Annotated in this window: 87 protein-coding genes and 2 CRISPR repeat arrays (1 of these 89 only partly in view); of the genes, 27 read left to right on the top strand and 60 right to left on the bottom strand. The window is 36.2% G+C overall.

The window, feature by feature from the left end:
* Positions 1-70 precede the first annotated feature (70 nt).
* The gene (locus DYE60_RS02015; protein ID WP_115314971.1) at positions 71-937 is read left to right on the top strand and encodes a delta-class carbonic anhydrase; all 867 of its coding nucleotides are present in this window, start codon (positions 71-73) and stop codon (positions 935-937) included.
* Between the two features lie 103 nt (positions 938-1,040).
* On the opposite strand, the gene groL is transcribed toward DYE60_RS02015, so the two are convergent.
* The 11 genes from groL to DYE60_RS01960 form a co-directional block, all read right to left on the bottom strand.
* Positions 1,041-2,687 (bottom strand): chaperonin GroEL, encoded by a 1,647-nt coding sequence (groL, locus tag DYE60_RS02010; protein WP_115314970.1) that lies wholly within the window; start codon positions 2,685-2,687, stop codon positions 1,041-1,043.
* Between the two features lie 63 nt (positions 2,688-2,750).
* Positions 2,751-3,041 (bottom strand): co-chaperone GroES, encoded by a 291-nt coding sequence (locus DYE60_RS02005; protein ID WP_115314969.1) that lies wholly within the window; start codon positions 3,039-3,041, stop codon positions 2,751-2,753.
* Between the two features lie 361 nt (positions 3,042-3,402).
* Positions 3,403-6,660 (bottom strand): TonB-dependent receptor domain-containing protein, encoded by a 3,258-nt coding sequence (locus DYE60_RS10180; RefSeq protein WP_172460348.1) that lies wholly within the window; start codon positions 6,658-6,660, stop codon positions 3,403-3,405.
* Positions 6,661-6,902: 242 nt separating this feature from the next.
* A complete protein-coding gene (gene nagB, locus DYE60_RS01995) occupies positions 6,903-7,697 on the bottom strand; it encodes a glucosamine-6-phosphate deaminase (RefSeq protein WP_115314968.1) in 795 nt (264 codons plus the stop codon).
* Positions 7,694-8,590: a MurR/RpiR family transcriptional regulator gene (locus DYE60_RS01990; RefSeq protein WP_115314967.1), complete on the bottom strand. Its 897-nt coding sequence runs from the start codon at positions 8,588-8,590 to the stop codon at positions 7,694-7,696. Before DYE60_RS01990 ends, nagB begins: the two co-directional genes overlap by 4 nt.
* A 355-nt stretch (positions 8,591-8,945) precedes the next feature.
* Entirely contained in the window at positions 8,946-10,628 is a 1,683-nt protein-coding gene (gene recN, locus DYE60_RS01985) for a DNA repair protein RecN (protein ID WP_115314966.1), read from the bottom strand.
* 175 nt (positions 10,629-10,803) lie between these two features.
* Entirely contained in the window at positions 10,804-11,469 is a 666-nt protein-coding gene (locus DYE60_RS01980; RefSeq protein ID WP_115314965.1) for an NAD(P)H-dependent oxidoreductase, read from the bottom strand.
* Positions 11,470-11,605: 136 nt separating this feature from the next.
* A complete protein-coding gene (ushA, locus tag DYE60_RS01975; RefSeq protein ID WP_115314964.1) occupies positions 11,606-13,252 on the bottom strand; it encodes a bifunctional UDP-sugar hydrolase/5'-nucleotidase UshA in 1,647 nt (548 codons plus the stop codon).
* Between the two features lie 54 nt (positions 13,253-13,306).
* Positions 13,307-13,921, bottom strand: a complete 615-nt coding sequence (fic, locus tag DYE60_RS01970) for a protein adenylyltransferase Fic (protein ID WP_115314963.1) — start codon at positions 13,919-13,921, stop codon at positions 13,307-13,309.
* Positions 13,922-16,240, bottom strand: a complete 2,319-nt coding sequence (locus DYE60_RS01965; RefSeq protein ID WP_115314962.1) for a Tex family protein — start codon at positions 16,238-16,240, stop codon at positions 13,922-13,924.
* Positions 16,241-16,346: 106 nt separating this feature from the next.
* Positions 16,347-17,054, bottom strand: a complete 708-nt coding sequence (locus DYE60_RS01960) for an SDR family oxidoreductase (protein ID WP_115314961.1) — start codon at positions 17,052-17,054, stop codon at positions 16,347-16,349.
* Positions 17,055-17,314: 260 nt separating this feature from the next.
* On the opposite strand from DYE60_RS01960, the gene hemA reads away from it, so the two are divergent.
* The 6 genes from hemA to hemN are packed head-to-tail and all read left to right on the top strand — an operon-like array spanning position 17,315 to position 24,839.
* Entirely contained in the window at positions 17,315-18,532 is a 1,218-nt protein-coding gene (gene hemA / locus DYE60_RS01955; RefSeq protein WP_115314960.1) for a glutamyl-tRNA reductase, read from the top strand.
* A 2-nt stretch (positions 18,533-18,534) separates the two neighbouring features.
* Complete coding sequence (gene hemC / locus DYE60_RS01950; protein WP_115314959.1) at positions 18,535-20,118, top strand: hydroxymethylbilane synthase; 1,584 nt, start codon at positions 18,535-18,537, stop codon at positions 20,116-20,118.
* An 18-nt stretch (positions 20,119-20,136) separates the two neighbouring features.
* Positions 20,137-21,129 carry a porphobilinogen synthase gene (hemB, locus tag DYE60_RS01945; RefSeq protein ID WP_172460347.1) on the top strand — a complete coding sequence of 331 codons (993 nt, stop codon included), beginning with the start codon at positions 20,137-20,139 and terminating at the stop codon, positions 21,127-21,129.
* A gap of 8 nt (positions 21,130-21,137) precedes the next feature.
* Positions 21,138-22,436 (top strand): glutamate-1-semialdehyde 2,1-aminomutase, encoded by a 1,299-nt coding sequence (gene hemL, locus DYE60_RS01940; protein ID WP_115314958.1) that lies wholly within the window; start codon positions 21,138-21,140, stop codon positions 22,434-22,436.
* Between the two features lie 11 nt (positions 22,437-22,447).
* Entirely contained in the window at positions 22,448-23,473 is a 1,026-nt protein-coding gene (gene hemE / locus DYE60_RS01935) for a uroporphyrinogen decarboxylase (protein WP_115314957.1), read from the top strand.
* Between the two features lie 4 nt (positions 23,474-23,477).
* Positions 23,478-24,839 (top strand): oxygen-independent coproporphyrinogen III oxidase, encoded by a 1,362-nt coding sequence (hemN, locus tag DYE60_RS01930; RefSeq protein ID WP_115316407.1) that lies wholly within the window; start codon positions 23,478-23,480, stop codon positions 24,837-24,839.
* A gap of 51 nt (positions 24,840-24,890) precedes the next feature.
* On the opposite strand, the gene DYE60_RS01925 is transcribed toward hemN, so the two are convergent.
* Together DYE60_RS01925 and efp are read right to left on the bottom strand one after the other, a co-directional pair.
* The gene (locus DYE60_RS01925) at positions 24,891-25,709 is read right to left on the bottom strand and encodes a Cof-type HAD-IIB family hydrolase (RefSeq protein WP_115314956.1); all 819 of its coding nucleotides are present in this window, start codon (positions 25,707-25,709) and stop codon (positions 24,891-24,893) included.
* Positions 25,710-25,795: 86 nt separating this feature from the next.
* On the bottom strand, positions 25,796-26,362 hold the full coding sequence (gene efp / locus DYE60_RS01920) for an elongation factor P (protein WP_115314955.1): 567 nt from the start codon (positions 26,360-26,362) through the stop codon (positions 25,796-25,798).
* Between the two features lie 111 nt (positions 26,363-26,473).
* On the opposite strand from efp, the gene epmB reads away from it, so the two are divergent.
* Positions 26,474-27,481, top strand: a complete 1,008-nt coding sequence (epmB, locus tag DYE60_RS01915) for an EF-P beta-lysylation protein EpmB (RefSeq protein ID WP_115314954.1) — start codon at positions 26,474-26,476, stop codon at positions 27,479-27,481.
* A gap of 57 nt (positions 27,482-27,538) precedes the next feature.
* Here the strand turns inward: epmB and DYE60_RS01910 are convergent, their stop codons facing one another.
* A complete protein-coding gene (locus DYE60_RS01910; RefSeq protein WP_115314953.1) occupies positions 27,539-33,385 on the bottom strand; it encodes a S6 family peptidase in 5,847 nt (1,948 codons plus the stop codon).
* A 209-nt stretch (positions 33,386-33,594) separates the two neighbouring features.
* On the opposite strand from DYE60_RS01910, the gene cmoA reads away from it, so the two are divergent.
* Positions 33,595-34,320: a carboxy-S-adenosyl-L-methionine synthase CmoA gene (gene cmoA / locus DYE60_RS01905; RefSeq protein ID WP_115314952.1), complete on the top strand. Its 726-nt coding sequence runs from the start codon at positions 33,595-33,597 to the stop codon at positions 34,318-34,320.
* 123 nt (positions 34,321-34,443) lie between these two features.
* Here cmoA and tdeA read toward each other — a convergent pair whose 3' ends face one another.
* The 8 genes from tdeA to yfbV all read right to left on the bottom strand — a co-directional run bounded on the left by tdeA (position 34,444) and on the right by yfbV (position 45,017).
* A complete protein-coding gene (tdeA, locus tag DYE60_RS01900; protein ID WP_115314951.1) occupies positions 34,444-35,850 on the bottom strand; it encodes a toxin/drug exporter TdeA in 1,407 nt (468 codons plus the stop codon).
* A gap of 109 nt (positions 35,851-35,959) precedes the next feature.
* A complete protein-coding gene (locus DYE60_RS01895; RefSeq protein WP_115314950.1) occupies positions 35,960-36,853 on the bottom strand; it encodes a transcriptional regulator GcvA in 894 nt (297 codons plus the stop codon).
* A 286-nt stretch (positions 36,854-37,139) separates the two neighbouring features.
* Positions 37,140-38,975, bottom strand: coding sequence for a dihydroxy-acid dehydratase (ilvD, locus tag DYE60_RS01890; protein WP_115314949.1), 1,836 nt, complete (start codon positions 38,973-38,975; stop codon positions 37,140-37,142).
* 197 nt (positions 38,976-39,172) lie between these two features.
* Complete coding sequence (ilvM, locus tag DYE60_RS01885; RefSeq protein ID WP_115314948.1) at positions 39,173-39,397, bottom strand: acetolactate synthase 2 small subunit; 225 nt, start codon at positions 39,395-39,397, stop codon at positions 39,173-39,175.
* 23 nt (positions 39,398-39,420) lie between these two features.
* Positions 39,421-41,088, bottom strand: coding sequence for an acetolactate synthase 2 catalytic subunit (gene ilvG / locus DYE60_RS01880; protein ID WP_115314947.1), 1,668 nt, complete (start codon positions 41,086-41,088; stop codon positions 39,421-39,423).
* A 279-nt stretch (positions 41,089-41,367) separates the two neighbouring features.
* On the bottom strand, positions 41,368-42,894 hold the full coding sequence (ilvA, locus tag DYE60_RS01875; RefSeq protein WP_115314946.1) for a threonine ammonia-lyase, biosynthetic: 1,527 nt from the start codon (positions 42,892-42,894) through the stop codon (positions 41,368-41,370).
* A gap of 18 nt (positions 42,895-42,912) precedes the next feature.
* Positions 42,913-44,394 (bottom strand): ketol-acid reductoisomerase, encoded by a 1,482-nt coding sequence (ilvC, locus tag DYE60_RS01870; protein WP_115314945.1) that lies wholly within the window; start codon positions 44,392-44,394, stop codon positions 42,913-42,915.
* A gap of 188 nt (positions 44,395-44,582) precedes the next feature.
* On the bottom strand, positions 44,583-45,017 hold the full coding sequence (gene yfbV / locus DYE60_RS01865) for a terminus macrodomain insulation protein YfbV (protein WP_115314944.1): 435 nt from the start codon (positions 45,015-45,017) through the stop codon (positions 44,583-44,585).
* 129 nt (positions 45,018-45,146) lie between these two features.
* On the opposite strand from yfbV, the gene DYE60_RS01860 reads away from it, so the two are divergent.
* From DYE60_RS01860 to DYE60_RS01845, 4 genes are read left to right on the top strand one after another with little or no spacing between them, the layout of a single operon-like run.
* Positions 45,147-45,848, top strand: coding sequence for a hypothetical protein (locus DYE60_RS01860; RefSeq protein WP_115314943.1), 702 nt, complete (start codon positions 45,147-45,149; stop codon positions 45,846-45,848).
* A 9-nt stretch (positions 45,849-45,857) separates the two neighbouring features.
* Positions 45,858-46,409: a septation protein A gene (locus tag DYE60_RS01855; protein ID WP_115314942.1), complete on the top strand. Its 552-nt coding sequence runs from the start codon at positions 45,858-45,860 to the stop codon at positions 46,407-46,409.
* A complete protein-coding gene (gene yciA, locus DYE60_RS01850; RefSeq protein WP_115314941.1) occupies positions 46,396-46,839 on the top strand; it encodes an acyl-CoA thioester hydrolase YciA in 444 nt (147 codons plus the stop codon). Before DYE60_RS01855 ends, yciA begins: the two co-directional genes overlap by 14 nt.
* A gap of 10 nt (positions 46,840-46,849) precedes the next feature.
* A complete protein-coding gene (locus DYE60_RS01845; RefSeq protein WP_115314940.1) occupies positions 46,850-47,146 on the top strand; it encodes a YciI family protein in 297 nt (98 codons plus the stop codon).
* Between the two features lie 98 nt (positions 47,147-47,244).
* On the opposite strand, the gene DYE60_RS01840 is transcribed toward DYE60_RS01845, so the two are convergent.
* The 7 genes from DYE60_RS01840 to ftsE all read right to left on the bottom strand — a co-directional run bounded on the left by DYE60_RS01840 (position 47,245) and on the right by ftsE (position 58,561).
* On the bottom strand, positions 47,245-47,922 hold the full coding sequence (locus DYE60_RS01840; protein ID WP_245942669.1) for a phosphotransferase: 678 nt from the start codon (positions 47,920-47,922) through the stop codon (positions 47,245-47,247).
* Positions 47,923-49,605, bottom strand: a complete 1,683-nt coding sequence (locus DYE60_RS01835; protein WP_115314939.1) for a ribonucleoside-diphosphate reductase subunit alpha — start codon at positions 49,603-49,605, stop codon at positions 47,923-47,925.
* On the bottom strand, positions 49,592-50,569 hold the full coding sequence (locus DYE60_RS01830; RefSeq protein WP_115314938.1) for a ribonucleotide-diphosphate reductase subunit beta: 978 nt from the start codon (positions 50,567-50,569) through the stop codon (positions 49,592-49,594). The genes DYE60_RS01835 and DYE60_RS01830 overlap by 14 nt, the downstream gene beginning before the upstream one ends.
* Positions 50,570-50,723: 154 nt before the next feature.
* On the bottom strand, positions 50,724-54,767 hold the full coding sequence (locus DYE60_RS01825) for a YadA-like family protein (protein WP_115314937.1): 4,044 nt from the start codon (positions 54,765-54,767) through the stop codon (positions 50,724-50,726).
* A 630-nt stretch (positions 54,768-55,397) separates the two neighbouring features.
* Positions 55,398-56,852 carry an alanine/glycine:cation symporter family protein gene (locus DYE60_RS01820; protein WP_115314936.1) on the bottom strand — a complete coding sequence of 485 codons (1,455 nt, stop codon included), beginning with the start codon at positions 56,850-56,852 and terminating at the stop codon, positions 55,398-55,400.
* 113 nt (positions 56,853-56,965) lie between these two features.
* The gene (gene ftsX, locus DYE60_RS01815) at positions 56,966-57,895 is read right to left on the bottom strand and encodes a permease-like cell division protein FtsX (protein WP_115314935.1); all 930 of its coding nucleotides are present in this window, start codon (positions 57,893-57,895) and stop codon (positions 56,966-56,968) included.
* Between the two features lie 9 nt (positions 57,896-57,904).
* Complete coding sequence (gene ftsE, locus DYE60_RS01810; RefSeq protein WP_115314934.1) at positions 57,905-58,561, bottom strand: cell division ATP-binding protein FtsE; 657 nt, start codon at positions 58,559-58,561, stop codon at positions 57,905-57,907.
* Positions 58,562-58,843: 282 nt separating this feature from the next.
* Between ftsE and adhE the strand changes: the two genes are divergently transcribed.
* Together adhE and uvrC are read left to right on the top strand one after the other, a co-directional pair.
* Positions 58,844-61,462 carry a bifunctional acetaldehyde-CoA/alcohol dehydrogenase gene (adhE, locus tag DYE60_RS01805; protein ID WP_115314933.1) on the top strand — a complete coding sequence of 873 codons (2,619 nt, stop codon included), beginning with the start codon at positions 58,844-58,846 and terminating at the stop codon, positions 61,460-61,462.
* Between the two features lie 124 nt (positions 61,463-61,586).
* Positions 61,587-63,428, top strand: a complete 1,842-nt coding sequence (uvrC, locus tag DYE60_RS01800; protein ID WP_115314932.1) for an excinuclease ABC subunit UvrC — start codon at positions 61,587-61,589, stop codon at positions 63,426-63,428.
* 66 nt (positions 63,429-63,494) lie between these two features.
* On the opposite strand, the gene ispA is transcribed toward uvrC, so the two are convergent.
* From ispA to mdh, 15 genes are all read right to left on the bottom strand, one after another.
* Entirely contained in the window at positions 63,495-64,388 is an 894-nt protein-coding gene (gene ispA / locus DYE60_RS01795) for a (2E,6E)-farnesyl diphosphate synthase (RefSeq protein ID WP_115314931.1), read from the bottom strand.
* Positions 64,389-64,400: 12 nt separating this feature from the next.
* Positions 64,401-64,625, bottom strand: coding sequence for an exodeoxyribonuclease VII small subunit (gene xseB / locus DYE60_RS01790; protein ID WP_115314929.1), 225 nt, complete (start codon positions 64,623-64,625; stop codon positions 64,401-64,403).
* A 138-nt stretch (positions 64,626-64,763) separates the two neighbouring features.
* Positions 64,764-65,576: a CRISPR direct-repeat array (repeat unit 36 nt; unit sequence GTCTCAATCCCTTTAAAACAGGGCGTGTATTTCTAC).
* Between the two features lie 164 nt (positions 65,577-65,740).
* Entirely contained in the window at positions 65,741-66,031 is a 291-nt protein-coding gene (gene cas2 / locus DYE60_RS01785) for a CRISPR-associated endonuclease Cas2 (RefSeq protein WP_115314928.1), read from the bottom strand.
* Between the two features lie 14 nt (positions 66,032-66,045).
* Positions 66,046-67,101 carry a CRISPR-associated endonuclease Cas1 gene (cas1, locus tag DYE60_RS01780; protein ID WP_115314927.1) on the bottom strand — a complete coding sequence of 352 codons (1,056 nt, stop codon included), beginning with the start codon at positions 67,099-67,101 and terminating at the stop codon, positions 66,046-66,048.
* A 9-nt stretch (positions 67,102-67,110) separates the two neighbouring features.
* Positions 67,111-67,395, bottom strand: a complete 285-nt coding sequence (gene cas2, locus DYE60_RS01775) for a CRISPR-associated endonuclease Cas2 (RefSeq protein WP_115314926.1) — start codon at positions 67,393-67,395, stop codon at positions 67,111-67,113.
* 1,908 nt (positions 67,396-69,303) lie between these two features.
* Positions 69,304-70,119: direct repeats of the CRISPR family, unit length 36 nt; unit sequence GTCTTAATCCCTTTGAAACAGGGCGTGTATTTCTAC.
* A gap of 206 nt (positions 70,120-70,325) precedes the next feature.
* Positions 70,326-71,528: a CRISPR-associated ring nuclease Csm6 gene (csm6, locus tag DYE60_RS01770; RefSeq protein WP_115314925.1), complete on the bottom strand. Its 1,203-nt coding sequence runs from the start codon at positions 71,526-71,528 to the stop codon at positions 70,326-70,328.
* Between the two features lie 12 nt (positions 71,529-71,540).
* A complete protein-coding gene (gene csx2 / locus DYE60_RS01765) occupies positions 71,541-72,764 on the bottom strand; it encodes a TIGR02221 family CRISPR-associated protein (RefSeq protein WP_115314923.1) in 1,224 nt (407 codons plus the stop codon).
* Entirely contained in the window at positions 72,761-73,054 is a 294-nt protein-coding gene (csx16, locus tag DYE60_RS01760) for a CRISPR-associated protein Csx16 (RefSeq protein ID WP_115314921.1), read from the bottom strand. Before csx16 ends, csx2 begins: the two co-directional genes overlap by 4 nt.
* Before the next feature lie 68 nt (positions 73,055-73,122).
* Positions 73,123-74,037, bottom strand: coding sequence for a CRISPR system precrRNA processing endoribonuclease RAMP protein Cas6 (gene cas6, locus DYE60_RS01755; RefSeq protein ID WP_115314919.1), 915 nt, complete (start codon positions 74,035-74,037; stop codon positions 73,123-73,125).
* Entirely contained in the window at positions 74,037-75,611 is a 1,575-nt protein-coding gene (locus DYE60_RS01750; RefSeq protein ID WP_115314917.1) for an RAMP superfamily CRISPR-associated protein, read from the bottom strand. Before DYE60_RS01750 ends, cas6 begins: the two co-directional genes overlap by 1 nt.
* Positions 75,611-76,552: a type III-A CRISPR-associated RAMP protein Csm4 gene (csm4, locus tag DYE60_RS01745; protein ID WP_115314915.1), complete on the bottom strand. Its 942-nt coding sequence runs from the start codon at positions 76,550-76,552 to the stop codon at positions 75,611-75,613. The genes DYE60_RS01750 and csm4 overlap by 1 nt, the downstream gene beginning before the upstream one ends.
* A 9-nt stretch (positions 76,553-76,561) precedes the next feature.
* Complete coding sequence (gene csm3 / locus DYE60_RS01740) at positions 76,562-77,254, bottom strand: type III-A CRISPR-associated RAMP protein Csm3 (RefSeq protein WP_115314914.1); 693 nt, start codon at positions 77,252-77,254, stop codon at positions 76,562-76,564.
* Between the two features lie 10 nt (positions 77,255-77,264).
* Complete coding sequence (gene csm2 / locus DYE60_RS01735; protein ID WP_245942668.1) at positions 77,265-77,657, bottom strand: type III-A CRISPR-associated protein Csm2; 393 nt, start codon at positions 77,655-77,657, stop codon at positions 77,265-77,267.
* A 9-nt stretch (positions 77,658-77,666) separates the two neighbouring features.
* Entirely contained in the window at positions 77,667-80,261 is a 2,595-nt protein-coding gene (gene cas10, locus DYE60_RS01730) for a type III-A CRISPR-associated protein Cas10/Csm1 (RefSeq protein ID WP_245942667.1), read from the bottom strand.
* A 207-nt stretch (positions 80,262-80,468) separates the two neighbouring features.
* Positions 80,469-81,413 carry a malate dehydrogenase gene (gene mdh, locus DYE60_RS01725; protein ID WP_115314910.1) on the bottom strand — a complete coding sequence of 315 codons (945 nt, stop codon included), beginning with the start codon at positions 81,411-81,413 and terminating at the stop codon, positions 80,469-80,471.
* Positions 81,414-81,617: 204 nt separating this feature from the next.
* On the opposite strand from mdh, the gene argR reads away from it, so the two are divergent.
* From argR to DYE60_RS01705, 4 genes are all read left to right on the top strand, one after another.
* On the top strand, positions 81,618-82,082 hold the full coding sequence (gene argR / locus DYE60_RS01720; protein WP_115314908.1) for a transcriptional regulator ArgR: 465 nt from the start codon (positions 81,618-81,620) through the stop codon (positions 82,080-82,082).
* Entirely contained in the window at positions 82,082-82,972 is an 891-nt protein-coding gene (locus tag DYE60_RS01715; RefSeq protein ID WP_115314906.1) for a TIGR01777 family oxidoreductase, read from the top strand. The genes argR and DYE60_RS01715 overlap by 1 nt, the downstream gene beginning before the upstream one ends.
* 366 nt (positions 82,973-83,338) lie before the next feature.
* Positions 83,339-85,258 carry a DNA topoisomerase IV subunit B gene (parE, locus tag DYE60_RS01710; protein ID WP_115314905.1) on the top strand — a complete coding sequence of 640 codons (1,920 nt, stop codon included), beginning with the start codon at positions 83,339-83,341 and terminating at the stop codon, positions 85,256-85,258.
* An 11-nt stretch (positions 85,259-85,269) separates the two neighbouring features.
* Positions 85,270-85,506: a YceK/YidQ family lipoprotein gene (locus tag DYE60_RS01705; protein WP_115314904.1), complete on the top strand. Its 237-nt coding sequence runs from the start codon at positions 85,270-85,272 to the stop codon at positions 85,504-85,506.
* 17 nt (positions 85,507-85,523) lie between these two features.
* Here DYE60_RS01705 and DYE60_RS01700 read toward each other — a convergent pair whose 3' ends face one another.
* Positions 85,524-86,144, bottom strand: a complete 621-nt coding sequence (locus tag DYE60_RS01700) for a histidine phosphatase family protein (RefSeq protein ID WP_115314903.1) — start codon at positions 86,142-86,144, stop codon at positions 85,524-85,526.
* 58 nt (positions 86,145-86,202) lie between these two features.
* On the opposite strand from DYE60_RS01700, the gene DYE60_RS01695 reads away from it, so the two are divergent.
* Together DYE60_RS01695 and DYE60_RS01690 are read left to right on the top strand one after the other, a co-directional pair.
* A complete protein-coding gene (locus DYE60_RS01695; RefSeq protein WP_115314902.1) occupies positions 86,203-86,829 on the top strand; it encodes a TIGR01621 family pseudouridine synthase in 627 nt (208 codons plus the stop codon).
* A gap of 54 nt (positions 86,830-86,883) precedes the next feature.
* Entirely contained in the window at positions 86,884-87,468 is a 585-nt protein-coding gene (locus tag DYE60_RS01690) for a PIN domain-containing protein (protein WP_115314901.1), read from the top strand.
* Between the two features lie 57 nt (positions 87,469-87,525).
* Here DYE60_RS01690 and nrdA read toward each other — a convergent pair whose 3' ends face one another.
* From nrdA to yajC, 12 genes are all read right to left on the bottom strand, one after another.
* The gene (gene nrdA / locus DYE60_RS01685; RefSeq protein ID WP_115314900.1) at positions 87,526-89,796 is read right to left on the bottom strand and encodes a class 1a ribonucleoside-diphosphate reductase subunit alpha; all 2,271 of its coding nucleotides are present in this window, start codon (positions 89,794-89,796) and stop codon (positions 87,526-87,528) included.
* 339 nt (positions 89,797-90,135) lie between these two features.
* Positions 90,136-90,543, bottom strand: a complete 408-nt coding sequence (gene dhaM / locus DYE60_RS01680) for a dihydroxyacetone kinase phosphoryl donor subunit DhaM (protein ID WP_115314899.1) — start codon at positions 90,541-90,543, stop codon at positions 90,136-90,138.
* Entirely contained in the window at positions 90,544-91,176 is a 633-nt protein-coding gene (dhaL, locus tag DYE60_RS01675; protein ID WP_115314898.1) for a dihydroxyacetone kinase subunit DhaL, read from the bottom strand.
* A 3-nt stretch (positions 91,177-91,179) separates the two neighbouring features.
* Complete coding sequence (gene dhaK, locus DYE60_RS01670; RefSeq protein ID WP_115314897.1) at positions 91,180-92,250, bottom strand: dihydroxyacetone kinase subunit DhaK; 1,071 nt, start codon at positions 92,248-92,250, stop codon at positions 91,180-91,182.
* 197 nt (positions 92,251-92,447) lie between these two features.
* Entirely contained in the window at positions 92,448-92,978 is a 531-nt protein-coding gene (locus DYE60_RS01665) for an inorganic diphosphatase (protein WP_115314896.1), read from the bottom strand.
* A gap of 50 nt (positions 92,979-93,028) precedes the next feature.
* Positions 93,029-93,802 carry a Zn-ribbon-containing protein gene (locus DYE60_RS01660; RefSeq protein ID WP_115314895.1) on the bottom strand — a complete coding sequence of 258 codons (774 nt, stop codon included), beginning with the start codon at positions 93,800-93,802 and terminating at the stop codon, positions 93,029-93,031.
* Positions 93,787-94,767, bottom strand: coding sequence for a cation diffusion facilitator family transporter (locus DYE60_RS01655; protein WP_115314894.1), 981 nt, complete (start codon positions 94,765-94,767; stop codon positions 93,787-93,789). Before DYE60_RS01655 ends, DYE60_RS01660 begins: the two co-directional genes overlap by 16 nt.
* Before the next feature lie 58 nt (positions 94,768-94,825).
* Entirely contained in the window at positions 94,826-95,389 is a 564-nt protein-coding gene (locus DYE60_RS01650) for an ABC transporter ATPase (protein ID WP_115314893.1), read from the bottom strand.
* A 9-nt stretch (positions 95,390-95,398) separates the two neighbouring features.
* Positions 95,399-96,202 (bottom strand): peroxide stress protein YaaA, encoded by an 804-nt coding sequence (yaaA, locus tag DYE60_RS01645; RefSeq protein WP_115314892.1) that lies wholly within the window; start codon positions 96,200-96,202, stop codon positions 95,399-95,401.
* A 210-nt stretch (positions 96,203-96,412) separates the two neighbouring features.
* Complete coding sequence (gene secF, locus DYE60_RS01640) at positions 96,413-97,384, bottom strand: protein translocase subunit SecF (protein WP_115314891.1); 972 nt, start codon at positions 97,382-97,384, stop codon at positions 96,413-96,415.
* Between the two features lie 18 nt (positions 97,385-97,402).
* Positions 97,403-99,247, bottom strand: a complete 1,845-nt coding sequence (secD, locus tag DYE60_RS01635; protein ID WP_115314890.1) for a protein translocase subunit SecD — start codon at positions 99,245-99,247, stop codon at positions 97,403-97,405.
* A gap of 31 nt (positions 99,248-99,278) precedes the next feature.
* A complete protein-coding gene (gene yajC / locus DYE60_RS01630) occupies positions 99,279-99,569 on the bottom strand; it encodes a preprotein translocase subunit YajC (protein ID WP_115314889.1) in 291 nt (96 codons plus the stop codon).
* 165 nt (positions 99,570-99,734) lie between these two features.
* Between yajC and DYE60_RS01625 the strand changes: the two genes are divergently transcribed.
* Together DYE60_RS01625 and DYE60_RS01620 are read left to right on the top strand one after the other, a co-directional pair.
* A complete protein-coding gene (locus DYE60_RS01625; RefSeq protein WP_115314888.1) occupies positions 99,735-100,280 on the top strand; it encodes a YtfJ family protein in 546 nt (181 codons plus the stop codon).
* 331 nt (positions 100,281-100,611) lie between these two features.
* On the top strand, positions 100,612-109,071 hold the full coding sequence (locus DYE60_RS01620) for a YadA-like family protein (protein ID WP_115314887.1): 8,460 nt from the start codon (positions 100,612-100,614) through the stop codon (positions 109,069-109,071).
* Between the two features lie 99 nt (positions 109,072-109,170).
* On the opposite strand, the gene grxD is transcribed toward DYE60_RS01620, so the two are convergent.
* Entirely contained in the window at positions 109,171-109,497 is a 327-nt protein-coding gene (gene grxD, locus DYE60_RS01615) for a Grx4 family monothiol glutaredoxin (protein ID WP_115314886.1), read from the bottom strand.
* A gap of 121 nt (positions 109,498-109,618) precedes the next feature.
* Here grxD and DYE60_RS01610 point away from each other — a divergent pair, with 121 nt between their 5' ends.
* Together DYE60_RS01610 and DYE60_RS01605 are read left to right on the top strand one after the other, a co-directional pair.
* Entirely contained in the window at positions 109,619-110,386 is a 768-nt protein-coding gene (locus DYE60_RS01610; protein ID WP_115314885.1) for a M48 family metallopeptidase, read from the top strand.
* 85 nt (positions 110,387-110,471) lie between these two features.
* Positions 110,472-111,458 (top strand): oxidoreductase, encoded by a 987-nt coding sequence (locus tag DYE60_RS01605; protein WP_115314884.1) that lies wholly within the window; start codon positions 110,472-110,474, stop codon positions 111,456-111,458.
* Positions 111,459-111,492: 34 nt separating this feature from the next.
* Here the strand turns inward: DYE60_RS01605 and lnt are convergent, their stop codons facing one another.
* The gene (gene lnt / locus DYE60_RS01600) at positions 111,493-113,010 is read right to left on the bottom strand and encodes an apolipoprotein N-acyltransferase (protein WP_115314883.1); all 1,518 of its coding nucleotides are present in this window, start codon (positions 113,008-113,010) and stop codon (positions 111,493-111,495) included.
* A 9-nt stretch (positions 113,011-113,019) separates the two neighbouring features.
* A complete protein-coding gene (gene corC, locus DYE60_RS01595) occupies positions 113,020-113,889 on the bottom strand; it encodes a CNNM family magnesium/cobalt transport protein CorC (protein WP_115314882.1) in 870 nt (289 codons plus the stop codon).
* Between the two features lie 151 nt (positions 113,890-114,040).
* Between corC and DYE60_RS01590 the strand changes: the two genes are divergently transcribed.
* Positions 114,041-114,679, top strand: a complete 639-nt coding sequence (locus DYE60_RS01590; RefSeq protein WP_115314881.1) for a curli polymerization inhibitor CsgI-related protein — start codon at positions 114,041-114,043, stop codon at positions 114,677-114,679.
* A gap of 98 nt (positions 114,680-114,777) precedes the next feature.
* Positions 114,778-115,343, top strand: partial view of a bifunctional 2-polyprenyl-6-hydroxyphenol methylase/3-demethylubiquinol 3-O-methyltransferase UbiG gene (gene ubiG / locus DYE60_RS01585; RefSeq protein WP_115314880.1) — the 5' portion only. The gene runs 145 nt beyond the window's last position; only the first 566 of its 711 coding nucleotides appear in the window; the start codon lies at positions 114,778-114,780; its stop codon lies off the right edge, out of view.

Genomic DNA, 115,343 nt, shown 5'->3' with positions numbered 1-115,343 from the left:
AAGGTATGCTCTGAAAAGTAAGGTGAACACCTTCACTTTATGTTACATAAAAATATACAAGGTAAATGCTATGAATCAAACACTCCCTTTCGCCCTCTCTGCCGTTGTTCTATTATCAGCTTGTGTCCCCCACAATCAGGATGCCCATAACAAACATAAAACAGTGACAGATAATATTATTAGTGCTCAACGTCAAGCGTTGGCTAACAATACTAAAAATCAGGGTGTTGGCCCTCAGTCTCCAAGAGATATAGACAATAAAGAAGGGCAAAATACCATTATTTTTGGACAAGCACCTGCATCCACGCAAATGAATTTGTGTAATATACACTTTCATAAAAATGCAGAACATAAAGCAAAAGATTTCTCTTTATTTGCAGGAAATGGCGATGGAAAAGGCTACCAAAGTGGTTATAAATACAGTGGCACACTTTCACAAAAAGAATTAGCACCAGTCTCACAAAATATTTGCCCAAGTAAACATGGTGCATTATCTTCTGGCGATACAATTGAAGTGCATTATGTTTATTCTAGTACTGATGTAAAACCTGGAAAAACATTAGGTGCTTGTTTAAGCGATTCAATTAAGAATCCTCAATTGCGTGTTGAAACGCAAGTTTATGTACTCGTCAATGACGATAAAGCTCTCGACTTTACTAAATTATCTCAATATGGCATTAAAAATGGCTATCAACAAGCCTTAAATATTCCAACAAATACAGGTGAGCCAGTGCAATATAATGGTTCAACCACTGGGCCTGGATATAATGAAAAAGGCTCTCCATTCCAAGTTTCGTGGAGTGTGCGTCCAAAAGTGGCAAAAGTAAATATTCAAACAGTTGGACAATGGTGTAAAGGGAATGTATTTGGCGAAGATCACGCTCACGGAGTAAGAAATTTGGTTAAAAATCCTAAACTACTTTCAAAAATCCAATAAACGTTAACGACAACAAACAAAAGATTATTTATTTAACTACAAGAAAAAAACCCACTAAAATTAGTGGGTTTTTAAATGCTTCAAAAAGAATCAGCAGAAATGATTACATCATTCCGCCCATTCCTCCCATACCCCCCATTCCAGCGGCACCTAAATCAGCATTTTCAGATTTTGGAAGGTCTGTCACCATACATTCAGTGGTAATCATTAAACCTGCGATTGATGCAGCGAATTGTAATGCACTACGGGTTACTTTGGTTGGATCTAAGATACCCATTTCTAACATATCGCCGTAGCTTTCAGTGCTTGCGTTATAACCGAAGTTACCAGATCCGTCTTTTACATTACGAGCCACAACTGACGCTTCTTCGCCTGCATTTTCAACGATTTGACGAAGTGGTGCTTCCATTGCACGCAATGCAAGTTTGATACCCACATTTTGTTCTTCATTATCGCCTTTTAAGGTTTCTGCTACTTTTGATGCCGCACGCACTAACGCCACGCCACCACCTGCAACGATACCTTCTTCAACCGCAGCACGCGTTGCGTGAAGTGCATCATCAACACGGTCTTTTTTCTCTTTCATTTCAACTTCTGTCGCTGCACCTACTTTGATTACAGCCACGCCACCTGCTAATTTAGCCACACGCTCTTGTAATTTTTCTTTGTCATAATCAGAGGTTGATTCTTCAATTTGCTGACGAATTTGTGCTACACGACCTTTGATTTGCTCTTCATCGCCAATACCGTCAATGATAGTGGTATTGTCTTTGCTGATCACAACACGTTTCGCTTGCCCTAACTCTTCAAGACCTGCTTTTTCTAATTCCATACCGATTTCTTCTGAAATCACAGTACCCGCAGTTAGAATAGCGATATCTTGTAACATTGCTTTACGACGGTCACCAAAACCTGGTGCTTTAACAGCTGCCACTTTCACGATACCACGCATATTATTCACAACTAATGTTGCTAACGCTTCGCCTTCAAGATCTTCTGCAATGATTAACAATGGTTTATTTACTTTTGCTACTGCTTCTAATGTTGGTAATAATTCACGGATATTTGATACTTTTTTATCCACTAAAAGAATAAATGGATTTTCTAATTCAACCGTGCCAGCGTCTGGTTTATTGATGAAATATGGCGATAAGTAACCACGATCAAATTGCATACCTTCAACCACTGCAAGTTCATCTTCTAAACCTGAACCATCTTCAACGGTAATTACGCCTTCTTTACCTACTTTTTCCATTGCTTGTGCAATTAACTGACCCACTGTTGAATCAGAGTTTGCTGAAATTGTTCCAACTTGCTCAATTTCTTTTGAGGTTTCGCAAGGTTTAGACAGATTTTTTAACTCTTCAACTACGGCGATGACCGCTTTATCAATCCCACGTTTTAAATCCATTGGGTTCATACCCGCAGCCACAGATTTTAAGCCTTCGCTTACGATTGCTTGTGCTAAAACTGTTGCCGTTGTTGTACCGTCACCCGCTTCATCATTTGCCTTAGATGCTACTTCTTTAACCATTTGAGCACCCATATTTTCGAATTTATCTTCTAATTCGATTTCACGAGCCACTGAAACGCCATCTTTTGTGATTGTTGGTGCACCGAATGCTTTATCTAAAACCACATTACGTCCTTTTGGACCTAAGGTTACTTTCACTGCGTCTGCTAATACGTTCACACCTTTAAGCATTTTTACACGAGCATCATTACCAAATCTTACATCTTTTGCTGCCATTTCTTTATTCCTTCTATTCTGTTTAATTTTTTCGACGTTTTTCTTTCTACATCAACAAATTGATTATTCTACAATCGCTAAAATTTCATCTTCTGATAAAATTAACACTTCTTCGCCATCAATTTTTTCTGATTTTAAGCCATAACCATCATTAAAAATAACGGTATCACCCACTTTTACTTGCATAGGAAGAACTGAACCATTATCTAAAATACGACCTGTACCCACAGCGATCACTTTACCACGAGTTGATTTTTCTGCTGCACTACCCGTTAAAACAATCCCACCTGCTGATCTTGTTTCAACTTCTTCACGTTTTAAAATTACTTTATCGTGTAATGGACGAATATTCATTGCGTTTACTCCTAAAAAGAAAATTAAAAAAATTTACACCTTTATGTGTAACGGAAGATATATGGGGGGGCTTTCTATAAATTCAAGCAACAAGCGGTAAGATTTTATAAAAAATTTGCAAATTTCAATATAATTGACTGTTATTATTGAATTTTGAGCTTACCAAAATATGAAATTCTCTATCGGTAATTAAATTTATTTTTATTAAATAGAATTAACATAAATATAGCGGTTATTTTTTGTGAAGAATTTACACATTTTCTGAAAAGAAAAAAATATGCTGAATCTAATTATAAATTCAGCATACTTTGTTGATTTTTATTCTATTATTTTAACCACAATAGAATTATTTCATTAAAGATTAAAACTCATATTGCACGTTAAGTTTGAAGTTTCGTTCTGGAGAATGGAAACGTTCAATACCTTGATCCGCAGCATTACAACCAAGAGATTTTACATTACCACGCTGACAAATCATATTACTTGTACCAAAGGTACGAATAGAGCGAGCATTTTCCCAAGTCATATAATCCTTATTAAGTAAATTATACACACCCGCTTGTAAGGTCAAATGCTTAATTGGTTTATAGAAGCCAACCACATCAAACACATCAAATCCTTTACTAAGATATTTATTTGGTCTTTGTTTGGCAAGATCAAATGTATCAACAGTATCTTTTTCTTCTTTAGCTGAAACATGAGTCCAGTAAAGATCTAACCCAAATTTATCATTTGGATCAATATAACCGATAGAAACAATATGTTTGTTTGGTTGAATCGCATTCATTGGATACTCAACACTGACTTTTTGGTCTTCTCCAGCAATATGACGAATAGCCGTTCCTGTTACTTTACCTTTCTGATGTGTATATTTATACCCAACATTAAAGCCTTTTAATTTTGTTGAAAGCTCTTCTAAGAACAATTTAGTGTTAATTTCAAAGCCAACAACTTTCGCTTTATCTTGGTTTACATTTTGCCAAGTACGATAATTATGACAACCTTGTTGTCCATCAGCACAAGCTAAATCTTGGAACCCTGTTTTTAAATAACCACGATCACCTTTAAAATCTAAATCAATAAAATGACGATAATCGGTTCTAAACCCACTTAAAGTAATAAAGCTATTGTTTTTATAAAAAGTAAAGGCTAACTCTTTAGTTTTCGCTGTTTCAGGTTTTAGATCCGTATTTGGAAAAATCGTAAAATCAGGGTGCTTAAATGTAAAATAAAGCTCATCTGATGTAGGTGCTCTAAATCCAGTTGAATATTTTGTTTGAATACGTAACCAATCTTGTGGATCTAATGTTGCTCCTAATGAATAACTGCTATGACTAAATTTAGGTTTTTGAGATGCAAGATAGTTAATATTATCTTTTATATTTTGTTCTGCTAATAATTTAGGACCATCTTCATTAGCTTTCACAACTGCATCATATTCTGCTTTTTTACTGTTAAATTTTTCTTTCAAAAATTCACCTTGTCTGTAAGCTCCACCTGTCCAATATTCATCATCCCAAGACTTTGGTTCTTTTGGTAATGGCTTTGGAATAAATTGTTTAGTTTTAACCACCATATTTCTAAGCATATCATTTGGTAATTTAGGGGTCACTCCATCAATATATTCAGGTTTATAAGAAACGCGATCATAACGATAACTTGCATTTAAACCTAACCAATCATTAACCTGAGTATTATTGGTAAAATATAACGATCCTGATTTTGCTTCTACTGGAAGTAAGAAACTTTCATCTGGTTCAGATTTAGGACAGAAACTACCAAAACAAATCTTACCATCGTTATCATATAACCAGCCATACCATTTTTCCTTAATAGATGTTACACCGGTTCTATTAACCATACTTTTTTTACTGATATTATAAGCAACACCATAACCTAGATTTAAATCAAGATCTTTAACAGACAAAGATTTTGTTAAATCTAAACGAATGTCTTTAATATCTGTATTTAAATCACGATCCTTATAAGTATTTTGTGTAAATCCACTACCCTTAGGGAAGAGGGTATAATAATAATGATCGAATTCTGCTCCTGTATGGCTAATTTTTTTATAGTTTTTTCCATTATCTCTAATATCAGAAACTATAAATTTTGCGTAATTATTATCTTGTGGATCCTGATTTACTACTTCCTGAGTTCCATATTTTACCCATTGATTTGGGTGACTAAGATCAATTTTAAATTGTCCATTAACTCTTTTATCATCTCCCCTCTCTGTTATATCAAATAACGTAAAATTACCATTACAGTCCCAAATCGAACAATCTAAAATAATATCTTTATTCTTTTCTTGCCATACTTTCTCAAAAAGTGCGTTATATTTATTACCATTTTTATCCTTTAATCCTATATCAGAACTAGTGATCCAATTAGTTGGATCATTTGGATCAGCCCAATCAATCCATAATCTTTTCGTTGTAATTACTTCCGGAGATATTGCTTTACCATCTTTATCAACAATAGTATTTCCTTCTAAACGCAAACCTGCTGGATTTTGGAACTGCACACAATTATCACCACCATCACAATAATCATCTGTTCTTGCTTTTTGAGTAATTTTTTGACTAGAAACAGTCAATTTTAAGCTATCCCAAAGTGGTGTTTCATCATAATTTTCATAACTAAATGCGATATTACGACGTTTTGAACTATCATTAGTATGACGCAAATCTGTCTCAGGCGTATCTTTATTCCATCCTGTTGTATCTCCCTTACCCAATGCAAGCGTATAAGAAAAATCATTTCCTCTACTGTGATTTTTATAATCATCATACATTACAGTAAAGCGGTTATTTTCATTTAAGTTATAGCCTAATTTTATAAGTGTACTGGCTTTTTCTATCGTATATGGATCAGCTTTTTGGCGAGAACGTCCTTGAACATTATCATCAAATTTATCATAACCGAAGTTTTCTAAATTCGTTCCATCACGATCAGTTCTTACCAATAACGCATCAAAATCTTTATAACGCCCTGCAAGAGTGTGTGAGAACATATCCTCATTATTTGCAGAAGCATAGCCCGCTTTAAATTTATAGTAAAAATCTTTTCCAATTAAGAAATCACGTGCATCTTTAGTTTTAAAAATTACTGCACCACCCAATGCACCACTGCCCACTTTGGTTGAATCTGATCCTTTTGCTAGGTTTACTTGTTTAACCGTTTCAACTTCAATGCCATTACGTGTATTGTTAAAATTTCCATAACCTTCAAACAGCTCTTTAAAGCCTTGTGATGAAAGGGTTTGAGCTTGTTGTAAACCATCAATCGTAATATTTACACGGTTTTCATCAACCCCACGAACAGAATAACCACTTGCCCCCATACGTCCTTTTTCAACCACAGAAATACCCGTTTCATATTTTACTAAATCACGCGTGTCTGAAACTTGTTGTTTTTCTAAGGTTTTTGATGTTTTAACTGTTTCGCCAACTTTATGATTTTGAACACTTTCAGGAGAGTCAATAACATTGATTGTCCCTAATGTAGCCTCTTCAGCAAGAGCATTTGAAATGGAAAGAGAAAGAAGGGAATAACAAAAAAGCTTCGTTACTCCCCTTTTATTGTTTTGTAAACAATTATGTTTTCTTGTTGACATTTATTGACCTCCAAATTAGATAAGAAAAAACCATAATGCAAATGCGAACTTTTTTTATTACCATAAAATTATACTAAAATTTATTTTGATAGGCTAATTCAAAAAGGAGTTTTTAGGATAATTCCCACTGTTTTTTGATCTAACACTAGATAAATAAAGCTTTTTAACATTTAATCCATCAGAAATAATAAACCCTCAAAGTTATTTCTCACTTTGAGGGTATTATCTAATATGTAAAAAAACTAACGAGCAACGTTTTCTTCTAACTGTTTAAAATATTTAACCGTCTTAACTTTCAACTCTTGTGTCGCAGGTTCATCACAAACAATCACAGCATTTTTATGCATTTGTAAGCTACTTACTGTCCAAAGATGGTTTATTGCCCCTTCTACACAAGCCTGTAAGGCAAGTGCTTTATTATAACCCGTGACAAGTAATAGCACCTCTTCTGCATCAAGTAATGTTCCAACGCCAATTGTTAATGCAAATTTAGGTACTTGATTAACATCATCATTAAAGAAACGAGAGTTTGCCATCAGCGTATCTTCTGTTAATGTTTTAATGCGAGTACGAGATGAAAGCGATGAGGCTGGCTCATTAAAAGCGATGTGTCCATCATTTCCTACGCCCCCCATAAAAAGATGAATTTTGCCATAAGAACGAATTTTTTCTTCATAGCGTTTGCATTCTTCATTAACATCTTTCGCCATTCCATCTAAAATATTCACATTTTCGGGTTGAATATCAACGTGATTAAAAAAGTTTTCAAACATAAAATAATGATAACTTTGCGGATGATCTTTTGGTAATCCCACATACTCATCCATATTAAAAGTGACCACATGTTTAAAGCTCACCTTTCCTGCTTGATAGAATTCTATCAATTTTTGATAGGTTTTTAATGGTGTACCACCTGTTGGCAACCCTAGAACAAACGGTTTTTCTGCCGTTGGTTGGAATTGGTTAATTCTATCAACAATATATTGTGCAGACCATAAGCTCACATCTTCAGCTGTATTTAAGGGAATAAGTCTCATAAAAATTTTCCTTTTTTCTTCAAGTTTAAATTAGAACGTTGTTCTAAAATAGCATCAAGCGTTTTTTGTTTACTTATTGTTGCTTTTTCTTCGTCTTCTTTAACCATCAACATATAAATAAGATCTAGAACAAAAAGCTGTGCAATTTTAGTTCGTAGTGAATCGCCTTGAAATTTACCTTGTTTATTACCATTGATTAAAACAAAGTCAGCAATTCGCGTAATTGGAGAACGTAAATTATGTGTAAGAGCAATAGTTGTCGCCTTATTTTCTTTTGCAATCGCTAATGCTTGAATAATTTCTTGGGAGAATCCTGAATGACTAATACCAATCACAACATCTCTTTTATTCATCAGTGCCGCTTGCATATACATAAAATGGTTATTAGTAATCGCATCAACGGATAAACCAATTCGCATAAATTTAGTTTTGGCTTCTTCCGCACTCAATCCTGATGTACCTACACCAAATAAGAAAATGCGGTTTGCTTTTCTCAATACATTAACAACTTTTTCAAGCTCATCAAAATCAAGTAAGCTGATCGTTTCTTCGGCTACTCGATTGATACTTAATTGTAATTTTTTCGCAATATCAAAATAAGAGTCACCAACATTTACATTTTCTTCAAAAATAGGTTCATCTTTATTCTGCTTAGTGGCTAATTCAACCGCAAGTGCTAATTTAAAATCTGTAAACCCTTTAAAACCTAAAGTTCTACAAAAACGAATAAACGTTGCCTCACCAACCGAAATTTCGTTTGAAATCTCAGATAAAGAGCATTGATTTAATTGCTCTGGGGTATGTAATAGGATTTCTGCGATACGTTTTTCAGTCTTAGTTAAACTACTGTATAGAGAACTAACTGTTTCTAAGATATTACCTTGCTTTTTCATATTTCTTCCTTAATTTTATAATTGTTTTTTTACTAAATAAGGCATTTTTGAAGTGTTACTTATTTTAATTCAGTGTCAAAATGGAGTAAATCAATCATAGCAGAAAATATGACATAGATCACATTTTTATAGAGCGGAAGATAAAAGAATAAGCGGTTATATTTTTAATGACTTTTACAATTTGTAAATTTTCAATAAAAAATAACCGCTTGTTTTGAAACAGTAAGCCTGTAACTTTAGGTGTCATTATTTTACAGACAATTGTGACACCAAATTCTCATAAAAAATAAAATGAAGGATTGTGAGAACATTGATGAAATACTGCTTTTAAATCGTTTTCTAACAAACTCAATTCTTAACTCTCTTGTGCTAAATCCAACATTTCTTTTGCATTCGCCAATACAACATCAGAAATTTTATTTCCCCCTAGCAAACGAGCTAATGCTTGAACTCGTTCTTCAGGTTTTAAATAAGTCATTTTCGTTTTTGTTTCATTATCTGCGACTAATTTTTCAACATTAAAATGATGATGCCCATAACTTGCCACTTGTGGTAAATGGGTCACACACAATACTTGACATTTTTTTGATAATTCTCGCAATAAATGCCCCACCGCTGTTGCTGTAGCACCACTAATTCCAACATCAACTTCATCAAAAATAATAGTTGGTGTAGAAAGTTTATTTGCTGTTAGCACTTGTACCGCCAACGCTATTCGAGAAAGTTCCCCACCTGAAGCGATTTTGGCAAGAGGCTGTGGTTGTTGCCCTAAATTACTACGTAAATTAAAGACAACATTATCCGCACCATTTACGCCAATTTTTTCAATATTGTGCTGAATATCAATAAAAAATTCACCATTTTCCATTGCGAGTGTTTTAATTTGTTTTGTGACTAATTCAGCTAATTTTTGTGATGCAGTAAGACGTTGTTGATAAATTTCCTCAGACAATGCTAAACATTGTTGATACGCCTTTTTCTCATTTACGATTAGCTCTTCTTCACTCTCCTCAAAATCCATAAGTTCTTGAAGTTCTTGCTGTAATTGAAGATGATATTTCCACAATTCTTTCACCGCAACATTATGTTTTCGTGCAAGGCTCATCGCTTTACTCATTCGTGAATCTAATTCGTGAAGTAATTCTGGATCTTGCTCAATATTATTAGAAATAGATTGAATATCAGCACTCGCTTCTTGAACCTGAATCAACGCTTCATTTAACATTTCTTGAGCTGATTTATAACTTTCATCCACTTCACAAAGTTCATCTAAATAGCGAATTGCTTGATACAACATTGAATCAATATTGATCTCCATATTCTCACTCAATAAATCTAATGATTTTTGAGAAAGCTCAATTAACTGTTCCGCATTCGCAAGACGATTATAATTTTCTTCTAACTCTTCAAACTCACCTTCTCTTAATGCAAACTCATCCAGTTCATCAACCTGATATTGTAATAATTGCTTACGAGCTTCATTTTCTTGGCAAAGTTGTTTATAAGATTTCAAGGCATTACGCAATTTTCTCCATTCAGCATACTTCATTGCCATTTGATTGAGCTGTGAATGAATATTTGCGTAATTATCAATAATTTCTAACTGATACTCATTTTTTAATAATAATTGTGGGGCGTGCTGCCCATTTAAGTGAATTAAATATTGCCCTAATTCTCGTAATTGAGAAATAGGAATAGGGTGGTTATTAACAAAGGCTTTTGAACGCCCCTCACTGTTAATCATTCTGCGTAGAATACATTCATTTGGATTATCTTCATCCAATAACTCATGCTCTTGAAGCCATAAAAACGCAGGACTGTTTGATTGCATTGAAAAACTAGCAGAAATATCCGCTTTGTTACTTTTATCACGAATCATTGAAATATCAGAGCGATAGCCTAAGCAAAGCCCTAAAGCATCAATTCCAATAGACTTACCCGCCCCTGTTTCTCCAGTAATGACGGTCATTCCTTCACTCAAAGAAAGATCAAGTTGTTTAACGATAGCAAAATTGTTAATAGTTAAATGATTAAGCATAAAAAACCCACACAACAGACACTGTATGGATATATAGTAATACTGTTTATTTAAACAGTAAAGCATTTTTTTTTATTTTTATAAAATTTTGTTAAAAATGAATGAATTAGCAGACAAAATTAGTTCAATACTTACATTTTGTATGATTTAAATATTGAACTAATATCATAAAAATTTATTCTGCCCAAATCATCAAGTCTTCCATTTTCTTACGGCTTTTAGCTGGTAATGGTTTTTCACTACGATAACCAAAAGTAACAGCAACAGATACACCATACTCTGTCGGATCAAATAATCCGGCTTCCACAAGAATATCTGTGACACCTTTATAATTCATCCCCTCAATCGGACAAGAATCAATCCCAAGCATCGCTGCACCGTTCATCATATTGCCTAATGCAATATAGGTTTGTTTACTTGCCCAATCAAAAAGTGTGCGTTCGCTTTCTAAAATCTCAATATCATTTTGTTGAAAATTTCGATAATGCTCTAATTTGCTTTCTAATCGTTCCCCGCTTAAACCATAGCTTTGTAGTTTATTGCGGAAAAAGTCCGTATCCCAACGCATATTTTTATGAGCTAATAAAAAGACGAGATGGCTGGCATTATCAAGCTGAGATTTCATTCCCCAGCTTACTGGTTTTAATTTTTCACGAAGCTCTGGATTCTGTACCACCAAAAATTTCCACGGCTCTGACCCCACAGAACTTGGTGATAGACGTGCTAATTCAAGAATCACATTAAAATCTTCTTCGCTGATTTTTTTAGCGGGATCATAATCACGAATTGCACAGCGATATAATGCAGAATCTAATACTTGCTGCTTAGTTATATAAGTCATATTTTTTCCTTTTAATCATAATAAAGCGGTCATATTTTGCCAAAATTTTGCAATTTTTTTCAATAAACCGATTTAATATTAAATAAAAAGGCTATGCTTTAGATAAAACCTAGCCTTTATAATAAATTATCAATGATTATTGATTTTCAAAAATCACTTCATTTTTAGGTTCATAATCTGCCACTTTTAATGGAGAATGATTTTGAATGTAGCTTTTTAATACTTCAGCATCCACAAAACCTGTATCAATAAAGTTCGTTAATTTTGGATAACCGTCGCCCCCCACAGCATTAAAGCTAGGAATAGAGAATGTGTATGTTTTATCATTTTCTAATGCTTTGCCATTGATCACCACATTATGTACACCATCTTTTTTCACAGTCATAGAAATATTGGCAAATTGTGGATAAGCACCAGAATCGACTGATTTTGTTGCAACAACATCAAGGTATTTTTTAAGCTCAACACCGTTCATTGTTGCTTTTACAACTGTGTTTGCAAATGGTTGCACTTTTAACACATCTTTATAAGTGATGTCGCCACCTTCGATAGAATCGCGCACACCGCCTGAATTCATAATACCAAAATCAGCGTTTACTTTTTCTTTTTGAGCAGTTGCCATTAAGCGACCTAAATTCGTTTGTTTAAAACGAACTACATCACGATCACCCATTAACTTACCATCACTTGACCCCACTTTCACACTCAATGCTTTCTCACCCACTTGTTGATAAGGGGTCAAGAAATCTAACATTTCTTGATCTTCTTTGATTTCATCAGCGACTAATTGACGTACTTTTTTACCATCAATTTTTACTTTTTTCTTCAAATTAACAGGAATCAATTTATATTCGCCTAAGGTTAATTTGCCATCTTTGAAACTGAAATCAGCACGTCCAACATATTTACCCCACTCGTGAGCTTGCACGATCCAAGTACCATTTTGTCTATCAGGACGGCAATCTTTACCCGGTTTAAATTCAGGATCATAATTTTCTAAATTTGGTTCCATACACACAGGATTTTGTGAGTGTCCACCAATAATCATATCCAAATAACCCTCAGGTAATGAGCGAGCTAAAGTCACATCACCCGGTGCATTCACGCCATAATCTGCATTTTGGTAATGTCCCATATGGGTTACCGCAAAAATCAAATCTGGTTTTTCTGTTTTCTTGATTTCAGGCACTAATGCTTTCACCACTTCAACAGGATTACGGAATTCTAAACCAGAAATATATTCAGGATTACCAATTTTCATCGTATCTTCGGTGGTTAAGCCAATCACCGCAATTTTCACGCCACCTTTGGTAAAGATTTGATATGGTTTGAACAAACGCTCACCCGTTTTCTTATCATAGATATTTGCCGCTAGGAAAGGAAAGTTAGCCCATTCTTGTTGTTGTTTTAACACACTTAAAGGATTATCAAATTCGTGGTTACCTAATGCCATTGCATCATAACCCAACTTAGTCATTCCTTTAAAATCAGGTTCAGCATTTTGCATATCAGACTCAGGCACCCCTGTATTGATATCACCACCAGAAAGCAACAAGCTATAACCGCCTTTTTCTGCTACTTCTTTTCTGATGCTATCAATCAAGGTTTTACGTGCTGCCATACCATACTCACCGTGTTTATTCTTCCAGAAATGTCCGTGATGATCGTTAGTATGTAATACAGTTAAGTCAACTTCTATATTTTTATCAGCAGCATTAGCTACACCGATAAATCCAGCTGTTAAAGCACTAAATAATAATGAAACTGCGAGTTTGTTTCTCATTTTTGGTTCTCCTGATTTAATTACTGTAGTTTAAAAATATCGTTTAAAAAAATTCTAATTGTTACTTAGATCCTGCGTTTTAAAAACACTATAACCTTCATAGTGATAACTTGCATCAATCCCTTTCATATAGACTTCACGATCATCAATTCTATCTGTTAATGCATTTTGAAGTAGAAATTTTATTTCCAAATCTTTCACTGGACTACGCGCCATCGCCAGTAAATAATCTACTTTATTTACCTTACTCCAATCGATCACTTGCTTTAATTCTTTCTTTAAAATTGCGTCAAGCCAAATTCTTGTACTACGCCCATTCCTCTCTCTAAAAGGGTGTGCCACATTCATCTCAACATATTTTTCAATAATTTCATTGAAATTACTTTGTGGCATTTTATCAATACTTCTTAAAGCAGGTTCGAGATACATCACAGGTGCAAAACGAAAATTGCCCTTTGCAATATTTACCTCTCGCATTTTTCCTGCAAAATCATAAATATCACTAAATAAATGATAATGAATTTGAGATAAACCTTTAAAGGTGCCCACCTCAAAATTATCTAATATTTTTTGTTCAAAAAGTGTTAACGCTTTTAACTTAGTCTGCTTTTCCTCAGCTTTTGCTAATTCTAAAGCATCCGTGATACCAAATTTATTTTCTAATACCATCTATCTTCTCTTTAACTTCGCAAAAGCATCCGCCATTGCTGAATTTGTAGCGGTTGTTTTTTGTGAATTTTTTGCAAATTTTGCATTATTTCTGACCGCTTGTTCATTTCTATTTTGATCTTTTTTAGGGGCTGATTTTTCATCTAATCGCATTGTTAACGCAATACGTTTACGTACAATATCAACATCTAATACTTTGACTTTAACAATATCGCCTGTCTTCACCACTTTGTGTGGATCATCCACAAAAGAGTTAGCCAACATTGAAATATGCACTAAACCGTCTTGATGAACACCAATATCAACAAATGCACCGAAGTTTGTTACGTTAGTAACCGTACCTTCTAAAATCATTCCTTCAACAAGATCTTTGATCTCTTCCACGCCCTCCATAAAGGTCGCAGTTTTGAATTCGCCTCGTGGATCACGTCCCGGTTTTTCAAGCTCTTTAAAAATATCATTTACCGTTGGTAAACCGAATTTCTCGTCCACAAATTGTGAGGCATCAAGCTGATGAATACGTGTGCTGTTGCCCATTAAATCACTTAGACTTAATTCAGTTGCTTGTAAGATTTTTTCAACCACTGGATACGCCTCTGGGTGAACGCTTGAACGATCAAGCGGGTTCTTTCCATCTAAAATTCGCATAAATCCAGCACATTGCTCAAAGGATTTTGGCCCTAAACGCGCCACTTTTTTAAGCTGGCTACGCGCGGTAAAACGTCCATTTTCATCACGATATGCCACGATATTTTGCGCAAGGGTTTTATTCATTCCCGCCACACAGGTTAAAAGTGGTGCAGAGGCGGTATTAATATCTACCCCCACCGCATTCACACAATCTTCCACCACCGCATTTAATTTACGTGCTAGCTGAGTTTGGTTTACGTCGTGTTGATACTGCCCCACACCGATTGCTTTTGGTTCAATTTTCACTAATTCCGCCAATGGATCTTGTAAACGGCGAGCAATGGACACTGCTCCACGCAATGAAACATCTAATTCTGGAAATTCTTGTGCTGCAAATTCAGAGGCAGAATAAACCGATGCTCCTGCTTCGCTGACAACAACAGTTTGAGCCTTCCAATCGCTATATTTTTTATGGGTTTCTGCCACAAAGCGTTCTGTTTCACGCGATGCCGTACCATTACCAATCGCAATCAAATCTACATTATATTTTTTACCTAAGGTATAAATGCTATGAGCGGCTTTATCCGCCTGACCGGTATGCGGATAAATGGTATCCGTTGCCAATAATTTACCTGTGTTATCCACTACGGCAACTTTTACCCCTGTTCGTAAACCTGGATCAAGCCCCATCGTATTTCTCGCCCCCGCAGGTGCTGCCATCAATAAAGCGGTAAGATTTCGAGCAAACACATCAATCGCTTCTTCTTCAGCTTTTTCGCGTAAAGTCGTCATCAATTCTGTTTCTAAATGCAACGAAGTCTTAATTTTCCACGTCCACGCAATCACTTGTTTACGCCAAGTATCCGACGCTAAACCATTAAACTGCACGCCTAAATGCTCACGAATAATTTCTTCACAATGACTAGTACGGATTGCTTCATCTTGTTCAGGATCGGCATTTAAAGAGATATTTAAAATCCCTTCATTTCGTCCACGCAAAATAGCTAACGCACGATGAGAAGGGATTTTTTTAAACTGTTCAGAATAATTAAAATAATCTCTAAACTTCGCCCCTTCTTCCTCTTTTCCTTCAATCACTTTTGCTTCAAGAGTCGCATTTTGGGTAAGATAATGACGTAATTTAGCAAGAAGTTGAGCATCTTCAGCAAAGCGTTCCATTAAGATATATCTCGCACCATCTAATGCTGATTTAACATCTTTGACTTCTTCATTCAAATAGCTTTCTGCGAGGGTTTCAGGTGTTTGATTTGGTTCTTCCCAAAGTGTTGTAGCTAATGGCTCTAGTCCATTTTCAATTGCGATTTGCCCACGAGTACGGCGTTTTGGTTTATAAGGTAAGTAAAGATCTTCTAATTCTGTTTTGCTCTGAGTTTTGCAAATTTTCTCTTTTAAATCACCGCTTAGCTTTCCTTGTTCCTCAATAGATTTCAAAATGGTTTGACGGCGATCGTTCAATTCTCGTAAATAAATCAAACGTGTTTCAAAGTGGCGAAGTTGTGTATCATCAAGTCCGCCAGTGACTTCTTTACGATAACGAGCAATAAAAGGAATGGTATTTCCCTCATCTAATAAATTCATTGCAGATAAGATCTGCTTTGGTTGCACCGTTAATTCTGATGCGATGATTTGGCTAATTTGGGTATTTAACTGTGAATTTGATTCCGTCATTTTTGTCCTTACTTTTTTATTCTTTTATAAACTATAATTTTTCTAATTTCTTGTTTAGAATATCATTTTTGGGTATTTTAAACTAGCCCAGTTCATTTATTATGTTTTATCTATCAATCCGCACATCGTGTAACCAAATTTTCTCTGGCTGTTTTAATATATAAGCCACTACATCAGCTAAATCTTCCGGTTCTGTAAAATTATTTGTATCAAAAGGCTCATTTGCTTTTGCAAAAAATGCGGTATTTGTGCCACTTTGATAAAGACCTGTTACTTTAACATTTGTTCCTTTTAGATCTGCTTTTAAAACCTCAGTAAACCCTCTCGCGCCGTATTTACTCGCGGTATAAACGGATTGTCCTGCTTGAGCTAATACACCTGATTTAGAAACAATATTGATAATCGCAGATTTTTCTCTTTGACGTAAATAAGGTAGTGTTAAACGTGTGGTATGGATCAATGCGGATAAATTTACATTCAATACATCATCTATCATTTCTGCAGACATTTCATCAAGTTGCATTAACTTTTGCCATACGCCCGCATTATTGATTAACACGTCAATTCCACCAAAATCAGTCACAATTTTATCAATGGTTTCAGATAAGAGCGGGGTATTTGCAATATCGCAACAATAAGAACGAACCTCTTTTGCTCCCAATATTTTTGCTTTTTCAACCACCTTTTCTAATCGTTCAACATTTCTCGCAATCAATGCAAGAGAGCAATTTTCTTTTGCTAAACGTAATGCGATTTTTTCGCCAACACCAGTGCTTGCACCTGTTATAAGGATTGTTTTATTTGCTAATTCCATTGTTGTATCCTCTTCCTTTCTATTTCAGAGATGTGCTCTTATAGATTAAAAATCCTTGCTTTTTTATCTCTCTTGCGAAGCATTCTGAAAACTAGATGTTGTAAATTTTATAACAAGCTTAAATATACTTCTTCTTGTTATTCAAGAATTCTTGAATTATATCAAAGATATCTCTTTTCTTATAAAAATTATTTGATTTACCTATCCTTTGTTGGTAGCTTATCACTTTCGTATATTTTCAACTAAAATCATTTAATCATATGAAGTTATTACAACTTTACAATGTGGGCATAAATTATAAAAAAGCGGATACCTATACAAGGGGGCTTTTTAGCATTTCAAAAGAAAATCAGATTGCCTTATTAAAAGAAGCCAAAAAGAGAGGCATTGAAGCCCTTTTTGTTCTTTCAACCTGTAATCGTACCGAGATTATGGGATTTGCACATAACCCTTATGAATTGATTTCATTATTAGTGAAGTATTGTAAAGGCGATGTTGAAACTTTCTCAAAAGTCGCGAGTATTTATAAAGGTGAAGAAGCACATTTACATTTATTTCAAACTGCCGTTGGGCTTAATAGCCAAATTTTGGGCGATCACGAGATTATTGGGCAATTAAAAACTGCGTTCAATCAAGCCAAAGACTACGATCTTATCAATACGTATTTAGATCGTTTATTCAGCACGGTTCTCCAAGCAAGCAAAGAAATTAAATCTTCTACTTACTTTAGTACGGGAACAACCTCTGTTGCTTTTGCCGCCATTCAATACTTACAAAAAAATATTCCTGATTGTTCGCATAAAAAAATGGTCATTTATGGCTTAGGAGAAATGGGAAAAAAAACCTGTCAATATTTACTCCAAGAGCAATACGATGTTTGTTTAATTAACCGCTCGTTACATAAAGCAGAAGAGTTTCAAAAACAATTTCCTGCCCTTGCAATTAGTGATGAAAAGACATTGATTTCAACCATTCAGAATAGTGATATTTTGATTGTCGCAACAGGTTCAGATTTGCCGACTATTCGAGCTGAACACATTGATTTTGATAAGAAATTAGTGATTTTAGATTTATCTATTCCAGAAAATGTCGCCCCAGAATTAAAACATTATCCTAATATTGAGCTGATCAATGTGGATATGCTTTCAAAAGTGACGGATGAGAATTTAGAGAATCGTAAACAAAGTATTCCATTTGTGGAAGAAACGATTCAGAAATATCAAAATGAATTTTCCAGATGGCTTTATGAACGTCAACTATCACCAACAATCAATAATTTTAAGCAATCGTTATTAGAGATTAAAGAAAAGGAGATCCATTTCCTTTCACAAAAATACGATGATTTTAATCGTGAATATGCGGATATTTTAAGTGATAGAATGATTCAGAAGATGATGGCACAACTTGTGCAATATTTAAAAAACGAGCAAGCGGTCAAAAATGATCCATTTTTTGCAAATAATAAAAATGAAACATAACGATGAAAAAAATTAGAATTGGAACAAGAGACAGTGAATTAGCATTATGGCAAGCTCGCCAAGTCCAAAATCAGTTAGAACAACTTGGCTATCAAACAGTGATCGTACCTTTAAAAGCCAAAGGGGATGTCATCTTAGATAAACCACTTTATGAATTTGGAATTACTGGCATTTTTACACGTCATTTAGATGTAGCAATGCTAAATGGTGACATTGACATCGCGGTACATTCAATGAAAGATGTGCCAACGGTTTTACCTAAAACTATTGTGCAAGCTGCGGTTTTGAAACGTGCTAGCCATCAAGATATTTTAGTGTTTAAAGAAAACGAGGATTTCTTAACACAGCAATCCGCCATTTTAGCCACAAGTAGTTTACGCCGTAAAGCACAATGGCTAAATCGTTATCCGCAGCATCAAATTGTCGATTTACGCGGTAATGTACAAACTCGCCTTAAAAAATTGGCAGAGAATGATTGGAATGGGGCAATTTTTGCGGCGGCAGGTTTAGAGCGTGTAGGGCTTCGTCCTACTCATTCTCTTGATTTAGATTGGATGATCCCCGCACCGGCACAAGGTATCATTATGATCACCGCCAACGAAAAGGATGATTTTTCTTTACAGGCTTGTGCAAAAATAAACCACCCTCAAACGGCTTTATGTGCCAAAATAGAGCGGGATTTTTTACATATTTTAGAAGGCGGTTGTACCGCACCCATCGGTGCATTTGCTACATTTGATGAACAACATCAAAAAATACATTTTAAAGGTATATTGTTGTCAGAAGATGGACAACAAAAAATTGAAGTCTCCGAAACCTGTGAAGCTAATGATTATCAGCACTTAGCTCAAGCCTGTGCGAGTTATATCATTGCTCAAGGGGGTAAAAAATTACTTCGCTCAAAACAGCCAATGGAGAAAATAAATGTCTTATCCACAAAAAAATTAACGACATCACAACGTGAATTATTTGCTGATCATATTGAGCTGGATGATAAAAACTTCATTAAAACAACACCTTGTAAAATTGCGTCGGTTATTTTTGAAAAACCATTAAAAAATATTATTATCACCAGTAAAAATGCCGTTGATGCTCTGCTTTCTAATCTTAACAATATAACGTTACGCTGTGAAAAAATTTATTGTGTCGGACAAAATACGGCATTATATACTGAACAAAAATTAGGAAAAGTTGCATTTTGGGCTGAGAATTCCGATAAACTTGCTGATTATTTAATTGAGCATAATGTGGATGATCTCACTTATTTTTGTAGCAATTTACACTTAGATATTCTAAGAAAAAGATTAACAGCTGAAAATCTTAACATTAACGAAATTGAGATTTATCATACTTCTTTTGAAAAGCATACTATTGATAAAGCATTTAATGCGGTATTATTTTTTAGCCCCTCTGCGGTTGAAAGTTTTATCCAAACACAAAATAAATCTCAAGCACTTGCATTTTGTATTGGAAAAAGCACCGCTTGTGTTGCACAAAAATATTTTAAAGACGTGATTATTTCAGATAATGCCACCATTGATAGTGTTATCCATCAATTAAATAACCATTTTACAAAACAAATTTAAGAAAATAAGAGTAATTTTATGAATATTAACCGAACTCGAAGACTGCGTAAAAACGAGAATATTCGCCGTTTAGTGCGTGAAACAAAATTATCTGTTGATGATTTTGTCTATCCTATTTTTATTGAAGAAGGGGAAAAGATTGAAAAAGACATTCCTTCAATGCCTGGCATTAAACGCTGGTCGTTAGATCGTTTAAGTAAAGAATTAGATGAAGTCACCGCTCTCAAGATCCCGGCGGTGATGCTTTTTGGTATTCCACAGCATAAAGACAGCGAAGGTTCTTCATCGTGGCAAGATGATGGCATTATGCAACAAGCCATTCGTTTTATTAAAACCCACTACCCTAAGCTTTATGTCATTACCGATGTCTGTTTTTGTGAATATACGGATCACGGTCATTGCGGTCCATTATGTGAACATAATGGAGTTGTTGATGTAGATAATGATGCAACATTAGAAAATATTGCCAAACAAGTCGTTTCTCACGCACAAGCTGGGGCGGATATGGTTGCCCCATCGGGAATGATGGATGGAATGATTGCGACCATTCGCTCAGCCCTTGATAATGCCGGATTTACGGATCTACCGATTATGTCTTACGCAGTAAAATATGCCTCTGCTTATTACGGACCATTCCGTGATGCAGCGGATTCTGCCCCTTCTTTTGGTGATCGCCGTTCATATCAAATGGATCCAGCAAATCGCGTGGAAGCACTTCGTGAAGCAACCTTTGATTATGCAGAACAAGCCGATATTTTAATGGTGAAACCCGCTTTAAGCTATTTAGATATCATTCGCGATGTTAAAAATAATTTTGAACTTCCTCTTGCTTGCTATAACGTCAGTGGCGAATATGCAATGATAAAGGCAGCAGCACTACAAGGTTGGATAGACGGTGATCGCGTAATGATGGAAAGCCTACTTTCAATGAAACGTGCCGGTGCTGATATTATCATCACTTATTTTGCCAAAGAAGCGGCTCAACTTTTACAAATAGACAAGAATTTTTAAGGAATTATATGAAAACTCAGCAATCAAAAACACTTTTTGATAAAGCACAACAATATTTAGTCGGTGGTGTCAATTCACCCGTACGTGCATTCAAATCTGTAGGCGGTACGCCAATTTTTATTGAAAAAGGCAATGGCAGTAAAATTTTTGATGTCGATGGCAACGCTTATGTCGATTTTGTTCAAGCCTATGGACCTATGATTTTAGGACATAACAATGAAACTGTTACAAAACAAGTGACATCTGCCCTACAGGATGGCTATGCTTTCGGTGCAACAAATGAAAAAGAAGTGCAACTTGCTCAAATCGTATGCGAGACCTTTGAAACAATTGATAAAGTCCGTTTTGTGAATTCGGGAACGGAAGCCGTATTTAGTGCCATTCGCTTAGCTCGTGCTTACACAGGAAAAGATAAAATTATTAAATTTTCAGGATGCTATCACGGACACGCCGATACCTTATTAGTCGCGGCAGGTTCTGGACTAGCAACGTTCAATATGCCAAGCAGTGATGGTGTTCCTCAAGATGCAGTCAAACACACGCTTATCGCTGAATATAATAATATTGAAAGCGTTAAAACGGTGATTGAAAATAATAAAGGTCAAATTGCAGCACTGATTATTGAGCCTATCGCGGGCAATATGGGCTGCGTTTTACCATCACCACAATTTATTCAAGCATTACAGCAAGTTGCCAAAGGCAATCAGATTTTAATTATTGTCGATGAAGTAATGACAGGCTTTCGTTCCAAATTTGGTGGGGCTCAAGATTTAATCGGATTAAAAGCCGATATCACCACTTTTGGGAAAATCATTGGGGGCGGTTTCCCTGTTGGTGCCTATGGTGCAAGAGATGAAATTATGCAAAAAGTTGCTCCATTAGGCAATATGTATCAAGCTGGTACCTTATCTGGAAACCCTATTTCTATGGCGTGTGGCATTGCAACATTGCAGACATTACAGCAATCTAATCCTTATCCTCAATTTGAAAAACACGGGGCATTTTTAGAAAAAGCCTTCTATGAATCCGCAGAAAAATATGGCGTTTCAGTACAAGTAAACCGTTTTGGTTCAATGCTGACACCATTTTTCACAGCAGAAAAAGTCGTTGATTTTACATCGGCAAGCAAAGCAAATACGGAACAATTTAGCACCTTCTTCTGGGCAATGATGGAAAAAGGCATTTTCTTACCGCCATCACAATTTGAATCGTGGTTCTTAAGTGCCGTCATGACGGATGAAGATTTAGAACAAACTAAATTAGCAATTGATTATGCAATGGAACAAGTTGCAAAAGCACATTTTTAATAGGATATTTTATGATAAAAAACAGACTTTTTTTGGATGCTTTAGAAGGTAAAGAAGTAACAAGACCACCAGTATGGATGATGCGACAAGCTGGGCGTTATTTACCAGAATTCCAAGAAATTAAACAAAAATATGATTTCTTTACACGTTGTCGTACCCCTGAAATTGTGGCAGAACTCACCGTACAACCGATTCGTCGTTTTGGAATGGATGCGGCTATTTTATTTTCAGATATTTTGGTGATTCCACAAGCAATGAATATGCCTTTTGAAATGAGAGCAGGTATTGGTCCTTGGCTGGATAAACCCATTCAAAATAAACAGGATCTTGAGCGTGTTGAAATTCCTGATGTAGAAGAATCACTTAAATATGTCTTCGATGCGGTAAAAGCAACCAAAGAATTACTCAATGATGAAATTCCACTGATTGGTTTTGCAGGCTCGCCTTGGACAATCTTATGCTATTGCGTGCAAGGACAAGGCTCAAAAACGTTTGATAAAGCAAAAGAGTTTTGTTTTACTCAACCTGAATTAGCCCATCAGCTTTTACAAAAAATTACTGACACCACCATTGCTTACTTAAAAGCAAAAGTACGAGCAGGTGTTGATGTCGTACAAATCTTTGACTCGTGGGGCGGAATGCTCTCCCCTGTGGATTACCAAATTTTTTCTTGGCAATATATCGATCAAATTATCAAGGCGTTAAAAGATGATGTGCCAGTGATCGCCTTTGCAAAAGGCTGCTATTTTGCGTTAGAAACAATGGCACAGTCTGATGCAAAAGCACTTGGCGTTGACTGGACAATTCCTGCAAAAATGGCACGAGAAATGACCGCTTATAAAAAAACTTTACAAGGCAATTTTGATCCTGCCCGTTTACTTTCTCCACCACAAGACATTCAAAAAATGGTGCATCAAATGATCAACGAGTTTGGTAAAGATAACTATATCGTCAATCTAGGACACGGTATTTTACCTAATATTCCACTTGAAAATGTGAAAGCATTTGTTGATTCCGTTAAAAATTATCGATCTTAATAATATGAATAAAAATCTCATTCAAAAATATAATATTCCCGGTCCACGCTACACCAGTTATCCTACGGTGCCTTTTTGGAATAAAGAAGGCATTGAGTTAACCGACTGGGAAAAAAGTGTACAACACGCCTTTGAGCAATCAAATCAGCAAGAAGGTATTAGTATTTACATTCACTTACCTTTTTGTGAAAGCCTTTGCACCTTTTGTGCTTGCCATAAACGCATTAGCAAAAGCCACGATGTCGAGTTGCCCTACATTGAAACTTTATTGAAAGAATGGGATTTATATTGCAATTTATTTTCTCAGAAACCACGTATTAAAGAAATTCATCTAGGGGGTGGAACACCGACCTTTTTTGCTAGTGAAAATATCTCCTTGTTAATTAACGGTATTTTTAAACGTGCTGAAAAATGTAATGATTTTGAATTGAGCTATGAAGCACACCCAAATCACACTAGCGGTGAGCAAATTGCCACGCTTTACCAACTTGGGGCAAGACGAAATAGCTTTGGTATCCAAGATTACGATCCTAAGGTGCAAGAAGCGATTAAACGAATTCAAACCTTCGAACAAGTTGAAAAAGTGCATCAAATTTCAAGAGAGGTGGGCTATCAATCAATTAGTCACGATCTTATTTTTGGTTTACCTTTTCAAACAGAATCAAGCATTCGCGATACCATTGAAAAAACGTTACGCTTAAAACCTGATCGTATCGCCTATTACAGCTATGCTCACGTCCCTTGGGTTAAAGGGGTAATGCAACGTGGCTTTAATGAAGATGATTTGCCAAAAGACGTGGAAAAACGCCATTTTTATGAATTAGGAAAAGCACTCCTTTTTGAAAATGGTTATGTTGAAATTGGTATGGATCACTTTGCACTACCCACAGACTCCCTCTATAAAGCGATGGAAAATAAAAAATTACACCGTAATTTTATGGGCTATACTGCAGGAAAAACAGATTTAATGATCGGGCTGGGTATGTCTTCCATTAGTGATGCTTGGTATGCCTTTGCACAAAATGAAAAAACGCTCAAAGCCTACCAATACAGAGTGGAAGAAGGAAAACTACCGATAATGCGAGGTCATCTCCTCACCGAAGAAGATGTAATGATCCGCCAACATATTTTAAATCTAATGTGTCATTTTCATACTGATTTAAGTGTCGGATTATCCTCAAAAGAGCAACAGGATATAAAAGATCGTTTAAAAGAAATGGTAAAAGATGGCTTAATTCATTTTGAGGGAAGCAATCTTATCGTTAATGAGAAAGGCAGAATGTTTGTTCGCAATATCTGTATGGCATTCGATTTCCGCTTAATACGCCAAGCTTCAGAAGCCCGAATTTTTTCTATGACTATTTAATGAGTAACAACATAATGAAAAAGGCGTTTTTACAATAACGCCTTCTATTTATTAAAGCTCAAACAATGCTTTTAAATAGTGTGCCACAGCTTCATCCTTATTAAAACCGATCACTTCATTTGCGAATAATTGTGCTTTTAATTTGGGATCTGCATTCCCCATCACACAACCTTTCCCCACACTTTCAAGCATTTCAACATCATTAAATCCATCACCAAATGCGATACAATCAGCCATTGTATAGTCTTTCAATTTCACTAATTTCTCAAGAGCTGCTGCTTTACACACGCCTTGATTATTAACTTCTAAACAGTAAGGTAATGAACGTGCTACCTGTACTAATGTGCCATATTTTTGAAAAATAGCCTGTTCAAGTACATTTAAATCATCAGCTTCTTTGGCAACATAACATACTTTTTCTGTTTGTCTTCCATGATGACAAGAGAAATCGATAACTTGATAACCATAGCCAGATTCAACATAAAAATCTTTAAACGCTGGAATATCTTTATTGATAAACCAATCATCACCTTGATAGCTGTTTAAACAGATTCTGTCTTCGTCAAAATCAACATTCATCAACTCAAACGCAATATTTTCAGGTAAATAATGATTAGATAACATTTCCCCTGATAATTTATTGGTTCTCGCTCCGTTTGAGGTAATCAACATTGCATCAGCAAGATTTATTCGGCTTACAATATGTTTAACATCAGGATAATTCCGCCCTGTCGCAAGAAAAATATCAACGCCTTGCTGGGCTAATTTTTGAAGAATTTCAATCGTAAAATCGCCCACTTTGTGATGAGCATTAAGAAGTGTACCGTCTAGGTCTGAAACAATGGCACGGAAAGGAAGAGACTTCTGCATACAAAATCCTTTTATTAAGGAAAAATATTCATTTTATTTTTAAGCATAAAAAGAAGGTTGAGCATTTTCATACTCAACCTAAAAAATTATTTCACACGAGATACGTATTCGCCTGAACGGGTATCTACTTTAATCACTTCCCCAATTTGGATAAACAGTGGAACGCGAACCACAGCACCAGTGCTTAATGTTGCTGGTTTACCACCTGTTCCTGCTGTATCCCCTTTTAAGCCTGGATCTGTTTCTACCACTTCTAATTCTACGAAGTTTGGTGGTGTTACCACGATTGGAGAACCATTCCATAATGTGATCACACAATCCGCTTGATCCACTAACCATTTTTCATTATCTGCAACGGCTTTTTCATCTGCCGCAATCATATCAAATGTTTCTGGGTGCATAAAATACCAGAAATCTTCATCTTTATATGAATAAGTGTAGTTAGTATCCATTACATCTGCAGCTTCAACAGTTGAACCAGATTTAAAGTTAATTTCTAATACTTTACCAGAAATCAGTTTACGGATTTTAGTACGAGTAAATGCCTGACCTTTTCCTGGTTTAACGAATTCATTTTCAACGATGGTACAAGGTTCGCCGTCTTGGATAAATTTAAGACCTGGTTTAAAATCAGTTGTGCTATAAGTTGCCATTTTGTCCTCAAAATTATGTGTATAAAAAATTTATTACAAAAATACTATCTTAGTTTGATAGGCTAGTATAAACTTTACGCTTTTAGAATTAAAGCTAAAAATAAGAGCTATATGATACCTCAAAATATAAAAATTTGCGAAGAAAAACCACTGTGGTTACAAGATTTATCACAAGTATTTAATGATCCTGTTGAATTATTAAATTATCTAGAACTCGATCCCAAAGAATTTGAACAAGATCTCCTCGCTCGTAAGTTATTTTCATTACGAGTGCCACGTCCTTTTGTGCAAAAAATGCAGAAAGGCAATAAAAATGATCCGCTTTTTTTACAAGCGGTCACTTCTTTTGAAGAATTTACAAAAATGGTAGGATTTTCCACAGATCCTCTTGAAGAACAACATTCACCTGCACCAAATATTTTGCATAAATATCATAATCGATTGCTCTTTATGATCAAAAATAGCTGTGCCATTAACTGCCGCTACTGCTTCCGCCGTCATTTTCCTTATAATGAAGTAAAAAGTGGTAAAGTTGTATGGCAACAAAGTTTAGCTTATATTCAACAGCACCCAGAACTTGAAGAAATTATTTTATCGGGTGGCGATCCGCTAATGGCAAAAGACAGTGAAATGGATTGGATTATCACACAGCTAGAAAAAATGCCTCATATTAAAACACTACGTATTCATAGCCGTGTGCCCGTCGTCATTCCAAATCGAATTACAGAAACCTTATGTCAACGCCTTGCACAATCCTCATTAAATATTGTGCTGGTGACACACATTAACCACGCGAATGAAATTGATGATATATTTACGCAAAAAATGCAATTACTACGCAATGCAAATGTCACTTTGCTTAATCAATCAGTGTTACTCAAAGGGATAAATGACAATGCGAAAACACTGAAAACATTAAGCGATAAATTATTCTCCGCTCAAATTCTGCCTTATTATTTACATCTATTAGATAAAGTGGAAGGGGCAAGCCATTTTTATATTGATGATAAAAAAGCTCTTGAAATCTATCAAGAACTTCAGCGAATTACATCGGGTTATCTTGTACCAAAACTGGCACGAGAAATTGCGGGTGAACCAAATAAAACCCTAATCAAATAGTAATAAAAAAACGAGCCAATATTTTCATATCAAGCTCGTTTTTCTCTACTCTTAATTTTACCAATTATAGTTTAATGTCACGCTACCAAAAGGCTTATGTTTAATTTGATCACCAAACATCTGCCCCATTTCCGCTTTTACTGACCAATGTTGATTAGAAATTGCCATTCCTAAACCCACTCGGGTTGCTTGACCAAAATTCTGCTTTAATTGATGACTATTTACATATACCAGCATATCCTTACGACTCGCATTAACATAATGCAAGCTCATCGTTGGTTCAAATGTATAACCATTTTTTGCAAATTTCTGACCAAATTCGACCGCTAGTTGATAGGTAAATAGGTTCACAGATTCTGTATGAATTGTTGCACCATTTAACTGATAACTTGTATCTGGTAGATAATGATAACGTGTACCAACACCTGTTTTTAACACTGCATTTGCTATATTCCACTGCTTCGCCAACATTACCCCAACAGAGCCAATATGACGTTTCACTTGTGTTTGACCCTCAGCCGTAATTTGATGCTTGTTATAGCTATAATTCACATCTGTATTGATTGATGCACCATTATCAAGCCATTTTCTAACAAAAAGCGATACCACTGATGATTTTAATTTTCCACTAAATCCATCATCATACTGACTATTTGCCGTACCCTGTGATATCACAGCCCCAAGACTCACACTGTTAACTAACTTCTCAACGCCAATTTGAGTCAAATTCAAATCTTGTTGATATTGTCTATAATAATCCGATGAATTATCCGTTTTTTGGTAATCATGTTTAACCCAAACATTCACATCTTTAGTTTGTGAATTTAAGTACATCATATCCAAGCTACTATCAACTTGAAGTAATTGATTTACTTGTGCTGAGATCTCAGAAATTCCCGTGTTGGAATAACGGCTAATAATATCAGCTTGCTTAACATTCTCAGATTCAACTCTTGATTTTTTTGCTTCTGCTTCACGTTTTTCTTGAGCGATTTTCTCAGCTTCAACTCTTGCTTTTTCTGCTTCCGCTTCACGTTTTGCTTGAGCAACTTTCTCAGCTTCAACTCTTGCTTTTTCTACTTCCGCTTCACGTTTCGCTTGAGCTACTTTCTCAGCTTCAACTCTCGCTTTTTCAGCCTCTGCTTCACGTTTTGCTTGAGCGACTTTCTCAGCTTCAAGTCTTGCTTTTTCAGCATCTACTTCACGTTTCGCTTGAGCTACTTTCTCAGCTTCAACTCTCGCTTGTTCAGCCTCTGCTTCACGTTTTGCTTGAGCAATTTTCTCAGCCTCAACTCTTGCTTTTTCAGCTTCCGCTTCACGTTTTGCTTGGGCTACTTTCTCAGCCTCAACTCTCGCTTGTTCAGCTTCCGCTTCACGTTTAGCTTGAGCAACTTTCTCAGCCTCAACTCTCGCTTTTTCAGCTTCCGCTTCGCGTTTAGCTTGAGCAATTTTCTCAGCCTCAACTCTCGCTTTTTCAGCTTCCGCCTCACGTTTCGCTTGAGCAACTTTCTCAGCTTCAACTCTCGCTTGTTCAGCTTCCGCTTTACGTTTTGCTTCGGCTACTTTCTCAGCTTCAAGTCTTGCTTTTTCAACCTCTGCTTCACGTTTTGCTTGAGCTACTTTCTCAGCTTTAACTCTCGCTTTTTCAGCCTCTGCTTCACGTTTTGCTTGAGCTACTTTCTCAGCTTTAACTCTCGCTTTTTCAGCCTCTGCTTCACGTTTTGCTTGAGCTACTTTCTCAGCTTTAACTCTCGCTTTTTCAGCCTCTGCTTCACGTTTAGCTTGAGCGACTTTCTCAGCTTCAAGTCTTGCTTTTTCAGCATCTACTTCACGTTTCGCTTGAGCTACTTTCTCAGCTTCAACTCTCGCTTGTTCAGCCTCTGCTTCACGTTTTGCTTGAGCAATTTTCTCAGCCTCAACTCTCGCTTTTTCAGCCTCTGCTTCACGTTTAGCTTGAGCAACTTTCTCAGCCTCAACTCTCGCTTTTTCAGCTTCCGCTTCGCGTTTAGCTTGAGCAATTTTCTCAGCCTCAACTCTCGCTTTTTCAGCTTCCACCTCACGTTTCGCTTGAGCAACTTTCTCAGCTTCAACTCTCGCTTGTTCAGCTTCCGCTTTACGTTTTGCTTCGGCTACTTTCTCAGCTTCAAGTCTTGCTTTTTCAACCTCTGCTTCACGTTTTTCTTGAGCGATTTTCTCAGCTTCAATTCTTGCTTTTTCAGCCTCTGCTTCACGTTTTGCTTGAGCGACTTTCTCAGCTTTAACTCTCGCTTTTTCAGCCTCTGCTTCACGTTTAGCTTGAGCAACTTTCTCAGCTTCAACTCTCGCTTTTTCAGCCTCTGCTTCACGTTTAGCTTGAGCAACTTTCTCAGCTTCAACTCTCGCTTTTTCAGCCTCTGCTTTACGTTTTTCTTCCACATCAAGTCGTTCTAAAGAGAATATTTTTCCATTTTTAGCTTTATTCTCCAAAGTATAGCGATACGCACCTAGATCAACAAAATCATTATGAAGTGTCGCATTTAATGAGTTTTCACCTTTCACATCCATTAAAGTTAAAGTTGTTGCTGTTGGCTCTTTTCCTGAATTATCAACCACAAATGTTGCCGTACCAGTCGCATTTTTAGCAACGTTAACACGATCTGTTGTACTATCAGCTGTATTAGTGCGGTAATGTATACGTCCACCTTTACCAATAAAGTTCTGTACATCAAAAATTTGTTTATCACCTGCAAATTGAAGATCGCCAGCAAGTTCAAAATCACCTGTATTTGATGCTTCGTTAATGGTTAAATTCGCTCCGTTTTGTACCGTTAATTTACTTGCTTTGTCAGTAACGGTTCGCTTATCAATAAATAAGTGTGAAATGGTTGCATCACTTTCCCATTTTCCTGTACTTTTATCTAAATTCAGTACTTCATTATGTGCTGTGAATTTTCCTGTGAAATTTGAATCGCTTGCAAGTAAAACTTGTGAACCACGATTCAGCTCAACACGACCAGTTCCATTCATTACACCTTCATAATCTGCTTTGCTACCAAAAGTTACATCAGCATTATCCATTTGTAATCTGCCACGAATTTGGGTTTGTGGCATAGCTGCAAAACCTTTTTCAGTGAAAGTTTCACTGTTTTCACGCCAACCGCCTCTTGCACGGCTTGCGATATAAGTTTTATCGCCACGAGAGTAGCCTAGCGTTGCTTTTGCACCTTCTTCAAGATGGATATCTCCTTTCACTGCAGTTAAGTTACGACTTAGTGTAAGATTTGCACCATTTTTGACCACTATATTTTCAAAATCAAAGGTTGGGTTACGGTAATCATTATCGTACACCACTTCTAATTTAGTTAAATAGTCGTTTGCGTGAGTAACCGGTGCGCCTTGTACAATCACAGAACCTTTTTCAACGGTTAAACTTTTCGCATTTGCACCGCCCGTCAATAATAGACGATCATCAAGTTCCGGCGCATATTTAACTGCTAATGGTGAACGTCCACCTTTACGATTTCCCAAGAATCCAGCGTAGTAGGTTAAGCTATCACGCACATCGGTAAACTTTTTCATTTTTGTGAAAATCTTTTGTTGAGCTTCGCTTAAACTTCCCCAATAATAACTAGCACTACCGTTACCTGGTTTTAATTTAGGAAGTAAGTCTGCTGTACCTAGCACTTGCCAAGAATAAGCATCATCATCAGGCCAGTATCCTATTTTATCTTTAAAATAAGGCGTTGATGGATCGTAATACCAATAGCGGAATTGTCGTCCTGTTTGTGTGTCCCATACCCCTTGCGAATTATAATGTTGCTCTTGTTGAATGGTGTAATCATAAAAATAACCATCTTTACCTAATTCATTCCAACGGCTTTTTTCTTTATGGTGCAACAGTTTTAATACGCCATCGCCTTCAAGCTCTTTGCGTTTTAAGCCTTTAAAAGTTAGGGTTGCATCTTTATCTTTACTTGTGATTGTTGCACCTGAATCAATATGGCGAACTCGTTCAAAAGTTGTATCATTACCGTTTAGATCAAGTGTTCCACCACGATGTCCGAAAATAATTTTTTGTGGGTTAAGTGCTGAACCGTGAATAACTTTAACGGTTGGACGACCACTTACAATTTCTACTTGTAAATTAGCTGGCTTGTTTCTAGATGCGATAAAATCATTGAAATCTTTATTTTCGTGTTGAAATTTAGGTAAATCAAGTTCTACAATCCCTTCGCCGACACTGATAGAACCTAAATCTACTGGTTTTATTTTGTATGGAATCTCAGGAGTTAAAACAAGTGTACCTTTACCTAATTTTGAAAGACGATCGCCTGCTTTACTTGCTGCAAGTTTCCAAATTACTCTTTTACCTTCATCAACAACAACACCTGCACCAGACCAACGGAATTTTTCCTTGCGTTCTGTTAGTTCGTGATATTCCCTAAATATTGGTAAATCAGGATAACGAGTCATTTTTGGCGTTTTGCCTGTACGCTGTGCATCAACCGTAAAATCAGTATGAAAATAAAGTCCACCTGCACCTTGATCAATATTATCCGTTAGCATTAATGTGCCATTTTGACCACTGATATCTAAAGCACGCCCAGTATCGTATTCTTTATACGCCCAATGCACGCCATCTTTTTTCTTTTTCAGACTTGGATCAAGCAAAGCAACGGTTTCACTGACCGAGCCACCTTTAATAGTTGCAACAGGTTTATTTGCACTATCAGTACTTGGCGAGAAATTAAGGGTTTGCCCAGCCGTTGGATTGTTCACTTCGGTATGAGCATAAGAGTTTTTGTTCTCTTTAAATTGATTAGGGCGAACTTGGGTGTTAATAATTGTAAATGTTGGCTCTAATGCACCCGGATTGACGACCGCATCACCTAAACCAACAATAAACCATTTTTTTCTTGTTGCGTCATAAATCTGCACACCAGATCCACTATCGCCCCCTTGAATATAAGAAACTAATGGCCCACCTTGCCCTTTACTATTTTCATACACAGATTTAGGACCACCACCACTTACAAAAGCGGCTTTACCATCTCTCAGAGTTTGATTATCTCGTAAATCTTGTAATGCCCCACCTGTTAAAAATTGATAAGGTCCGCTTACAGGAATTTTGTATTGATCTTCTATTTCTTTATAGTTTTCTTTTAATGCTTTAAATTCTGTTTCAAATGCTTTTTGCTGTGCTTGTAATACTTTTTTTTGTTCTTCATTTGTTACAGCTTCAATTTCTTTTGATTTTGCTTTAAGCTCTTTCTCTTTTTCATCAGCAAGTCCCTTTCTTCTACCAAACTCTGCTAACACCTCTTTTGGCATATAAATATATTTGCCTTCTGCTGTTTTGGTAATATTAAAACGACTTTGTAAACCTGAACCCGCACGCAAAATCAATGGAAAACGTTCTTTATCATTTAAAGAAGCGCCAATAGTATCAAGCATCGGAACAGGTGCTGATTCTGTTACTAAACGATGTAATTTAGGATTATGATAATCAATTTCGCCAGCTCCGTGTTTTTCCAAATATTCAGGATCATCAAAACGATTACTCATTAAATATTCAAATTTAGGATTATCTAAATGATAATTATTCGAACCAAATTCAACCTCTGCATAACCAATATTATGTGCCACACTGGTAATAAATTGTGGATCAACCAATGTCGCCACACCATAATGCGTGTAAATAGTTGAAAAATCTGCCATTGGGGCTTTATCAAACATTACTCCAACTAAATTTTGCTTATTATCATAAACCTTCACATTTCTTGCGCCGACGGTAAACGCCCCTTTATTTTCGGCAAGATCTCGATAATATTGATAAGGAATATCGGCACGAACCCCACTCGCAATAGCGTTACTAGAAATTGCATTTATAATAAATAATGCTATAAAAGATTTTTTAAAAGACATTGTTTTCCTTAGCTCTTAAATTTGTGAATTCTGTATTTCTTATAAAATTTTTAAAAAAATGAACTTGAAATTATAGCATAATTCAATAGTGCAACAAATAACCCGAATAAAAAACAACCAAAAACACTCAAAAATAACATAAATTTTAATTTATAAATTCTTTTTTTCACTCTATAATCTAAAGTTTTCTCCTCTTTAAATACTATTTTATGCAAAAAGATACCTTATTTTCTGCTCCTATCAATAAATTAGGGGACTTTAGCTTTGATGAAGCTGTTGCCGAAGTTTTTCCTGATATGATCCAACGCTCAGTTCCAGGATATTCCAACATTATTACAGCAATTGGAATGTTGGCTCAACGTTTTGCAACCGAACATTCAAACATCTATGACTTAGGCTGTTCTCGTGGTGCTGCAATTTTGTCTATGCGTCGCAGTTTAACGCATAATAAAATTAACATTATCGGTGTGGATAATTCTCAACCAATGGTTGAACGCTGTCGTTCACACCTCAATGCATTTCATTCGGATATCAATGTAGAAATTTTATGTGATGATATTCGCAACATTGAAATAAAAAATGCGTCAATGGTTGTATTAAATTTTACATTGCAATTTTTGCCACCGGATGACCGTTTAGCACTTTTAACAAAAATCTATCAAGGATTAAATCCTAATGGTGTGTTAGTGTTATCTGAAAAATTTAATTTTGAAAAACCTAAAATCAATGAATTGTTAATAGACTTGCACCATAATTTCAAACGAGCCAATGGTTATAGTGAATTAGAAATTAGTCAAAAGCGTACGGCATTGGAAAATGTAATGCGAACAGATTCTATTCAAACCCATAAAGATCGCCTCAAACAAGCAGGATTTGAACAAATTGAATTATGGTTTCAATGCTTTAATTTTGGATCAATGGTGGCAATAAAATAATTTTTTGGTGTAAAAAATAAAAATGGTAAAAATCACAAAAAAATTGACCGCTTCTTGATATCTAATTTTAAAAAAGCCCCAAATATCAAACTCAATATTTGGGGCTTTCTCAATAAAAGAACATTATTTTTGAGAATCTGTTAAATACTTCCCAGCCATCGCCTGATACACTAAATTTTCATTTTTTAAGGTAGTATATTTAGCTTGAATAACAGATAATTTTGAATTATTAGCTGAATTTATTGCATTTAACCAATCTCGTAATTCTGTAATACCTTGATTATAACGATTCTTATAATGTTGACTGATTTTCTTATTCAATAAATACGTTTCGTTTAAATTAGCAAAACTTTTTTGAGATTGTTGATAGCTGTAATAATAAGTGCTGATCTCATTTAGCACTTTTGTCGCTGTTTGCTCATAATTTAGTTTTGCAAGTTGATAATTTTGCTCAGAAATTTTGATATTTAAACGCACTCTATTCCAATCTAAGAAAGGCAAATTAAATCCAACTGTTCCGCCCAATACTTGATTATTTTTAAGATCGTTCACAACCGCTGCAGAACTGGATAAACTCGCCCCAAGTGTTACGCTTGGATACCAGCTATTTTCTGTTGCTTGTAAATTTTTAAAACCACTTTGCAAACGGAATAATGCAGATTTTAAATCTGGACGATTAGCAATACTTGATACTGGCACATTTGTATCAATACCTTGTAATTTCACTTTTAATAAATCAAGTGGTTTTATAGGTAGTGCCTGATTTGGCTTTAAATTCAATAAATTACGCAATACTTGCTGGCTATTTTTTTGAGCAAGTTGCAAATTTAGTAAGCTATTTTTTGCTTGTAATACAGCTTGTTTAGATTGATCGACATTTAATTGAGTAATTAAGCCCACTCGCTGTTTGTTCTGCATTACATTGCTGATTTTCTGATAATTTTTGATACTTTGTTCAGTAATATCAATCGCTTGGTTGAGATAAGCAAGGTTATAATAACTATCAATAACCATATTTATGATGCTTAAACGAGTTGCTTCTAAATCTTCTACGGTCGCATTTTTTTCCCATTCAGCTGCATTAGCACTGTCCGACAAACGTTGCCATAAATCAACTGTATAACTTAGATTAAAACTTGCACTTTGAGTGATATTAGAATGACTGGTGGAGTATTTACTCTCTGACGATTTTCCAGCCCCTTTAACCGCTTTTGATTGTCCATTTGCACTAAACGTTGGCACTAAATTTGCACCAATTAAGTTCGCATTATATAACGCTTTATTTACTAAAATAGCACTCTTAGCTAGGTTTTTATTATTAGCTAATGCCATTTCAACTAATTGATTTAATTGAGGATCATTATAGCCTTGCCACCATTGTGTATCTATTTTATATTTTTCTGTTATTTGTTTGTAAGATTGGTAATCTTGCTGAATTTGTTCAAATGAGCCATCTTTACTCATTTTATTGGTACACCCCATTATTGCTAATGCGAAGAATGTACTCATTGCTATTTTAGATAATCTCATTTTATTTTCCTAAATGATTTTTGAAATAATTAAGGCGTATTCTAAATAAATACGCCTTAAAATTCCAGTGTAAAATGAACGATCGTTCACAAGGTTGTTTTTTCACCCGTTAATCTATAACGTCTTCCTTCATTTCTTGCATTATCCATTCTACAAAATGATGAATTTTTTCCACTTTTTCCATTTGTGGAGGATAAACAACATAAAAGGCTTTTTCATCATATAGATTTGTAGAAAATAGTTCTACTAAATGCCCTTCTTTGATTTCTTGATGTGCCAAAAGACTATTGGCAATTGCAATACCCTGTTGGTGCATTGCCGCCTGTAATACCATAAAAGAATGGCTAAACACAGAACCTGACTCAGCATCTAAACCATCCAAATGAAGGTATTCTTTCATTCTTTTCCATTTATTGTGTGTATTTGAATGTAATAATGGCTTACCAATTAAGTCTTCTGGTACTTGAATATTGTGTTCTTTAATAAATAATTCAGACGCTAGAATAATAATTCTTGCTTCAGCAAGACGAATAGCTTCTAAATTATCCCAATGCCCCAAGCCATAATAAATCGCAACATCAATTTCTTTACCCAGCTTACCTTCATCTTGGTCAACCCCTTTAATTCTCACTTCAATATCAGGATATTGTTGATGAAAATCATTTAAACGAGGCACAAGCCAATGAATACCAAATGTCTGCGGCACACTAATTGTTAAGACTTGACGAGTTCTTGTTTTTTTAGCACGATCCGTCGCTACAATGATTTGATCAAGAAGCGGTTGAATATCTTCAAAATATTGCAATCCGACCTCCGTCAATTCTAATAAACGATTACGACGATAAAATAGCTCTACTCCAAGAAACTCTTCAAGTAATTTAATTTGATGGCTAACCGCAGCTTGTGTAACAAATAATTCTTCCGCTGCTTTGGTAAAGTTCAAATGTTTAGCAGCAGAAACGAACGTTTTTAACGCATTAAGTGGTGGTAGTTTTCTATTCATTATTTTTTCTTATTTCAGAGATAAAAAAATCTTGGTTGTATAATTAACATAATATACTTAGAATTAACTCCATACGCACTTAGGTAATATTTATATTATTTGAGTGCGATGTTGTGTTTGCATATTAGCTTAGACTTCTAAGCTAGCGAGTAACTTAGCGTTACTCATTTCACTTCCTGTATATTTTAAGCCCTTATCGGTTTAAATTTTTAGCCCTTTACTCTTTGTAATAGGGCTTTTTTTACGCTATTCTATACTAAAATTTCTTATTCTGACAGATCTAATTTTACAATAACGCTTTGTTACGCACCGCCCCTTTATCCGCTGAAGTGGCAAAATAACCATACACTTTTAACGCAAAAGAGACATCACGATGACGATTTTCAGGCTTCCAACCTTTGCAATCTTGCTCTACTCTACGTTGCTGTAATTCCTCATCAGACACTTTTAATTCAATAGAACGATTCGGAATATCAATTTCAATCACATCATCATTTTTAACTAAACCAATCACGCCACCTGAGGCAGCCTCTGGCGAGCAATGCCCAATAGATAATCCTGACGTGCCACCTGAAAAACGTCCGTCTGTTAATAATGCACAGGCTTTGCCCAACCCTACCGATTTTAAATAGCTCGTTGGATAAAGCATCTCTTGCATACCCGGTCCGCCTTTTGGCCCTTCGTAGCGAATAACCACAATATGCCCCGCTTGCACTTTTTTGCCTAAAATTGCTTCAACGGCATCTTCTTGGCTTTCAAACACAATCGCTTTTCCGCTAAATTTCCAAATAGATTCATCAACGCCAGCAGTTTTCACAATGCAACCATCTTCGGCTAAATTACCGTATAACATTGCCAATCCACCTTCTTGACTATACGCAAATTCTTTGGAACGAATACAGCCATTTTGACGATCATCATCAACGGTATCCCAACGACAATCTTGTGAAAAGGCTTTTGTAGTGCGAATACCTGCTGGGCCAGAACGATAAAATTGCTGTAATTTTTCATCTTTATTTCTAACAATATCATATTGATTTAACTGCTCTTCTAAGGTCAAACCTAATACGGTTCGAGTTTGATTACAAAGTAAATTTGCACGATCCAGCTCGCCTAAAATCGCCATCACACCACCCGCACGGTGAACATCTTCCATATGATATTTATTGGTATTCGGTGCTACTTTGGATAAACAAGGCACCACACGAGATAAACGATCAATATCACGCATTGTAAAATCAACGTTTGCCTCTTGAGCGGTAGCAAGTAAATGTAACACCGTATTGCTTGACCCACCCATTGCAATATCCAAACACATCGCATTTTCAAAAGCTTCACGAGTTGCAATATTTCTCGGTAACACTCGCTCATCATCATTTTGATAATACTGTTTGCACATCTCAACAATTTGACGTGCAGCCTGTAGAAATAAGCCTTTACGATCAATATGTGTCGCTAAACACGAACCATTTCCCGGCAAACTTAATCCTAATGCCTCCGTTAAACAGTTCATTGAATTTGCGGTAAACATTCCTGAGCAAGAGCCACAAGTTGGGCAAGCACTACGCTCAATCTTATCCACATTTTCATCTGAAACTCGTTCATCAGCCCCTTGAATCATCGCGTCAACCAAATCTAATTTGATGATCTGATCCGATAATTTGGTTTTCCCTGCCTCCATCGGACCACCAGATACAAAAATAGTCGGAATATTTAATCGCATTGCCGCCATCAACATTCCGGGAGTGATCTTATCGCAATTTGAAATACACACCATCGCGTCCGCACAGTGAGCATTCACCATATATTCCACACTATCCGCAATCAAATCACGAGAAGGCAAAGAATACAACATTCCGCCGTGCCCCATTGCAATTCCATCATCAACGGCAATGGTGTTAAATTCCTTCGCCACGCCCCCTGCTTTTTCAATTTCTTTGGCAACCAACAGCCCCATATCCTTTAAATGCACGTGACCCGGTACAAATTGGGTAAAAGAATTCACGACTGCAATAATCGGCTTTCCAAAATCGTTATCTGTCATTCCTGTAGCACGCCACAAAGCCCTTGCCCCTGCCATATTACGACCTTGTGTGCTGGTCGCTGAACGTAATTTAGGCATTTTTCACTCCCTATATTTAATATAATTTTTTATTAAGCGGTTAAAATTTTATTGTTTTTTGCAAATTATTAACACTCTATTACTAATGTCGAACTATCCAAGCACGGTCACTGAGCTTGTCGAAGTGTAAGTGCTTTACTTCATTACTTTTCCCTTCGACAAGCTCAGGGATCGATAATAAAAATATAACCGCTTGTTTAACACTCTTTTAATGCCATTACATCAGGCAATTTAACTAATTGATTTTTCAGTAATTCTATCGCTCTGTCACTTTGAACCGTGACATCAAAATGAATACCTTGTAACTGATTTTCTATATTTAAGCTCAGCACTTCAAAACCTCGATGTCGGATTACTCTTAATAAACGTTCAAGGGTTTCTGGGCGTTTGTTTGCTGTGATAACTAATTGATAATGTTGCATATTCTCTTCCTTTCTTATTATTTTTAATTATTACTTTCTAACATATCCAAATTACACGCATTCGGCGGAACTAATGGCCATACGTTATCTTCATTTGGAATACAGACGTGTAATAAATAGGCTTGTTCACTTGCTAGCAAACGATCTATCGCCCCACTCACTTCACTCGCTTTTTCAATGGTTTCACCTTTAATGCCAAATGCACTCGCAAGAGTAACAAAATCAGGATTATCATCTAAAATCGTTTCGCTATGGCGTGCATTAAAAAAGAGCGTTTGCCATTGGCGAACCATTCCTAAACGTTGATTGTCCAATAACACGATTTTTACTGGCACATTGCCACGCTTGATTGAGCCTAATTCTTGTACGTTCATCATAAATGAGCCATCGCCAGAGATTAAAATCACATCATCATTCGGACGTGCTTTTTTCGCCCCAATCGCTGCTGGCAAGCCAAATCCCATCGTGCCAAGCCCCGCCGATGTGATGTAATTTTCAGGAGCAAAATGTTGCATATGTTGAGCCGACCACATTTGGTGTTGCCCCACATCCGTGACCACAACGGCATTTTTATTTTTTCGGTTGGATAAGGTATTCAATAATGCCCAAGGATCGATAACGGTTTCGCCCTGATTTTCTTGGTAGGTTAAATCATAATCCGATTTTAACTGCTTAACAGTTTCTCGCCATTCTTCAATATTAAGGGGATTATTTTTTGCAAATTCCGTTAAAAATTTGACCGCTTGATTGAGATCGCCACACAAAGACACATCCGCTTGTCGCAATTTATTGATTTCTGCCACATCAACATCAATATGAATGACCTTTGCATTTGGCGAGAAAGTGTCTAATTTTCCTGTTACACGATCATCAAATCTCGCCCCACACACAATCAATAGATCGCTGTCGTGTACCGCATAATTTGCCGCTTTTGTGCCGTGCATTCCTAACATTCCTAAATAAAGTGAATGTTCAGGCGAAACAGCCCCCAAGCCTTTCAGGGTGGTTACCGTCGGCATATTTGCAAATTCAATAAAAGATCGTACCGCTTGCACACCTTTCGCCATTCCCACACCGCCACCGAGATAAAGCATTGGACGTTGAGCCTGACTTAATAACTGCACCGCTCGTTGTAAATTTTCTGCATTTTGTGGTTGAACAGGATCTTTTTCTAAACAAAATACACTATCTGTTGTTTCGGCAAGCTGAATATCTTTGGGAATATCCACCAATACAGGACCAAAACGCCCACTTTGTGCCACTTGAAAGGCTTCTGCAAGCACCTGTGGCAATTCAGCCAAATTTTGCACGATAAAACTGTGTTTAGTACACGCCAATGATAAGCCTAAAACATCCACTTCTTGAAACGCGTCTGTACCGATTAAATCCGAACCGACTTGCCCCGTGATCGCCACGATAGGTACAGAATCCAATAATGCGTCTGCTAAACCTGTGATTAAATTTGTTGCACCTGGTCCTGAGGTGGCAAAACAAACACCCACTTTTCCTGTTGCTCTTGCATAACCAATCGCCGACATTACCGCCCCTTGCTCATTTCGACACAAGAGATGATCCAAACCTGAATCATACAAGGCATCATAAATTGGCATTATCGCCCCACCCGGATAACCAAATAAGGTCGTAACTTGATGTGCTTTTAAACATTCTATGACTAAGTTTGCCCCTTTCATTTCTCTTCCTTTTGTCTATTTTTATAAATTACAGGTATAAAAAAACCTCGCTTGTGTGAGCGAGGTTTTTGCGAAAATTCAATTATTATTTTTTGTTAGCCATTTTCTTTGCAAAACCACTCGCTCCATCGTGAATAATCACAATGAAGGTAATAATAATGCTAATTGAACGGCTATAAACTGACATAAATTTGAATTTTCCTAGTTAAATTGTTGTGTTTTATTTGTGTAAAAATATAAATAACATATTTAATAAATAATGCAACCCCAATTTTTAAATTATTTTAAAAAACATTGATACGCTACACTATCGCTAACGTTTTTATAGCGATACCCCAGCACATCTAAATGGCTTTTAAATAACACTTTATCATTTTCATCTAACATAAAGGCAACCAACACATCACCATAATCCACCCCGTGCGTACGATAATGGAACAGAGAAATATCCCAATACGCCCCTAATGTTTGTAAAAATCGCAATAATGCCCCTTTTTGTTCTGGAAATTCAAAGGAATAAAGCGTTTCGGATTTTAGGCTATGAGTATGCCCGCCAATCATATAACGAATATGGGTTTTCGCCGTGTCATCATCGGATAAATTAACCGCATTATATCCGTTACTTTTTAGCTGATGAATAATGGTTGTGGTTTCAATCTCATTCTTGACACGAATCCCCACAAAAATACACGCATTTTTATCATCAGCGTGGCGATAATTGAACTCCGTGACCGCATAATTCCCTAGCACATTACAAAATCTTAAAAAGCTTCCTCTCTGCTCCGGAATTGTCACTGCAAGCAAGACTTCTTGTTTTTCCCCCAATTCGCAACGCTCTGACACATAGCGTAAAGTGTGAAAATTTAAGTTTGCCCCAGAAAGAATGCAAGTCAGGGTTTCATTTTGAATTTTATGCTCTGCAACATATTTTTTTAATCCAGCTAGTGCAACCGCCCCAGAAGGTTCTGCAACGGCTCTCACATTTTCAAAAATATCCTTCATAGCGGTACAAATTTCATCAGAACTTACCAAAACCACATCATCAAGGTATTTTTTACAAAGGCGGAAAGTTTCATCGCCAATACGTTTTACGGCAACACCATCAGCAAACAAACCAATATTGTCCAAATCCACCGGCTTATCCGCTTTTAATGCGTGATAAAGACAGGCGGAATCCGTTGATTCCACACCAATCACTTTCACTTCTGGCAACATTTTTTTAATGAACACCGCAATCCCCGCCGCAAGACCGCCACCACCAACTGGCACAAAAATACGATCAATATCCGCATTTTGCTGCAATAGTTCCAATCCGATTGTGCCTTGCCCTGCGATCACTTTCTGATGATCAAAAGGGGGAATAAAAGTCATCCCTAGCTCTTTTGATAATTGAATGGCTCTCGCTTTTGCTTCATCAAAATTCGCACCGTACAACAGCACTTCGCCCCCAAAACCTTTTACAGCTTCAACTTTAATCGCTGGGGTGTTTTCAGGCATCACAATAATGGCTTTTACATCTTGATATTTTGCTGAAAATGCCACACCTTGTGCGTGATTGCCAGCCGACGCAGCAACAACCCCCGCTTTTTTTTCTGTTTCAGAAAGCGATGAGATCATCAAATGTGCACCACGCAATTTAAAACTATGCACAATTTGACGATCTTCTCGTTTGATAAACACTTTATTGTTCAAACGAGCTGATACTTTTTCCATTTTTTGGAGTGGGGTAATTTGCACCAGATCATAAATATTCGATCTTAAAATCGCTCTAACATAATCCGTGCTTGAAAGTAACTCTGTGTTCATTTTATATCCTAAATCCCGTTAATGCTCTGCTAAAACTCGTTTCATATCCGTCATATATCCTCGTAATTCTTCACCGATAAATTCAATTGGGTGTTGGCGAATTGCCTCATTAACTTGGCGTAATGTGAAATTATCAATTTCTACCGCTGGGGTTAGCTCACCCAAATCCCCTTTTCTTAACATCAGTATAATTTGTTGCTCAAAAATAGGCACTGCCGCATTGGTAAATAAATAATTACCATATTCTGCGGTATCAGAAATCACAACATTCATTTCATACAAACGCTTACGAGCAATGGTGTTGGCAATTAAAGGTAATTCGTGCAATGATTCATAATAGGCGGACTCTTCATAAATACCACTGGCAACCATTGTTTCAAAGGCTAATTCTACGCCCGCTTTGATCATCGCAATCATCAATACGCCATTATCAAAATAATCTTGCTCCGTGATTTTAATATGATCCGCAACTGGGGCATTTTCAAAGGCAGTTTTGCCGGTTTCTTCTCGCCATTTTAATAAATCAGCATCGCCATTCGCCCAATCTTGCATCATCGTAGCAGAAAAATAACCACTTATAATGTCATCCATATGTTTTTCAAACAATGGTGTGAAAATAGTTTTAATTTCTTCTGCAAGTGTAAAGGCACGTAATTTTGCTGAATTTGACAGACGATCCATCATTAAGGTAATTCCACCCTGTTTCAATGCTTCCGTGATCGCCTCCCAACCATATTGGATCAATCTACCCGCGTAAGCAGGATCTTTTCCTTCCTTAACCAAATGGTTATAACAAACAATTGATCCTGCCTGTAACATTCCACAAAGGATCGTTTGCTCGCCCATTAGATCCGACTTCACCTCCGCCACAAATGAAGACTCTAAAACGCCCGCTCTATGGCTACCTAATGCCACCGCCCACGCTTTCGCCATCGCCAAGCCATCGCCATTTGGATCGTTTTCAGGGTGTACGGCGATCAATGTTGGCACACCAAAACCGCGTTTATATTCTTCTCGCACTTCCGTTCCGGGACATTTCGGTGCAGCCATTATCACCGTAATATCATTTCGGATCTTTTCACCACACTCAACAATGTTCAAACCGTGTGAATACCCCAAGACCGATCCTTTTTTCATTAACGGCATAATATCGGCGATCACGTTAGAATGTTGTTTATCAGGCGTTAAATTGATCACTAAATCAGCGGTTGGAATAAGTTGTTCATAATCTCCAACCACAAAATGATTTTCTGTGGCACGCTGAAAAGAAGGGCGTTTTTCATCAATCGCAGACTGGCGTAACGCATAGCTAATATCTAAACCAGAATCACGCATATTCAAGCCTTGATTTAGTCCCTGAGCTCCACAGCCAACGATCACGATTTTTTTATCTTTCAAACAAGTCGTCCCATCAGAAAATTCATCACGATCCATAAAACGACAATGCCCCAACTGGGCAAGCTGTTGGCGTAAGTTTAGCGTATTGAAGTAGTTACTCATTTTTTCCTCTCTATTTTTTATTCTATTTTATTGTGTTTGCATACCTTAAAAATAAGGTGCTTTTCGTTTTACTATAAAAAGAAAAAAAATACAATTACCCAACAATAAATATTATAAAAAATAAATAGAATAACGTGTAAATAAAAGTAGGTAAAAATTTTTGCAAATTTTCAATAAAATATGACCGCTTATAGCTCATCAAAATAGCTATCGCCCCACGTTTTTTCGGCAAGTTGTAGTAAGAGAGCGAGATCTTGATAAGAAGGCATAAGTTGTTCTTCAACCTTAACTTGCTCACTAATCAATTTGATACGCAATTCTTCGTACCAACCTAATAAAGAAAGAGATAAAGGCGATTTTGCACGCTTGCCCAGCCAAAATAGACCTTGAAAAGGAATGCTTAATGCAAATAAGCCTGTAATTAAGACGTTTACGAGAATAAAGTCGCTGGAACTATGTAAAAAATATTGCCAAATAATTGCAAAACACGCAAACGCGGGCATAAATTTTTGAGCAAATTTAACCCACTTGATAAAACGATAATCAGGCATAAATACATTTAGTTTTTTCTGATTCGGTAAGGTTTCAGCATATGTTTGTCCTGCTTTTAGTGTTTCATACATAAGATTATCCATTTTAAGATCAACCTAATTATTTTAGCTCACTCTCAAAAATCTACAATAGATAATGCAGATAACTTAAAGTGTTGTTATAATTTGAAAACTACTATTTTTTAATAAAGGAACTATTAAATGCCAATAAATTTTTTGCAACTGTTACAAGATAGTTGGAACTTTATGCGAAATCAACGCCAATTTTCTGCTTTTGCGATAGGAATGACGCTAATTATTCAATTTGCGATGTCAAATATTACCTTTCCTATTTCGGATATTACCAATATTGATCTTTCTGGCGTAGTTTTACCGAGTATCCTAATCGGGCTTGCAAATACATTTTTGAGTGCGTTGATTATTCTTAATATTAGTGCAATCAATAACGGCTCATTCAAACACTTTTTTAGCCATACTTCGACAGTCTTATCTGCGTTTTTAGGTTTGATTGCACTGAGTATCATAGGCGTTTTACCTTTATCTATTGGAGCGGTTTTAGTCATATCACAACCAGACAATCCAGTTTTTGCAATTCCTTTTATGGTATTAGGTTTCTATTTTATAGTTAAATTTTATCTTGTTTTTTATGTTTATCTTGTTGAAAAACCAAGAAAAAGTATCAAAGATACCGTTGCTTTCACCTTTCAACTGACTAAACAAAAAACGTTACCGTTAATCTTATTGATTTTATTAGCCTCTTTTGTGCCTTCAACTTTGATGAGCATGATAGAAAAAATAACAATGGATATTTCTTTTATTATTCCGTTAGTTTTTGCTGCTTTCTTCAATGTATTTGCAACAGTTTTAACATTTCGTTTTTATCAACTTTACCGTAAATTATAAGGACAACAGATGAAACAATTTCTTGAATTTATTCCTTTAATTCTGTTTTTTGTTGCCTATAAATTGTTAGGTATTCAAGAAGCAGCAATTACCCTTGTCGTTGCCACAATTGTGCAACTTATTTTATTTAAAGTGCTATTTGGCGAAGTCACCAAAATGCAACTTTTTGTGGCAGGGTTTGTGCTTGTCTTTGGGAGCTTAACCGCTTATTTTAACGATGATAGTTTCCTAAAATGGAAAGTCACCATCATCAATGGATTATTTGCATTTGCTCTACTTTTCAGCCAATTTATTTTAAAAAATCCAGTCATTAAACATTTGCTTGGTAAAGAAATTCAATTAGAGGATCATATTTGGAATAAAATTAACTTAGGTTGGGCATTATTTTTTATCTTTTGTATGTTGCTCAATATTTACATCAGTAATTTTATGTCAAACGATGCGTGGTACACCTTCAAAGCCTTTGGATTAACGGGGCTAAGCCTTGTTGCAACCGTGATTACGGGCATTTATCTTTACCCTCATTTAAAACAGTTGGAGAACAACAATGACAATCAATAAAAAATGTCGAGAGCCTGAAGGAAAGCTGATTTTAAGAACCCTAGCAATGCCTTCAGATACCAACGCGAACGGCGATATTTTTGGGGGCTGGATTATGTCACAAATGGATATGGGCGGGGCAATTTTAGCCAAAGAAATCGCAAAAGGACGCGTGGTTACCGTATCCGTTAATTCAATGAATTTTTTACACCCCGTATCCGTTGGTGATGTGGTGTGTTGCTATGGAAAATGCACCCGTATTGGGCGTTCATCACTGCAAGTAAAAGTCGAAATTTTTATCAAACGAGTTTATGAAGGTGCACGTGAAAGAGTGTGTGTCACCGAAGCTGAATTCACTTTTGTGGCAATCGGAAAAGACGGCAAATCTCGCCCTATTCCACGAGAGGATAACCCTGAACTTGATGATGCGTTAGCATTACTTAATCAATAGGAGAACAACGATGTATTATGTTATTTTTGCTCAAGATAAACCAAATACGTTACAGCAACGTCTTGCGGTGCGTAAAAAACATTTGGCTCGCTTAAAACAATTACAAGCAGAAAATCGCTTATTTACCGCAGGACCAAATCCCGCGATTGATAGTGAAACACCTGGAGAAGCAGGATTTACAGGCTCAACGGTTATCGCTCAATTTGATTCATTAGAAGCTGCACAGCAATGGGCAAGTGAAGATCCTTATGTTGAAGCGGGCGTTTACGGTGACGTTTTTGTAAAACCTTTTCTTAAAGTATTTTAATTGAGTACTGTTTCGCTCAATTCATACCACAATTTATTTAACAACGAGATAGCAGAATCATACTCTGCTATCTTTTTTTCAAACACTCTCTGATCAAATTAAGTCAGGCGGAAATAGTGGCTTAGAAAAAATCTTTTCTGCTCATCCGTTAAATCATTATGCTTGAAAAATAACGCTATTTCTAAAGCAGGATCGGAGATTGCCGCATATTCCCAGTCAATTAAAAATACCCGATCTTCATTTTGGATAACATTGCCTAAATGTAAATCGTGATGGCAAATACACTGTGTAAAAGGCTGAATCGGTTTTAATAAGGATAATTCTACGGAAAACTGATTGCTATCACCCAACTGCTGATTTAAAAAATAGCAACGTTCGATAATATCCAACTTCGGATCAATTTTTGCAAATTCTGAGATAAAAATGATCGCTTCTTGAGCATCAAACAGATGTAATTTTGCGATCATTTCTGCTAATTTTTTCAATAAAATAGCATTATAGCGTTGTGGTGGCGAGCCTTGAATATAGCTTAAAATCAGATAATCTTCATTGTGAAAAACCACTTTTGGCATAAAACCAAGCGGTGATATTTTGGTTAAAATTTGCAATTCAAGTTGATAATTTATGCCTAAACGCTTAGCTCGTTCACTTTGTTGATGAACGACGTAACGCTCGCCATTTTCAAGTTCAATAATAGAAGAACAAGCAGTCTGATTTGCAAAATCAGTGACAAATTTGACCGCTTGCCCAAAATGATGTTCAATTTTTTGAATCATTTATCCTTCACAGCTACTACAACTCAATAAGTTACGGTTGAATACCTGTGCCGCACTCATACTATATTGATAATAAATAGATTTTACCCCTAATTCTTCAGCAGTTAAATATAATTTATTCAAATCTCGAGCCGGTGTATTTGGGTGTACCATTAAGTTAATGCTCTGCCCTTGATCAATATAATTTTGACGCTGTGCTGCTTGCTGGATAACACTTAATTGGCTAATCTCCGAGAAGGTTTTAAAAACATCTTTTTCGTGTTCAGAAAGTTCGGCTAAATGTTGCACCGAGCCATCATTCACTAAAATACTTTCCCAAATTTTTTCGTTATCTAGATCCTTTTCTTTGAGTAATTTTTCTAAGAACGGATTTTTATATACCATTTTGATCTTCGCTAAATCTTTGACATAGTAATTCGATTTAAACGGCTCAACGGACGGCGATACGCTACCTAAAATAAAGCTACTGGATTTGGTTGGAGCAATACTCATCAAGGTGGTATTACGGCGACCATAGCCTTGTAAAATGTCAGGCTCACCAAAAAGTGTCGCCAATTCTTGAGACGCTTTTAAGGTTTTTTGTTGTAACGTTTTAAAAATCTCATTATTTTTTTGCATTGCCTCAAAGCTATCAAACGCAATGTTATTCGCCTGTAAATAGCTATGCCAGCCCAAAACACCTAAGCCTAATGCTCGATGACGTTTTGCAAAGCGATTTGCTTTATCTAAAAATGGCTCAGTTTCACTTTTTTCAATAAATTCACTCATTACTGCGTCTAAGAAATAAGTCAGCACTTCTGGTGCGTCAGTCTCTTTCCACTCATCAAAATGCAATAAATTCATTGATGATAAACAGCATACAAAACTTTCCTCGGTATTTGACGGCAACATAATTTCAGTACACAAATTAGAGGCGTGGATATTCATATTTTTATCTTTATAAACATCTGGTCTCCCTGCATTCGCATTGTCTTTAAAGAAAAGATAAGGAATACCGGTTTCTGTTTTGCGTTGTAAAATTTTCGCCCAAATTTGACGTTTATAAGGATCGCCAGCTTTCATTGATTCAAGCCACTCGTGCCCAACACATACGCCATAATACATTAGCTGAATCGGGTTTCCTTCGGTATGAATATCTAACCACTCTTCAATATCCGCGTGTTCAATATCAATATAGCCCGCAAACTGCCCTTTTCGAGAGGTGCCTTGTGAAATCACATCAATGGTGGTGTCAAATAATTTACTAAAATTAAACGAGCCGTCGGATTTGCCGTTGTTACTAATATGACTGCCACGAGGACGAATATCGCCAAAGTAGGCGGATGTGCCACCACCAATTTTGCTCATCATTCCCACTTCTGCAACAGTGGACATAATATCCGCGACCGAATCCCCGATATAGCTCCCAAAACAAGAAATCGGTAAGCCACGATCTAAACCAAAATTAGACCAAATTGGAGATGAAAGGGAGAAATAGCCACGTGCCATATAGTGATAAAATTTATCCGCAAAGCCTTCTACTTTCAGGATTTTTTCAGCGTGTTCAGCGATATAGCGAATACGCTCTAAGGCAATGGTACCTTCTAAAAGGTAACCTCGTTGTAAAAATAAACGGCTGTCTTCATTTAACCAGTCAAAATCTGGTCGCTCTGTATTTGAATAAGGGGGATTAGAATAAGTCATCGGCGGTAATCTGTTTCATTTTTTTACTGTAATCGGTACTACGTTTGTTAAAGAAATCGGTTTCTTTGCCAGATAAAATTTCAATATCAAACCACTGGGTTTCTTTTAATAACTCTTCATTCACTTGATAAGGTGCATCAAGTCCTAAGGTTGAAAGTGAATTGTTATAACGGTTCATTATGTAATTTTCGACAGTTTTAAAATCAATAAAATCAAGAGCGCCTTCCTCAAAAATCCACGCAAGAATGCTACGTTCTGCTTCAAGGGCTTGATTTGCTAAGCCTTTTAATTCTGCATAAAAATCATCGCTAAATAATTCACTGTGTTCATCACGTAAAATTTCATAAAGTGCAATTCCAAAACGTCCGTGAATTTCTTCTTCTTTTGATGTCGCCTCAACGGCATTAGAAATTCCTTTGAATAAGTTTTTATGTTTATTAAACGACATAATAATCAGAAATTGTCCAAACAGAGAAATATGCTCAACAAACAGAGAAAATAACACCAAAGAAAGCACAAACTGCTCTTTGCCGACCTCTTTTTCTCGCATAAAATCGTCCATATAATTGATGCGATCCATAAGTGGCTGGATTTCTGTAATATTTGCAAACATTTCATTCAAGCCTAATTTTTCAAGTAAGAAAGAATAAGCATCTTTGTGGCGAACTTCACTTTCTGCAAAAGTCCCACCGACATCATCAATTTCCGGCTTTGGAAAATAACGGTATAAATCGCCCCAGAAACGTTTTACATTCACTTCAATTTGAGAAATAGCTAACATTGAACGGGTTAAAACACTGCGTTCTTTTTGATTGATAACGGTTTTGTAATCTTGAATATCACTCGAAAAATTAAATTCCGTGTGCAACCAATAAGAATGGCGGATGGCATCTTTAAATTCGAGTAATTCAGGGTATTCATAGGGTTTAATTTGTATACGTTTTTCAAACAGATTTCTTGACATAATAATTGGCTATGTTGTTAAAAATTAAGGTGCCTAATATACCCTAAAACGCAAAATCTTGCTAATGATAATTATTTTTATTTAATGACAAATAAAAATCCCAAAGGCTATTTCTAACCTTTGGGAGCTTCATTTTTAACGCTTTAAACTGTGATTACCAACTATAGCCTGCACCGCCACCAAAGACAGTATCTTGGTTAAAATCAGAACTTACAGAGCCTTTTAAAATCCATTTACCATTATCAGAAATGGTTGACATCCCAACGGCTAAAGCGGTTGTACCACGATAATGAGCAGTGCCAACGGCAGCCATTGAACGTCCTGGTAAATATTCCTGTGGCAAGTTGGCGATTGCACTTGATATCGCCGTGCCTGAAATCGCTCTTTTTAGTGCTTCTTTATTATCTTGGTTTAATTGCGTAATCACTTGGTGCAATTGGCTTCCATTGATGGCATCCGTCGAACCAGCAGAAATTTTACCTGCTGCCACATTTTGCACACGTCTTTCTTTACCCACTGAACCCACAGACACAATACCACTTGGGGTATTCCCTGCAAAGCCACCATACGTTATACCATTCACCGTTGCCGTATCCACTTTTGACAAGCCCCCTGTCGTCACAGAATCTTGTCGAACAGCGGTTGAATTTGCCCCAAGATAAACAGAGTTACCCACATTTGCTGTGACATTATTACCTAGTACAAAACTGTCATCCGAACCTTTTAAGATCTTGTTATTATTACCCACAGAATAAGAATTATCTGCTTCTACAATACTCGGATCACCAATCGCACCAGACTGATTTCCTTTAACGGTGTTACCATAACCAATCGCTATTGATTTTTTTCCTTCGGCACTTGATCTTGCACCTATTGCAATCGCATACGATCCACTTGCACTTGAATCAAAATCATTCACTTTGTCTTTCGGTGCAACCCCATTTGGTGTTTCATCATTCACGTGTAGGAATTTAATCCCCTCTTCGTTCATATTATGAATCGCCGTTAATATAGAGTTTGTATGCACCTCACCACGTTGAGAAACATCATATGTTTTTAATAACTTCTGTCTCTCTTTTTCATCAACAATATCTTTGCCTAATAAATTATTGATTGTCTCAATCTGCGTGGTATTACCTGCGATAGCGGTCTGATTTTTAGTAATTTTTGCAGTATTTCCAGCAATATTATTTTTATTGATAGTTACCTGCGTCAAGGTTGCTTGCACATCGTCCGATAATTTTTCTTTGGTAACATTTTTATCGGCAATTTTATCCGTCGTCACCGCATTATCTGAAATAGACAACTCAACCGCACCTAATAATTGGTTTACGCCCTCACCTTTCACCGTAATTCCTTTACCTGTGATCGATTTATTCATATCCGCCACATTGACTTTTTGGTTTAGCAATTCATCGGTTTTAGTTTTTGTATAATGATTTTCATCTAAATATTTTTTAACCGTACCACCATTAACAACTTGAGTGTTGCCATCCGCAACCTCTCCCTCTGTTTTCACTTCAATGTTAATATCTTTAAATAGTCGGCTCACTCCTTCACCTGTTACCGTAATGCTCTGAGAAGTTAATACCCCTCTCATATTATCTGCCCCCAGTTTTTTCGAAAGAGCTGTTTTATTTTTTTCAATCGCCGTTTTATTTGCTTCAATATTGGTTTTATTGCCTTCTATAGCGGTCTGATTTTCAGTGATTTTTGCAGAATTATCTGCAATCGCTGTTTTATTTGCCTCAATATTGGTTTTATTGCCCTCTATAGCGGTCTGATTTTCAGTGATTTTTGCAGAATTATCTGCAATCGCTGTTTTATTTGCCTCAATATTGGTTTTATTGCCTTCTATAGCGGTCTGATTTTTAGTAATTTTTGCAGAATTATCTGCAATCGCTGTTTTATTCGCTTCAATATTAGTTTTATTTTTCCCAACTTGGCTTAATGTTGCTTTCGTTTCATCAGATAATGAAACAATCCAGTTTTTATTTTTAGCTTCTGTTCCACCTGATACCGTTATACCATCCCCTTGTGTAACGGTTTCAATAGAATTTGTATCGGTAAAATTAGCTGTCAATTGCCCTTGTTCATTTTTTGTAATGGTTGTTCCATCAACATTTACCGATAAATCAACATTCCCTTTTTCTAAATCTTTTCCTGCAATAACCACAGAATGATCCGTACTCACAACATCACTAAGTTCTGTTTTTAATCCTGCTAAATCAACCGTTAAATCTGCTTCGCCATTATTTTGTGAAATGGTCAATTGATTCTTATCATTCAGCGATACATTCGTTACTTTTGTATCAACGCCATCAACCACTCCTAATTTATTTTTCCACGCAGTCACATCCGCTTCACTTAAATTATCTGCATTTTTATTCGCTTTGGTTTCAATGGAATCAATTTTATCAGTGGCTTCTTGAGTCAAACCAATTTTATAATGTTTCTTGTGAGCATTGATATGTGGTGCAGTGCCATTTTCTTGGGTACTATCTCTTTGAACAGCGATATATTTATCATTTACAACCCCTTTTTCCGTGATCGTTGTCACTTGCGAACCATTGATCGCATCTAAGGAAGTATCAGAAATCAAACCGTCTTTCACGTGTTTAATATTTCTTGGAGCAGCTTCTGTTCCCACTGAAACAGCATCCGTTACAGCGGTTGAACCATCACCTAAAACGACTGCTCGTGTTGCACCACTTGCATCAACATTAGAACCTAAAATATACACTTTTTCTTGGGTGCTAGTGTTTCCAGAACCGATGATATAATTATAACGTCCTCTTATATTATTGTTTTCACCAAGAATATAATCAACAGTGCTTGCTACAGTATTTCCACCACCAATAGCATAAGATTTACTACCTGAAATATTATTTCCAACTCCACCAATTGCACCACTTAAAGTACCAGAAACTCTGTTTTGTTTTCCACCTAAGATAAAGTTCTTTTCTCCAGCAGTGATTTTATTATCATATCCACCAAACACGACTGAGTCTTTGGCTGTTGTTCCATTTTCATTACCCCCTAAGATTACAGAGTTTACCCCGCTTGAAATATGACTATTACCTCCTAAAATAACAGACTGATTCCCACTTGTTTTATTTGTATTCCCACTTACTATACTATAGCTACCCGTAATTTCATTACGACCACCAGCTAAAATAGCACTGTTTTCTTGTTTTATTTTGTTATTACTACCACCTAAGATTACGGATTCTCCATGTGTAATCTCATTATGATGTCCACCTAAAATTCCTGTATTTGTAGCATTAACTTTATGTCCATATCCCCCAGCAATAATCGCGTTTTCACCGCGAGTATCAACCGTATTTCCTACTGAACCTTCACCACCACCAATGATGACAGCGTCATCCGCTTTTACTGTATGACTTCTACCAGCAATAATGGCAGAAGTATTTGTACCTGCTCCTTCTATTTTATGACCGTGCCCAGCTAAAATAGCACTTTCAATTCCTGTTATAGTATTTGCACCTTGAGATCCTCCACCTAAAATAACAGAACTTGTTCCGGTTGATTTAATATGCCCGTTTGCTCCACCAACAATCGCAGAATTATTTGCTTCTACTTTATTTCTATTTCCAGCAACAATAGCAGCGTTTTTGGCTGTTTTTGTTATATTATTTGTATGTCCACCTAAGATACTATTATTGTCATAATACTTCCCATCACCCGTAATTATATTTGCTAATCCTCCGATAACGGTATTATTATCTCCATTTATAATTTTGTTTCCGCCTTGTTGGGTATCACCACCACCGATAATAACATTGTCAAAACTACTAGCTCCTGTTATTGTTGATCTTTGTGATCCAACAATAATATTACGGTCACGAACGTTATTGATGGTATTATTATCTCCCGCAAAAATACCATTATTGTTTCCGCTATTTTCAATAGTATTTTTATACCCACCAAAAAGTGCAGAATTTTTCCCACCTGTTGTTTTTACGTTATTATATGCTCCTCCAATAACCGCAGACTGAACACCATCAGCGTGATTTAAAATTCCACCAACAATGGCATTTTGCCCACTTGCAGTGCCGTCATTTAGAATCACTGAATTTAAACCTGCTCTTGCTGTAGCTATCGCTGCAAATGCAGTGCCTGCGGTAAGGGATAAAAGTAATGTTGTTGCAATAGTAATATTATTATAATTTGTCATAATTAAATTTCCTTAGCATTTATATTTTTTTATTTGAAAAGTATTAAGCTCTCATTTGTACAAAAAGAGACCGCACATTTTACCCCACCCAGTTTAAAAATCAATCATTTTGATCAAAAAAAGAACTAAGATACCGTTTTAAAATCTATTTTTAAAAACAAAAATAAAATGCAACTAATTGAATTTAAAATAAAAAAACAAAACACATTTATGCCTTAACTTATTTATTGGTTATAAGTGTATTCACATATGAAGAAAAAATGAGTAAAAATGATGTTTTGTGAGAATGTGTCTTAAAAGCAAGCAATAATAATGATAAAACTATTCTTTATTCTGTTATTGATACGATGCTTGAAGCAAGCTCGTGGGCTATCTCAATATGATGTAGCAGAATCAACGGATTGAATAAAACCTATAATTTCATAAGTAAAAACAAGCGGTCATGTTTTTTCCTGTTTTTGCAATTTTTTATTTAACGAGTAATCAGAGAAAAAGGATTATTTTATGACTGATTAAATAGCAGGAATTTACTTTGAGGTTCTTGCATTTATAAAAAACGCCCCTGAAAATACAAGATTTTAGGGGCGTTTTATTATTTTATATTTAAGTGTTATACAACACTAACAATCATTATTTGATCACGATTGGTTTATCAATAGTATGTTCCCAAGCGTCTGCATCAATATCTAAACGCTCATATTTTTGTGCATCAAAAATAGGCTCTTCAATACCTGCATCTAATTGATTTCTATAATCTTTTAATAATTTCACTGCACGAGGGAATAACATAATCAATGCAAGCAAGTTTGTTAATGCTAAGATTCCCATAAGTGGATCAGAGAAGAAGAATACATCCGTCGCACCTGGTGCAACCGCACCTAAGAATAATACGGCAATAACGGCTAAACGCAAGATAAATACTGGTATTTTCGCTTTTTCTCCATTCCCAGCTAAGAAACTTACCCCATTTTCGCCCATATAGTAGTTATAAATAATTGAACTAAATGAGAATAATAAGATTGAGAACGTTAATAAATAGCTTACCCAGTTACCAAAGTGTCCCACTAATGATTGTTGCGTTAACACAACACCATCAATTGCTGCACCTGGTTGATACACATCACCAAGTAAGATGATGAATGCAGTTGCACTACAAATAATGATAGTATCAATAAACACTGAAAGTGCTTGTGAGATACCTTGACTCACAGGGTGATTCGCTTTTGCTGTCGCCGCTACGTTTGGTGCTGAACCTAATCCAGCCTCATTTGAGAATAAACCACGACGCATACCTTGTGAAATTGCAATACCCATTCCACCGCCAACAACAGGATCAATACCAAACGCATTTTTAACCACTGTTACGATTAAGGCAGGGATTTCGGTGATATTCATTACAATCACGATTAAAGCAAGAAGAATATAAATAAGAGACATGATAGGCACGATAATATCTGATGCTTTTGCGATACGCTTAATACCACCAAAAATAACTGCACCACCAAATACAACAAGGAAAATACCCGTATAAAGACGATCAATACCTAAACTATCTAATGCTGCACCAGCTACTGTATTACCTTGAAACGCATTAAAACCGATAGAAAAAGAAAGAGTTAATGAAATTGCATAAATAACTGCTAACCAGCGATAATCTTTACCTAAACCGTGTAGAATATAGTGTGCTGGACCACCACGATAAGTGCCATCTGCTTCTTTACGTTTATAAAGCTGAGCCAAAGAACATTCTACGATACTCGTCATCATACCGATTAACGCAACAACCCACATCCAGAATACCGCACCTGGTCCACCTAAACTGATCGCAACCGCAACACCTGCAATATTACCACCACCAACACGACCACCAATAGACACTAAAAGTGCTTGACGTGAGCTTACTGCATCAGGATCGTGACTCTCTTTTTCAGATCTAAACACATTAAACATACGTCCAAAATATCTAACCTGTGCAAATCCACCCACAGCGGTGAAAAGTAAACCAAAGACGATTAACATTGGCACTAATGCCCAATCCCAAGTAAGAGCGTTAATAGTATCAAAAAACATATGGATATATTCCATCAAAATCTCCTCATTTTTATTTAAAACCTTTGAACTCTAACAATAAATAATTAAAGGATCAAGGGTAATAAGTTATTTTTATCTATATTATTAGTTTTTATATCTAATAATCATTATGAACCTAGCTGGCGAATATATTTATTTGTTGCCAATAATGCGGATAGCCAGCCGATAAAGACACAAAAAATCGTAATAAATGTTACTTCACTAAAATGGAAGCTGTTTAATTCAAATTTTACAACAAATAATTCTGTGACGTATCTCACGATACTGGTGAAATAACCAATAATAAGCGAACTAAATACGATCGCTAATAGGCTTCCAAATAAACCATAAAATATACCCGTATGAATAAAGCGACGTGCAATAAAATATTCCGTTGCACCCACTAATTGCATCACTTTAATTGTCTCTTTATTGTTGGAAACATCGGTTCTAACACTGTTTCCAATCACCAAGAAAACCGAAATTGACATCAATATGCCACACACTATCGCCGCTTGTTTCATTAACCAAGTCAGTGCTGTTAATTTTTCTAGCCACGCATTATCAAGACGCACTTCCTGAACGCCTTTCATCTTTTGTAGTTGATCCCTGAAAACAATCATCATACTATTTTTTGCAAATTCTGATTTTGGTTTCACGGTAACGATAGCCGGAAGTGGATTATCATCTAAAATCGCTAATGCTTCGCCAAATCCTGACCAAGTTTTAAAATCCGCCAAACTTTGCTCTCGAGAAATAAAATCGACTTTTTCTATTTTATCTGGCTCAAACTGACGAATTCTATTCACTAAATATTCCACATCGTGACTAGATAAATTTCTGTGCAAATAAATGGTCAACTCTTGCTCTGGATAAAATTCAGTCGCCGCGTGATGTGTATTTTTCCACAACAAATAGCCTACCATCGGAATCGTTAAAGAAACTGAAATAACTAAAATGGTAAGCAAGGTACTCAATTTACGTCTCGCAAAATCCTGCCAAACCGTTCTTAAAATATAGCGTGTCTGCACACTAAATGTGTTAATTGAAGAAGACATCATAATCCCTTAATTTTTTAAATGACCATTTTCTAATACAAGACAAGGCTTAGGACGTTGACTAATAATATTAGTATCGTGTGTTGCCACTAGAACCGTTGTACCCATTTCATTAAATTCCTCAAACAGATGAAAAATTTCAGATGAAAGATTATTATCTAAATTTCCGGTCGGTTCATCCGCAAGTAATAGTTGAGGACGATGAATGATTGCTCTTGCAATATCAACACGTTGTTGCTCCCCACCAGAAAGTTGTAAAGGTAAGAAATGTGCTTTATCTGCAAGCCCTACTCGTTCTAAGGCAACTCTTGCCTCTCTTTCAACAATAGATTGGCGAACGCCCATAATAATAAGAGGCAATGCAACATTATCTAGAACCGTACGATCTGTGAGTAAACTAAAATTTTGATGAACCATACCAATTTGACGGCGTAAGAAAGGTAATTCTCGGGAGGATAATCGAGTAATGTCATGCCCATTAAACAAGACTTTGCCACCATTTGCTTGTTCAATACCCATAATCAACTTCAATAAAGTACTTTTACCAGCACCCGAATGCCCCGTTAAATAGGCCATTTGTCCAACAGGTAAATGAAAACTTATTCCCTGCAATGCTGGTTGCCTTGCACCTCTATAAGCTTTATTTACATTTGTAAACTGTATCATGTAAGCAACCACTCTAATTTATTAAAATTCTAGCCATTATATAACAACATGACATAAAACTTAATAAAATCTCTTAATCTTTATTCACATCTGTTTTTTTACAATAAAAATGCTCAAAAAACAAATATTTGTTAAGAAAACGTTATTTTTATTGAAAAATATTCAACAATATATTTGATCTAGATCAGCATATTTAATAATTATTGGGATAAATGAAGCAAATACTTTCCAAATACGAGATAATTCAGCCAGTTTAATTTTTAATTATTTTAAGGAAAACCTATGACTAAAGATGTAAAATCTGTTCAATCTTATGACGCTCAAACAGAAGTAAACCAACTTGTTGAGAAAGGATTGGTTGCATTAGAAAAATTCCGCCAGCTGAATCAAGAACAAGTGGATTATATTGTTGCTAAAGCTTCAGTAGCAGCACTAGATCAACACGGTGTGTTAGCATTACACGCTGTTGAAGAAACTGGACGTGGCGTATTTGAAGATAAAGCAACCAAAAATCTGTTTGCTTGTGAATACGTTGTAAACAATATGCGTCATTTAAAAACCGCTGGGATTATCAGTGAAAATAAAGTCACAGGGATCACAGAAATTGCTGATCCAGTGGGTGTAGTTTGTGGAATCACGCCAACTACTAACCCAACATCAACCACTATTTTTAAAGCACTAATTGCATTAAAAACACGTAACCCTATCGTATTTGCTTTCCATCCATCGGCTCAAGAATGTTCTGCTCATGCAGCTAAAGTGGTTTACGATGCCGCTGTTGCCGCTGGTGCACCAGAAGATTGTGTACAATGGATCACCAAGCCATCATTAGAGGGAACATCAGCACTAATGAAACATTCAGGCATTGCAACTATTCTTGCAACAGGTGGTAATGCAATGGTAGAAGCAGCTTATTCTTGTGGTAAACCTGCATTAGGTGTTGGAGCTGGTAACGTACCTGCTTATGTGGAAAAAACAGCAAATGTAAAACAAGCAGTTTATGACATCGTTATGTCAAAAGCATTCGATAACGGTATGATCTGTGCTTCAGAACAGGCTGCAATCGTTGATAAAGAAATCTACAAAGAATTCATCGCAGAAATGCAATCTTACGGCGTTTACCTCGTAAATAAAAAAGAAAAAGCATTACTTGAAAAATACATTTTTGGTGTAGATAAAGCGAATAAAACAAGTTGTAGCGGTGCTAAATTAAATGCTGACGTAGTTGGAAAACCAGCAGCTTGGATTGCAAAACAAGCTGGGTTTGATGTTCCAGAAAAAACCAATATTTTATTAGCAGAGTGTAGTGAAGTAGGTGAAGCTGAACCACTTACTCGTGAAAAATTATCCCCTGTGCTTGCATTATTAAAATCTAATTCAACTGAAGAAGGGCTTTCTCTTTCTGAAGCAATGGTGAATTTTCACGGCTTAGGTCACTCAGCGGCAATTCACACTAAGGATGAAGCGTTATCTAAAACATTTGGCGAACGTGTAAAAGCAATCCGTATTATATGGAACTCACCATCAACCTTTGGAGGTATCGGTGATGTTTATAACTCATTCTTACCATCACTTACTTTGGGCTGTGGTTCTTATGGTAAAAACTCAGTGAGTAATAACGTAAGTGCTGTGAATTTATTAAATATCAAACGAGTGGGTAAACGGAGAAATAATATGCAATGGTTTAAAGTTCCTTCAAAAATCTATTTTGAACGAGACTCAATTCAATATATTCGTTCAATGAAAGATGTGGAACGCGTAATGATCGTCACCGACCGTGCAATGGTTGATTTAGGTTTCGTTGATCGTATCGCAGAACAACTTCGTTTACGCAAAAATCAAGTAACTTACCAACTATTTGCTGATGTTGAGCCAGATCCAAGCATTGAAACCGTACGTCGTGGTACTGAACTTATGCGTAGCTTCCAACCAGATACCATTATCGCATTAGGTGGTGGTTCACCAATGGATGCTGCGAAAGTAATGTGGTTATTCTACGAACAACCAGAAGTGGATTTCCGTGATTTAGTACAGAAATTTATGGATATCCGTAAACGTGCGTTCAAATTCCCTCAATTAGGACGTAAAGCGAAATTTGTGGGTATCCCAACAACATCAGGTACAGGTTCAGAAGTAACACCTTTTGCGGTTATCACTGATGGCGATAAAAAATACCCAATCGCAGACTACTCATTAACACCAACAATCGCAATTATCGACCCTGCATTGGTTATGACCGTACCATCACGCATTGCTGCTGATACTGGTTTAGACGTGTTAACTCACGCAACTGAAGCTTATGTTTCTGTAATGGCAAACGACTATACCGATGGTTTAGCATTACAAGCAATCAAACTTGTATTTGAATATCTAGAACGCTCTGTGAAAGACGCGGACGATGAAGCTCGTGAGAAAATTCATAACGCTTCAACTATTGCGGGAATGGCGTTTGCAAATGCATTCTTGGGAATTAACCACTCAATGGCACATAAATTAGGTGGTCGTTTCCATGCTGTTCACGGACGTGCAAATGCAATCTTGCTTCCACACGTTATCCGTTATAATGGTACTCGCCCAACCAAAGTGGCAACGTGGCCAAAATACAACAGCTATAAAGCGGATACAAAATATCAAGATATTGCAAAAATGCTAGGTTTACCTGCAGCAACACCGCAAGAAGGGGTAGAATCTTTTGCAAATGCAGTAAAAGATCTTGCTGAACGTTGTGGTATTGAAATGTCATTCAAAGCACAAGGTATTGATGAAAAAGAATACTTAGACGCACGTAAAGAACTTGCTTTACTCGCCTTTGAAGACCAATGTACACCAGCTAACCCTCGTCTTGCGATGGTTGAAGATATGGAAGAAATCTTAACGAAAGCTTACTACGGTCAAGCGTAATCTCATAAAAGATTGATATACGAATAAACCGCACTTTTTGGGTGCGGTTTTTTTATATCTCGTCCACTAAAAAAATTTGCTATAATTTTGCAAAATCTTAAAAAAATATGACCGCTTACTTTTGATGACAACATTTGATTACCACACTTTTTTAAAGAATACCCCAAATTTATCTGGCGTTTATCGTATGTATGACGATAAACAAGTAATTATTTATGTGGGCAAAGCCAAAGATCTCAAAAAGCGTCTCGCAAGTTATTTTAGGGCGAATGTAAACAGTCGCAAAACCCAAGCACTGGTTTCAAATATTGCCCATATTGATATTACGATCACCCACTCTGAAACTGAGGCATTACTGCTCGAACATAACTACATCAAACAACATAAACCACGCTACAACGTGCTATTACGTGATGATAAAACCTATCCCTATATTTTATTGACCGATCATCAACACCCTCGCTTGTCCGCATTTCGTGGCTCAAAAAAAATTAAAGGCGAATATTTTGGCCCTTATCCAAATGTAACGGCAGTGCGAGAGACCTTAAATTTATTACAAAAATTATTTCCGATCCGCCAATGTCAGGATAGCTACTATAAAAACCGTTCACGTCCGTGTTTACAATATCAAATCAAACGCTGCCTTGCCCCTTGTGTTAAAGAGGTTTGCTCCGATGAGGAATATAACCAACAGGTGCAATTTGTCCGTTTATTCCTACAAGGAAAAGACCAGCAAGTTATCACTCACTTGGTGCAAAAAATGGAACAAGCCGCTGAAAATCTAGATTTTGAAGAAGCCGCTCGCTATCGTGATCAAATTCAGCTAGTGCGAGCTGTAATTGAAAAACAATTTGTGGCAAATGAACGCTTAGACGATCTTGATATTATTTCTATCGCTTATCAACACGGTATTGCCTGTGTACATATTTTATTTGTGCGACACGGCAAAATTTTAGGTAATCGTAGCTATTTTCCCAAAGTACCGAATAACACGGATTTGACGGAGCTTTGCGATACTTTTATTGGGCAATTTTATTTACAAATGCACCAACATCGAACTATCCCAAATCAAATTATTATTGATCACAAACTCACAGAAACGGATTCCCTTTCTCAGATTTTAACTGAGCAAGCAGGACGCAAAGTGACCATTATCGACAGTAAAGTGCGTGGTGATAAAGATCATTATTTACGCTTAGCCAAAACCAACGCTCAAACGGCATTAACCGTAAAATTACAGCAAAACAGTAATATTCAAGCACGTTACAAAGCCCTACAAGATGTCTTAAAAATGCCGACTATTAAACGAATGGAATGTTTTGATATCAGTCACACAATGGGTAACCAAACCATTGCATCGTGCGTGGTGTTTGACCAAAACGGTATTTTAAAATCTGACTATCGCCGTTTTAATATTGAAGGCATTACAGGGGGCGATGACTACGCCGCAATGGAAAAAGCCTTATTGAAACGCTATAACAAAACACTTCCAGAAGACAAAATTCCTGATATTATTTTTATTGATGGAGGCAAAGGACAACTCAATCGAGCGATTGAAACCTTTGATAAAATGAATGTATCTTGGGATAAACAGCACCCGCTCTTAATTGGTGTATCCAAAGGTGTAGAACGAAAAGCTGGGCTTGAAACCTTGATTATCAGTAAATGGGGCAACAAAGAAATTCACTTACCACCAGAAAGTTTGGCTTTACATTTGATCCAACATATTCGCGATGAATCCCATAATCACGCCATCACAGGACACCGTAAAAAACGCCAAAAAGCCTTTACAGAAAGTGGCTTAGAATCCATTAACGGCGTAGGGGCAAAACGTCGCCAAGCCTTGTTAAAATATCTCGGCGGAATGCAAGGTGTGAAATCTGCTACCCTTGATGAAATTGCCAGCATACCAAATATCTCCAAAGCCCTTGCGGAAAAGATTTTTGATGTGTTGAAAAATAGCTAAGCGGTGATATTTTTTCTAAAATTTACCAAAATAAAAATTTGCAAATTTTAATAAAAATCCGACCGCTTAACTGTCTCGATTTACGATAAAATCGGCTAACGCTTTTAATGGTGTGCTATCAAAAGGTAATTCATTCAGTGAATCTAAGGCGTGCTGATAAAGTAACTGTGCTTTTTGTTTTGCCCCTTCCAAACCTAATAATTTTGGATAAGTGCTTTTATTGAGCGATTCATCAGCTCCCACTGTTTTACCGATTTTGTTCACATCGCCCACAATATCCAAAATATCATCCTGAACTTGAAAGGCTAGACCAATCGCTTTAGCGTAATTGATAAGAGATTGTTTGATTTGTTGATTATCTGAATATGCCGATAAATTAAAGCCCATCAGCACCGCCGCCTCAATCAACGCCCCTGTTTTGTTACTATGAATATGCTCTAAGGTGTCCAATGATACGGCTTGATTTTCTGCCTCTAAATCTAAACTTTGCCCTAAACACATTCCCTTCGCCCCAGAGGCAAACGCAAGAGTTTGAATTTGAGCCACTTTTTGTTGAGGGGTTAAAAAAGGATCTTGCACCAACAATTCAAAAGCAAAAGTTTGCAATGCGTCGCCAGCTAAAATCGCTGTCGCCTCATCAAAAGCGATATGGCAAGTAGGATTACCACGACGCAGACTATCATTATCCATTGCGGGCAAATCATCGTGTACCAAAGAATAGGCGTGAATAGACTCAATCGCTGCGGCACTGTGATCCAAATTTTCCAAAGGCACGCCAAGCAACTGCCCTGTTGAATAAACCAAGAAAGGACGCACACGCTTACCGCCAAGCAACACCGCATAATTCATTGCGTCAAAAAGAGGTGAATTGGCATTTTTATAGCCTTGTAACTGCTCAGTTAAAAAGCCATTCACACGTTGTTGTTTTTCAACTAAATCGAGAGATAAAGAATATTGCATTGAAAATCCGTTTTATTGATAATCTGATAGTTCGGCGTGTTCATCTTTTTGAAGTAAAATTTGAATACGTTGCTCCGCTTTTTGCAAATGGTCTTGCCCTTTTTTAACTAGCTTTACGGCAGTTTCAAATTCATTTAATGCTTCTTCTAACGGTAAATCTCCGCTTTCTAAATTTGTGACAATCTCTTCAAGTTGCTTCAACGTTGTTTCAAAATCTTGCTGTGGTTTTCTCGCCATTCTAATGCCCTTACTCACATTTGGTTTAATTCATATTGATAGAGCTAATTGTAACCTAGATTTTTATTGTTGGCATTAAAAAATGGTTTGCGATGAATAATTACAGTAAAGATAGATTATGTCCTATCTTTACGATAAATTTTAGTCCCTTTAAAACAGGGCGTGTATTTCTACTTGGTTGAGTTAAGAAAAAAGCGATTAGGCGATATGTCTCAATCCCTTTAAAACAGGGCGTGTATTTCTACAGAAAATCAGAATGAATACAACCTTAATTTAAAGTCTCAATCCCTTTAAAACAGGGCGTGTATTTCTACTATTTAGAGCTTAAAGGTTGGGTAAATGAACTTAGTCTCAATCCCTTTAAAACAGGGCGTGTATTTCTACTTCAATGAATACAACGCTATTGAAGCGTTAGGTTTGTCTCAATCCCTTTAAAACAGGGCGTGTATTTCTACGAAGTACCTGGTTATAAGTATAACAAAAAATATAAAGTCTCAATCCCTTTAAAACAGGGCGTGTATTTCTACTTCTTCTGTTTGGTGTAGTTAGTTGCATAAATGGGTCTCAATCCCTTTAAAACAGGGCGTGTATTTCTACGTGGTGATGACAAAAGAACTTTTAACCAAAATTATGTCTCAATCCCTTTAAAACAGGGCGTGTATTTCTACCGATTAAGAAAAGGCTTGGGGCGTTTGGTTTATAACGTCTCAATCCCTTTAAAACAGGGCGTGTATTTCTACGAATTACCTATCAGAAACCAAGACGATCATAAAAGTCTCAATCCCTTTAAAACAGGGCGTGTATTTCTACAGTTTTATTGCCATATCCCCAACAATTTGGGCAGGTCTCAATCCCTTTAAAACAGGGCGTGTATTTCTACTAAAATGAAAATGTTTAAAACTTCAACATTCACTTGTCTCAATCCCTTTAAAACAGGGCGTGTATTTCTACTGTGGGGGTACCTCAAAGCCTTGTGCAGCAAGAGTTTCAAAATAGCGTTTCCAACTTTTTGAATACATCGCAGACTTAACCATTAACTTGTTCAATAAACAAACAAAACTTCTCATTTATAGTTCCCCTTCCGACAGTAGAAAGCGGTCATATTTTACCTAAAATTAACCAATAAATCCACTCGGTAAGCCCGTCCAAATAATTCCCTCAGGAAATGTTGGTTTACCAATTTGCCATTGCAATCCTCGCATTGGTAAAGGGTAAATACGTAGATCATCTTCTTTTTCGTGAAGAATTATTAAAATATCGTTAATACACTTTTGTAAGTGGGTATCCGATCCTTCAAAAATAAAAACACTGTATTGTATTGGGGTCGCATATTTTAACATTTTCCGATAAATTCGCTGTAAACGTTTTTCATTGGAAATATCATAACCAATTAAATATTTTTTCATTTTGTCTCATAACATTAAAAATAAAACTCAATATCTTGGATCATTATTTTTTGATTAAAATAATAGTGGTCTAATAAGGTTTGCCATTCTATTTCTGTAATTTGTTTATGTGAGTGAATATAGTCCATTTCTTTATATTTTGGCATGTTGAATAAATTGATAATATCTCGACAGTTTTCTGTTAGTATTTTTCGCCAATTTGCCACTTGTTGTTCATAAGCTTTATAAAAGTTAATTCTCCCAGTTTTCCCTAACATACAGCCTGATGATGTTGTTGAAAAATATTCTTCTCTTAATTCTTTTGTACGAAATAATCCTATTATCCAATTATCAATCAAAGGACGTATCGGCTCTATTAAATCACAAGCCAGAGACTCTCTCCCAAAATCTAGAACATGATAAAAACCAATATAAGGATCTAATCCTGCTCCATAAGTTGTTAATACGGCTTCACTGTGTAATAGGGTATAGCTTAGTGATAAAACCGCATTAAAAGGATCTTTAGGAGGACGACGATTTCTACCCTTAAAACGTAATGAACTCGGCAAATATAAACTTAGCGCAGAAAAATAAACAGCAGCCGCTCGACCTTCTAGCCCTCTTAAAGAGGCTAAATTTTTCTGTTGCTCAATCCTATGAATCAAATCATCTAATTCTTTTACTTTGGGTTCTAATTGAGATTTTTTATCTTGTCTAGCATTAGATGCTTGCCATAACCAATCTTTCTGTACTGACAATTTAAGCAGAATGAGTTTTTTTGCAAAAGCAAGACAGAAATTTTCATTATGTGAAAGTTCATACTGTGCTAAACGACGATAAGCATCATTATGAGGTTGAGGTAAAAATAAGGTTGGCGTATTTTTTCGACCTGATAAGCTAATAATTCCAATACCATTTTTTCCTAATGTTGCAAGTAATGATGCTTGTAAGGTCACATCGCCTTTCAAATAAATGCGTTCTATTGGTGCTAGTGGAACAGTACCGATTCTTTCACCATTTTCATAGAAAATTAAAACCTCTCCATTTAATTTTAATTCTGTACCTTTTCGATCAATATATAAACTAGACATAAATCCTCTCTATATAATTAAAAAAGGGGAAATAGGCTGCAATTTTGCTTTTCCAAATAACTGAGGCTCTGTATTAGGTGGAATTTGAAAAATAAAAATGCGATCTTCACCTAATTCTAGCAAGTCTATCAATTCTTTTTTAAATTGGTTTAATTCATTTTTTGTTAACCAACATTCATAAAATGATTTTTGCCCGCCAATAGCGTAAGCCTCGACTTTTTTATGTACTTTATATAATCGCTTAGGATCGCAAACATCATAGGCGATAAGATAGCGTAATCTTGATACTTGCATAATCACTCATACTCAATTAATTATTAACATCTTTCTACTTCTCTTTTAAAATTTCATCCAACATTTTTTCTCCTTAATCTTTATCTTTCTTAAAAATAATTACAACTTCTATTGCCTTACTCACTAGCTCAAACATACCTTTCTCCTTACTCCTCATCCAATTCTTCAAGAACCTTTTTTACTACTTCTGTCGCCACAATTACTAAAATTTGTTCAAACATCTTTAACCCCTTTAATTTCTAATCTCTTTTTTCTTTCACTTTTTCAAGCACTTCTTCAATAATCACTTTTAAAATTTCATCTAACATCTTTTCTCCTTAATCTTTATCTTTCTTAAAAATAATTACAACTTCTATTGCCTTACTCACTAGCTCAAACATACCTTTCTCCTTACTCCTCATCCAATTCTTCAAGAACCTTTTTTACTACTTCTGTCGCCACAATTACTAAAATTTGTTCAAACATCTTTAACCCCTTTAATTTCTAATCTCTTTTTTCTTTCACTTTTTCAAGCACTTCTTCAATAATCACTTTTAAAATTTCATCTAACATCTTTTCTCCTTAATCTTTATCTTTCTTAAAAATAATTACAACTTCTATTGCCTTACTCACTAGCTCAAACATACCTTTCTCCTTATTCCTCATCCAATTCTTCAAGTACTTTTTTTACTACTTCTGTCGCCACAATTACTAAAATTTGTTCAAACATCTTTAACCCCTTTAATTTCTAATCTCTTTTTTCTTTCACTTTTTCAAGCACTTCTTCAATAATCACTTTTAAAATTTCATCTAACATCTTTTCTCCTTAATCTTTATCTTTCTTAAAAATAATTACAACTTCTATTGCCTTACTCACTAGCTCAAACATACCTTTCTCCTTACTCCTCATCCAATTCTTCAAGTACTTTTTTTACTACTTCTGTCGCCACAATTACTAAAATTTGTTCAAACATCTTTAACCCCTTTAATTTCTAATCTCTTTTTTCTTTCACTTTTTCAAGCACTTCTTCAATAATCACTTTTAAAATTTCATCTAACATCTTTTCTCCTTAATCTTTATCTTTCTTAAAAATAATTACAACTTCTATTGCCTTACTCACTAGCTCAAACATACCTTTCTCCTTACTCCTCATCCAATTCTTCAAGAACCTTTTTTACTACTTCTGTCGCCACAATTACTAAAATTTGTTCAAACATCTTTAACCCCTTTAATTTCTAATCTCTTTTTTCTTTCACTTTTTCAAGCACTTCTTCAATAATCACTTTTAAAATTTCATCTAACATCTTTTCTCCTTAATCTTTATCTTTCTTAAAAATAATTACAACTTCTATTGCCTTACTCACTAGCTCAAACATACCTTTCTCCTTATTCCTCATCCAATTCTTCAAGTACTTTTTTTACTACTTCTGTTGCCACAATTACTAAAATTTTTTCAAACATACATCTATCCCTATTTATTTTGTTCTAAGATAATACTGAAAATCATTGAGTTAGATCGGTTTTCACAAATTTGTATTCTCTTCCGAATAAGCCACTTTAATTAAAGTAACAATTGCTAAAATACCAATACTAATCACCAAATCTTTACCTTCTAATTTATTTAAAATGTCTATGTTCATTGTTTACTCCTATCTGTTGATGTAATAAGTATATCGTTATACAAAGCAGTCAGATTTTTTTGCAAATTTGTAAGAATTAACAAACTGGAAAATACTCAATTTTTCTTCGTTGTTTTGATATAAAAAAGTATAAAGAAAATTAGATTTAGTGGAGTAAATTACAAATTTGTATTATTGAGGGAATAAAATTGGATAAGAGGTTATTCAATCATGATAAATAAAAAGAAAAATTATATTTCTAGATTATAAACATACCAAAATAGCTGTATTCTATCCTTTTAATCCCTCTTAGTAATCCCTTTGAAACAGGGCGTGTATTTCTACCCAACCAAAAAACAAAGGTTTGAGAAATGTATCCTTGTCTTAATCCCTTTGAAACAGGGCGTGTATTTCTACTCAACATGAACTAAACCAGGCTCAAAAAGATTCGTCTTAATCCCTTTGAAACAGGGCGTGTATTTCTACAAAAGCACTTAAATTAGCAACAGAGCTTGATGATGTGTCTTAATCCCTTTGAAACAGGGCGTGTATTTCTACATCACATCATCGCAAATGCGGTCCGAACAAATTAAGTCTTAATCCCTTTGAAACAGGGCGTGTATTTCTACCTTAGTGTGATGAAAGATAAACCGTTAGATGAAATGGTCTTAATCCCTTTGAAACAGGGCGTGTATTTCTACTGATAATGAAGGTTACTTAACCAGTGACCAAAAAATGTCTTAATCCCTTTGAAACAGGGCGTGTATTTCTACTTAAATAATAAAAGACATTTTATCAGGAACCCAAGTCTTAATCCCTTTGAAACAGGGCGTGTATTTCTACGAAAACGTAGGTCGTATCCTAAAAGAATCTGGAATTGTCTTAATCCCTTTGAAACAGGGCGTGTATTTCTACATTGAAAGTGAACGGCGTGCAGCCATTGTACGCGTCTTAATCCCTTTGAAACAGGGCGTGTATTTCTACAGGAGATAAAGTTGCAATAACAGAAAATCGTCATGGTCTTAATCCCTTTGAAACAGGGCGTGTATTTCTACGAAATCTATTTGCGTAGATTCCTACTTGGTTATCGTCTTAATCCCTTTGAAACAGGGCGTGTATTTCTACTGCGGGGGCACCTCAAAGCCTTGTGCCGCAAGGGTTTCAAAACAGAGTTTCCAACTTTTTGAATACATCGCAGACTTAACCATTTGTTTGTTCAATAAATAAACAAAGATTCTCATTTTAAATTTATTATCCCTGCAATAGAAAGCGGTCATATTTTACCTATTTTTAGCAAAAATTCCTAGGCTAAAAATAGGTAATATAACGTGTTATAAGGAAATCCCTATCTCTGATAATCGATGTTTGATTTGTGAAATATCTATATTTTCTAAATCAATAAACAAATCCCAAACCCCCATTGAAGATGAAGGTAAATAAGGGCTTTTTGCATTTTTTGACATAGAGAATGTATTTATTAATTTTCTCCGAATATCCTCTCGTGATTCAGATAAAACTTTAATCAAATCATTAGGTGGTGGCTCAGAATTCTTATCCTTAGGTTTAGGAATAAGACGTGCTTCCATTGCATCATCATTTTTTATATAACTATAAATTTTTAAATAGATTTCTATAACTTTTTTTTCTGAGCGAAAATCAGTTGCGTATTTAAAACCTTGTATTTTAGAGATTACCAAACTAAGTAATAAAGTATATCCCCGTGGTGCAAGTTTAATTTCTTTATCGCCAAATTTTACTAATCTGTTATCTAGTCCATCTTTTCCATTAATAAAAGTTAAACTTGGGTCTTTTAATAACGCTTGTGCCTTGGCAACTGATTCACTATAAGTGATTTTATTTTCTTTAAGATCATTAGGTACGCCCAAACCTAAACGCACCCAAGGAATTTCAGCTAACATTACTTTAGCATTTTTTGCGTCAATTTCTCGACCATTACGATCATTGATTTTATAGCTCATTGGTGTTGGGTAGTAAAAATCAGGGACATTTTCAAAGATTTCATCAACTAAAACGTGTGATAAGCTATCCTGTTCACGTCCATATAAAGAAAGAGCATAGCCAAGAAAAAATCCCATTGTTTTGCGTCCGCCTGCAATAGAAACGTGCAATGCAGTTTCTTCATTTTGGCATAAATTCCCCACAAGGCTAACAATTTGATCAGAGGCAAGGGTATTTTCGTCCTCACTGCGAATATCCCCCAATTTTTGACCACTTTGATCTTCAATCACTATAATGGAATCTTCGTCAAAATGGAGATGATCAAAATTATATTGCTCGCCATAATCTTTGATAAATTTACTCAATGCACCTTCTTTTTCTTTACGTCCGCCAACAATTCCTAAAAGAGATTCAAGTAATTTATTTTTTCCTTGCTGAGTCGTAATCACTTTAATTTCTGTTGGAATAAAATTTTTCTCTGTCACTAAGGCATAAAGAGTTTCTGTTACCACTGCTGGCGACATACCTGTTACGCTGAGTAAGATTCGGTTTTTATAATTTTCAAATTTATTCATTCTTCTGCCCTTTTATGGTAATGGTTTATTCAGTAAACTATCTATTGTAGATAGTAGCTCTCTTCTTAATTTATCCTCATTCTCCATCAAATCAATAATAAATTGAGGCGTATCCTCATCTTTCCCATGAGCAATAAAATTTCTCATTCTTCTTAAAAGATGATATTTAATTCTAATTTTTTTATAACATTCTTCGTCTTGATTAAGATAGTTCATCAAATTTTCTTTTCTATCATTAAATTGAAATTGAGAAACCTTCAGGTGTTCACATAATCGTAATTCTATCGCTTCAAATCCAAACAATGCTGCATTGATATAACGATTATTTTTTAACGCAGTTTTAGCAAGTTTTCCTTTTTGTTGCCATAAGCCTTTTTCATCAACCCAATTTAATTCTTTTCGTAAACGAGGTAAGAAAAGATTAAAGACAGGTGGAAGCGTTTCTTTTTTATCATTAATAATTTTTAAAAAAGTTCTAATTGCAAAAATTTCTTTTTCTGTACTATGTGTTTGATTGTAAAAAGACGCTTTTTTAATATTATTAATAATTTCTTTATGAGTACTATCATTTGGTAATGTTTTTTCTAGTACATCAGTAAACGCATTCATATCGCGATACACCTCATAAATATTAAATGCTTTTTTCCATTCGTTAATCAGCAATAATCCATTTAGATCCATAACAGGAGTTGTGTTATCTTGCGTTAAATCTAATGCTCCGTAGTAAATGCCTTCAATTTTCACATTCTTTATAAGCGGTAATAATTGAGCAACTTGTTGCACTAACAACGGCAAATGACGTAATCCGTGTGTTACATCTAGTGTCACTTTATCTCTTTCATCGCACAAATCTAAAACCTGTTGAATAAAATCTAATTGCTCTGCTTCTGTTTTAGCATAAGAGATAAGTTTACATTGATATTTATTGTCATTATAAGTATTAATTTTACCAATAAGATCATCTAACATAGATTGAGATACTTTATCTTGTTGAGCAAACTCTGTTAATTGTAAAATTTCACTTTCAAAATTATCACGACCATCTAATTGTAAGAAAAAATTATCCCACATACTTCCAGATGTTCCGAGTACAATGATGTTATCCGCATTGATTTTTTTATTAAGAGCTAATCCAAAATAGCTAGATGTTATACAATCATCATCAAATTGATAATTTGCATTTCTATAATCTCCTTTAACTGCTTTTCCTAACACTGTTAATAATTTATGGCTCATACAATCTCCTTTATCATAAATTGTTGTAACTTACATTCTTGCTTTACAAGTTCATTTTTATTTAATTCTCGTCCACGTTGTTCTTTGGTAACATTAACCGATAAAAAATAAAACTTCGCACCTTTTTTACACACTTGTGCAGCAAGGTGAATCGGTAATGTACCAATTACTGTATCACCTTGTTTAACCATATCCATATCTAGATGATCAACAAACTGATCAACATCAATTTGTTGAGATTTAATCCAATCTATTGCACCTTGATGACGAGAAATAAAATAGGTTTTCATTCTTATATTTTTCCTTAAAACAAATACTCAAGCGGTTATTTTAATGAAAGAATTTACCTTTTTTATTTCTACAAATTTGTAATTTCATACTTTCCTAGTCCAAACGTTGCATTCTTACCACAATGTAGCCACTGCCCCCAATAAAGTAATTTTTGCCAATCTTCTGGAACATTGTTTAACTGCCACTGCCCAACAACGCCTCCTAATGCCATTTTTTGATTCTGACGTGAAGAATAACGTCGCCAATCTAACCATTTTAAGTTTTTGTGATCATTGATAGCGGTTAAATTTTCTTTTAATTTTACAAAATCAAGATCAAGTGGCACTGCGTGAAACTCACTTAATAATGAAATGCGTTTTGCTAAAGTTAATAAAAAACGTTCTAAGGTAATATTTTGGGCATTCAGCGGTGTACCATTTGCTTGTAAGCGAAGTGGTGTGGTAATCGTTAATGTTATTGAGTTTGATTGAGGTGCTTTTATTTGTATTTCAGTTGAATGATCAAGCAATTTTCCATCAACATAAATAGAATAAAAGTCTTTATTTTGCTGATGCAAAATATCAACTAATTCGCCTTTTCCTTTCGCAACGGAATATTGAAATGCACGTTGAAACGCAAAAGCAATCAGAGGAAGCTGATCAATCAATTTTCCAAATAATACTAATTCAAAACTCAGTATTTCACCCACTCGATAGATTTTCTCGCCCCATTGCGGTGGTTCAATAATATAACCATTTGGTACTTGGCTAAATTTTTGAATTTGATGTTCCTTTGGTGGCGTTTCAAAAATATTCGTATAAGGACAAGTTTGATAAAGCGGACAAGCCTTACAATTATCCTGTTTTGTCATACAAGCTATTTTGCGTAACGCCCGCCCGAATACCCCTCGTAATGTTGAACCTGCATAATCAGGTAAGCAAATAGGCTCAGTTACCTGAAAAATAAAACGATAACGAGCCAGTTGAATTGTATTTAATTGCATTATAAGCCTTTTAGTTGATTAAGTAGCTGTTTAAATTCTTTCGCTTTGCCTTTTAATTTGCCCGCACCTTTACTTAAATCTAAACCGCCTACTTTTCGATTAAAGACACTTTGTCTGTCTGTATGATCAAAAATAGCAAGTAAGAAATCTTTATCAGACTGTTCCCAGTTTTCTGAAATAGCTTGCTTAACAAGTGCTTGTGCTTCAACAAAAATTTGAGAATTATCCGTATAATTTTTCACTTCATATTGTGGATCTTCCCAAGCCTGTAATTTTTGCTCAATTAGTCTTTGATTTTCAGAAAGACTTGCTAATCTTTCTTGCTCTTCTTTCAAGGCTTGCTGTTCTTCGGCTAATTTTTGTTGTCGCTCTTGTTCAATCAGTTTTATTCGCTCTTGGGCTTGTTTTTGATTTTGGTAAATTTCATCTAAATTTACACCGCTTACTTTATTTTGGTTACACCATTCTTTAAGTGCATTATTATCAGATTGTGGATCTACTTCTAATAATGCCCAACCAAAAGGGAGTAAGTTATTTTCTTGATTTTGACGCTCGCCTGATAACCATACTGTTGTCGCTCTATCTTTAAAAATCGGTTTTTTCCCTTTACCTTGCATAATTTTAATGCTTGCAACATTATCACCTTGATAAATTTTACTATCTGCTCCATTTTTCCCTAAACGAATAAGACAAGCATTTTCATTATTTACTAAATTGAAAACTGACGCTAACCACGTTCTATCAATCAGTCCTCGCTCCAATAATAATTTCATTTCCTTTACAAAAATAGAAAAATTATAGTTACGCAGTAACTCAAAATAATGGTTAATCGGAAATACCTTTTCATCTTGCCATAATGTTACATTACTCTTAAACGCTCGATACTGTGCTGGCAAAATACATTCCCGTCTTAATGGAATTCCTCGACCTTGCCCTCCTTTATTATTTGGTACTTTTTTAAAATTTAAGGCGTAATAAACTTTGGTATTCACATTATTTTCAGGTAAAAAATCACCAAATTTTACACCTTTAAATTTACTCGTTTTAAAATCGCCCGCGTAAAATGTAAAAATCTTTTTACTATCCCTACCATTAACCTTAGGATTTCCTTGTTTTTTATGGCAATCATCTAAATACGCAGTAACTAATGCCCCCTTAAAACCACTTCCTGTAACATAAGGCTGATTTTGATAAGGTAAATAAGCGGTGCGTTCTATGGATAATTTTGCAATAACATTATTACCATCACTTTCCCTATTTACTACTCTACCTATTTTATTCTTCCAATCTTGTTCTATTCCAACGGCAGCACTCGAAAAATAATTTGCACAACCAACAACTGATTTTGCATTTTGTTGAAAAAATTTTTGAATAGAAAGTAAATCTGATTTATTTGCATAACTCAATAATTGCTGAATTTGACTATCAGATAATTCAAGCTTACTCGGCTCAAAATGATATAACACGCCCTCATCAATCACATAATTTGTCGGTTCAAAATCTTCGCCACAGCCGATATGAATAGGTGTTAAAGGGGTTAAATAAACTTGATGCGTTTTCATAAATTCTTTCATTATTCACCGTCCTTAAAATCTATATGTAACGCGATAATAGGTGCATAACCTTGATGTACTGCTTTATCATTTGAATAAGAAATACCTGTCAAACCATTGCCTATAAATAATTTTTCTTCAAAATTAAACGGCGTAAAAATCGCCCCTATTTTGGCAAGAATAATCGGTTTTTTAAACGGTTGTCCGCTCAATGCGTCCATATCTCCGTGACGTCCAAAACGTGTTTCAACTTGATAAAAACTTCTTTGTGAATCTAGCTCATTATTCACAGGCGAGCAATTTGCTAAGGTTAAATAACAATTTGCATTTTTTTGTGATAATTGCACCGCTTGTATGCTTTCATCAATAATTGCAAATTTACCAAGCCCCACACTTGCATCACGTCCATAACCAAATTTACCGATATTTGTTAGTACTTTTTTAAGATCTTCTATACAAAAACGTTCTTCATCTAATACTACATAAAGATCAAGTTTTGTTTCTTTACCGTACCAAATTTGGCTTTGTGAATAAGGGGCAAAACGTTGATCATCTGTGGTACTTGTTGCTCGGTTAATGCTGTTATGGGGTTGTGTGCTGCTCTCTACTTTAAAAGTATCAATTTCACTTTCAGCAACGGCTTTCTGTTGCCAAAGTGTTGTTGGCTCTTCAATAGATTTTATATCTAGCCACTTTTTCTTTTTCAGTTTTTTACGATCTTTTTCATCGCCTTCTTGCCATAAATTTGACGGAATTGTCGGCAATGGAATATAACCACTTGGCATTGCATGTGAAACCACAAGAAAAGGCTGATTTTCAGTATAACCTTGTAATAAGGTTTCCAAACGTACATTACCAAACTGATGGCGAATACCCCAACAGACTTGTCCGAATAGCGTATCGCCGACCAGAGGCGTACCAAAAGCCGTTAATGTTTCAATCGTTATACGATAAGTTTTCATTACCACTCCTTATGCAAAAGGATTGATTGCAGTTAAATCTTTTTCGATACCATCTACTGTTAATTTTTCAAATTTAACTTTACCATAGCCACGAGAACCACTTCCGCCAAGGCTATCAAGTTCTAATAAACGTAAACCTTTTAAAATAAGATTTAACAACTCATCACTATCACCTTCAAACTTACGCATTGTTAATTTAAAATCAAACATAGCCCCTGCTGGAACTCGCTCTGTTTGACGAGGGTTATCTGCTGTTGCCGTAATACGGTTAATGGTATTCTCGCTTTTTGCTTCTGTTAAAAGCTGGTTATCATCACGAATTTTATTTTCCCAATCTGAATTTAAAGCACAATCCCAAAATGCAAGACGAGAAACACCAATTTCTTGTAGTTTTTCTTTATCATTTTTACTGTCGGAACTCACACCAAAAAGCTGTAAAATCTGTTTTACATTTTTGTCATTATCTTTTAGGTTTTTTAATGATAACGGTGCTTCTTGAACTTCACCACTACGCCATTCTAACAAACTGCGAATTTTACCTTTTAAGCTAGAACCAGGAATATAAGGCGAGCCTGTAATCGGATTTTTAATCACTGAATTATCAATTCCACCAATGTGCATTTCACTATCACCTGCACCAATGTGTAGCCCAGTTTCTAATTTTAATGTTGCGGTAATTTCTACGATATTTTCTAGTTTCATAATCTGCTCCTTAATTTCTAACTTCTTCTAATTTACAAAATCCCATCACAGCTTCCATAAATAATTTGGCATATTTTAATGTTTCTGCACTATTAACCTGATCGATACAACGATTAAATATCTCACTAAAATTTCTATCAATATGTTTACGTCCCTCCGCATAAGCAACTTTAGCTTTTAACATTTTGATAAAAACTTCCTGTTTTTTATATTCTCCCTCTCTATCTTCACGATTTAGTTGCACCTTCTCGTTCCACATCGCTAATTCATCATAAAATTTACGAATTTGAGTTTGTTTATTTGCATTCTTATTTGATTTAATCTTTTGTGCCGCTTGCTCAGCAATACCAGCAAAAAGTTCACTTGGCTTATTTTCACCAAATTTGATCATACTAATATCCATAATTTCTCCTTAACGTCTTTTATAAAAATAATTAAATAGTGGAATTTGAAAACATTGCCCATATTTTTCAATACCGTTATTACCTAACGAACAGGTAATATATTTTAGTGCTTGTTCTTTCTCTTCTTTCTTCAACTTATCAATCACATAACGTGCTGTTTTGTAATAAAAATGGCTTCGCCACATTGTAGCGGTTAAATTTTTATCAATTTTTGCAAGTTCTGCTTGTTTTGATAAATTAATGAGTGAATATAAATAAGAAGTTGAAATATTATAATCCTTCGCTAACCTTTCAATTTCCTCTTCAAGTTTAATCAGATTTTCCCACGCATTCCAAGAAATAGAAGAATCAAAAATTGTTACCGCATTTTTTCCCTCTTCTGCTTTTGATTTTTCAAGGGTTTCTTCGGCTAATTCACCTAAACGTGGCACAGGATACCCCACTTTCGTCATCACCATTCCCGCAGAAAAATGAATTTCTTCATTATCCGCCACATATTTTTTAAACTGCTTTTGCATTTCAAATACGACTTCTTGTGTGCTATGCCAAGAACCAATCAAGAAGAAATCATCTCCCCCTGCAAATACCGTATAAATATTTGCCTTATTCTCATTACAGTAAGCAGGCAACCATAAACTAAAAAACTGATTCATCTGACGAGACAATGTCGTCATTTTGGCAAAAGTCGCATTTTCTAACCCTTTTTGGAAAATCAATCCTAAATTATCAACATCACCTTTTAGTGTCATCAATGCAGGCTGACCAATATATTGCTCCATTTGAGAGTCAAAAATACGATCTTCACAAGCTAAATAATCAAATGTTTTTACATTACCTTTTACAATTACTTCATCTACATTTGGATATTTTCCTAACTCTTTTTCTGATTTTTCAATACCATTAAAGGTCATCACATATCCATTGATATAACGACGAGCATAGCCATTCCAAACGGAGGTTTTCAAATCTTTTGGTAAAGAAAAATCCCAAAAACGATGAATATCAAATTTTCCAAATTTACCCGAATGCTCTTCATCAGAAGTAAAAATAACCTTATAACCAAAAATACTTAGTTTTAAACTCTGTGTTCGCATATCATCTGTAATTTCGGTGTCTGAATCACAAATAATTAAGCGGTCTTTTTCCACTAAAAATTTACCGATATTGATTTGATCTTGAGAAATTAAAGCTCGTTTATTTGTCTCACTTTCAGCGGGGAAATATTGATTTAATTCACAGCAACCATAAGGATAATTAACATTTTGTACATTTTTCTCCAACTGAGTTAAGTCAAAACGTTGTAATTTTACTGTTTCCAATTGCTCAAATAATTTTTTCTGTAATTGAGAAAAATTACCGATGAGAAAATCATTACAGCTTGCTTCTTGTGTTGCAATACCAAGTCCCGCCAATCCAAATGTATTATCAATAAACCATTGATTGATTTCTTGTTTAACTTCATCTAATGCCTGATGAACTTGCTCTGTATTTGGTGCAACAATAAGGAATTTCCCTGCTGCATTTAAAATTTGGCTTGTACTTGGTAATGCTAATTTCTGCAATACTTTTAATGCGGCCAATTCTGTAAACAATGAAACTTGGAATGATCGCCCTCTTAATAACTTCGCCGCCTGTTTATTACTTTCACTTCCTCCTGAAAAAATAAAATCTTGAATACCAAAAAAATCACCTTGAATAAGTAAAAATTTATTCTTATTCCAGCTCTTATCTCGATTTTTTAATTCAGTAATCTGTGTTTCATCAACAAGATTATTATCATTATGCCAACGCCAAAGAGCCGTTGCTAATGCTGCGGTTGCTTTACTATGGTCATAAAGAGATACTTCCGGTTTTACCCCAAATGCTGTTGCCGAAGGAATACAACTTGCAAAACACTGGTAAGCCGTATCAAAATGATCTAACCATAAATCCCATTGCTTTTTGTGTGAACTAGGAATTTTTTCTAACCCTTTGCAAAATTCATTCCATAATGCTAAATATTCAGCCTGAGCTTGCTCATCCTCTTTTGGCGTAACCTCAATATCAATTGGAAAAATACTTTCTGGTGATAATGGTTTTAAAGGGTAAACTTTTTTCAAATCCCTATGCGTTTCAACTTTTCTATCTGAATTAAGACTAATTTGTTCAAATAAGCTTAACAAACGTGCCTGATAGTGATTTTTTCCACTATCTGCTCGATTATATTTTTCAAATGTATCTCTTTCAAAACCTGATGCCACACGATCCGCTGTTGCAATAATCCACTGTAAAAAAGAATCTGGCTTGTGATGTGCTGCTGCAGCATTAATGATTGAATCGGTAATTTCAATGCCTTTTTGATCACCACGAGAAATAAATGGAAGGGTATTTTGACTAATTAAATCAGGTAATAAATGCTCTATCTGATCAATAGCGAACCCTGTGTAAGCTGAATGAATATGTGAATGGTATTGTCCTTCTTGATTAAATGGACAATATAATGTTTTATGTGAATTGAGCTGATCTTTGGAAATCGGTAATTTCCCTCTTTCTGCTAATTTTCCTAAATCATGAATCATAGCAGCAAATGCAACTCGACAAGATGCTGAAATTAATGTTGTCATAGCTATCCTCTCATTGATACGAACAGCTATACTACATACTACTTGAAAGACAGAAAATCAATAATACAAATTTGTATTTTTGATGTAGTTCTCAATTTTGACTAATTACTTAATTTACAAAACAAAAGCGGTCAAATTTTTATCACTTTTTACAAAATCGTGAAAAAATTTGACCGCTTAAATAAGTTAAAACTTATTGGCTAACAATTAAGCCATAAATTCTTCACCAATTTTAATATCTTTGTTTAATGTGTCTAACATTGATTGCAATGCTTGTTGTTCAAAATCACTTAATTTTCCGATTGGAAGTAATTCTTCAACCCCATTACGACCTAAAATGATAGGTTGTGAGAAGAAACGTGCATATTCACCCTCACCTTCAACATACGCATATTCAAGTGTATTTTTGCCAGATAATCCATCAATAATAGAAAGGGCAAAACGTGCTGCTGCTTGTGCCATTGAAAGGGTTGCTGATCCGCCACCTGCTTTTGCTTCAACCACTTCTGTTCCTGCGTTTTGAATACGTTTAGTTAATGCAATAACTTCTTCTTCTGTGAATGTGATTTTTTCTTCAAGTGACGTTGCTTGTGAAAGTAATGGTAAAATAGTCACACCAGAGTGTCCGCCAATTACAGGCACTTTAACGGTATCCACTTCTTTATTTTTTAATTCAGCAATAAATGTTTCTGAGCGTACAACGTCTAATTCAGTCACACCAAATAATTTTTTCTTGTCATAAACGCCTGCTTTTTTGAATACTTCAGCAGCAATCGCAACAGTCGTATTAACAGGATTTGTAATAATTCCCACACAGGCTGTTGGGCAAGTTTTCGCTACGTGTTCAGCAAGGTTACGAATAATACCAGCATTGATATTAAATAGATCTGAACGATCCATACCTGGTTTACGTGCCACACCCGCAGAAATTAACACGACATTTGCGTCTTTTAACGCTTCTGTTGGATCTTCTCCTGCATATCCTTTTACTTTTACTGCTGTTGGGATATGGCTGATATCCACTGCCACACCTGGGGTTACAGGTGCAATATCATATAATGCTAATTCTGAACCTTCTGGTAATTGTAATTTCAATAACAATGCTAACGCTTGACCAATTCCGCCTGCTGCACCTAATACTGTTACTTTCATAATAAAGTCCTCTTGTTTGTAAAATTAAATGATAAACTAGGTACAGTCTAAGAAAAACTCAATCTAAATTCAAATAGCAAAGTTAAATTTTGTGATTTCTCGCAAATTTTTTAATAAAAAAAAGAGATTTTATTGATTTAGATACATAAAACCCCCATAATTATTCACCAAATATGAGTTTCTATAACAAGAAGGAATTGCACTGTGGATAAAAATCTTGCTCTGTCTGAAGCATTCAAATCGTTATTACGAGAAGAAAAATTTAGTTCACAAAGTGAAATTGTAAGTGCTTTACAAGAATTGGGATTTGAACATATCAACCAATCCAAAGTTTCACGCATGCTTTCTAAATTTGGGGCTGTACGCACTCGCAATACGAAAATGGAAATGGTCTATCAACTTCCTCCTGAACTTGGCGTACCAACAACATCAAGCCCATTAAAGCACCTTGTCATTGATATTGATCATAATGATATGTTAGTTGTAATAAGAACAACGCCAGGAGGAGCTCAAATTATTGCAATGCTACTTGATACTATCGGAAAATCTGAAGGTATTTTAGGAACAATTGCAGGTGATGATACTATTTTTGTGACACCAACTCGCAAAGTCTCTATCAAAACTTTATTGAATAATATCGCCACACTGTTTGATACAAAATCAGAATAATGAATATTTTCATTACCGGCGGTACAGGTTTTATCGGCTCTGCCCTGACTTCACAATTATTAGCACAAGGGCATTCAGTTACTGTTCTCACAAGACAGCATATAAGCGGTCAATTTCCACTGACTTTTTGCAAAAATCTCTCAGAAATAAAAAACTTTAATGAATTTGATGCAGTTATTAACCTTTCTGGCGAGCCTATTTTTGATAAAGCGTGGACACCAAAACAAAAGCAAATTTTAACCAATAGTCGTGTAGATCTTACCAATCATTTAGTTAAACTAATTGATAATAGTGATAATCCTCCCAGTGTATTTATTTCAAGTTCTGCGATAGGTTTTTATGGTGATGTCTCAAATTCACACATCGCCGATGAAAATTCGCCTTGTGGCAACGGTTTTCTTTCACAACTTTGTCAACAATGGGAAGGTTCCGCTTTACAGATGAAAAATCCCAAAACAAGGGTTTGTATCATTCGTACAGGATTAGTACTTTCTCAACAAGGTGGAATGTTAAAACGCATATTACCCCTTTATAAATTAGGACTAGGGGGAAAAATTGGCAATGGCGAGCAGCATTGGGCTTGGATTAGCCTAGATGATCATCTGCAAGCAATACAATTTTTATTGAAAAATCCTCATTCTTCGGGAATATTTAATCTCGTTGCACCAAAAAACGTGACACAAAAACAGTTCAATCAGGATTTAGCAACCTCGCTTAAACGTCCAGCTTTTTGCTCTGTTCCTAAATGGCTGATTAACATTATTTTGAGAGCACGCTCACAATTACTTTTAGATAATCAACTTATTTACCCAAAAAAATTGTTAGATCTGGGATTTGAATTCCGTTATAGCTGCCTAAAAAACTATCTAAAACAACACTTAAAGAAATAGTTTTACACAGGCTGAAAAAGTCAAGTTTTTTTATTGAATTTTTTTCAACTTTTTTTATTAAAAAGTCTAGAAATTTTTTAACTTATTGATTTGTAAGGATAAGTTATTTTACAACCAATCACCCCACGAACTCTCTAAACCCTTATTATATCAGGGATAAAGCAACTTTTTTAAAACTATTCCACAAAGTTATCCACAGCTTTTGTGGATAGAAAAATTTACTGTATATCTATTCAAAGGATAAAATAATTTCTATACATTTTTAGTAAAATTTCATCAATATCAACTAATCGTTGTGACTTTTGTTGCAATTCGTTAAAATCACACCTTATTTTTTATCATACCCAAATCAGAGAAAATTTATTTATGGCAGAAAAACGTTACGATGCAGATGAGATAACCGTTCTTAAAGATCTTGAACCTGTGCAACTTCGTCCTGGAATGTATACCGACACAACTCGTCCTAACCATTTAGGACAAGAAGTCATTGATAATAGTGTCGATGAAGCATTAGCAGGATTTGCAACTAGGATTGATGTCATTTTGCATAAAGACAATTCGTTGGAAGTCATTGATGATGGGCGTGGTATGCCCGTCGATATTCACTCATCTGAAAAAATTTCAGGAGTTGAATTGATTTTAACCAAATTACACGCAGGCGGTAAGTTTTCTAATAAAAACTATACCTTCTCAGGTGGTTTGCATGGTGTAGGGATATCAGTGGTCAATGCCCTTTCAGAGCGTGTTGAAGTCACAATCAAGCGTGATGGCAAAGTGCATACTATTGCTTTCTCAAACGGTGCAAAAGTCGAAGATCTACAAGTAATTAAAAAATGTTTAAAACGTGAAACAGGAACGACTGTTCGTTTTTATCCAAATCCTAAATATTTCGACTCAGCCAAGTTTTCTGTGAGCCGTTTACGCCATTTATTGCGTGCCAAAGCGGTGCTTTGCCCTAAATTAACCGTCAATTTTACGGATCATATTAATGATATTCAAGAAACTTGGTATTATGAAGATGGCTTATCAGACTACCTAAAAGACGCACTTAACGAATATGATACCTTACCAGAAGTGCCTTTTACAGGGGATATTGTAGAAGAAACAGATGCATTAAGCTGGGCATTGAGCTGGTTACCTGAAAATGGCGAATTAGTGGCTGAGAGCTATGTAAACTTAATTCCAACCTTACAGGGCGGAACACACGTTAATGGCTTACGACAAGGCTTATTAAATGCAATGGTGGAATTCTGTGATTTCCGAAATCTATTACCTCGTGGTGTGAAATTGACTGCTGATGACGTATGGAATCGTTGTAGTTATGTGCTTTCTCTAAAAATGCAAGATCCACAATTTGCGGGGCAAACCAAAGAGCGTCTATCTTCTCGCCAAGCAGCAAGTTATGTGTCAAATATTGTTAAAGATGCATTTAGTTTATGGTTGAATCAAAATGTACAGGCAGGGCAACAAATCGCTGAATTAGCGATCAGTTCCGCCCAACGTCGTTTACGTGCTTCTAAAAAAGTGGTGCGTAAAAAATTAGTCAGTGGTCCAGCTCTACCTGGAAAACTTGCCGATTGTACCGCACAGGATTTAAGTCGTACTGAACTTTTCCTTGTGGAAGGGGATTCTGCGGGAGGTTCGGCAAAACAGGCTCGTGATAAAGAATTCCAAGCGATTTTACCGTTGCGAGGTAAAATTTTGAATACGTGGGAAGTTTCACCTGATCAAGTACTTGCTTCAAGTGAAGTCCACGATATTGCGGTTGCTTTGGGAATCGATCCTGACAGTGATGATTTAACGCAATTACGCTACGGTAAAGTGTGTATTCTTGCCGATGCGGATTCGGATGGTTTACATATCGCTACCCTACTTTGTGCGTTATTCTTACGTCATTTTCCAAAATTGGTTAAACAAGGGCACGTTTATGTTGCAATGCCACCGCTTTATCGTATTGATATCGGTAAAAATGAAGTGCATTATGCCTTAGATGAGGCGGAGAAAGAGGCTATTTTAACTCGCCTTGCGAATAAACGTGGCAAGCCAAACGTACAACGCTTTAAAGGATTGGGTGAGATGAACCCAAGCCAGTTGCGTGAAACCACGATGGATCCAAGTACTCGCCGTTTAGTGCAACTTACTTTTGATGAAAATGCACAAGAAAGTGAAATGGTCGCTGAGCCGAACACCTTTGAGATAATGGATATGTTATTAGCGAAGAAACGTTCTGAAGATCGCAAAAAATGGTTGCAAGATCGTGGTAATGAAGCAGAATTAGCGGTGTAATTTTTATTTTAATGACAAAATTCATCAAAAAAATTATTTTTGCAATTTTTCTCTTAAATCTGACCGCTTATGGCACCGTGGTCAGCATTACGCAAAATAATTTATCCCCCTATTCAGGTACAAAAAACGATCTTGAACTATTACAACAAGGTAGCCTATTTTCTATTTTGGCTACCATTGATTTACCTCTTAGCATCGTTTTTGATACTCTACTTTTGCCCGTTTCTTTTTCTCAGTCAAACGAATAAATTAAATACTCAGACCACTAAATTGCTTGATTAAATACCACTAACTCAGCTTTTTTCCCCGTAACTTCAATAATATTAACTGACGTGTTATCCACAAATTGGTGCAACTCTGTATTTCTAAATTCATACCAAGGCAAACCTTTGATAATCGCCGTTAATAACGTTAATGTCATACCGTGAGCCACGATCAAAATATTTACCTCTTGCTCTGCTTGATGAAGCTCAACAATATCATTAAAAGCTCGCATAACCCTCTCTTTAAAATCAATCATTTGCTCGCCTTGACTTTCAGTTGCGGTGTAAAATTTAGGTTGCGATCTTAATAATTGGTATTCTTGATTTTCTTGTAAATCGTCTGATTTAACCCCTTCCCATAAACCAAATCCAAATTCATTTAATCCTTTATGATGAAAATGCGGAATTTTTCGCTCACCAATAATATGCTGTGCTGTTTGATGAGTACGAGTTAACATACTGGAATAACAAGCTTTAAAAGGAATATGAGCCAGCACTTGTCCCACTTTCTTGGCATCATCAATGCCCTCTTGAGCAAGCTCAATATCAGTCGAACCTTGAATACGTCTTTCTAAATTCCACTGAGTTTTACCGTGTCTGATTAAATAAATTTTTAATGCCATTTTTCTATTCCTTGTTACAATACGTCATAAATTTCTTTTATAAGTATAACAAAAAACAATGACAACATTTACAATCTGCTATCAAAACGATGATTTTATTATTATCAATAAACCTGCTGGAATCAGTGTTCATAAAGATGATGAAGAAACTGGTTTAACGACTCAACTCGCTCAACAACTCGGCTTAGAGCAAGTTTGGCTGGTACATCGCCTTGATAAAGTAACCTCTGGGCTATTGATTTTGGCATTGAAGCGTGAAGTAGCGGTCATTTTTTCACAACTTTTTGCAAATCATCAAATTCAAAAAACCTATTGGGCATTAGCCACTGAAAAACCGAAAAAGAAACAGGGAAAAATTATTGGCGATATGGAGCGTTCCCGAAATGGTGCTTGGAAATTGACGCATAGCAAACAAAATCCTGCGATTACCCAATTTCGTTCAGTGTCTATTGAACCTAAACTACGCCATTTTATTCTGCAACCTAAGACAGGTAAAACACATCAACTCCGTGTTGCAATGAAAAGTTTAGGTAGCCCCATTTTAGGAGATCGACTGTACGGTGGTGAAAAAGCTGATCGAGTGTATCTACACGCTTACCAACTTGATTTTGAATATCAAGGTAACCCTATCAGTGTAAATTGCTTGCCAGAAGCAGGAGAGCTTTGGGAGAAATTGCTTGATTAAAAAACAAGGGCTATAATCTTAATATCATTAAATACGAAGATAATAGAGGTAACTATGATTTGGAGCTTTATTGATTATGAAAATATCGGCACATTAGAAAGCGTGGATTTATCTATTTATCAGAAAATTTTTATTTTTTGTGGCCCGCGTAATCCTAATATCAAGTTGGGCGATCAAGTTATCAATGAGTTTATTGACCTCAAAATCATCAAACTGAATACTAGTGGCCCAAATAACCTTGATTTTCATCTTGCTTACTATCTTGGGCAACTCTCGCAAAATACACCGTTAGATATTGAGTTTCATATTATTACCAAAGATAACGGTTTTAATGGTCTAATTGAGCATATCAAACATTTCGGACGAAAATGTCAAAGAATAACCTTTCAATCTAAAACAAATACTGAAAACCTTCCTACTATACAATTAAGCGATAATGCCGAGAAAGTTCGTCAAAAACTTACTGAAATAAGAGAAAGAAATCGCCCTACGAAAAAAACAGCATTGATAAATTGGATTACTAATCAGTGTCGTGCCATCGCTACAAATATTAACGCTAAGAAAATAATTGATGAGTTAGAAAAGAGTAATAAGATTAAAATAGAAAATGATAAAATAACTTATCAACTTAAATCTTAAAGTATAAAGCAAAAAAATAGGTATCTAAAAAGATACCTATTTTTCAATGAGATTTAATTAGATCTTACATGCCCCTCCAGCACAGCCATCATCAAGATCGTTCTGTTCATCATCCGCACCATCACGGGTGTTTTGATAATACAAGGTTTTCAATCCATATTTATAAGCAGTTAATAAATCTGCTAAAAGCTGTTTCATCGGCACTTTGCCGTCTGGGAATTTTTGTGGATCATAGTTGGTATTTGCTGAAATCGCTTGATCCACAAATTTTTGCATAATACCTACTAATTGTAAGTAGCCATCATTATTTGGCATATCCCACAATAATTCATAGTTAAGACTTAGATTTTCATAATCTGGCACAACTTGTTTTAAGATACCGTCTTTTGACGCTTTCACACTCACATAACCACGTGGTGGCTCGATACCATTAGTTGCATTTGAAATCTGTGATGAGGTTTCAGATGGCATTAACGCAGTCAAGGTTGAGTTACGCAAACCAAACTGTTGAATGTCTTTACGCAAGCCTTCCCAATCGTAATGCAATGGCTCTTGGGTTAAGCTATCAATGGTTTTCTTATAAGTATCAATCGGTAAAATACCTTGTGCATAAGTAGTCTCATTGAAATACTCACAAGCTCCCTGCTCTTTAGCTAAATTCATTGACGCTTTCAATAAGTAATATTGAATAGCCTCAAAAGTACGGTGCGTTAAATCATTACCGCTTCCATTTGAATAACACGCCCCATTTTTCGCTAAATAATAAGCGAAGTTAATCACGCCAATTCCTAATGAACGGCGAGCAAGCGAGCTAATTCGAGCCGCAGCTACTGGGTAATGTTGGTAATCTAATAACGCATCTAACGCTCTTACTGCAAGATCTGACAGCTCTTCTAATTCATCAAGATTTTCAATTTTTCCTAAGTTAAAAGCTGAAAGCGTACAAAGTGCGATTTCACCATTTTCATCGTGGAAATGCTCTAATGGTTTCGTTGGTAATGCAATTTCCAAGCATAAATTTGATTGGCGAATAGGTGCAACTTTTGGATCAAAAGGTGAATGCGTATTACAGTGATCCACGTTTTGAATATAAATACGTCCTGTTGAAGCACGCTCTTGCATTAACAATGAGAATAATTCTACGGCTTTAATTGAGCGTTTACGGATCGTTGGATCTTGCTCATATTTGGTATAAAGCACATCAAATTTATCTTGATCCGCAAAGAATGCTTCATATAACCCCTCAACATCAGAAGGGCTAAATAACGTAATATTGCCCCCTTTGATCAAGCGTTGATACATTGTTTTATTCAACTGTACACCGTAATCCAAATGACGGACACGGTTGTCTTCAACCCCACGGTTGTTTTTAAGTACTAATAAACTTTCAACTTCTAAGTGCCAGAATGGATAGTAAACTGTTGCCGCACCACCACGCACACCACCCTGTGAACACGATTTAACAGCCGTTTGGAAGTGTTTATAAAATGGGATACACCCTGTGTGGAATGCCTCACCGCCACGAATTTGGCTACCTAAGGCACGAATTGCCCCAGCATTGATCCCAATTCCTGCACGTTGTGAAACATATTTCACAATCGCTGATGAAGTGGCATTGATCGAATCTAAACTGTCCGCACACTCAATCAACACACACGAGCTAAACTGACGAGTTGGAGTACGCACACCAGACATAATCGGTGTTGGTAATGAAATTTTAAAGGTTGATGTTGCATCATAGAAACGCTGAATATAACCCAAACGCGTTTCTTTTGGATATTGTGCAAATAAACTTGCCGCAACTAATAAATATAAAAACTGTGCTGACTCATAAATTTCGCCCGTCACACGATTTTGAACTAAATATTTACCTTCTAACTGCTTAACCGCCGCATAAGAAAAGTTCATATCACGATCGTGAACAAGATAAGTTTCCATTTCTTGCCATTCATCAAAAGAATAATCCGTTAACAATGCACTATCGTATTTTTTTAATTCAACTAATTTTTTAACGTGATCATATAAGCGAGGGGGTTCAAAGCAACCATACGCTTTTTTACGTAAATGGAATACCGCTAAGCGTGCTGCTAAATATTGATAATCTGGTGTTTCTTTACTAATTAAATCTGCTGCTGATTTAATAATGGTTTCATGAATATCAGAGGTACGAATCCCTTCATAAAATTGGATATGCGCTCGTAACTCTACTTGGGATACTGAAACATTATTTAACCCCTCAGCAGCCCACGTAATTACACGGTGAATTTTGTCTAAATTAATTGGCTCTTGTTTACCATCACGTTTAGTTACCATTAACGCACTTGTCATCTGATTATTTCCTTTATATATTTTATTTTCAATGAAATTAGATAATGAAATCATATTGTTATAAAACAATATAATTTAGAATATTGTTATTCCTATTAAATAAGACGGATAATATTAGCATAAAATAAAGCAAAATTTTAAGAGAAAATTCAACAATTTCAACTTCTATTTAAAGATTAACAACTTAACAAAAATCAAGTTTTTTTTGTAAATTTTTATTAAAATATTACCGCTTATTTTAGCAACAAAAAATGGTATAGAAGAGAAACTATCTGCTATCATTATTTAGCCAACAGCATAAATTTAATAACAGATAGTTCTTTTTATAATGACGAGATCTTAAGCTGAAAAACTTAACTTTAATTCGCTACTTGCATTCGCTTCCGCAATCACATTCTCAATATTATCACCCGCTGAAGCGGCTACAACAGCACTTAACGCACCTTCAACTAAAGGGGCATAACAGATTTTTACTTTCTCTGCTATTTCTGATTCGAGCAAATCTAACGCCGTTTCAGCACTTAAAATAGCACTGCCTAAATCAACAAGAATAACCACACCATCAGGTGAAAAGGCCTCTTCAACAGCCTGCATAATTTTCACTGCATCAGTTCCGATAGGATTATGTGGATCATCAAGCCCACCTGCGGCAATCACTTTACAGGTATCCACTTTCATTTGAGAAACAAGTTCAACCACGCCTTCAGCAATTTTTGCACTATGGGATACAATAACAAAATTAACCATTTACTCCTCCGCTGCCTGATGTAACGCTAAAAAGAGATAGCTCACAGAAGTCGCCCCCGGATCTTGATGCCCAATACTCCGTTCGTTCAAATAACTAGCACGCCCTTTTTTGGCTTTTAAAGGAATGGTTGACTCAGCATACTGCTGTGCTTTTTCTGATAGGGCTTTAAAAATAACCTGTGGCGTTTGATTTTCTGCGATCATCTGCTCAAAATCATTTAGAATTGGCAACCACACATCACACATTGTTTTATCGCCCAGTTCTGCACGTCCACGTCCCACAATGCCATCAACACCCGCTTTCAATGATTGATAAAATTCCTCTAATGAAAGACTTTCTTTACCATTAACAATGGTGCTTGCTTTTATGTAAAACGTGCCAAACAATGGACCGCTTGCACCACCAACTTGTGATAATAAGGTCATTCCTGTGGTTTTTAAAATCGTCCCGATATCTTTCTCTTGTACCGTTGGTAATTTTTCCACCACTTTACCAAAACCACGTTGCATATTTAAACCGTGATCAGCGTCACCAATTTCTCGGTCTAACTGGGTTAAATAGTCTTGATGTTGTTCAAAAAGTTGCTGGCTATTTTGAAGCCACTGAATAATCTGCTGTTTTGTAATTTCCATAGACTACTCTCCCCAATGCATTGCTGGTGTATTTACAGGGCTATCCCATAAGGCTAAATCGTCATCATCCACTTTTAATAATGTAATCGACATACCTTGCATATCTAAGGAAGTACAATAAGAGCCCACTAAATTACGCTCGATAGTTAAACCAAATTTTTCACAGCATTCAGTCAATTTGTTATACACGCCGTATAATTCAGACAATGGCACAGCGCCCAAATTATTCACTAAGACAATGACACGATCGCCTTTTTGTAAAGCTTGTTTAGACACTTGTTCTTCCAGCCACGTTAAATTTTCATTATCCCAACGGCGAATCAAACGTTGATAATCGCCATTTTCAATCAACGTGGTAAACATTTGCTCAACAGTAGTATCTAAATCTTTATACTCACGACGTTCAATACCAGGTTCGCCGTGAATACCCACGCCAAATTCCATTTCATTTTCAGCCAAAGTAAATGATGGCTTACCTGCTGCTGGCACGGTACAAGCCCCCAACGCAACGCCTAATGAATGCCCATTATTATTTAATTTCTGACCTAAGGCTTCCAGTTGTTCTAATGAATAGCCTTTTTCTGCTGCAGCACCAAGAATTTTTTCAATCAATACTGTATTAGCCACCCCACGACGACCTGCTGTATATAAACTGTCTTTTACCGCAACATCATCATCAACCAATACCGTCGCAACTTTTGTACCGCATTCCGCTAACAATTCAGTGGCTGTTTCAAAATTTAGCACATCACCGGTGTAGTTTTTAATAAGTAACAGAACGCCTTCACCACTATCCACCGACATCGCACATTCAAACATTTGATCAGGTGTTGGTGAAGTAAAAATTTCCCCTGGACAAGCACCATCTAGCATACCCTTTCCAACAAAACCTGCGTGCATAGGCTCGTGACCACTACCGCCACCTGAAATAATTGCTACTTTTCCTTGTACTGGACTATCAACACGTTTCACAAAAACAGGTTCAGTATTTAACACTAAATTTGGACAAGATTTAATTAAACCCTGAATTTGCTCTTTTAATACAAGATCAACTGAATTGATGAGTTTTTTCATTGGAGAGCTCCTTTGATTAAAAAATAATTGTAATATTAAGATCTGTTTCGCATATTACTCATCGTTATTTTTTTATCAAATAGAGATGTCTAAAAATGTGAAGTGACCCACATTTTTCGCAAGTTAAATTCTAAAAATAAAAAAATGGCACAAACTTATCATTTGTGCCATTTTATCTGTCTATTGATAAAAACGAATTATTTATCTTTCCAGCGTTGAATAGATTCTTTGATCACTTCTTTTGCTTCTTCAACATCGCCCCAAGAGGTTACTTGTGTTGTGCCTGCTTTTTTAAGATCTTTATAGTGATTGAAATGGAATTCAATTTGTGAAATCAACTGTTTTGGTAAATCAGCTAATGTTTTGTATGCATTACCGTTGTTACGGTCATCTGCTGGTACACAAACAATTTTATCATCCACTTCGCCATCATCAACGAATTTCATCACACCGATTACACGTGCTTCTAAGAAAACACCTGTTGCAAGTGGTTGCTCAGTAACCAATAATACGTCTAATTCATCACCATCTTCATCTAATGTTTGTGGAATGAAGCCGTAGTTTGTTGGTTTTGCAAAAATTGCTGGCTCAACACGGTCTAATTGGAAACAAGCTAATTCTCTGTTCCATTCAATTTTGTGGTTGCTCCCTGCTGGGATTTCGTTTACTACATTGATAATGCCGCCATCAACGTCGCCAGCATCTAAAATTTTATTAAAATCTGCCATAAAAATATCCTTAATAAGTGATTAAAAAAACGGGCGAATTATATCAGTTATTACAACACTTCCCAACTCAAATTAGAAATTAAACGGCATTTATCGCACTTAAAATAAAAAATTTCGTGGATGGGTTCATCTAATTTCCAGTTACCCCCACAATTTGGGCATTTACGATTATGTTCAAACTCGGCATCTTTCCCTAAACGGTACAAATAATAATAGGTTGGTTTTTTAGTTACGTTTTCAATTTCCTGACATAACGCTCTACCTTGTTGAGTAAGCTCGCTGTTGTGTTCAGAAATTTGTGTTAACGCCATTTCTTCAAGGGTTGAGCCGTTCATTTGTAACTGATCGCACGCTTGCCAATCTTCCTGCCATTTAATGATTTTTGCAGAAAGTTGCTGATTAGATTGCGTGATTTCATACAAAGGCAAAGGTAAAAAATCGTGGCTATTAAACACAGGTGAGCAAGAGTCTAAATGCGTGGTGTAAAGTAATAAACAGAGTGTTTCAGCACGATTACTGGTTACATCAGCACGATAATCTTTCCCAACTAATTCAACGCCTGATAATTTCACACCATAGTGTTCAGCATTTAATAAAGCTTCATTCACTTCATCACTGTTATATTTTTTCATTAAGCTATCTTGACGAGGAATGGCTAAATTCACTTGAAAATAGGCTTCATCAACAGACTGAAAATGGGTAACCCCCGCTTCTCGCCCGATCATTTGCCCGTTTTCTCGCCATTGATTCACAATGTTAAAAATCAATGAGGTAAAGTTTTCATCAAAATAAGGGTAACTAAATTTGGCTATCGCTTGGTACATTTTTCTTGCTCTTCTAATTGTTGTTGTATTTTTTCTCTCATCTGTTGCATTTCGACTTCAACAACAGAGGTCGGCTCTTGATGTAAAATCACTTCTGAAAGCGGGAAGGCAGACAGCAATTTTTTCTCTAAACTATCGGTAATCTCGTGGGCTTCCACTAGAGATAAATGATCGTCTAATTCCATATGTAATTGAATAAAACGCACCGCACCCGCTCGACGCGTTTTGAGATCGTGAATACTTAATACATCAGGATGATGTTCTACAATTTCCCAAATTTGATTGATTTCTTCTTCTGGCAAAGCACGATCTAATAACATTTGCACCGCTTCCCAAGCCACTTTAATTGCATTGACCAAAATATAAAGAGCAATTGCAATCGCAAAAATAGCATCCGCATAGATAAAACCATAAAGATCTAATCCCATTGCAATTAAAATCGCAATATTCATCAAAATATCCGTTTGATAATTCAAAATATCGGCTTGAATAACAGGGCTTTGCACCAGTTTTAAGACTCTATATTGATAAAGAACCAATCCCGCCGTCAGAATAATAGAAATCACACTCACAATAATCGCCAACTCTGTCTGATGTACTGCTTGTGGATCATATAAACGTTGAATGCCGTGCAATAATAGGAAAAGTGCTGAGCCAGTAATAAATGTGCCTTGTGCCAATGCCGCAAGGGATTCCGCTTTGCTATGCCCAAAAGAGTGATTGTCATCGGCGGGCTTTAAGGCAAAACGCAACACCAGAATATTCATGACAGAAGCACAAACATCAAGTAATGAGTCGGTCATTGCCGCTAAAATGGAGATGGAATCGGTAATCCACCACACCGCTATTTTAAATAACAACAAAAGCCCTGCAACCACAACAGCAAGTGTTGTAGCACGAGTGACAAGGGTTTTGTATTGCTCTGTTGCCTGTTTATTTATTTCAATATGATCGTTATGTTGCATTTTATCTATTTCATTGTTGGTGCGTATGACATACGCTTTTTAAATATTATTTTTATAATTATTGGCACGCAATTTGCCAAGCTAATTGATTAAATTTTTGCATTAGTTTAGCTATATCATTTTTATAAGCGGTTAAATTTTGTAAATTTTTTGCAAAATATGACCGCTTGGTTGCGTACTGTATTTCAGCAAAACCACAGTCTAAATTACGTCCACGAGACACATCTAATTGAATGTTTTGTTCTCGTTGAGTCGGTGGATATAAAATCTCACTGCGTAATTCATCATTTACAACCTGTAATTTTGCGATGGTTTTTGGTTGCTGTTTAAATATTTTTTCTCGCAAAGCAAGACGTTGAGCTAAGGTTTTATGCTGACTATTTTTATCCAAAAAAATCAAAATTCCCTGTTGCCAATGCTCAGGATTCACTTTTTCATCATCAGGCAAATATAACAAATGTTGCATTTCATCAAGTTGATTATGGCTTGCTTTCACATATTCTTTTCCCTCAAATCTAATTTTATTAGGAATTTGAAAAGTACTTGATGATGAAACTTGATTCACACAAGCGGTCAAAAATAAACAACAATTTACTAAAATAAAAGATTTAAGGATTTTCATTTTCAACTCTTAGCTATTCATCTCTTTATGTGCTAACGCCTCAATTTCAGTGCGTTTAAACACCCAATCCGTTGCCGTTGAATTTTCTTCATCAAACCAGTATCCACCAAGATTGAAATCTTTTAATTTTTCAACATCGCTTAACTGATTTTTTAAGATAAAGCGTACCATCATTCCACGTGCTTTTTTAGCATAAAAACTGATTGTTTTAAATTTACCGTTTTTCTCATCTAAAAAAATCGGCTTGATAATGGTTGCGTTTAATTCTTTGGTTTTCACAGAATTAAAATATTCATCGGACGCAAGATTAACCAAAATGTTATCGCCTTGCTCATCTAATCTTTTTTGTACTTCTTTGGTAATGATATTTCCCCAAAAGTCATACAAATTTTTTCCTTTTGGATTAGCTAATTTAGTCCCCATTTCTAGGCGATAAGGTTGCATTAAATCCAGAGGGCGTAATAAACCATAAAGCCCTGAAAGCATTGCTAGGTGAGATTGAGAAAAGTTAATTTCAGCCTCATTCAAACTCTCTGCATCAAGCCCTGTGTAAACATCACCTTTAAAAGCAAATAAGGCTTGTTTTGCGTTAGTGTCGTTATGTTCAAGTTGCCATTCGCCAAAACGAACCACGTTTAAGGTTGCCAATTTATCGCTGATTTTCATTAAACTGGCGACATCTTGTGGCGATAATTTTTTACAAATATCAATTAACTGCTGGCTAGAAGCGGTTAAATTTGGTTGTGTTTTTGCAAAATTTGGAGCGGGGGTTTTGTAATCTAATGTTTTTGCTGGGGATATAATTGCTAACATACTCTTTTCCAGTGTTGATAAATTTAGTCTAAATAAAGAAAGGCAGAATAAATCTGCCTTGATATTAAATATATTTGCGGGAGGATATTCCATTCACTTTGCTTATTCAATCCTCCCCTACAATCAAATGATATGTAATCAAAAATTTGTAGAGAAGCATTAGCAAATTTATTTGCGGATATGCTCCCGTTATCTCTTATTCAAGAAGCCTTAATAATTCACAAAGGCTTCTTGCTCTGCACCTTCTTTTTCTACAACTGGTGGGATCATATGATCACGTGTTAAACCTAATTGTAAAGCAACTGAAATTGCGATATAGATTGATGAATACGTACCAAATCCGATACCAATTAACAATGCAAGTGAGAAGCTATGCAATGTTGAACCACCAAGCCAGAATAACGCAAGTAGTACCATTAAGGTCGTCACAGAGGTCATCAATGTACGAGAAAGTGTCTGACTTAATGAAATATCAATGATTTCAAGCGTGTTAGAACGGCGTACTTTTCGGAAGTTTTCACGCACACGGTCAAATACCACGATACTGTCGTTTAATGAGTAGCCCACCACCGATAAAATCGCTGCCACAAAGGTTAAATCAATCTCAATTTGTAAGAATGAAAAAATCCCGATGGTAACGATGACATCGTGGAATAATGCCGCAATACCACCAACAGCCAAACGCCATTCAAAACGTAATCCAACATACAGTAGTAACATACCTAATGTTGCCAACGTTCCGTAAATAGCACTTTCTGTTAGCTCTTTACCGACATTTGGCCCTACAAACTCAACACTTTGAATCTCTGCTTTTTCATCAATTTTTTGGTGAATAATTTCGATGACTTTCGCACTTACTTTATTATCTGCTTCAGATGCTGGCAAGCGGATCATTAAGTCTTTTGTGCCACCTAAGGTTTGTACGATTGCACTTGAATAACCATTTTTATCCAATTCAGAGCGAACTTTACCTAAATCTGCCGATTGTGAAAAGGTTGTTTCAATTACTGTACCACCGGTGAAATCCAGCCCCCAGTTTAATCCTTTTGTTGCAATAAAGAAGATACTGAGTACGGTCACAATAAGAGAAAAAATATAACCGATCATTCGGTATTTCATAAATGGTAGCAGTTTATAAGGAAGCTTAATATCTGCTACATTTTGTTGTTTTTGTGTTGTCATTTTATTTTTCCTTACCCCTTAGATCCACAGTTTCTTCACGCGTTTTCCGCCATATACCCAGTTTACGAGCATACGAGTTCCGGTAATCGCCGTAAACATTGAGATCATTACACCAAGAGAAAGTGTCACCGCAAATCCTTTAATTGGACCTGTTCCCACTGCATAAAGAATCAATGCTGTTAAGATTGTGGTTAAGTTTGAATCGAAGATACTTGAAAATGCACCACTATACCCTTCGCTAATTGCTTGTTGTACGGAGCGACCATTACGAATTTCTTCTTTAATACGCTCATAAATCAGTACGTTTGCATCAACAGACATACCCACTGAAAGCACGATCCCTGCAATACCTGGCATTGTTAGCGTCGCACCGATCAATGACATTAAGCCAATGGTTAAAACCATATTCACCACTAATGCAGCCGCAGCAAATAAACCAAAAACTTTATAATAAACTAAACAGAATACGATAGTTAAAGCTAAACCTAATAATGAAGCATTGATACCTTGAGCAACATTATCTGCACCTAATGATGCACCTACTGTGTGTTCTTGAACAATCACGATAGGGGCAATCAATGCACCTGAACGTAATAATACCGCTAAGTTTTGGGCTTCTGCTGAAGAGTCAATTCCGGTAATTTGGAACTGGCTACCAAAACGACCTTGAATGGTTGCAACGTTAATCACTTCTTCGTGTTTATCTAAGATAACTTTACCATTTGCGTCTTTTTTACCTGAATCTTTATATTCACGGTAAAGAGTTGCCATTGGTTTTTTTAATGCACGTTTGGTGGTTTCCGCCATTAAATTACCACCTTCACTATCAAGTTTGATACTTACTTGTGGCAATCCTCTGTCATCCTTACCTGCAGTTGCATCGATAATATGCTCACCACCGACTTCCGCTTTACGGAAAAGTAATACAGGGCGGCCTTCTTTATCTAGCTTCAACTCTGAGTTTGCAGGAATAATGCCTTGTGCAACCAAACCTTGATTTGCTTCGGTATTCACTAAACGGAATTCTAAGGTTGCTGTTGCACCTAGAATCTCTTTAGCTCGAGCCGTATCTTGTACACCTGGTAATTCAACGACAATACGATCCGCACCTTGACGTTGAATCGTTGGTTCTGACACCCCTAATTCTTCCACACGTTTACGTAAAATAGAAAGGTTTTGTTCAATGGCAGCACTGCGTGTATTAGCTAAACTGCTTGCAGAAGGTTTTAATAACAATATTTCAGAAGATGGATAGGTTACTTCTAAATCATTGTGCATTTTACGAATAAAACGAAACGCCTTATCTGCTGTTTCTGAATCATTAAAAACGATCTCAGTTGCAAATTTAGGTAATTTTTTGACCGCTTTATATTTCAAACGCTCTTTGCGTAATTCTGTGCGTAAACTATCCTGTAAAATTTCTTGCTGTTTTGCTAAGCTTGTATTCATATCCACTTCCATTAAGAAGCGAACACCACCTAACAAGTCTAAACCGCGACGCATTGGCTTACCACCAATTTCAGAAAGCCAGCTTGGTGTTGCAGGTGCTAAGTTTAACGCAACGGAATAATCATTCCCTAAAACATCAGCAATTTTTTCTTTAACCGGAAGTTGCTCATCTTCATTTTCAAGGCGAACTAAAATTGCGCCTTTATCAAGAGAAACTGCTTTTGGATTGATTTTCATTGAAGATAAAACACTTTGTACTTCTGAAAGTGTTTCAGGAGTGGCTGAATGACCGCGTGTACCTGAGATTTGTACTGATGGGTCTTCACCGTATAAATTTGGAAGGGCATATAATGCACCAATGGCGACCATAAAGATCACCATTAGGTTCTTCCATAAAGGAAAACGATTTAACACAATTTAATCCTGTATTAAAAATTTAAAAAAATTAAAGTGATTTAACTGAACCTTTTGGTAAAGTTGCCACAACGAAATCACGACGAACAGTTACTTCTGTTGTTTCATTTAATGCCATAACGATACTTTCATCTGCTACTTTGGTAATTTTACCCATTAAGCCACCGTTAATTAACACTTCATCACCTTTTGAAAGGCTATCTAAAAGTGCTTTTTGTTCTTTTTGACGTTTAGCTTGTGGACGATAAACCATAAAATAGAAAATTCCACCAAAAATAACTAACATTAAAATCATTTGCATTGTACCGCCTTGCGCGCCCATAAAAACTCCTTAAAATTTTAAATTAAAAATGCCGTGCTAAAATATCATAAAATCAACACTTAGACGAGTAAAATCTATGAAGAGGTAAAACCAGCTTACTCTCTTTTGATTTTGTTTGCTAAAATGGTGTCTCAACTTAATAAATTCAATAGTAAAAGGTTAAAAATGAAAAAATTATTTGCATTATTCGCTGTTATTTCACCACTTGCAATGGCTCACAACATTCAATTAAATCACACTCTGCCAACTGTTGCCGTTGTTGATGATGGCGAACTCATCGCTCATAACGATAAAATCGTTTATCAAAAATGGGCTTCAAACGCATTAAAAGGCAAAGTTAGAATTGTGAATCACTTTGCTGGGACAAGCAGTGCAAAAGAAAAAAACAGTGCCTTGATTGACGCAATTCGCCACGCACATTTTGATCGTACAACTTATCAGACTACCACCATTATCAATGTTGATGAAGCCACTTTTGGTACTGGAATGTTTGTAAAAAGCAAAGCGGAAAAGGGAAAATTAAAAAATGCTCATAGCCAAGTGATATTAGATCAAAAAGGTGCTGTGAAAAAAGCGTGGAATTTAAACTCAAAAGATAATTTTGTCGCTGTTTTAGATAAAAATGGAAAAGTAAAATTTGTGTTTGATGGAAAACTTTCAAATAAACAAATAGATGAAGTAATTCAATTAGTTAAAGTTCTGTCTTATTAGTATAAAATCATAAAAAACAACTGGCGTTTTAGTTTTAGTAAATTATTCACATTACTCAAAAACGCCATTTCCTATAAATTTTTCTCACATTGATAATCTTATAAAACAAATACCACATCCCTTCATTTACTATTATCAGAAATTAGCTCTCCCACAAAAAAAACCGAACAAATCCCCACCAAACACAGCTGTCATTTTAAACAACTTTTTTGCAATTTGTTGACAAAAATCAAACAAATCTCGCACAAGAAACACACAGTCGATTGAATTTTGTTCATGTGAGGGTAAAATATTTTGTTCATTTTACACACACAAAAAATAAAGGTTATATATGAAAAATAACAATCTAACCATAGCAACTACTTTACTTTTATCTCTTACAACTGGCTCAGCCTTTGGTGCTGGTGCAAAAATAAATACAAATAACGGCACAATTTCTACTGAAACAGGTATTGGTAACGGATCACTCGTGATAGGTTCAGGCACTGCCATTAGTGCAAATGCCATCGTAAGTGGAATGACTAATATGATTAACGGTGGCTCTTCAAATTCTCTTGCTCTTGGTGGAGCAGAACTCAGCATATCAAGTCCTAATTCAGGCATTATTGCTGGATGGAAGAATAAAACGACAAGTACAGCTGAAAGAAGTGGGATTTTAGCTGGGGTGAGCCACACAATCAAAGCTTATGACAGTGCCATTGTGGGCGGTGGTGATCAAGGAAATGGAAATACGATTGAATATACTGGAGAAAATTCGGTTATTGCAGGAGGAATGAGAAATACGACCGCAGGGCGAGATTCTGGTATGCTTGGTGGCGAAAGAAACACAATTAACTCAGGCAGTGAACAATCGACCATTGTGGGCGGAATTCATAACACCATCGCGGCTTCTGTTACTAATGCAACCATATTAGCAGGAGAATATGGCAATGTGAGCCAACGTAATTCTGCGGTATTGGCGGGTTCACACGGTACGGTTAGTCAAGCAAACGCTGTGGTACTCGGGGGAGAAACAAACAATGTAAGCGGTCAAAAATCCAGTATTTTAGGAGGAAGAAATAATAACGTGAGCGGTTGGTCGTCAAGTGTTGTTGGGGGTGAAAGTAACTATGTTGATAGAAATGAGTCCGTTGTTTTGGGGGGAAATAGTAACCGAATTGAATCAACGGATGGGAGAGCGCATCGTTCAGGGATTATGGGCGGAGAAACTAACATTATAAAAGCAGCCAAGCGCTCAGTTATTCTAGGTGGTGTAGAAAATAAAATCGCGGACGAAGAAGGAACTTATACCGGTGATGTGTCTATTATTGGTGGGATAGAAAATAAAGCGACGGGATGGGCATCATCGATCATTGGCGGAAGTCAAAATGAAATTGTGAAAAATGCCCATCGTGCAGGCATTCTTGGCGGGGAACATAACCTTATAAAAAAAAATGCAGAAAAATCGGGAATTGTTGCAGGTGCAAACAATGTTATCAATGAAAATACACGTTGGGCAGGGATATTATCTGGCTATAACCACAACATAACAGGCAATTTCAGTGGTGTGGTTGCAGGACAAAATGGAATGATTAAAGCACCACAATCCGCCATTCTCGCAGGAGAAAGTAATACCATTGAAACCAATGGAGAGCGCGCTATCATCGCAGGGGGGCAACAAAACCGTGTTGAGGGGCAACGTTCTTCAATTATTGGGGGCTTTGAGAATGTGGTTACACACGCGTCATCGGGGGTCTTTTCCGGTTGGCGAAATCAGATTAAAGAAAATTTTTCAACCGCGGTAGGGGGCGAGAATAATATCGTCACTCAACATCATTCAACGATTGTGGGTGGTAAAGGAAATCAGGTTAAATCTATCGCATCCGGTATTGTTGCAGGTGAAAATAATGTGCTGAATGAAAATGCGCATTTTTCTAGTGTGGTAGGCGGTTACAATAATGCTTCAAATGCACAAAAATCCGTGGTTCTCGGCGGAAATACGAACACGATTAAAGTAAATGCCCACAATTCCGGCATTTTAGCGGGGCAAACCAATACTATCGAAGAAAACTTTCAATTTTCAGGGATTGTTGCAGGGCATAATAATACCGTTAGAAATCATAAAGCGGTGATTGCGGGAGGGAATAATAATGAAATTAGTGGAGAAAAATCGGTCATTCTCGGAGGAAATACCAATACCATAAAAACAAATGCTCAAAATTCAGGAATTTTAGGTGGGCAAGCAAATAGCATAGAACAAAATTCACAATATTCTGGCATTATTGCAGGACATAATAACACGGTAAATAGTCACAGAGCGGTTATCGTTGGAGGGAGTACAAATAATGTGAACGGAGATAGATCCGTTATATTAGGTGGAAATACAAATACCGTAAAAACCAATGCTCAAAATTCGGGAATCCTAATGGGCGAACGCAATAATATAGAAGCAGGTATGCATTATTCTAGTATTGTTGGGGGGCAAGATAATACAGTAAACAACCATAGAGCAAGTATCATAGGTGGTCATTCAAATAATGTAAGTGGGGATCGCGCAGTTATTCTTGGAGGATATAGCAACAATGGAAGTGGTTTAGATTCCGCAATGCTCGGAGGTCACACCAACATTGCAAGCGGAGAACGAAGCCTTGTCGCGGGCGGACATCAAAACCACGCCACAGGCTTTGAGTCTGCGGTTATGGGCGGCAGAATAAATAAAGCGGAAGCGCATTATTCAAGTACAATTGGTGGATATAACAATGAAGCAAAAGCACAAGATACATTTGTCGCAGGAGGACATCATAATATTGTCAGCGGTACTGAATCTGCCATTATTGGAGGAACAAATAATACCGCAAGCAGTTCAAATTCGTCCGTAATTAGTGGATATCAAAACTCAACAGCCGGAAATAATTCAACCGTTTTAGGTGGAAATACAAATACCGTAAAAAACAATGCTCAAAACTCAGGCATTCTTATGGGTGAACGTAATAAGATAGATGAAAATATGCACTATTCTAGCATTGTCGGAGGACAAGACAATAGAATACAACACTATCGAGCAAGCATTGTAGGTGGTCGTCTCAATAATGTCAGCGGAGACAGTTCTGCTATCATTGGGGGAGCTGAAAATAATGTAAGTCAAGCGCAAACCGTTATTCTTGGAGGAACAAAAAATACGGGAAGCGGTTTACAGTCCGCAATGCTCGGAGGGCATACCAATATTGCAAGTGGAGAACGAAGCGTTGTCGCAGGCGGACATCAAAACCACGCCACAGGATTTGAATCTGCGGTTATGGGCGGAAGAGTAAATAAAGCGGAAGCGCATTATTCAAGTACAATTGGTGGATATAACAATGAAGCAAAAGCACAAGATACATTTGTAGCAGGAGGACATCATAATATTGCCAGCAGTGCTGAATCTACCATTATTGGCGGAACAAATAACGCAGTAAAAGGAAATAACTCAACCGTTTTAGGCGGAAACACAAATACCGTAAACACCAACGCTCAAAACTCTGGCATTCTTGTAGGTGAACGTAATAAGATAGATGAAAATATGCACTATTCTAGCATTGTCGGAGGACAAGACAATAGAATACAACACTATCGAGCAAGCATTATAGGTGGTCGTCTCAATAATGTCAGCGGAGACAGTTCTGCTATCATTGGGGGAACTGAAAATAATGTAAGCCAAGCGCAAGCCGTTATTCTTGGAGGAACAAAAAATACGGGAAGCGGTTTACAGTCCGCAATGCTCGGAGGGCACACCAATATTGCAAGCGGAGAACGAAGCGTTGTCGCAGGCGGACATCAAAACCACGCCACAGGCTTTGAATCTGCGGTTATGGGCGGCAGAATAAATAAAGCGGAAGCGCATTATTCAAGTGCGATAGGCGGATATAACAATGAAGCAAAAGCACAGGATACATTTGTAGCTGGGGGACATCACAATATTGTCAGCGGTACTGAATCTGCCATTATTGGCGGAACAAATAACACCACAAGTGGTTCAGCTTCTGCCATCCTTAGCGGAGTAAATAATTCGACAGGAGGAAATGGCTCAACGGTTTTAGGCGGAAATACCAATACTGTAAAAGCAAATGCGCACAATTCAGGAATTCTTGCGGGTCAAGCAAATAACATTGAAGAAGGATTTCAATATTCCGCTATTGTCGCAGGACATAATAATACTGTGAGAAATCACAGAGCCGTTGTTGTTGGCGGTAGTGCGAATAATGTCAGTGGGAATCGCGCAGTCATTCTTGGCGGAATATCAAATAATGGCAGTGGTCCAGAATCTGCAATGCTCGGAGGGCATACCAATATTGCAAGTGGAGAACGAAGTGTTGTCGCAGGCGGACATCAAAACCACGCCACAGGCTTTGAGTCTGCAGTTATGGGTGGAAGAGTAAATAAAGCGGAAGCACATTATTCAAGTGCGGTTGGAGGACATAACAATGAAGCAAAAGCACAGGATACCTTTGTGGCAGGTGGGCAGTATAATATCGTCAGCGGTACTGAGTCTGCCATTATTGGCGGGACAAATAACACCTCAAGCGGTTCAGCTTCTGCCGTCCTTAGCGGAATAAATAATTCAGCTGAAGGAAATAACTCAACTGTTTTAGGCGGAAACAGAAATACTGTAAAAGCAAATGCGCATAATTCAGGGATTCTCGCGGGTCAAGCAAATAACATCGAAGAAGGATTCCAAGATTCCGCTATTGTCGCAGGACATAATAATACCGTGAGAAATCACAGAGCTGTTGTTGTTGGCGGAATATATAATTCATCTGAAGGAAATAGCTCAGCTGTTATAGGCGGAAACAGAAATACTGTAAAAGCAAATGCACACTATTCGGGAATTCTCGTGGGTCAAGAAAATAACATTGAAGAAGAATTTCAATATTCTGCTATCGTCGCAGGACATAATAATACCGTGAGAAATCACAAAGCCGTTATTGTTGGCGGTAGTGCGAATAATGTAAGCGGAGATGGCACTGCTATTTTAGGTGGATATAACAACAATGGAAGTGGTTTACAATCTGCAATTCTCGGGGGACACTCTAATATTGCAAGCGGAGAAAGAAGCATTGTGGCAGGCGGAAGTCAAAACCAAGCAACAGGCTTTGAATCTGCGGTTATGGGTGGAAGAGTAAATACAGCGGAAGCACATTATTCAAGTGCGATTGGAGGACATAACAATGAAGCAAAAGCACCGGATGCTTTTGTAGCAGGAGGACACAATAATATTGTCAGCGGTACAGAATCTGTTATCAATGGTGGATATAGAAATCGTGTGACGCATAGTTCATCAGGAATATTGGGAGGAAGTAACAACCAAGTTACCAATAATTTTTCTGCTGTTATAGGGGGACAATCAAATATTGCAAGCGGAAGCCATTCAACCATAAACGGTGGTCAAACTAACCTGATCGCCAAAAATCACGCAGGTATTTTAGCAGGACAAGGCAACAAAATTGAAGGAGATGGTTACTGGTCTACCATCTCAGGAGGACATACAAACACCGTCACAGGCAGATTTTCTACTATTTCAGGAGGTCAAGAAAATCAGGTTAAATCACAAAAATCAGGCATAGTGGCTGGAGCATATAATACGCTCAATGAAAATGCCCATCAGTCTGGTATTTTAGGTGGCGATCACAATACGGTTGACGCGCAAAATTCCGCCATTATTGCAGGCTCTCGTAATACCATCACGAATGCGGGCACAAATGCAGCTATTTTAGGCGGTAGAAATAACACTGTTTCAGCAGAACTCAGTGGTGTAATTGGAGGTGAAAGAAATACAGTTTCAGGTTCAAAATCTTACACTATCGGAAGCAATAATACACTTTCATCAACCAATGATTTTGCACTGGGTACCCACAACACGTTATCCGGATTAAATAACTACGCTTTCGGTGCACATAATACCGCCACAGGCAATAATGTGTATATTTTGGGCTCAAATGTGAATGCGGGAAATACATCTAATGCGGTCGTGTTAGGCGATAATTCAACAGCTATCGCCAATGCCATTTCCGTTGGTTCAGCAACAGCACCGAGAAAAATTCATCACGTGGCTGATGGAGAAATTTCGGATAATTCATTGGAAGCAGTCAACGGTTCACAAGTCACAACGCTAAAAGAAAAAACCGGCACCGCTAATCAAACTTATATGGTGGTTAAACGAGATCCAACCCAAGAAAATGGCGCGAATCCGCACACTGCAAACCATAGAAAATATTATGAAATTGGTTTAACCGATGAAGCGACAACCGCGATTACGAATGCCAAAGATATTCCAGCAATGAAAGCAGACATTGCAAATAATCAAACAGCAATCGCTAGAAAATTAAACAAAGATGATTTAATGAAGCTGATTTCTGATGATCTAACAATTTCACAAAATGGCACAGAAGTCACCGAAGGTGATTTAGCTAATACGACAAAAGCCAATGTGAAATTAGCCTTAAAACCTATCTCAGAGGATAAGCTCGATCAAGCATTAAAAAATAAAATCAATGCGGTTACCAATGTAATGGGAGGCGTAATTGCGCCTGACGGCACCGCAAATTCAGATAAAGCGGTGGCAGGCAAAGATATTCATCACTATTTAACGCAAAATTATTACGGCAAACAAGACACCGATAATAAATTGAATGAAAAAGTGAGTACATCTGCAATGAATCACAGCTTAACGTCGCAAACGTTGGAGGTGTCTGGAAACGGTAAAAATAAATTGCTAGACGATATTACTCTTGAAGTCAAAAACAACGCTATCACTATGGAAAAACTCGCGGATGAAGTGAAAAATGATATCAACAGCAGACTGAAAAAAGATAATCTCAATGGTTCAGCAACGGTTGAGGTGACCAAAGATCCAACCAATAACAATGTGACGTTTGCCGTTGCGAATAATAGTATCGGTTCAACACAACTTGATGAGGCCACAAATAGCATTTTAAACAGAGTGGGAACAGGCAATGTCGCCACTGGAAATCAAAATACGATTACCGGAGAAACCGCATTTAATGCAATCAAGCAAGCTAAAACCAAAGTGCATAAAACGGGAAAATACATCACACTAACTGATGTGAAACAAACGGATGATACAACGGCGAATGAATACACCGTTGGTTTAAACTTAAACGAAGTGAAAACGGATTTAGCGACTGGCTCAATCACAGGCACGGGTATTTCAGTGACAGGAGGCGATAATACCACCTTTAAAAATGTACAATTAGCGATTAAGGATAATGCGATCACCTCTGGCAAAATTGCCAATGGTAATGTCACCAAAGAGAAACTCGCGAACGATGTTCAAACCACGCTAAATCAGGTTGAAACCAATAAAAACAATCTTGCGGATCACTCGGCTAAAATCGAGAAAAATAAAAATGATATCGCAGGAAATTCTGCAAAAATCACTGAAAATAAAACCGCTATCGCAGAAAATAAAAACAAGATTGTCGATAATAAAAATGCGATTGATCGCAATAAAGCGAATATCACAGAAAATAAAACGGCAATCGCCTCTAACAAAGCAGATATTGCAAATAATGTGAAAAAGATTATCGCGAATGAACAAAATATCGCGGAAAATTCTGCAAAAATTACTGAAAATCAAACCGCTATCGCAAAAAATAAAACGGAGCTTGCTAAAAAGGTAGGGATTGATGATATGAATGCATCACTCACCTCTCAAAGTATTGAAGTGACAGGCGAAGGGGCAAATAAACTGTTCAAAGGCATTAACATTGAAGTGAAAACGGATGGGACGATTACTGACAACGAGACTAAAGTCGTCAGTGGTGGCACAGTAAAAGCCTATTTAGATAAAAATCACTATACCAAAGCGAAAACCGATGAACTATTAAATACGAAAGTAAACCGTGCTGATATGAATAAATCCCTTACTGGCGAAGGCATTCACGTTTCTGGTGTTGGTGCAAATCAATTATTAGGCGATGTAAAATTATCCATTGCTGATAATGCGATCACAACGGCAAAAATAAAGGATAGAAACGTCACCAAAGCAAAATTGAGTGATGATATTCAAGCAACGTTAAATCAGGTGGCAACAAATCAAGCAAGCATTACAAGTAACAAAACAAAAATTGCAAAAAATTCTGCAAAAATCATAAAAAATCAGACCGCTATCGAAAATAATCAAACACAAATAACGGAAAATAAAACACAAATTGTAAATAATGCTCAAAATATTACCGCTAATACACAAGGTATTGTACAAAATAAGGCCGAGCTAACCCAAAAAGTAAATATAGCGGATATGAACGGTAAATTGACTTCACGCAGTATTACGGTAACAGGTACGGGACGAGAAAGATTACTTGATAACGTAAATATTGAAGTAAATAAAAACCTAACAGGTATGAACAGCATTTCATTTAATAATGGTGTATCAATTAGCAATAATGGTTTGAATAATGGAGGGAAAAAAATTGTCAACGTGGCTAATGGGAAAGTCTCAAAAACCTCAAAAGAAGCCGTAAATGGTAGCCAATTACACCAAGCTATCGCCACACTGACCAAAGCTAATACAGAAGCAACCAAAAGAGCAATTTCAGGGGCAACTATTGCTGGAGCAATGGCAAATTTACCACAAGAATATCTTCCAGGTCGTTCAATGGCTGCCGTTGGTTCAGCGTATTATCGTGGCACAACTGCTCTTGCAGTGGGTGTTTCAACAGTTTCTGACAATGGAAAATGGATTTTTAAAACATCCCTAAGTTCAGATTTTAAAGAAGATACAATGATTGGTGCAGGGGCTGGATATAGCTGGTAATCCTTACATATAAAATAAGAAAAATCCCAAAAGTAAAAATATTACTTTTGGGATTTTATTACCCTATTTTTCCAAACTCAATCTTATAAAAAATGCAGTTTATGCTGGGTGTTTTTCAGCAACTTCTTTTAATAAAGTTTGTAATTCGCCTTTTTGGAACATTTCTAAAATAATATCACATCCTCCAACAAGTTCTCCTTCAACCCAAAGTTGTGGAAATGTTGGCCATTGTGCATATTTTGGTAATTCAGAACGAATATCTGGATTTGCTAGAATATCTACATAACCGAAAGGTACTTTACAGTTAATTAACGCTTCTACTGCACGAGCAGAAAAACCACAAGATGGGAATTTTGGCGAACCTTTCATATAAATAAGAATAGGATTTTCACTAATTTGTTTTTTAATTTTGTCGATTGTTTCCATTGTAAACCTCAAATTGTAAATAGATTCGCATTCTAACAAATTTTTTATCAAAACTTAACCTCTTATTTATTATTCAAAATTAAGGTAAAATAAGGTGTCTTTATTCAATTTAGGAGTTTTTATGAAATTCAAGCAATATTTAGGCTTAATAGTGCTATCTGCTGTCGCCTTAACGGGTTGTACCTCAACCAATCAAATTAACAATGAAGCTGCAAGCAGTTATGCTCAAGTTGTCGCAAAAGCAAAATCAGAAGGTGTTATTGATACAAAATCAAATACAGCAAAACGTATCAATAATGTCTTTAATAAAATACTCCCTTACGCAAAACAAGCAAACCAAACTGGCGTGCCGTTTCAATGGCAAATGACGGTAGCAAAATCTAAAGAATTAAATGCGTGGGCAATGCCTGGTGGAAAAATGATGGTTTACACAGGCTTAGTCGATCGTTTAAAGCTATCTGATCCTGAAATTGCAACAGTAATCGGACACGAAATGGCTCACGCGTTGAAAGAACACAGTAAATCTTCTCGCACTTTAAGTGTCACTACTGGGATCGTTGCTCAATTAGGTAAAATTGCCCTTTCTACGCAAGGAATTTCCACCAATATTGGCGGAATTGATATGGTTGATTTAACGCGTGATCTTGCCTTAGATAAACCATTTTCTCGCCATCACGAAGCTGAAGCAGATGAAGTTGGATTGATGTTAATGGCTCAAGCTGGCTACAATCCGAGCTTTGCTCCTAATGTTTGGACAAAAATGACAAAAGTCGCTGGTGGTTCTGGTAGCTCAATCTTTTCCACTCACCCAAGCAATGCCGAACGTCAAGAAAATTTACAACGCTTATTACCGGAAGCGATGAAAATTTATCAAAATGCGAAAAAATAATCATCAAATCAACTAACTTTGTGTCGCTTATTGCTACATTCAACAGTAGAATAAGCGACCTAATTATTTTTAAAAGAGAATTATAATGTCAGATATCCAATTAGCCATTGCAGGCGATTTTCATACCGCAGAAAAACTGCTTGATTGTTTAGAAAAAACCACACTTAGCTTTGATCGTCTTTGTGCCGTTGAGCTTGAAGAGTTTAACGAAGAACAGTCATTACGTTTTCACAATTCAAGTGTAGAACAAGTAAAATTAGATGACGTTGATTGGTCACAATTTAGCTATGTATTATTCGCAGGTACATCTGCTCACTCAGAATTACTGGCGAAAATCGTACAAGCGGGCTGTATTATTATTGATTTATACGGGCTAACCGCTTTGATCAGCGATGTGCCAGTGATTGTACCAAGTGTAAATGACGATGAATTAGTACATTTACGTGAGCGTAATATCGTAGCCCTTGCAAACCCACAAATTAGCCAACTTGCTCTTGCATTAAAACCATTAAGCGATTTACCTATTCAACAAGTATTTGTCACTTCATTAGTTTCAAGTGCTTATTTTGGGGATCAAAAAGTGCAAAAACTTGCTGGGCAAACCGCTCAATTACTAAATGGAATCCCACTTGATAGCGATACACCTCGTGTTGCTTTTGACACCGTGCCAAGCAATGTACAAGATGACGAAGCCAGCGTACCATTCTCAAAAGCATTCGCGTTGCAACTTGCAAAAGTGATGCCAAATTTAACCGCTTGCACAACCTTTCACAGTGTCCAAGTACCCGTTTTTTATGGTACTTCACAAATGGTTAGCCTTCAATCTGAATACCCGCTTGATGCCGTTGAACTGAGTGAACAATGGAAACAACAGGGTTGGCTCACATTTAATGAAGAAGTGATTGTTACGCCTGTTAAAAATGGCGAAGATGAAGAAAACAATACATTACAAATCAGCCAGTTACTCAGTAAAGATGAAAATGCAATTCAATTCTGGTCTGTTACCGATGAACAGCGTTTTAGCGTAGCGTTTTTAGGTGTGAAATTATTAGAATTAGTATTGAATTATTAACTCTCAAAAAAATGGGCTAACAAGCCCATTTTTATTATCTTTTTCGTCTTACCATTCCAAAGACCAACAACACAACACTTAATCCATAAATTAGCCAATTTCCCCATAATATGAAAGGGGTTGAACCTTGTGTTTTATAAATATTTCTCGTTAATGTTGTCGCTTCAAATTGTGGTGCTTGCTGAGTAATTTGCCCAAGATGATCCACAAAAACAGTGATACCGGTATTAGTTGCTCTAACCATTGGTTTACCAAGCTCTAACGCTCGCATTCGAGCCATTTGTAAATGTTGCCAAGGGCCAATTGAATTACCAAACCAAGCATCATTGGAAATCGTCAATAAATAATCTGCGTTGTTTGCCTTTTGATTTTGCTGCATTTGATGCCCAAAAATCACTTCATAGCAAATCGCCATATTAAAGCTATCATTACCCGCAACTAAAGGTTTTTGAATAAATGCTCCCTGTGAAAGGTTTACAGGCAAAATAAATACATCACGCAACCAATCTAATAAGTTGCCAAAAGGTACATATTCACCAAAAGGAACAAGATGATATTTATTATAACGAGCCGCATTATTATGTGAATAAGGCTGTTGAGAATCTAGCACAATCGCACTGTTATACACATTTTCTTGCTCGGCGTTTAAAGTTCCAATAATAAAAGCATTATTATTGGCAATAGCTGCTTGCTGTAAATTCTCTAACAACGGCGAAATATTTTGTTCCATTGCAGGAAAAGCAGATTCTGGCAAAATAATGACATTACTTTCCGCTAATAACGGCATAATTAACCTTTGATAGGTTTGAATATGCTGTTCAAAATAAGCAAAATTCCATTTTAATTTTTGGTCGATATTCGGTTGGACTAAACTCACTTTTGTTGAATGCGATGCATCTTCCTTAACCCAATTTATATTTTGTAAGCTCACCGCGATAATCATCATAACAGTAGGAAGACAAAATTCACGCCAGCAAGCGGTCATATTTTGAGAAGATTTTGCAAATTTGTAAAAAAGTTGCAAAAAATAACCGCTTATCACAATGACAAAAAAGGTTAATCCTTCAACGCCTAACACAGGTGCAATCCCGAAGAAGGGGCTATCGATTTGTGTATAACCAAATTGGAGCCACGGAAAACCTGTAAAAATCGTTCCTCTTAAAAATTCGGTAAAAGTAAAAATACTTGCGAGAATGAAAGGGTTAGTAAATTTAAAATGCTGAACAATCCAGCAAAAAAGTAAGTTATAGAGTGATAAATAAAAAGACAGCAATCCAACAGCAAGATAGCTTACTATTTCAGGTACACCGCCAAATTGCATCATACTGACGGATACCCAGTTTATGCCAGAACAAAAATAGCCCATAGACCATAATAATACTGACCAATAAGCAATTTTTTTATGATGATAAGTCGTGGCAAAAATCAAGCCAAATGCAGAAAGATAGGCGATCCCCCAATAGTCAAAAGGGGAATAGGCAAAAACGCCAACGCCTCCTAAAATAAAACTCAATAACGGCATTATTTTAGCGGTATTTTTTATAAGACCCATTTAAACTCGTTATTCCTTTTCTGGCAACATTTTATCTAGCTGACCATCTGAAATCGTGGCTCTCACTTGTAATAAACGACGAGAATCGCCAGAGGTAACCTTAAATGTGATACCGTCAAGCTCTATCGTTTCACCTTTTTGAGGAAAATAACCAAAAGCTTGGGTAATTAAACCGCCAATTGTATCCACCTCTTCATCATCAAAATCTGTACCAAAATATTCGTTAAAATCTTCAATATCTGTTAACGCCAACACAGCATAGCTATGTTTTGAAAGACGACGAATTGGTTCAATTTCTTCCTCATCGAATTCATCTTCAATATCGCCCACAATTTGCTCTAAAATATCTTCAATCGTAACCAAGCCCGATACCGCACCAAATTCATCTACCACAATTGCCATATGAAAACGTTCCGCACGAAATTCTTTCAACATTCTATCAACACGTTTACTTTCAGGAATGATTACAGCAGGACGTAAAATCTCCGCCATTTCAAAAGGTTGTGAATCACTGCGTAAATATTTTAATAAATCTTTGGCAAGTAACACGCCTTCAATCGCATCTTTTTCACCTCGAATCACGGGAAAACGAGAGTGAGCGGTTTCAATAATCGTATCGACACAGCTATCAAGGGGTTGCTCTGCTTCAATAAACACCATTTGAGCACGTGGAATCATAATGTCTCGTACTCGCAACTCTGACATCTCAATCACGCCTTCGATCATCTCTTTGGTATCATCATCAATCAAATCATTTTCAGCAGAATCACGAATAACTTCAACGAGATCCTCTCTGTTTTGAGGATCATTATGAAAAAAACGATTATACAAATTCTGGAAGAAACTCGGTTTTTCAGTTGAATTTACTTTATCACTCATTGGATTACTCTCTCTATAAATTTAAAATATGTGAAAATTGACGCAATTCTAACGTTTTAATGATAAAAAATCACTAAAGACTATTCCTATTTTGCAAAAATTAGCATAGCATAGTGAAAATTTTTAGCTACCATATATAGGAGTTCATTTAATGAAATTAGGTAAAATTGCACTTATTACAGCCACACTGGTTGCAAGCACAGCGTCTTTTGCGGGTAATCTCTCTGCATCGTCAGCAATTTCTTTCTTAGCGTTTGATGGCCATAAAACAACGAAGAAAACCGTAATGCAGATCAATGATACCAATACTCACCAAGTTGTTGTTGAAGTGGGAGGCATTGTAAAATCAGGCTCTAGCTCATCTTATTTTGGCACTGATCCTATTATCCTTACCTTTAAAGGATCATTAGATGATATTAACATTTCTAGCCCATATATTTCTAATACCAACCAAGCTGAAAAATATAAAAAATCCCCAACATTCGAAATCACAACAAGTTCAGGTCAAAAAATTGATTATAAATGGGATTATTTAAGAGGCGAAGGTTTTATGCCAAATACTCGCATTCAAGAAAACCTTGCTGAATATAATGCTGGAAATGGTGTTGCTGCTGTCTCTGCTTTTGCATTCAACCAATCAAACCCAATGATGGTAAAAAATATTAAAACCAAAAAAGGAAAAGTAGTCGTAAATGGTGAAAATATTGCAGAACAACAATTACAATATTGGTTCCAACAGGCGGATAAAGCAACACAACAACGCTTCTTAAAATGGGCCAAAAAACAGTAATATAGTTACCCCTATAAGCGGTTAAATTTATACAATTTTTTGCAAATTTATAAAAAAATTTAACCGCTTCCCACAACCTTAAAAGTTATCTTAAAACCATGAATAATGTCGATCAAAATGAAATTGCCAAATTTGAAAAAATGGCACAAAGCTGGTGGGATCCCAACGGTGATTTTAAACCTATTCACTTATTAAACCCGCTACGCGTCAATTATATTGCTGAAAAATCCAACGGATTATTTAACAAAAAAGTGTTAGATGTCGGCTGTGGTGCGGGTATTCTCAGTGAAGCAATGGCAAAAATGGGCGCTAAGGTTACTGGGCTTGATATGACAACTGAGCCTCTTAATATTGCCAAACAACACGCTGAGCAAAATGGCTTAGAGATTGATTATCAGCAAATTACTATTGAAGACTTTGTTATCCAACAGCAAGCTCAAAATGCCGAAAAATTTGATGTCATTACTTGTATGGAAATGTTGGAACACGTGCCAGAGCCTCTCTCAATTATTCAAAGTTGCAAAGCCTTACTCAAGCCAAATGGCATACTTTTTCTCTCCACCATTAACCGAACATTCAAAGCCTATATGCTTGTCGTGGTGGGTGCTGAATATATTTTAAAAATGCTACCAAAAGGTACACACGAATTTGAGAAATTTATTAA

Origin of the sequence: Phocoenobacter uteri (assembly GCF_900454895.1) — a bacterium.
Taxonomy (GTDB): Bacteria; Pseudomonadota; Gammaproteobacteria; order Enterobacterales; family Pasteurellaceae; genus Phocoenobacter; species Phocoenobacter uteri.
The sequence above is the reverse complement of the archived record's forward strand: the minus strand, read 5'-3'. Positions and strand labels throughout refer to the sequence as shown.

Bases quoted from the DNA above. Each gene is read 5' to 3' on its own strand.
- DYE60_RS01820 (WP_115314936.1), bottom strand. From the start codon at position 56,852: ATGGAATATATCCATATGTTTTTTGATACTATTAACGCTCTTACTTGG.
- DYE60_RS01695 (WP_115314902.1), top strand. From the start codon at position 86,203: ATGACAACATTTACAATCTGCTATCAAAACGATGATTTTATTATTATC.
- csx2 (WP_115314923.1), bottom strand. From the start codon at position 72,764: ATGAGCCATAAATTATTAACAGTGTTAGGAAAAGCAGTTAAAGGAGAT.
- adhE (WP_115314933.1), top strand. From the start codon at position 58,844: ATGACTAAAGATGTAAAATCTGTTCAATCTTATGACGCTCAAACAGAA.
- parE (WP_115314905.1), top strand. From the start codon at position 83,339: ATGGCAGAAAAACGTTACGATGCAGATGAGATAACCGTTCTTAAAGAT.
- ilvM (WP_115314948.1), bottom strand. From the start codon at position 39,397: ATGCAACATTATCAATTAGTTATCACAGCAAACAAACGCCCAGAAACC.
- DYE60_RS01925 (WP_115314956.1), bottom strand. From the start codon at position 25,709: ATGCAGAAGTCTCTTCCTTTCCGTGCCATTGTTTCAGACCTAGACGGT.
- DYE60_RS01830 (WP_115314938.1), bottom strand. From the start codon at position 50,569: ATGTCAAGAAATCTGTTTGAAAAACGTATACAAATTAAACCCTATGAA.
- DYE60_RS01690 (WP_115314901.1), top strand. From the start codon at position 86,884: ATGATTTGGAGCTTTATTGATTATGAAAATATCGGCACATTAGAAAGC.
- csm2 (WP_245942668.1), bottom strand. From the start codon at position 77,657: ATGGATATTAGTATGATCAAATTTGGTGAAAATAAGCCAAGTGAACTT.
- ftsX (WP_115314935.1), bottom strand. From the start codon at position 57,895: ATGTCTTCTTCAATTAACACATTTAGTGTGCAGACACGCTATATTTTA.
- DYE60_RS01660 (WP_115314895.1), bottom strand. From the start codon at position 93,802: ATGTACCAAGCGATAGCCAAATTTAGTTACCCTTATTTTGATGAAAAC.
- hemC (WP_115314959.1), top strand. From the start codon at position 18,535: ATGAAAAAAATTAGAATTGGAACAAGAGACAGTGAATTAGCATTATGG.
- tdeA (WP_115314951.1), bottom strand. From the start codon at position 35,850: ATGAGATTATCTAAAATAGCAATGAGTACATTCTTCGCATTAGCAATA.
- dhaM (WP_115314899.1), bottom strand. From the start codon at position 90,543: ATGGTTAATTTTGTTATTGTATCCCATAGTGCAAAAATTGCTGAAGGC.
- DYE60_RS01750 (WP_115314917.1), bottom strand. From the start codon at position 75,611: ATGAAAGAATTTATGAAAACGCATCAAGTTTATTTAACCCCTTTAACA.
- ftsE (WP_115314934.1), bottom strand. From the start codon at position 58,561: ATGATACAGTTTACAAATGTAAATAAAGCTTATAGAGGTGCAAGGCAA.
- DYE60_RS01650 (WP_115314893.1), bottom strand. From the start codon at position 95,389: ATGAAAATCCTTAAATCTTTTATTTTAGTAAATTGTTGTTTATTTTTG.
- hemE (WP_115314957.1), top strand. From the start codon at position 22,448: ATGATAAAAAACAGACTTTTTTTGGATGCTTTAGAAGGTAAAGAAGTA.
- DYE60_RS01980 (WP_115314965.1), bottom strand. From the start codon at position 11,469: ATGACTTATATAACTAAGCAGCAAGTATTAGATTCTGCATTATATCGC.
- DYE60_RS01825 (WP_115314937.1), bottom strand. From the start codon at position 54,767: ATGACAAATTATAATAATATTACTATTGCAACAACATTACTTTTATCC.
- DYE60_RS01835 (WP_115314939.1), bottom strand. From the start codon at position 49,605: ATGACTTATTCTAATCCCCCTTATTCAAATACAGAGCGACCAGATTTT.
- DYE60_RS01840 (WP_245942669.1), bottom strand. From the start codon at position 47,922: ATGATTCAAAAAATTGAACATCATTTTGGGCAAGCGGTCAAATTTGTC.
- DYE60_RS02015 (WP_115314971.1), top strand. From the start codon at position 71: ATGAATCAAACACTCCCTTTCGCCCTCTCTGCCGTTGTTCTATTATCA.
- hemN (WP_115316407.1), top strand. From the start codon at position 23,478: ATGAATAAAAATCTCATTCAAAAATATAATATTCCCGGTCCACGCTAC.
- efp (WP_115314955.1), bottom strand. From the start codon at position 26,362: ATGGCAACTTATAGCACAACTGATTTTAAACCAGGTCTTAAATTTATC.
- cas1 (WP_115314927.1), bottom strand. From the start codon at position 67,101: ATGTCTAGTTTATATATTGATCGAAAAGGTACAGAATTAAAATTAAAT.
- xseB (WP_115314929.1), bottom strand. From the start codon at position 64,625: ATGGCGAGAAAACCACAGCAAGATTTTGAAACAACGTTGAAGCAACTT.
- DYE60_RS01590 (WP_115314881.1), top strand. From the start codon at position 114,041: ATGAAATTAGGTAAAATTGCACTTATTACAGCCACACTGGTTGCAAGC.
- cmoA (WP_115314952.1), top strand. From the start codon at position 33,595: ATGCAAAAAGATACCTTATTTTCTGCTCCTATCAATAAATTAGGGGAC.
- secF (WP_115314891.1), bottom strand. From the start codon at position 97,384: ATGACAACACAAAAACAACAAAATGTAGCAGATATTAAGCTTCCTTAT.
- yaaA (WP_115314892.1), bottom strand. From the start codon at position 96,202: ATGTTAGCAATTATATCCCCAGCAAAAACATTAGATTACAAAACCCCC.
- ushA (WP_115314964.1), bottom strand. From the start codon at position 13,252: ATGAGAAACAAACTCGCAGTTTCATTATTATTTAGTGCTTTAACAGCT.
- corC (WP_115314882.1), bottom strand. From the start codon at position 113,889: ATGAGTGATAAAGTAAATTCAACTGAAAAACCGAGTTTCTTCCAGAAT.
- ilvC (WP_115314945.1), bottom strand. From the start codon at position 44,394: ATGAGTAACTACTTCAATACGCTAAACTTACGCCAACAGCTTGCCCAG.
- mdh (WP_115314910.1), bottom strand. From the start codon at position 81,413: ATGAAAGTAACAGTATTAGGTGCAGCAGGCGGAATTGGTCAAGCGTTA.
- DYE60_RS01960 (WP_115314961.1), bottom strand. From the start codon at position 17,054: ATGGAATTAGCAAATAAAACAATCCTTATAACAGGTGCAAGCACTGGT.
- DYE60_RS01620 (WP_115314887.1), top strand. From the start codon at position 100,612: ATGAAAAATAACAATCTAACCATAGCAACTACTTTACTTTTATCTCTT.
- yciA (WP_115314941.1), top strand. From the start codon at position 46,396: ATGACAATCAATAAAAAATGTCGAGAGCCTGAAGGAAAGCTGATTTTA.
- DYE60_RS01610 (WP_115314885.1), top strand. From the start codon at position 109,619: ATGAAATTCAAGCAATATTTAGGCTTAATAGTGCTATCTGCTGTCGCC.
- DYE60_RS01860 (WP_115314943.1), top strand. From the start codon at position 45,147: ATGCCAATAAATTTTTTGCAACTGTTACAAGATAGTTGGAACTTTATG.
- uvrC (WP_115314932.1), top strand. From the start codon at position 61,587: ATGACAACATTTGATTACCACACTTTTTTAAAGAATACCCCAAATTTA.
- DYE60_RS01605 (WP_115314884.1), top strand. From the start codon at position 110,472: ATGTCAGATATCCAATTAGCCATTGCAGGCGATTTTCATACCGCAGAA.
- cas10 (WP_245942667.1), bottom strand. From the start codon at position 80,261: ATGACAACATTAATTTCAGCATCTTGTCGAGTTGCATTTGCTGCTATG.
- recN (WP_115314966.1), bottom strand. From the start codon at position 10,628: ATGCTTAATCATTTAACTATTAACAATTTTGCTATCGTTAAACAACTT.
- DYE60_RS01910 (WP_115314953.1), bottom strand. From the start codon at position 33,385: ATGTCTTTTAAAAAATCTTTTATAGCATTATTTATTATAAATGCAATT.
- groL (WP_115314970.1), bottom strand. From the start codon at position 2,687: ATGGCAGCAAAAGATGTAAGATTTGGTAATGATGCTCGTGTAAAAATG.
- fic (WP_115314963.1), bottom strand. From the start codon at position 13,921: ATGGTATTAGAAAATAAATTTGGTATCACGGATGCTTTAGAATTAGCA.
- dhaK (WP_115314897.1), bottom strand. From the start codon at position 92,250: ATGAAAAAACTCATCAATTCAGTTGATCTTGTATTAAAAGAGCAAATT.
- ispA (WP_115314931.1), bottom strand. From the start codon at position 64,388: ATGCAATATTCTTTATCTCTCGATTTAGTTGAAAAACAACAACGTGTG.
- yfbV (WP_115314944.1), bottom strand. From the start codon at position 45,017: ATGTATGAAACACTAAAAGCAGGACAAACATATGCTGAAACCTTACCG.
- DYE60_RS01990 (WP_115314967.1), bottom strand. From the start codon at position 8,590: ATGAAAAAGCAAGGTAATATCTTAGAAACAGTTAGTTCTCTATACAGT.
- yajC (WP_115314889.1), bottom strand. From the start codon at position 99,569: ATGGGCGCGCAAGGCGGTACAATGCAAATGATTTTAATGTTAGTTATT.
- hemL (WP_115314958.1), top strand. From the start codon at position 21,138: ATGAAAACTCAGCAATCAAAAACACTTTTTGATAAAGCACAACAATAT.
- csm6 (WP_115314925.1), bottom strand. From the start codon at position 71,528: ATGAATAAATTTGAAAATTATAAAAACCGAATCTTACTCAGCGTAACA.
- grxD (WP_115314886.1), bottom strand. From the start codon at position 109,497: ATGGAAACAATCGACAAAATTAAAAAACAAATTAGTGAAAATCCTATT.
- DYE60_RS01845 (WP_115314940.1), top strand. From the start codon at position 46,850: ATGTATTATGTTATTTTTGCTCAAGATAAACCAAATACGTTACAGCAA.
- cas2 (WP_115314926.1), bottom strand. From the start codon at position 67,395: ATGCAAGTATCAAGATTACGCTATCTTATCGCCTATGATGTTTGCGAT.
- DYE60_RS01665 (WP_115314896.1), bottom strand. From the start codon at position 92,978: ATGGCAGATTTTAATAAAATTTTAGATGCTGGCGACGTTGATGGCGGC.
- DYE60_RS01625 (WP_115314888.1), top strand. From the start codon at position 99,735: ATGAAAAAATTATTTGCATTATTCGCTGTTATTTCACCACTTGCAATG.
- dhaL (WP_115314898.1), bottom strand. From the start codon at position 91,176: ATGGAAATTACAAAACAGCAGATTATTCAGTGGCTTCAAAATAGCCAG.
- DYE60_RS01855 (WP_115314942.1), top strand. From the start codon at position 45,858: ATGAAACAATTTCTTGAATTTATTCCTTTAATTCTGTTTTTTGTTGCC.
- hemB (WP_172460347.1), top strand. From the start codon at position 20,137: ATGAATATTAACCGAACTCGAAGACTGCGTAAAAACGAGAATATTCGC.
- DYE60_RS01705 (WP_115314904.1), top strand. From the start codon at position 85,270: ATGACAAAATTCATCAAAAAAATTATTTTTGCAATTTTTCTCTTAAAT.
- nagB (WP_115314968.1), bottom strand. From the start codon at position 7,697: ATGAGACTTATTCCCTTAAATACAGCTGAAGATGTGAGCTTATGGTCT.
- DYE60_RS10180 (WP_172460348.1), bottom strand. From the start codon at position 6,660: ATGTCAACAAGAAAACATAATTGTTTACAAAACAATAAAAGGGGAGTA.
- DYE60_RS02005 (WP_115314969.1), bottom strand. From the start codon at position 3,041: ATGAATATTCGTCCATTACACGATAAAGTAATTTTAAAACGTGAAGAA.
- ilvD (WP_115314949.1), bottom strand. From the start codon at position 38,975: ATGCCTAAATTACGTTCAGCGACCAGCACACAAGGTCGTAATATGGCA.
- csx16 (WP_115314921.1), bottom strand. From the start codon at position 73,054: ATGAAAACCTATTTTATTTCTCGTCATCAAGGTGCAATAGATTGGATT.
- nrdA (WP_115314900.1), bottom strand. From the start codon at position 89,796: ATGACAAGTGCGTTAATGGTAACTAAACGTGATGGTAAACAAGAGCCA.
- DYE60_RS01895 (WP_115314950.1), bottom strand. From the start codon at position 36,853: ATGAATAGAAAACTACCACCACTTAATGCGTTAAAAACGTTCGTTTCT.
- hemA (WP_115314960.1), top strand. From the start codon at position 17,315: ATGAAGTTATTACAACTTTACAATGTGGGCATAAATTATAAAAAAGCG.
- DYE60_RS01655 (WP_115314894.1), bottom strand. From the start codon at position 94,767: ATGCAACATAACGATCATATTGAAATAAATAAACAGGCAACAGAGCAA.
- cas6 (WP_115314919.1), bottom strand. From the start codon at position 74,037: ATGCAATTAAATACAATTCAACTGGCTCGTTATCGTTTTATTTTTCAG.
- DYE60_RS01965 (WP_115314962.1), bottom strand. From the start codon at position 16,240: ATGACGGAATCAAATTCACAGTTAAATACCCAAATTAGCCAAATCATC.
- epmB (WP_115314954.1), top strand. From the start codon at position 26,474: ATGATACCTCAAAATATAAAAATTTGCGAAGAAAAACCACTGTGGTTA.
- DYE60_RS01715 (WP_115314906.1), top strand. From the start codon at position 82,082: ATGAATATTTTCATTACCGGCGGTACAGGTTTTATCGGCTCTGCCCTG.
- cas2 (WP_115314928.1), bottom strand. From the start codon at position 66,031: ATGAAAAAATATTTAATTGGTTATGATATTTCCAATGAAAAACGTTTA.
- ilvA (WP_115314946.1), bottom strand. From the start codon at position 42,894: ATGAACACAGAGTTACTTTCAAGCACGGATTATGTTAGAGCGATTTTA.
- csm4 (WP_115314915.1), bottom strand. From the start codon at position 76,552: ATGAAAACTTATCGTATAACGATTGAAACATTAACGGCTTTTGGTACG.
- ilvG (WP_115314947.1), bottom strand. From the start codon at position 41,088: ATGAAAGGGGCAAACTTAGTCATAGAATGTTTAAAAGCACATCAAGTT.
- lnt (WP_115314883.1), bottom strand. From the start codon at position 113,010: ATGGGTCTTATAAAAAATACCGCTAAAATAATGCCGTTATTGAGTTTT.
- csm3 (WP_115314914.1), bottom strand. From the start codon at position 77,254: ATGAAACTAGAAAATATCGTAGAAATTACCGCAACATTAAAATTAGAA.
- DYE60_RS01700 (WP_115314903.1), bottom strand. From the start codon at position 86,144: ATGGCATTAAAAATTTATTTAATCAGACACGGTAAAACTCAGTGGAAT.